112 protein-coding genes and 9 tRNA genes (2 of these 121 cut by a window edge) are annotated in these 111,803 nt (G+C 62.4%); 32 read left to right on the forward strand and 89 right to left on the reverse strand.

Translation table 11 applies throughout. The annotated features are described in order from the left end of the window. The 24 genes from pgsA to ACN9MU_RS21610 form a co-directional block, all read right to left on the reverse strand. A protein-coding gene (pgsA, locus tag ACN9MU_RS21495) for a CDP-diacylglycerol--glycerol-3-phosphate 3-phosphatidyltransferase (RefSeq protein ID WP_426336088.1) crosses the window boundary here: on the reverse strand, positions 1-302 show its 5' portion. It extends 289 nt beyond the left edge of the window; only the first 302 of its 591 coding nucleotides appear in the window; its start codon is at positions 300-302; the stop codon falls past the left edge of the window. A gap of 258 nt (positions 303-560) precedes the next feature. After that, entirely contained in the window at positions 561-2,414 is a 1,854-nt protein-coding gene (gene uvrC / locus ACN9MU_RS21500; RefSeq protein WP_426162465.1) for an excinuclease ABC subunit UvrC, read from the reverse strand. Further along, complete coding sequence (gene acpS / locus ACN9MU_RS21505; protein WP_426343436.1) at positions 2,407-2,805, reverse strand: holo-ACP synthase; 399 nt, start codon at positions 2,803-2,805, stop codon at positions 2,407-2,409. The genes uvrC and acpS overlap by 8 nt, the downstream gene beginning before the upstream one ends. Next, positions 2,802-3,560, reverse strand: coding sequence for a pyridoxine 5'-phosphate synthase (pdxJ, locus tag ACN9MU_RS21510; RefSeq protein WP_426336090.1), 759 nt, complete (start codon positions 3,558-3,560; stop codon positions 2,802-2,804). Before pdxJ ends, acpS begins: the two co-directional genes overlap by 4 nt. Positions 3,561-3,569: 9 nt before the next feature. Further along, a complete protein-coding gene (recO, locus tag ACN9MU_RS21515; RefSeq protein ID WP_426162468.1) occupies positions 3,570-4,403 on the reverse strand; it encodes a DNA repair protein RecO in 834 nt (277 codons plus the stop codon). Beyond that, complete coding sequence (gene era, locus ACN9MU_RS21520; protein ID WP_426343437.1) at positions 4,403-5,305, reverse strand: GTPase Era; 903 nt, start codon at positions 5,303-5,305, stop codon at positions 4,403-4,405. Before era ends, recO begins: the two co-directional genes overlap by 1 nt. Positions 5,306-5,323: 18 nt before the next feature. Beyond that, on the reverse strand, positions 5,324-6,112 hold the full coding sequence (rnc, locus tag ACN9MU_RS21525; RefSeq protein WP_426162470.1) for a ribonuclease III: 789 nt from the start codon (positions 6,110-6,112) through the stop codon (positions 5,324-5,326). A gap of 6 nt (positions 6,113-6,118) precedes the next feature. Next, positions 6,119-6,496 carry a DUF4845 domain-containing protein gene (locus ACN9MU_RS21530; protein ID WP_426162471.1) on the reverse strand — a complete coding sequence of 126 codons (378 nt, stop codon included), beginning with the start codon at positions 6,494-6,496 and terminating at the stop codon, positions 6,119-6,121. Positions 6,497-6,517: 21 nt separating this feature from the next. Next, a complete protein-coding gene (gene lepB / locus ACN9MU_RS21535; RefSeq protein WP_426162472.1) occupies positions 6,518-7,447 on the reverse strand; it encodes a signal peptidase I in 930 nt (309 codons plus the stop codon). Then, the gene (lepA, locus tag ACN9MU_RS21540; RefSeq protein WP_426162473.1) at positions 7,444-9,237 is read right to left on the reverse strand and encodes a translation elongation factor 4; all 1,794 of its coding nucleotides are present in this window, start codon (positions 9,235-9,237) and stop codon (positions 7,444-7,446) included. The genes lepB and lepA overlap by 4 nt, the downstream gene beginning before the upstream one ends. Before the next feature lie 148 nt (positions 9,238-9,385). Beyond that, entirely contained in the window at positions 9,386-9,640 is a 255-nt protein-coding gene (locus tag ACN9MU_RS21545) for a glutaredoxin family protein (protein ID WP_426162474.1), read from the reverse strand. Next, complete coding sequence (locus ACN9MU_RS21550) at positions 9,641-10,027, reverse strand: hypothetical protein (protein WP_426343438.1); 387 nt, start codon at positions 10,025-10,027, stop codon at positions 9,641-9,643. It lies immediately after the preceding gene. A gap of 103 nt (positions 10,028-10,130) precedes the next feature. After that, positions 10,131-11,612 (reverse strand): DegQ family serine endoprotease, encoded by a 1,482-nt coding sequence (locus ACN9MU_RS21555; protein ID WP_426318523.1) that lies wholly within the window; start codon positions 11,610-11,612, stop codon positions 10,131-10,133. A 106-nt stretch (positions 11,613-11,718) separates the two neighbouring features. Then, a complete protein-coding gene (locus ACN9MU_RS21560; protein WP_426343439.1) occupies positions 11,719-12,006 on the reverse strand; it encodes a hypothetical protein in 288 nt (95 codons plus the stop codon). A 9-nt stretch (positions 12,007-12,015) separates the two neighbouring features. Continuing rightward, complete coding sequence (locus ACN9MU_RS21565) at positions 12,016-12,594, reverse strand: sigma-70 family RNA polymerase sigma factor (protein WP_426162478.1); 579 nt, start codon at positions 12,592-12,594, stop codon at positions 12,016-12,018. A 24-nt stretch (positions 12,595-12,618) separates the two neighbouring features. After that, positions 12,619-13,002: a protein YgfX gene (locus tag ACN9MU_RS21570; RefSeq protein WP_426318525.1), complete on the reverse strand. Its 384-nt coding sequence runs from the start codon at positions 13,000-13,002 to the stop codon at positions 12,619-12,621. 75 nt (positions 13,003-13,077) lie between these two features. Next, on the reverse strand, positions 13,078-14,322 hold the full coding sequence (gene fabF, locus ACN9MU_RS21575) for a beta-ketoacyl-ACP synthase II (RefSeq protein WP_426162480.1): 1,245 nt from the start codon (positions 14,320-14,322) through the stop codon (positions 13,078-13,080). Between the two features lie 39 nt (positions 14,323-14,361). Next, positions 14,362-14,601: an acyl carrier protein gene (gene acpP, locus ACN9MU_RS21580; RefSeq protein WP_028104092.1), complete on the reverse strand. Its 240-nt coding sequence runs from the start codon at positions 14,599-14,601 to the stop codon at positions 14,362-14,364. Positions 14,602-14,744: 143 nt separating this feature from the next. After that, positions 14,745-15,497 carry a 3-oxoacyl-ACP reductase FabG gene (fabG, locus tag ACN9MU_RS21585; protein WP_426318526.1) on the reverse strand — a complete coding sequence of 251 codons (753 nt, stop codon included), beginning with the start codon at positions 15,495-15,497 and terminating at the stop codon, positions 14,745-14,747. A 6-nt stretch (positions 15,498-15,503) separates the two neighbouring features. After that, positions 15,504-16,445, reverse strand: coding sequence for an ACP S-malonyltransferase (fabD, locus tag ACN9MU_RS21590; protein WP_426318527.1), 942 nt, complete (start codon positions 16,443-16,445; stop codon positions 15,504-15,506). Positions 16,446-16,489: 44 nt separating this feature from the next. Next, the gene (locus tag ACN9MU_RS21595; protein WP_426162483.1) at positions 16,490-17,476 is read right to left on the reverse strand and encodes a beta-ketoacyl-ACP synthase III; all 987 of its coding nucleotides are present in this window, start codon (positions 17,474-17,476) and stop codon (positions 16,490-16,492) included. After that, a complete protein-coding gene (plsX, locus tag ACN9MU_RS21600; RefSeq protein WP_426318528.1) occupies positions 17,430-18,530 on the reverse strand; it encodes a phosphate acyltransferase PlsX in 1,101 nt (366 codons plus the stop codon). Before plsX ends, ACN9MU_RS21595 begins: the two co-directional genes overlap by 47 nt. Positions 18,531-18,613: 83 nt before the next feature. Further along, positions 18,614-18,796 (reverse strand): 50S ribosomal protein L32, encoded by a 183-nt coding sequence (rpmF, locus tag ACN9MU_RS21605; RefSeq protein ID WP_028104096.1) that lies wholly within the window; start codon positions 18,794-18,796, stop codon positions 18,614-18,616. A gap of 133 nt (positions 18,797-18,929) precedes the next feature. Continuing rightward, positions 18,930-19,427, reverse strand: a complete 498-nt coding sequence (locus tag ACN9MU_RS21610; RefSeq protein WP_426318529.1) for a YceD family protein — start codon at positions 19,425-19,427, stop codon at positions 18,930-18,932. Positions 19,428-19,543: 116 nt separating this feature from the next. Here ACN9MU_RS21610 and ACN9MU_RS21615 point away from each other — a divergent pair, with 116 nt between their 5' ends. Both ACN9MU_RS21615 and ACN9MU_RS21620 read left to right on the forward strand, forming a co-directional pair. Next, complete coding sequence (locus ACN9MU_RS21615) at positions 19,544-20,137, forward strand: Maf-like protein (protein WP_426323821.1); 594 nt, start codon at positions 19,544-19,546, stop codon at positions 20,135-20,137. A 108-nt stretch (positions 20,138-20,245) separates the two neighbouring features. Next, positions 20,246-20,971, forward strand: coding sequence for an SAM-dependent methyltransferase (locus ACN9MU_RS21620; RefSeq protein ID WP_426162487.1), 726 nt, complete (start codon positions 20,246-20,248; stop codon positions 20,969-20,971). Between the two features lies 1 nt (position 20,972). Here ACN9MU_RS21620 and ACN9MU_RS21625 read toward each other — a convergent pair whose 3' ends face one another. Next, positions 20,973-22,241 carry an EAL and HDOD domain-containing protein gene (locus ACN9MU_RS21625; RefSeq protein WP_426162489.1) on the reverse strand — a complete coding sequence of 423 codons (1,269 nt, stop codon included), beginning with the start codon at positions 22,239-22,241 and terminating at the stop codon, positions 20,973-20,975. A 67-nt stretch (positions 22,242-22,308) separates the two neighbouring features. Next, complete coding sequence (locus ACN9MU_RS21630; RefSeq protein WP_426162490.1) at positions 22,309-23,229, reverse strand: 23S rRNA (adenine(2030)-N(6))-methyltransferase RlmJ; 921 nt, start codon at positions 23,227-23,229, stop codon at positions 22,309-22,311. 70 nt (positions 23,230-23,299) lie between these two features. Here ACN9MU_RS21630 and ACN9MU_RS21635 point away from each other — a divergent pair, with 70 nt between their 5' ends. After that, positions 23,300-23,758, forward strand: coding sequence for a GNAT family N-acetyltransferase (locus tag ACN9MU_RS21635; RefSeq protein WP_426318531.1), 459 nt, complete (start codon positions 23,300-23,302; stop codon positions 23,756-23,758). On the opposite strand, the gene aceA is transcribed toward ACN9MU_RS21635, so the two are convergent. The 3 genes from aceA to ACN9MU_RS21650 form a co-directional block, all read right to left on the reverse strand. Further along, positions 23,755-25,056: an isocitrate lyase gene (gene aceA, locus ACN9MU_RS21640; RefSeq protein WP_426318532.1), complete on the reverse strand. Its 1,302-nt coding sequence runs from the start codon at positions 25,054-25,056 to the stop codon at positions 23,755-23,757. The genes ACN9MU_RS21635 and aceA overlap by 4 nt on opposite strands. A 247-nt stretch (positions 25,057-25,303) precedes the next feature. Continuing rightward, positions 25,304-25,798 carry a ribonuclease E activity regulator RraA gene (gene rraA, locus ACN9MU_RS21645; RefSeq protein WP_426343440.1) on the reverse strand — a complete coding sequence of 165 codons (495 nt, stop codon included), beginning with the start codon at positions 25,796-25,798 and terminating at the stop codon, positions 25,304-25,306. Between the two features lie 37 nt (positions 25,799-25,835). Continuing rightward, positions 25,836-27,044: an MFS transporter gene (locus ACN9MU_RS21650; RefSeq protein WP_426162495.1), complete on the reverse strand. Its 1,209-nt coding sequence runs from the start codon at positions 27,042-27,044 to the stop codon at positions 25,836-25,838. A 99-nt stretch (positions 27,045-27,143) separates the two neighbouring features. On the opposite strand from ACN9MU_RS21650, the gene ACN9MU_RS21655 reads away from it, so the two are divergent. Then, positions 27,144-27,938: an AraC family transcriptional regulator gene (locus tag ACN9MU_RS21655; RefSeq protein ID WP_426162496.1), complete on the forward strand. Its 795-nt coding sequence runs from the start codon at positions 27,144-27,146 to the stop codon at positions 27,936-27,938. A 68-nt stretch (positions 27,939-28,006) separates the two neighbouring features. On the opposite strand, the gene ACN9MU_RS21660 is transcribed toward ACN9MU_RS21655, so the two are convergent. Continuing rightward, complete coding sequence (locus tag ACN9MU_RS21660) at positions 28,007-28,585, reverse strand: HD domain-containing protein (protein WP_426318533.1); 579 nt, start codon at positions 28,583-28,585, stop codon at positions 28,007-28,009. A gap of 46 nt (positions 28,586-28,631) precedes the next feature. Between ACN9MU_RS21660 and ACN9MU_RS21665 the strand changes: the two genes are divergently transcribed. Then, positions 28,632-29,147, forward strand: coding sequence for a hypothetical protein (locus tag ACN9MU_RS21665; RefSeq protein WP_426336096.1), 516 nt, complete (start codon positions 28,632-28,634; stop codon positions 29,145-29,147). Between the two features lie 2 nt (positions 29,148-29,149). Here the strand turns inward: ACN9MU_RS21665 and clpB are convergent, their stop codons facing one another. The 7 genes from clpB to ACN9MU_RS21700 form a co-directional block, all read right to left on the reverse strand. Further along, positions 29,150-31,732, reverse strand: a complete 2,583-nt coding sequence (clpB, locus tag ACN9MU_RS21670) for an ATP-dependent chaperone ClpB (protein WP_426343441.1) — start codon at positions 31,730-31,732, stop codon at positions 29,150-29,152. A gap of 54 nt (positions 31,733-31,786) precedes the next feature. Next, the gene (gene moaE / locus ACN9MU_RS21675; RefSeq protein ID WP_426343442.1) at positions 31,787-32,239 is read right to left on the reverse strand and encodes a molybdopterin synthase catalytic subunit MoaE; all 453 of its coding nucleotides are present in this window, start codon (positions 32,237-32,239) and stop codon (positions 31,787-31,789) included. Then, positions 32,236-34,833, reverse strand: a complete 2,598-nt coding sequence (locus tag ACN9MU_RS21680) for a DUF349 domain-containing protein (protein ID WP_426343443.1) — start codon at positions 34,831-34,833, stop codon at positions 32,236-32,238. The genes moaE and ACN9MU_RS21680 overlap by 4 nt, the downstream gene beginning before the upstream one ends. Before the next feature lie 80 nt (positions 34,834-34,913). Beyond that, complete coding sequence (locus ACN9MU_RS21685; protein WP_426162504.1) at positions 34,914-35,585, reverse strand: hemerythrin domain-containing protein; 672 nt, start codon at positions 35,583-35,585, stop codon at positions 34,914-34,916. Between the two features lie 105 nt (positions 35,586-35,690). Continuing rightward, positions 35,691-38,054 (reverse strand): bifunctional acetate--CoA ligase family protein/GNAT family N-acetyltransferase, encoded by a 2,364-nt coding sequence (locus tag ACN9MU_RS21690; RefSeq protein WP_426343444.1) that lies wholly within the window; start codon positions 38,052-38,054, stop codon positions 35,691-35,693. Between the two features lie 12 nt (positions 38,055-38,066). Then, complete coding sequence (locus tag ACN9MU_RS21695) at positions 38,067-39,059, reverse strand: DUF2804 domain-containing protein (RefSeq protein WP_426162506.1); 993 nt, start codon at positions 39,057-39,059, stop codon at positions 38,067-38,069. Beyond that, positions 39,056-40,288, reverse strand: coding sequence for a winged helix-turn-helix domain-containing protein (locus tag ACN9MU_RS21700; protein ID WP_426343445.1), 1,233 nt, complete (start codon positions 40,286-40,288; stop codon positions 39,056-39,058). The genes ACN9MU_RS21695 and ACN9MU_RS21700 overlap by 4 nt, the downstream gene beginning before the upstream one ends. Positions 40,289-40,432: 144 nt before the next feature. On the opposite strand from ACN9MU_RS21700, the gene ACN9MU_RS21705 reads away from it, so the two are divergent. The 3 genes from ACN9MU_RS21705 to ACN9MU_RS21715 all read left to right on the forward strand — a co-directional run bounded on the left by ACN9MU_RS21705 (position 40,433) and on the right by ACN9MU_RS21715 (position 48,130). Further along, a complete protein-coding gene (locus ACN9MU_RS21705; protein WP_426343446.1) occupies positions 40,433-43,078 on the forward strand; it encodes a diguanylate cyclase domain-containing protein in 2,646 nt (881 codons plus the stop codon). A 67-nt stretch (positions 43,079-43,145) separates the two neighbouring features. Next, entirely contained in the window at positions 43,146-44,396 is a 1,251-nt protein-coding gene (locus tag ACN9MU_RS21710; protein ID WP_426318541.1) for an exonuclease SbcCD subunit D C-terminal domain-containing protein, read from the forward strand. Next, a complete protein-coding gene (locus ACN9MU_RS21715; protein WP_426318542.1) occupies positions 44,393-48,130 on the forward strand; it encodes an AAA family ATPase in 3,738 nt (1,245 codons plus the stop codon). Before ACN9MU_RS21710 ends, ACN9MU_RS21715 begins: the two co-directional genes overlap by 4 nt. On the opposite strand, the gene ACN9MU_RS21720 is transcribed toward ACN9MU_RS21715, so the two are convergent. Further along, on the reverse strand, positions 48,119-48,283 hold the full coding sequence (locus ACN9MU_RS21720; RefSeq protein ID WP_426318543.1) for a hypothetical protein: 165 nt from the start codon (positions 48,281-48,283) through the stop codon (positions 48,119-48,121). The two genes, ACN9MU_RS21715 and ACN9MU_RS21720, sit on opposite strands and share 12 nt — an antisense overlap. A gap of 93 nt (positions 48,284-48,376) precedes the next feature. Here ACN9MU_RS21720 and ACN9MU_RS21725 point away from each other — a divergent pair, with 93 nt between their 5' ends. The 8 genes from ACN9MU_RS21725 (at position 48,377) to dbpA (ending at position 55,592) form a co-directional block, all read left to right on the forward strand. Next, positions 48,377-48,874, forward strand: coding sequence for a putative metalloprotease CJM1_0395 family protein (locus tag ACN9MU_RS21725; RefSeq protein ID WP_426162513.1), 498 nt, complete (start codon positions 48,377-48,379; stop codon positions 48,872-48,874). A gap of 307 nt (positions 48,875-49,181) precedes the next feature. Then, on the forward strand, positions 49,182-50,168 hold the full coding sequence (locus ACN9MU_RS21730; protein WP_426343447.1) for a hypothetical protein: 987 nt from the start codon (positions 49,182-49,184) through the stop codon (positions 50,166-50,168). Between the two features lie 109 nt (positions 50,169-50,277). After that, positions 50,278-51,429 carry a methyltransferase gene (locus ACN9MU_RS21735; RefSeq protein ID WP_426318545.1) on the forward strand — a complete coding sequence of 384 codons (1,152 nt, stop codon included), beginning with the start codon at positions 50,278-50,280 and terminating at the stop codon, positions 51,427-51,429. Positions 51,430-51,477: 48 nt separating this feature from the next. After that, positions 51,478-51,554: transfer RNA gene (locus tag ACN9MU_RS21740), tRNA-Met, on the forward strand. A 95-nt stretch (positions 51,555-51,649) separates the two neighbouring features. Then, positions 51,650-52,162: a hypothetical protein gene (locus ACN9MU_RS21745; RefSeq protein WP_426343448.1), complete on the forward strand. Its 513-nt coding sequence runs from the start codon at positions 51,650-51,652 to the stop codon at positions 52,160-52,162. Positions 52,163-52,207: 45 nt separating this feature from the next. Further along, positions 52,208-53,863 carry an acid phosphatase gene (locus ACN9MU_RS21750; RefSeq protein WP_426343449.1) on the forward strand — a complete coding sequence of 552 codons (1,656 nt, stop codon included), beginning with the start codon at positions 52,208-52,210 and terminating at the stop codon, positions 53,861-53,863. A gap of 82 nt (positions 53,864-53,945) precedes the next feature. Further along, positions 53,946-54,179, forward strand: coding sequence for a hypothetical protein (locus tag ACN9MU_RS21755; protein WP_426162519.1), 234 nt, complete (start codon positions 53,946-53,948; stop codon positions 54,177-54,179). A gap of 3 nt (positions 54,180-54,182) precedes the next feature. Continuing rightward, on the forward strand, positions 54,183-55,592 hold the full coding sequence (gene dbpA, locus ACN9MU_RS21760) for an ATP-dependent RNA helicase DbpA (RefSeq protein WP_426343450.1): 1,410 nt from the start codon (positions 54,183-54,185) through the stop codon (positions 55,590-55,592). Here the strand turns inward: dbpA and ACN9MU_RS21765 are convergent. The 21 genes from ACN9MU_RS21765 to apbC all read right to left on the reverse strand — a co-directional run bounded on the left by ACN9MU_RS21765 (position 55,589) and on the right by apbC (position 69,379). Then, the gene (locus ACN9MU_RS21765; RefSeq protein WP_426336101.1) at positions 55,589-57,166 is read right to left on the reverse strand and encodes an amidase; all 1,578 of its coding nucleotides are present in this window, start codon (positions 57,164-57,166) and stop codon (positions 55,589-55,591) included. The genes dbpA and ACN9MU_RS21765 overlap by 4 nt on opposite strands. A gap of 133 nt (positions 57,167-57,299) precedes the next feature. Then, entirely contained in the window at positions 57,300-57,875 is a 576-nt protein-coding gene (locus tag ACN9MU_RS21770) for an elongation factor P (protein ID WP_130311408.1), read from the reverse strand. A 63-nt stretch (positions 57,876-57,938) separates the two neighbouring features. After that, entirely contained in the window at positions 57,939-59,078 is a 1,140-nt protein-coding gene (gene earP, locus ACN9MU_RS21775; protein WP_426343451.1) for an elongation factor P maturation arginine rhamnosyltransferase EarP, read from the reverse strand. A gap of 47 nt (positions 59,079-59,125) precedes the next feature. Beyond that, positions 59,126-59,201: transfer RNA gene (locus ACN9MU_RS21780), tRNA-Glu, on the reverse strand. A gap of 29 nt (positions 59,202-59,230) precedes the next feature. Further along, positions 59,231-59,306: transfer RNA gene (locus ACN9MU_RS21785), tRNA-Glu, on the reverse strand. Between the two features lie 39 nt (positions 59,307-59,345). Continuing rightward, positions 59,346-59,681: a cytochrome C oxidase subunit IV family protein gene (locus ACN9MU_RS21790; protein ID WP_426343452.1), complete on the reverse strand. Its 336-nt coding sequence runs from the start codon at positions 59,679-59,681 to the stop codon at positions 59,346-59,348. 9 nt (positions 59,682-59,690) lie between these two features. After that, positions 59,691-60,347, reverse strand: a complete 657-nt coding sequence (locus tag ACN9MU_RS21795) for a heme-copper oxidase subunit III family protein (protein WP_426162524.1) — start codon at positions 60,345-60,347, stop codon at positions 59,691-59,693. 3 nt (positions 60,348-60,350) lie between these two features. Continuing rightward, positions 60,351-61,010, reverse strand: a complete 660-nt coding sequence (locus ACN9MU_RS21800; protein ID WP_426343453.1) for a bb3-type cytochrome oxidase subunit III — start codon at positions 61,008-61,010, stop codon at positions 60,351-60,353. Beyond that, positions 61,007-62,818 (reverse strand): cytochrome c oxidase subunit I, encoded by a 1,812-nt coding sequence (gene ctaD / locus ACN9MU_RS21805; RefSeq protein WP_426318550.1) that lies wholly within the window; start codon positions 62,816-62,818, stop codon positions 61,007-61,009. Before ctaD ends, ACN9MU_RS21800 begins: the two co-directional genes overlap by 4 nt. An 11-nt stretch (positions 62,819-62,829) precedes the next feature. Continuing rightward, positions 62,830-63,927: a c-type cytochrome gene (locus tag ACN9MU_RS21810; protein WP_426318551.1), complete on the reverse strand. Its 1,098-nt coding sequence runs from the start codon at positions 63,925-63,927 to the stop codon at positions 62,830-62,832. Positions 63,928-64,008: 81 nt separating this feature from the next. Then, positions 64,009-64,512, reverse strand: coding sequence for a hypothetical protein (locus tag ACN9MU_RS21815; RefSeq protein WP_057259100.1), 504 nt, complete (start codon positions 64,510-64,512; stop codon positions 64,009-64,011). A 114-nt stretch (positions 64,513-64,626) separates the two neighbouring features. Continuing rightward, a tRNA-Glu gene (locus ACN9MU_RS21820) sits at positions 64,627-64,702 on the reverse strand. A gap of 30 nt (positions 64,703-64,732) precedes the next feature. Beyond that, positions 64,733-64,808 (reverse strand) — tRNA-Ala (locus tag ACN9MU_RS21825). A 26-nt stretch (positions 64,809-64,834) separates the two neighbouring features. Then, positions 64,835-64,910 (reverse strand) — tRNA-Glu (locus ACN9MU_RS21830). Positions 64,911-64,950: 40 nt separating this feature from the next. Continuing rightward, a tRNA-Ala gene (locus ACN9MU_RS21835) sits at positions 64,951-65,026 on the reverse strand. Between the two features lie 26 nt (positions 65,027-65,052). Beyond that, positions 65,053-65,128 (reverse strand) — tRNA-Glu (locus tag ACN9MU_RS21840). A gap of 36 nt (positions 65,129-65,164) precedes the next feature. Further along, a tRNA-Ala gene (locus ACN9MU_RS21845) sits at positions 65,165-65,240 on the reverse strand. A gap of 75 nt (positions 65,241-65,315) precedes the next feature. After that, entirely contained in the window at positions 65,316-66,710 is a 1,395-nt protein-coding gene (gene gltX / locus ACN9MU_RS21850) for a glutamate--tRNA ligase (protein WP_426162528.1), read from the reverse strand. A 116-nt stretch (positions 66,711-66,826) separates the two neighbouring features. Next, positions 66,827-67,213, reverse strand: a complete 387-nt coding sequence (locus tag ACN9MU_RS21855; protein ID WP_426162529.1) for a DUF4399 domain-containing protein — start codon at positions 67,211-67,213, stop codon at positions 66,827-66,829. Positions 67,214-67,223: 10 nt separating this feature from the next. Continuing rightward, positions 67,224-68,297, reverse strand: a complete 1,074-nt coding sequence (locus ACN9MU_RS21860; RefSeq protein ID WP_426343454.1) for a WD40/YVTN/BNR-like repeat-containing protein — start codon at positions 68,295-68,297, stop codon at positions 67,224-67,226. Then, the gene (gene apbC / locus ACN9MU_RS21865) at positions 68,297-69,379 is read right to left on the reverse strand and encodes an iron-sulfur cluster carrier protein ApbC (protein ID WP_426343455.1); all 1,083 of its coding nucleotides are present in this window, start codon (positions 69,377-69,379) and stop codon (positions 68,297-68,299) included. Before apbC ends, ACN9MU_RS21860 begins: the two co-directional genes overlap by 1 nt. Before the next feature lie 82 nt (positions 69,380-69,461). Between apbC and metG the strand changes: the two genes are divergently transcribed. Together metG and ACN9MU_RS21875 are read left to right on the forward strand one after the other, a co-directional pair. Continuing rightward, positions 69,462-71,627, forward strand: coding sequence for a methionine--tRNA ligase (gene metG, locus ACN9MU_RS21870; RefSeq protein ID WP_426343456.1), 2,166 nt, complete (start codon positions 69,462-69,464; stop codon positions 71,625-71,627). Between the two features lie 2 nt (positions 71,628-71,629). Then, the gene (locus ACN9MU_RS21875; protein WP_426162534.1) at positions 71,630-72,109 is read left to right on the forward strand and encodes a GNAT family N-acetyltransferase; all 480 of its coding nucleotides are present in this window, start codon (positions 71,630-71,632) and stop codon (positions 72,107-72,109) included. A gap of 250 nt (positions 72,110-72,359) precedes the next feature. Here ACN9MU_RS21875 and ACN9MU_RS21880 read toward each other — a convergent pair whose 3' ends face one another. The 3 genes from ACN9MU_RS21880 to ACN9MU_RS21890 form a co-directional block, all read right to left on the reverse strand. Continuing rightward, a complete protein-coding gene (locus tag ACN9MU_RS21880) occupies positions 72,360-72,752 on the reverse strand; it encodes a TonB-dependent receptor domain-containing protein (RefSeq protein ID WP_426162535.1) in 393 nt (130 codons plus the stop codon). A 179-nt stretch (positions 72,753-72,931) separates the two neighbouring features. After that, a complete protein-coding gene (locus ACN9MU_RS21885; RefSeq protein WP_426172265.1) occupies positions 72,932-73,129 on the reverse strand; it encodes a zinc ribbon domain-containing protein in 198 nt (65 codons plus the stop codon). Further along, positions 73,095-74,108, reverse strand: coding sequence for an RNA-guided endonuclease InsQ/TnpB family protein (locus tag ACN9MU_RS21890; RefSeq protein ID WP_426162536.1), 1,014 nt, complete (start codon positions 74,106-74,108; stop codon positions 73,095-73,097). The genes ACN9MU_RS21885 and ACN9MU_RS21890 overlap by 35 nt, the downstream gene beginning before the upstream one ends. A 21-nt stretch (positions 74,109-74,129) precedes the next feature. Here ACN9MU_RS21890 and tnpA point away from each other — a divergent pair, with 21 nt between their 5' ends. Beyond that, positions 74,130-74,546: an IS200/IS605 family transposase gene (gene tnpA / locus ACN9MU_RS21895; protein ID WP_426336108.1), complete on the forward strand. Its 417-nt coding sequence runs from the start codon at positions 74,130-74,132 to the stop codon at positions 74,544-74,546. 80 nt (positions 74,547-74,626) lie between these two features. Here tnpA and ACN9MU_RS21900 read toward each other — a convergent pair whose 3' ends face one another. Together ACN9MU_RS21900 and ACN9MU_RS21905 are read right to left on the reverse strand one after the other, a co-directional pair. Continuing rightward, positions 74,627-74,788 carry a hypothetical protein gene (locus ACN9MU_RS21900; RefSeq protein WP_426162538.1) on the reverse strand — a complete coding sequence of 54 codons (162 nt, stop codon included), beginning with the start codon at positions 74,786-74,788 and terminating at the stop codon, positions 74,627-74,629. Then, positions 74,785-75,942 carry a PepSY-associated TM helix domain-containing protein gene (locus ACN9MU_RS21905; protein WP_426318558.1) on the reverse strand — a complete coding sequence of 386 codons (1,158 nt, stop codon included), beginning with the start codon at positions 75,940-75,942 and terminating at the stop codon, positions 74,785-74,787. Before ACN9MU_RS21905 ends, ACN9MU_RS21900 begins: the two co-directional genes overlap by 4 nt. A gap of 87 nt (positions 75,943-76,029) precedes the next feature. Here ACN9MU_RS21905 and ACN9MU_RS21910 point away from each other — a divergent pair, with 87 nt between their 5' ends. Then, the gene (locus ACN9MU_RS21910; protein WP_426336110.1) at positions 76,030-78,177 is read left to right on the forward strand and encodes a TonB-dependent receptor; all 2,148 of its coding nucleotides are present in this window, start codon (positions 76,030-76,032) and stop codon (positions 78,175-78,177) included. Between the two features lie 10 nt (positions 78,178-78,187). Here the strand turns inward: ACN9MU_RS21910 and ACN9MU_RS21915 are convergent, their stop codons facing one another. The 3 genes from ACN9MU_RS21915 to ACN9MU_RS21925 are packed head-to-tail and all read right to left on the reverse strand — an operon-like array spanning position 78,188 to position 79,472. After that, complete coding sequence (locus tag ACN9MU_RS21915; protein ID WP_426162541.1) at positions 78,188-78,325, reverse strand: hypothetical protein; 138 nt, start codon at positions 78,323-78,325, stop codon at positions 78,188-78,190. 35 nt (positions 78,326-78,360) lie between these two features. After that, complete coding sequence (locus ACN9MU_RS21920) at positions 78,361-79,263, reverse strand: DMT family transporter (RefSeq protein WP_426318559.1); 903 nt, start codon at positions 79,261-79,263, stop codon at positions 78,361-78,363. Positions 79,264-79,292: 29 nt separating this feature from the next. Next, a complete protein-coding gene (locus tag ACN9MU_RS21925; RefSeq protein ID WP_426343457.1) occupies positions 79,293-79,472 on the reverse strand; it encodes a hypothetical protein in 180 nt (59 codons plus the stop codon). 184 nt (positions 79,473-79,656) lie between these two features. Between ACN9MU_RS21925 and ACN9MU_RS21930 the strand changes: the two genes are divergently transcribed. From ACN9MU_RS21930 to panC, 4 genes are read left to right on the forward strand one after another with little or no spacing between them, the layout of a single operon-like run. Then, positions 79,657-80,664, forward strand: coding sequence for a porin (locus tag ACN9MU_RS21930; RefSeq protein ID WP_426162544.1), 1,008 nt, complete (start codon positions 79,657-79,659; stop codon positions 80,662-80,664). A gap of 50 nt (positions 80,665-80,714) precedes the next feature. Then, positions 80,715-80,924: a DUF3460 family protein gene (locus tag ACN9MU_RS21935; RefSeq protein ID WP_426162545.1), complete on the forward strand. Its 210-nt coding sequence runs from the start codon at positions 80,715-80,717 to the stop codon at positions 80,922-80,924. A 20-nt stretch (positions 80,925-80,944) separates the two neighbouring features. Further along, entirely contained in the window at positions 80,945-81,865 is a 921-nt protein-coding gene (locus tag ACN9MU_RS21940) for a segregation and condensation protein A (protein WP_426162546.1), read from the forward strand. A gap of 8 nt (positions 81,866-81,873) precedes the next feature. Then, a complete protein-coding gene (gene panC / locus ACN9MU_RS21945) occupies positions 81,874-82,713 on the forward strand; it encodes a pantoate--beta-alanine ligase (protein WP_426162547.1) in 840 nt (279 codons plus the stop codon). A 14-nt stretch (positions 82,714-82,727) separates the two neighbouring features. On the opposite strand, the gene ACN9MU_RS21950 is transcribed toward panC, so the two are convergent. After that, positions 82,728-82,982 (reverse strand): hypothetical protein, encoded by a 255-nt coding sequence (locus tag ACN9MU_RS21950; RefSeq protein ID WP_426343458.1) that lies wholly within the window; start codon positions 82,980-82,982, stop codon positions 82,728-82,730. 206 nt (positions 82,983-83,188) lie between these two features. Here ACN9MU_RS21950 and ACN9MU_RS21955 point away from each other — a divergent pair, with 206 nt between their 5' ends. Genes ACN9MU_RS21955 through ACN9MU_RS21970 form a run of 4 tightly spaced genes read left to right on the forward strand, consistent with a single transcriptional unit; the run spans position 83,189 to position 87,804 of the window. Further along, positions 83,189-84,388, forward strand: coding sequence for an exo-alpha-sialidase (locus ACN9MU_RS21955; RefSeq protein WP_426162549.1), 1,200 nt, complete (start codon positions 83,189-83,191; stop codon positions 84,386-84,388). Further along, positions 84,385-85,038 carry a hypothetical protein gene (locus tag ACN9MU_RS21960; protein ID WP_426343459.1) on the forward strand — a complete coding sequence of 218 codons (654 nt, stop codon included), beginning with the start codon at positions 84,385-84,387 and terminating at the stop codon, positions 85,036-85,038. Before ACN9MU_RS21955 ends, ACN9MU_RS21960 begins: the two co-directional genes overlap by 4 nt. Next, positions 85,032-85,835 (forward strand): hypothetical protein, encoded by an 804-nt coding sequence (locus ACN9MU_RS21965; protein ID WP_426343460.1) that lies wholly within the window; start codon positions 85,032-85,034, stop codon positions 85,833-85,835. The genes ACN9MU_RS21960 and ACN9MU_RS21965 overlap by 7 nt, the downstream gene beginning before the upstream one ends. 4 nt (positions 85,836-85,839) lie before the next feature. After that, a complete protein-coding gene (locus ACN9MU_RS21970) occupies positions 85,840-87,804 on the forward strand; it encodes an LTA synthase family protein (RefSeq protein ID WP_426343461.1) in 1,965 nt (654 codons plus the stop codon). A gap of 103 nt (positions 87,805-87,907) precedes the next feature. On the opposite strand, the gene ACN9MU_RS21975 is transcribed toward ACN9MU_RS21970, so the two are convergent. The 15 genes from ACN9MU_RS21975 to flhD form a co-directional block, all read right to left on the reverse strand. Then, entirely contained in the window at positions 87,908-89,119 is a 1,212-nt protein-coding gene (locus ACN9MU_RS21975; protein WP_426162553.1) for an EAL and HDOD domain-containing protein, read from the reverse strand. 76 nt (positions 89,120-89,195) lie between these two features. Next, positions 89,196-89,585 carry a chemotaxis response regulator CheY gene (gene cheY, locus ACN9MU_RS21980; protein WP_028104141.1) on the reverse strand — a complete coding sequence of 130 codons (390 nt, stop codon included), beginning with the start codon at positions 89,583-89,585 and terminating at the stop codon, positions 89,196-89,198. A gap of 121 nt (positions 89,586-89,706) precedes the next feature. Beyond that, positions 89,707-90,786, reverse strand: a complete 1,080-nt coding sequence (locus ACN9MU_RS21985; RefSeq protein ID WP_426162554.1) for a protein-glutamate methylesterase/protein-glutamine glutaminase — start codon at positions 90,784-90,786, stop codon at positions 89,707-89,709. 11 nt (positions 90,787-90,797) lie between these two features. Then, entirely contained in the window at positions 90,798-91,418 is a 621-nt protein-coding gene (gene cheD, locus ACN9MU_RS21990; RefSeq protein WP_426336111.1) for a chemoreceptor glutamine deamidase CheD, read from the reverse strand. Further along, positions 91,399-92,247, reverse strand: coding sequence for a CheR family methyltransferase (locus ACN9MU_RS21995; protein ID WP_426162556.1), 849 nt, complete (start codon positions 92,245-92,247; stop codon positions 91,399-91,401). Before ACN9MU_RS21995 ends, cheD begins: the two co-directional genes overlap by 20 nt. 29 nt (positions 92,248-92,276) lie before the next feature. Beyond that, positions 92,277-93,980, reverse strand: a complete 1,704-nt coding sequence (locus ACN9MU_RS22000; protein ID WP_426162557.1) for a methyl-accepting chemotaxis protein — start codon at positions 93,978-93,980, stop codon at positions 92,277-92,279. Between the two features lie 45 nt (positions 93,981-94,025). After that, the gene (locus ACN9MU_RS22005) at positions 94,026-94,505 is read right to left on the reverse strand and encodes a chemotaxis protein CheW (RefSeq protein ID WP_426336112.1); all 480 of its coding nucleotides are present in this window, start codon (positions 94,503-94,505) and stop codon (positions 94,026-94,028) included. Beyond that, positions 94,502-96,721, reverse strand: a complete 2,220-nt coding sequence (gene cheA / locus ACN9MU_RS22010; RefSeq protein ID WP_426336113.1) for a chemotaxis protein CheA — start codon at positions 96,719-96,721, stop codon at positions 94,502-94,504. The genes ACN9MU_RS22005 and cheA overlap by 4 nt, the downstream gene beginning before the upstream one ends. A 14-nt stretch (positions 96,722-96,735) precedes the next feature. Continuing rightward, complete coding sequence (locus ACN9MU_RS22015; protein ID WP_055936079.1) at positions 96,736-97,101, reverse strand: response regulator; 366 nt, start codon at positions 97,099-97,101, stop codon at positions 96,736-96,738. 43 nt (positions 97,102-97,144) lie between these two features. Further along, positions 97,145-97,693, reverse strand: coding sequence for a chemotaxis protein (locus ACN9MU_RS22020; protein ID WP_130311381.1), 549 nt, complete (start codon positions 97,691-97,693; stop codon positions 97,145-97,147). 7 nt (positions 97,694-97,700) lie between these two features. Further along, entirely contained in the window at positions 97,701-98,651 is a 951-nt protein-coding gene (motB, locus tag ACN9MU_RS22025) for a flagellar motor protein MotB (protein ID WP_426162560.1), read from the reverse strand. A gap of 18 nt (positions 98,652-98,669) precedes the next feature. Beyond that, positions 98,670-99,530, reverse strand: a complete 861-nt coding sequence (gene motA, locus ACN9MU_RS22030) for a flagellar motor stator protein MotA (protein WP_055936071.1) — start codon at positions 99,528-99,530, stop codon at positions 98,670-98,672. A gap of 95 nt (positions 99,531-99,625) precedes the next feature. After that, a complete protein-coding gene (locus ACN9MU_RS22035) occupies positions 99,626-100,378 on the reverse strand; it encodes a class I SAM-dependent methyltransferase (RefSeq protein WP_426343462.1) in 753 nt (250 codons plus the stop codon). A 147-nt stretch (positions 100,379-100,525) separates the two neighbouring features. Continuing rightward, entirely contained in the window at positions 100,526-101,074 is a 549-nt protein-coding gene (gene flhC / locus ACN9MU_RS22040; RefSeq protein ID WP_426162562.1) for a flagellar transcriptional regulator FlhC, read from the reverse strand. Positions 101,075-101,085: 11 nt separating this feature from the next. Continuing rightward, positions 101,086-101,403, reverse strand: coding sequence for a flagellar transcriptional regulator FlhD (flhD, locus tag ACN9MU_RS22045; RefSeq protein WP_055936061.1), 318 nt, complete (start codon positions 101,401-101,403; stop codon positions 101,086-101,088). Positions 101,404-102,039: 636 nt separating this feature from the next. On the opposite strand from flhD, the gene kynU reads away from it, so the two are divergent. The 4 genes from kynU (at position 102,040) to ACN9MU_RS22065 (ending at position 105,492) form a co-directional block, all read left to right on the forward strand. After that, positions 102,040-103,278 carry a kynureninase gene (gene kynU, locus ACN9MU_RS22050; protein WP_426343463.1) on the forward strand — a complete coding sequence of 413 codons (1,239 nt, stop codon included), beginning with the start codon at positions 102,040-102,042 and terminating at the stop codon, positions 103,276-103,278. A gap of 13 nt (positions 103,279-103,291) precedes the next feature. Continuing rightward, on the forward strand, positions 103,292-104,131 hold the full coding sequence (gene kynA, locus ACN9MU_RS22055) for a tryptophan 2,3-dioxygenase (RefSeq protein ID WP_426162564.1): 840 nt from the start codon (positions 103,292-103,294) through the stop codon (positions 104,129-104,131). Beyond that, the gene (locus ACN9MU_RS22060; protein WP_426318570.1) at positions 104,128-104,775 is read left to right on the forward strand and encodes a ribonuclease T2 family protein; all 648 of its coding nucleotides are present in this window, start codon (positions 104,128-104,130) and stop codon (positions 104,773-104,775) included. Before kynA ends, ACN9MU_RS22060 begins: the two co-directional genes overlap by 4 nt. Positions 104,776-104,901: 126 nt before the next feature. Then, positions 104,902-105,492, forward strand: a complete 591-nt coding sequence (locus ACN9MU_RS22065; RefSeq protein ID WP_426162567.1) for a CHRD domain-containing protein — start codon at positions 104,902-104,904, stop codon at positions 105,490-105,492. Here the strand turns inward: ACN9MU_RS22065 and ACN9MU_RS22070 are convergent. The 6 genes from ACN9MU_RS22070 to ACN9MU_RS22095 form a co-directional block, all read right to left on the reverse strand. After that, complete coding sequence (locus ACN9MU_RS22070) at positions 105,489-105,932, reverse strand: carboxymuconolactone decarboxylase family protein (protein WP_426162569.1); 444 nt, start codon at positions 105,930-105,932, stop codon at positions 105,489-105,491. The two genes, ACN9MU_RS22065 and ACN9MU_RS22070, sit on opposite strands and share 4 nt — an antisense overlap. A 90-nt stretch (positions 105,933-106,022) precedes the next feature. Then, complete coding sequence (locus tag ACN9MU_RS22075) at positions 106,023-107,063, reverse strand: diguanylate cyclase (RefSeq protein WP_426343464.1); 1,041 nt, start codon at positions 107,061-107,063, stop codon at positions 106,023-106,025. Between the two features lie 34 nt (positions 107,064-107,097). Further along, the gene (locus ACN9MU_RS22080) at positions 107,098-107,955 is read right to left on the reverse strand and encodes an RNA polymerase sigma-70 factor (RefSeq protein WP_426318571.1); all 858 of its coding nucleotides are present in this window, start codon (positions 107,953-107,955) and stop codon (positions 107,098-107,100) included. Next, positions 107,952-110,477 (reverse strand): ATP-binding protein, encoded by a 2,526-nt coding sequence (locus tag ACN9MU_RS22085; protein ID WP_426336117.1) that lies wholly within the window; start codon positions 110,475-110,477, stop codon positions 107,952-107,954. Before ACN9MU_RS22085 ends, ACN9MU_RS22080 begins: the two co-directional genes overlap by 4 nt. Positions 110,478-110,483: 6 nt before the next feature. Continuing rightward, positions 110,484-111,491 carry an ABC transporter substrate-binding protein gene (locus ACN9MU_RS22090; protein ID WP_426162573.1) on the reverse strand — a complete coding sequence of 336 codons (1,008 nt, stop codon included), beginning with the start codon at positions 111,489-111,491 and terminating at the stop codon, positions 110,484-110,486. Then, positions 111,484-111,803, reverse strand: partial view of an ATP-binding protein gene (locus ACN9MU_RS22095; protein ID WP_426162574.1) — the end only. It continues 877 nt past the right edge of the window; 320 of the gene's 1,197 nt are visible here — the last part of the coding sequence; its start codon lies off the right edge, out of view; its stop codon occupies positions 111,484-111,486. Before ACN9MU_RS22095 ends, ACN9MU_RS22090 begins: the two co-directional genes overlap by 8 nt.

Raw genomic sequence — 111,803 nt, forward strand, 5'->3', positions numbered from 1 at the left:
AACGCGACAATCGGGTGGCAGCGGCCGCCGTCCAGGTTAAGCAGCACCAGCAAGGCGCCCGCCACCATCAGCTTGTCGGCCACGGGGTCGAGGAAGGCGCCGAAGGCCGATGTCTGCTGCCAGCGGCGGGCCAGGAAGCCGTCGAACCAGTCGGTAACGGCGGCAACGATGAAAATCAGGGTGGCGGCCAGATTGCGTTCGTGCGGGCTAAGCCAGGTGACGGGGAGGTAGAACACGCCTACGACCAGGGGAATCAGCGCGACGCGCAACCAGGTCAGAAGGATCGGGATGTTGAAAGGCATATGCGGTGTATAGGAATTGTAATGACGCGCCGCTAGTGTATAACGACGGCGCGATCAAAGCCAATTTGACTGCGAAAACCGGTAAACCTGGGTACGACCCGGAGGGTCGGACCCTGTCTGCGCTGCGGTGAGGGGATGGGTCTAGGCCTTTGAATTTCTCAGAACGTCAAAGGCCCAGAACCAACCCCGCGACAGTCGATCAGACAGGGTTAGACCCATGCCGGATGGCCGTCCCGTCTGACCCTGGTTTACCGGTTTTCAGTGGAGCTGCCGGTAGATTTCTTCGGCCAGCGTGTCCGAGATACCCTCCACCGATTTCAAGTCCTCGATACTGGCGTTCATCACGCCTTTCAGCCCGCCAAAGCGGGACAAAAGCTTCTGGCGGCGCTTGGCGCCAATGCCTTCAATCTCCTCCAGGCGCGAGGTCTGGCGGGCCTTGGCTCGCTTGGCGCGCATGCCGGTGATGGCAAAACGGTGGGCTTCGTCGCGGATCATGGCCACCAGCATCAGGGCTGCGGACTCCTTGCCCAGTTCCTGCGGCTCGCGGCCATCGACGAAGACCAGTGTCTCCAGGCCGACGCGCCTGCCCTCGCCTTTCGCCACCCCGACGATCAGGCTGATGTCCAGTCCCAGCTCGACAAACACCTGGCGCGCCATTTCGACCTGCCCCTTGCCGCCGTCAATCAGCACCACGTCCGGCATGACGCCGTCGCCGCCCGCCACTTTTTCGTAGCGGCGCGTCAGCACCTGGCGCATGGCGGCGTAATCGTCGCCCGGCGTGATGTCGTTGATGTTGTAGCGGCGGTACTCGCCGTTCTGCATCTGGTGATGGTGGAACACCACGCAGGACGCTTGCGTCGCCTCGCCGGCCGTGTGCGAAATGTCGAAGCACTCCACGCGCAGGGTGTCGAGGTCTTCGTTTTCCAGCCCGAGCACTTCGGCCAGGGCGCGGGTGCGGGCCTGCTGCGAGCCCTGCTCGGACAGCAGCCGCGCCAGCGATATCTCGGCGCCTTTCTGCGCCAGCTCCTGCCACTGGCGGCGCTGGCCTTGCGGCTGGAATACAAGGTGGATGCGGTGCCCGCACTGTTCCTGCAGCGCCAGGATCAGTTCCGGCTGGTCGAATTCGATATTCAGGATCAGGGTGCCGGGAATCGACTTCTCGGTGTAATGCTGGACCAGGAAAGCGGCCAGCACTTCCTGTTCGATCGGGCGTTCGGCCACGACCTCGGCATCCATCACGTGGGTCGGGAAGTAGGCCCGGTCACCCAGGTGGCGGCCGCCGCGCACCATCGCCAGGTTGACGCAGGCACGGCCGCCCTGCACCACCACGGCCAGGATATCCACGTCCTGGTCGCCGGTGGTTTCCATCGACTGCTGGTGCAACACCTTCGACAGCGACTGGATGCGGTTGCGCACAACGGCCGCCTGCTCGAATTTGAGATCGGTGGCATAGGCGAGCATCTTCTGCTCCAGCTCCTCCAGCACCTCCGTCTGCCGGCCGCGCAGGAAGCGCGCGGCGTTGTTGACGTCATTGCGGTAATCCTCCACCGCGATCAAGCCCACGCAGGGTGCGCTGCAGCGCCCGATCTGGTGCAGCAGGCAGGGACGCGTGCGGTTCATGTACACGCTGTCTTCGCAGGTGCGCAACATGAAAACCTTTTGCAGGATCTGCATCGATTCCTTCACCGCCCACGAGGAAGGGAAAGGGCCGAAATACTGGTGCTTGCGATCGACCGCGCCGCGGTAGTACACCATGCGCGGCACGTCGCCGCCGGTGATCTTCAGGTAGGGATAGCTCTTATCGTCGCGGAACAGGATGTTGTAGCGCGGCTGCAAAGCCTTGATCAGGTTGTTTTCCAGGATCAGGGCCTCGGCTTCGCTGCGCGTCACCGTGGTTTCCAGGCGCGCGATCCGCTCGACCATCAACGCAATGCGCGGGCTCGAAAGATTCTTCTGGAAATAGCTCGACACGCGCTTTTTCAGGTCGCGCGCCTTGCCCACGTAGAGCACCTTGTCTTCGGCATCGAAGTAGCGGTACACGCCGGGCAGGTTGGGCAGCTTGGCAACGGTGGCCAGCACCTGTTCGCGCGGGTCTGGGGTTTCTTCAGTCATTCGCTCGTTCGACGATCGCATAGGCGACCGCGTAATCCTCTTCATCGCTCACGGAGATATGGGCGACCAGCGCATTCTGCAACATGAATTCGCCCAGCGCGCCGCTGCAGGCCATGTAGGGCTTGCCTAAATCATCATTGAGCAGCTGCGCGGCATGCCAGGTCATCGGCGGGCGCAGCCCCAGGCCCAGGGCCTTCGAGAAAGCCTCCTTGGCCGCGAAGCGGGTCGCCGCATAGCGCACGCCGCGCAGCGGGCTGCGGGCGCAACGCTCCTGGTACACCGCGAATTCTTCAGGACCGAGGATCTTCCGCGCAAAACGCTCGCCGCTGCGTTCCAGCGCGGCGGCAATGCGGGGCACTTTGCTGACGTCCGTCCCGATGCCGTAGATCATTTTGCGCCCAGGCGGGTCGACACCATGATGGCCTTCATTTCGCGCACGGCATTTTCCCAGCCGGCGAAGATCGAGTGCGCCACGATGGCGTGGCCGATATTCAGCTCCGCGATTTCCGGAATGGCGGCAATGGCCTGTACGTTGGTGTAGTGCAGGCCATGGCCGGCATTGACCTTCAAGCCGTTCTGCACGCCCCAGCGCACGCCGTCCCTGACGCGCTGCAGTTCGTGCGCCTGCGCTTCGCCTTCAGCATCGGCATAGGCGCCGGTGTGCAGTTCGATCACCGGCGCGCCGACTGCGGCGGCAGCCTTGATCTGCTCTTCGTCGGCGTCGATGAACAGGGACACGCGAATGCCCTCCCCTTGCAGCTGTTTCACGGCAGCCTCCACTTCCTTGTGGAAGCGCACCACGTCCAGCCCGCCTTCGGTGGTGATTTCGGTGCGTTTTTCCGGCACCAGGCAGACGTCGGCCGGCTTGATGCGGCAGGCGAAGTCGATCATCTCCTGGGTCACGGCCGCTTCCAGGTTCATGCGCGTCACCAGTTGCGGCGCCAGCGCAATCACGTCGGCATCCTTGATGTGGCGGCGGTCTTCGCGCAGGTGCAGGGTAATGCAATCGGCGCCGGCCTGTTCGGCCAGCAGCGCCGCGCGGATCGGGTCCGGGTACACGGTGCCGCGCGCATTGCGCAGCGTGGCGACGTGGTCGATATTCACGCCAAGGTCGATGATGGTGCCGGATGGTGACAGGAAGCTCATGTTCTTTTCTTAGAGTTGCAGCAAATCGATCAATATCTGGCGCGTATTCAATGGCGCGCCGCCAAGGTGCCAGGACAACAGGTAGCGCATCAGCTGCTTGCTTTGCGCCTGCGTGGCCGGGTCGCTGTAATCTTCGCGCTCGATATCGAGCAGCGTCTTGCCTGCGACACGCGGGGCCGTGTCCTCATCGCGCTCCGGGCGCGGCCCGCGATCCGGGTCCACCACATAATGTACATCGGCCAGCACTTTCGTGCGCGAGGCGGTGCAGCGCGTCAGGTCGGCCGCCACGCCGGTCTCCTTCAGCAGCGCCATTTCGAACTTGCGCAGCACGATCGGCGCCGGTTCATTGTGGGCCAGCTGGTTCAGCGTGGAGACGTAATGGTCGAACAGCTTCGCATGCGCATCGTCGCGTGCGGTCAGCTTGACCAGCAGTTCATTCAGGTAGAAGCCGCACAGCAGCGCGGTCTTTTCAAGGGGCAGCATGCCGCCGACCCAGTCGGCATCGGTCAGCGTGCGCAATTCGTTCTTGCCGGTCCAGCCGGTGGTCAGGGGCTGGAAGGTTTGCAACACGCCGCGCAGCTGCGAATGCGGACGCTTGGCGCCCTTGGCGATCAATGCCACGCGCCCGTAGTCGCGCGTGAACAGCTCGACGATGAGCGAGGTTTCCTTGTACGGGTAGCTATGCAGCACAAAGGCCGGCTGTCCCGTCACGCGGGTGCCGACAGTGCGCTGCTGCCCTGGTGGGCGGCGCTTCTGCGCCGGCGGGGCTGGTACGGCCGCGCTCGTGTCCCGGCTGGGGTCAGACCCCAAATGGGACACGGGCTCGGCTGTCAGGACAGGCATTATTCGTAGCCGTATGCGCGCAGGCCAGCCTCGTTGTCGGCCCAGCCGGATTTCACTTTCACCCAGATCTCGAGGTAGACCGGGCCGCCAAACAGTTTTTCCATGTCCTGGCGGGCCTGGGTGCTAACTTCTTTCAGGCGCGCGCCCTTGTTACCGATGATCATGGATTTGTGGCTGTCGCGCTCGACCAGGATGGCGGCAAAGATGCGCCTCAAATTGCCTTCCTGCTCGAACTTCTCGATCAGCACCGTGCTGGTATAAGGCAGCTCGTCGCCCACAAAGCGGAACAGCTTCTCGCGCACGATTTCCGAGGCCAGGAATTTCTCGCTGCGGTCGGTGATATCGTCCTCGCCGAAGATCGGCTCATTCTCCGGCAAGTGCTTCTTGATCTCGTTTTGCAGGCCATCCAGCTGGAAGCGCAGCTTGGCGCTCACCGGCACGATCGCCGTGAACTGGAATTTCTCGGCGATCTGCTGCGCGAACGGCATCAGAACCGCCTTGTCCTTTACGCGGTCCGACTTGTTGATCACCAGGATCACCGGCACATTCTTCGGCAGCAAATCCATCACTTGCTGGTCGGTCTGGCCGAAGGTGCCCGCCTCCACGATGTACAGGATCAGGTCCGACGATTCCAGCGTATTCGTCACCGTCTTGTTCAGCGTCTTGTTCAGCGCATTCGAATGGCGGGTCTGGAAGCCGGGCGTATCGACGTAAATGAACTGCGCGTCGCTGACAGTCTGGATGCCGGTGATGCGGTGGCGCGTCGTCTGCGCCTTGCGCGAAGTGATGCTGACCTTGGCGCCGATCAGCGTATTCATGAGGGTCGACTTGCCAACGTTCGGGCGGCCGACAATGGCGATGTAACCGCAGCGGAAGCCGGCGGGAGTGGGTGCACTAGTCATGATGCAAACTCAATTCAGTTATTGTTTGGCGAGCTTCTTGTCCGCCGCCGTTTCGCCCTGGACCGTGGCGATGCCGGCCAGCTTGAGCTGGGCCGAGCGCTGGCGCGGCTTGCGGCCGGCCGATGGCGCTTTCTTCAGCGCTTCTTCGGCCACTTCCAGCGCCAGCTTGGCCGCAGCCTGCTCGCCGGCGCGGCGGCTGCCGCCCCGCCCGAACACCTGGATGCCCAGCTTGGGTACCAGGCACTCGATCTCGAACTCCTGGCTGTGCGCGGCGCCGTGGGTGGCGACCACGTTGTACAGCGGCAGCGAGATCTTCTTCGACTGCAGGAATTCCTGCAGCAGGGTCTTGGCATCCTTGCCCAGCGTCTGCGGGTCGACCGAATCGAGGATCGGGATGTAGAAGGCGCGGATCACCGCTGCGGCCTGGTCGAAACTGCCGTCCAGGTAGATGGCGCCCAGCAAGGCTTCCAGCGTATCGGCCAGGATCGACGGGCGCCGGAAACCGCCCGACTTCAGTTCGCCTTCGCCCAGGCGCAGGAACTGCGACAGTTCCAGCTTCTGGGCGATTTCGAACAGGGATTGCTGCTTGACCAGGTTGGCGCGCACGCGCGACAGGTCGCCCTCGTCGAGGGAGTTGAAACGTTCGTACAGGATGGAGGCGACTACGCAGTTCAGGATCGAGTCGCCGAGGAATTCCAGCCGTTCGTTATGCAAACTGCTGTGGCTACGGTGCGTCAGGGCCTGCTGGAGCAATCCAGCATCCTGGAACGTGTAGCCCAACCTGGTTTGCAATAACTGTAAATTCATCACTTATTATTCAACCTTCTTCTTTGCGCCAGCCTTTGCTGTCGTGCCCTCGTATTCCAGCAGGATGCTGGCCGGGCCAACCAGGGGAATCTTTTTCTCATACGCAAAGCTGATGTCGAAATCAGTGCCATTGCGCTCCAGCATCAAATCGTGGCCGGTAATCGACGTGATATAACCCGTTTCCGCACTCCTGGCGAAAGATCCCTGGATGGCCGAGACATTGTCGCCACCATCCTTCTTGGCACGCTCGATCGCGTTCACGATGGCGCGGTACTCGATGTAGGTCGGCAGGATTTGCGCAGCAATCAGGCCGACGCCCGCAAGGATTGCAATACCAAAAATCAGGCCAATTAGGCTGATACCACGTTCATGCTGCTTGCGCATAAGTTCTACTCTCCTGTCTGCTTAGCGGATGCCGCCAAGACGATCGAAATTGAAATTACCCAGGTTCATCCAGACAAAGAAGGCTTTGCCCACGATATTTTTGTCCGGTACGAAACCCCAGATTCGGCTGTCGGCACTATTGTCCCGATTGTCGCCCATCATAAAGTAATTTCCTTCAGGAACTACACACGAAAACCCTTCGTAGTTGTAAGTGCAGGCCTCACGGTGCGGGAAATTGTCATCCACCTGGCCGATCAGGACCGGTGGCGCCTTTTCGTTGTTCAGGATGCGGTGCTGTACATTGCCGAGCTGTTCGGTAAATTGCTTCTGGTAAGTAAGAGTGCCTTCTTCCAGGTAATCTTCCATCGGGGTATAGCCAACTGCCTGGCCATTCACCGTTAAGCGCTTGTTTTGATAAACAATTTTATCACCCGGCACACCAATTACCCGCTTGATGTAGTCCTGGCTCATATCCTTCGGATACTTGAACACCATCACATCGCCGCGCTGCGGATCGTTGACCTGCACCACCTTCCTGTTCAGGATAGGCAGGCGAATGCCATAGGTGTATTTGTTCACCAGGATCAGGTCGCCCACCAGAAGGGTCGGCACCATCGACGAGGATGGGATCTTGAACGGCTCCCACAGGAAAGAGCGCAGGAAGAACACCAGCGCGATCACTGGGAAGAAGCTGCCCGAATATTCGATCCAGGTCGGCTGGCGCAGGATGTCCGCTTCCAGCTTGGAGCGGGCATTGCCCTGCTCGTCCATGCGGATGCCGTTGGCAGCCGAGCGCGCCATGCGCTCGTCATATTCAACCAGCGCCTTGTTGGCGGCAGCGCGGCGCTGCCTGGAAAACACCACCAGGTCGAGGACCCAGATGATCCCCGTCACCACCATCAGGACGAACAGGATTAAAGCGAAATTGCCCAGGATGGATTGCAGTGTCATTTCTCTTCCACTTGAAGGATTGCCAGGAATGCCTCTTGCGGGATCTCCACGGAGCCCACTTGCTTCATGCGCTTCTTGCCTGCTTTCTGCTTCTCGAGCAGTTTCTTCTTACGGGTGATGTCGCCGCCGTAGCACTTGGCCAGCACGTTCTTGCGCATCGCCTTGACGTTTTCACGCGAGATGATGTTGGAGCCGATCGCTGCCTGGATCGCCACGTCGAACATCTGGCGCGGGATCAGTTCGCGCATCTTGGCCGCCACGGCGCGGCCGCGGTATGGCGCATTGGCGCGGTGCACGATGATGGCCAGCGCGTCGACCTTTTCGCTGTTGATCAGCATGTCGACCTTTACCACGTCGGCAGCACGGTTTTCCTTGAACTCGTAGTCCATCGACGCGTAGCCGCGCGAGGTGGACTTCAGCTTGTCGAAGAAGTCCAGCACGATCTCGGCCATCGGCATCTCGTACACCAGCTTCACCTGGCGGCCGTGGTAAGCCATGTCCATCTGGATGCCGCGCTTGGCGATGCACAGGGTGATCACGGAACCGACATACTCTTGCGGCATGTACAGGTTGACCGTCACGATCGGCTCGCGCACTTCGTTGATGTGGCTCGGGTCCGGCATGCGCGACGGGTTGTCGACGTGGATCACGGTGCCGTCGCGTTTCTCGACTTCATACACCACGGTCGGTGCGGTGGTGATCAGGTCCTGGTCGAATTCACGCTCCAGGCGCTCCTGCACGATTTCCATGTGCAGCAGGCCGAGGAAGCCGCAGCGGAAACCGAAGCCCAGCGCCTGCGACACTTCAGGTTCGAACTGCAGCGCGGCGTCGTTCAGCTTCAGCTTTTCCAGCGAGTCGCGCAGCGCATCGTACTGGTTGGCTTCCACCGGGAACAGGCCGGCGAACACCTGCGGCTGGACTTCCTTGAAGCCTGGCAGCGGCGCCGGCGCGCCGTTTTGCGCATGGGTGATGGTGTCGCCAACACGGGCGGCTTTCAGTTCCTTGATGCCGGCGATGACGAATCCCACCTGGCCTGCGGTCAGCTGGGACAGCGAGACGGAACGCGGCGAGAAGATACCGATGTCTTCCACCAGCTGCACCGAGTCGGTCGCCATCAGGCGGATCTTTTCTTTTGGACGCAGGGTGCCGTTCACCACGCGCACCAGCATCACCACGCCCACGTAGGCGTCGTACCAGGAGTCGATGATCAGGGCTTGCAGCGGCGCTTCCGGGTCGCCTTTTGGCGGCGGCACCTTGGCGATGATCGATTCCAGAACGTCTTCCACGCCCAGGCCGGTCTTGGCCGAGCATTGCACGGCGTCGCCGGCTTCAATGCCGATCACGTCTTCGATCTCCGCGATCGCGGTTGGCGGGTCGGCGTTCGGCAGGTCGATCTTGTTCAGTACCGGCACCACTTCCACGCCCAGGTCGAGCGCGGTGTAGCAGTTGGCCACGGTCTGCGCTTCCACGCCCTGCGACGCGTCCACCACCAGCAGCGCGCCTTCGCAGGCGGACAGGGAACGGCTCACTTCATAGGAGAAGTCGACGTGGCCCGGGGTGTCGATCAGGTTCAGGTTGTAGATTTCGCCGTTGCGCGCCTTGTACTTCAGGGCTGCGGTCTGGGCTTTGATGGTGATGCCGCGTTCACGTTCCAGGTCCATGGAGTCCAGGACCTGCGCTTCCATCTCGCGGTCGGACAGGCCGCCGCACAGCTGGATGATGCGATCCGCCAGCGTGGACTTGCCGTGGTCAATGTGGGCGATGATGGAAAAGTTGCGAATGTTGTTCATTAAAAATCGAAACGAGCTATAACAAAAAGGCGCTTGAGCGCCTTTTTATGGAATTCAATGCAAGGGTAACCCCCGGCATTTTACCGGATTTCAGAGGGGAAAGCCGGATTTCTAGAGGGAAGACTGTGAAATAGTGCCATTCCGGCAATCATTTCGACAACACGGCCCGTACTTTGGCCTCATCCAGGAAGTAATGGCACAGCTCTGGCTCAGCCAGATCGGCGAACAGCACCGGTACCAGCTCGTCGAAGCGCGCCACCAGGGCTTCGTCGGCATCAACGTCAATGACTTCGACAGTGAACGGCTTTTCCGGGGTTTGCAGGGCATTCAGGGCTGCCAGCATGTCTTCGCACAGGTGGCAGTAGGAACGGGAATAAAGGGTAAAGTGCGGAGTGGCGTGCATTCAGGGCTTGCGTGGGCTGGTCTGCGCCCCCTCGGGCGCGGGCTGCCATTGTAGCGCGCCGGGCGGGATGGTGATGATGATAGCCGGCGGCTGAACGGGCGCAGTCGCCACCGTTGCGACGGGTTCCTGTCTGGCGAACCGTCCCTGCGGCGGCGCATAGTTCATGACGAACGTCATGACAGTAATCATGAGTGCTATCGATCCTAGCGTCGCGCCAACCGTCCATTTCACAACTGTCGCAACGGCACGCTCGAGGTCAGCTTTAGTTGCCATCTCCCTGTCGAGGCGCGCCAGGATGGCTTGAGAATCACGCTCCACGATGGTTACCCTTGTGCGAATAACTTCATCTTCGGCGTGCGCGTCGTAGTTGCCAAACTCATGCGGCATGGCGTCCTCCTGGCGCGCAGGGCGGAGAACCAAACGTAACGCCGCCGCGGGCTTGCCGCCTTGAGGGGCGACAAACGCGCGGCGGCGTCGGGCCGAGCGGTGCTTACTTGGAGGCGGGCGCCGGGCGCAGCGAGAAGTGCTGCGCCTGGTTGCCGCGGCGCACCAGCACGGCGGCGGCCCGCTTCGGATCGAGCTTGGCCACGGCAGCATTGAACTGCTTGGCGTCCACGATGTCCTGGTTGTTCAGCATCAGCAGGATATCGCCCTGGCGCAGGCCGGCAGCCTCGGCCGGACCGTCGGTATCCTCAACGATCACGCCTCCGGACACGCCCAGTTCACGCTTCTGCGCCGCAGTCAGGTCGCTGACTACGAAGCCCAGCGCATTGACCGCACTGGCTGGCGCCTCGTCCCTCTTCTCGCCCTTCTTGCCGCCCGAACGAGCAGCCACCTTGTTGTCCGGATCAGCCTCGCCCACCGTGACATGCACATCCACCGGAGCGCCCTTGCGCCACACGGTCAAAGTCGATTTGCTGCCTGGCGCGGTGCCCAGCACCATGCGGGTCAGGTCTGCAAAGCGGTCGATATCCTTGCCGTTGTACTTGATGACGACATCGCCCACGCGCAGGCCGCCCTTGTCGGCCGGGCTGCCCGGTTCGACCTGGGTCACCTCGGCGCCCTTGTTGTTCTTCAGGCCCAGCGACTCGGCGACGTCCTTGTTCAGCTCGCCAATCTGCACGCCCAGGCGACCGCGGGTCACCTTGCCGGATTTCTTCAATTGGTCGGCCACGCGCATCGCCTCGTCGATCGGGATCGCAAAGGAAATGCCGTTATAGCCACCGGACAGCGTCGCGATCTGCGAATTGATGCCGATTACTTCGCCCTTCAGGTTGATCAGCGGCCCACCCGAGTTGCCCGGGTTGACCGCCACGTCGCTCTGGATCAGCGGCAGCAGGTCGCCGGTATCGCGCGCCTTGGCCGAAATGATGCCGGAGGTGACAGTGTTCTCGAGATTGAATGGGGAACCGATCGCGATCACCCATTCGCCGACGCGGGACTTGTTCGGGTCGCCAATGGTCAGGTAGGGCAGCTTGCCGCCGCTATCGATCTTCAGCACGGCCACGTCGGCGCGCGCATCGGCGCCCAGCACCTTGGCCTTGAATTCCCGCTTGTCGGTCAGGGTGACGTACACCTCGTCGGCGCCATCGACTACGTGGGCATTGGTCAGCACATAGCCGTCGGCCGACACGACAAAGCCGGAGCCGATGCCGCGCTGGATCTCCTGGCCCGGGGTCGGCAGGTTACGGCGGCGCGGCGCCTGGCCGCGCGGCATTTGCCCGCCGAAGAAGCGGCGCAGGAATTCCTGCATTTCATCGGCCTGGCCAGCCGCGTCGACGTCGCGCTGGGTAATGCGTTCGGTAGTACGGATATTCACGACAGCCGGGCCGACTCGCTCAACGAGGTCGGCAAAGTCCGGCAAACCGGCCACGGCGGGAGCCGCCGCATAGGCGGGCGCGAAACCGGCAACGGCCGGCAGGCCGAGGGAGGCTGCACTGAGTACCAGCGCAGAAATCATGGTTTTTTTCATGGTTGCGTTCAGTGAAAGTCAATGAAGAACAAGCAATATAAATCAGCTTCGTGTTAAACGGGAGCCGGATATTGTGACGATATGTTGCGGGCAACCCCTCGCGGTTTCAAGAGGCTGCTTCGGCAGCCTCCGACCCTTGCCCCGCCCCACGCCCGCCCTCGCCCGCCTGCTTGCTCTCGCCCGGCACGGCTTCCTGGCAAGCCGGCTCGCCGGCCACCGCCTGCGTCCGCACCAGATGACTGTCGCGCTCCGCCTCGTCCAGCGCCGCCGCCAGCCGCGCTGCGAAGCCTGCACTCGGCTCGACGTCGGCAACACTCAGGCGCAAGGCTTCCCCGATCACCGCATTGACCTGGGCGCCCACGGGCAGCTCATCCTCATCCGGCAGCAAAATCATTGCTCCTCCTCACCAACGCTTATCGACAGGCAAATCCAGTAAAGGCCGCAGCCGCCGTGCAATCGCTTCGCGGGCCCGAAAAATCCGGCTGCGCACGGTTCCCAGCGGACACTCCATGATTTGCGCAATTTCCTCATAACTCAAGCCCTCGATTTCCCGCAGCACGACGGCAGTTCGCAACTCCAGCGGCAAAGCCTCCATGGCCGCATCGATGGCCAGCATCACCTGCTTGCTGAGCAACATCGACTCCGGCGTCCCGATTTCCGGCACCGGCGCCGGAAGCTGGGACGGCGCCACGCCCTGCGGTGCGCTTCGCTGCCGCCGCCGCAGGATCGCATTGCGCGCCCCATTCAAGGCAATCCGGTACAGCCAGGTGTAGAACGCCGCCTCGCCCCGAAAGCGCGGCAAGGCGCGGTACGCCTTGAGGAAGGTCTCCTGCACCACATCCTCCGCCTCGGCCGGATCGCGCAGCAGCCGCAGGACCAGGCGCAGCAGGCGCCGCTGGTAGCGCGCCACCAGCTGGTCAAACGCGGCCCGCTCCCCTGCCCGGGCCCGCTCCACCAGCTCACGATCTGGGTCCACCTTCATAAGAGCAGTCCCGCGAAGATTGGTTCACATTTTTTGAAGCTGGGCCCGCACTGCCGCCTGCAGCCGGCGCCACTCGCCGCGCGCCACCGAATCCGGCAGCAAGGCCAGCCACAGGCGCAGCCCTCCTTCCAGCTCGAGGTGGAGCAGCAAGGCGGCCGGCCACGCGGTGCAACCATCGAGCAAGCGTGCCCGGCACTGCTTCCGGTATACCGTCAGCCGGATTTCTCCGACACCGGAAATATCAATGTGGCTGCAATTGACTTCGCGCCGCAGGCTTGCCAGGGCTGCCACCGCCAGCAAGGGCTGCCCGCTCCATGCCCCGACAGCCAGCACGGACGCAACAATCCCTGCCCGCAAAACGCGCAGGCATGGCGACGGACGAACAGCGACAGATGCCGCGATCGACATAGGAATAAATGAAGGGGGGTACAGCGGGAGCGCTCGCCCCGGTACTGAGACCGGGGCGAGGCTTGGAAGTTCCGTTTAGACTTTAGCGAACAGCAGGCTGCCGTTCGTTCCGCCGAAGCCGAAGGAGTTCTTCAGCGCATAGTTGATCGTGGCATCACGCGCGGTATTGGCGCAGAAGTCCAGATCGCATGCCGGATCCTGGTTGAACAGGTTGATGGTCGGTGGGATCACCTGGTTGTGGATTGCCAGTACGGTGAACACAGACTCCAGGCCGCCAGCGCCGCCCAGCAGGTGGCCGGTGGCCGACTTGGTGGAGCTGACAACCAGCTTCTTGGCGTGGTCGCCGAAGGTGCGCTTGACACCCTGGACTTCCGCCACGTCGCCCTGCGGCGTCGAGGTGCCGTGCGCGTTCACATAGTTCACCTGGTCAGGGTTGATGCCAGCGTTGCGCAGCGCGTTCTGCGCCGACTTGCTGCCACCAGCGCCATCTTCCAGCGGCGAGGTCATGTGATATGCATCGGCGCTCATGCCAAAGCCCAGCACTTCTGCATAGATCTTGGCGCCGCGCGCTTTCGCGTGTTCGTACTCTTCCAGGACCATGACGCCGGCGCCTTCGCCCAGCACGAAGCCGTCGCGGTCCATGTCCCATGGGCGGGACGCGGTGGCAGGATCATCGTTGCGTTGGGACAGCGCGCGAGCCGAAGCGAAACCGCCCAGGCCCAGCGGCGACACGGTCGATTCCGCGCCGCCGGCGATCATGACATCCGCATCGCCATATTCAATGGCACGGGCTGCCACGCCGATCGAATGCAGGCCGGTGGTGCAAGCCGTCACGATGGACAGGTTGGGACCGCGCATGCCGTACTTGATCGACAGGTTGCCGGAAATCATATTGATGATCGAGGCCGGCACGAAGAATGGGGAGATACGGCGCGGACCGCGCTTGTCGTAGTCTTCCTTCTGCGCTTCAATCATCGGCAGGCCGCCGATGCCGGATCCAATGATCACGCCGATGCGATCGGCATTTTCTTCGGTGACGGTGATGCCGGAATCCTGGATTGCCTGGATGCCAGCGGCCATGCCGAAGTGGATGAATTTATCCATGTGACGCGCTTCTTTGGCGTCGAGGTAGTCCTCGACGTTGAAGCCCTTCACTTCACCCGCGAAACGGGTGGAGAAGGCCGACGCGTCAAAACTAGTAATGTTTGCGATCCCGGACTTGCTCTCGGTGATTGCTTTCCACGCGTCGGCAACGCTGTTGCCGACGGGGGAAATAACACCGAGGCCGGTGACCACTACACGACGGTTTTTAGAACTCAAGCGAGTCTCCCGGAGTGGATCGGAGAGTCAGGGCTTTGATTAGGCCTTGACGTGTGCAGTTGCGTAGTCGATCGCTTGCTGCACGGTGGTGATCTTTTCAGCTTGTTCGTCTGGGATTTCCATTTCGAACTCGTCTTCCAGTGCCATTACCAGCTCAACGGTGTCGAGGGAATCGGCGCCCAGGTCGTCGACGAAAGAGGATTCGTTCTTGATGTCTGCTTCAGCGACGCCCAGTTGTTCAGCGACGATTTTCTTAACGCGTTGTTCGATATCCGACATGTTATGGCTCCAATATGTTGTTACGGAAAGCGCGCATTTTAGCAGGTTTGCGCGCCTATAAACTAATTTCGACGTTTGATTTGATCTACGTTGAAATCACTATTAAATGATGCGATCGTGCGGCATTATGCCGCATAACCGTATCAATTCATATACATACCACCGTTCACGTGGAGGGTGGTACCGGTAATATATGCGGCCGCTGGCGAGGCCAGGAAAGCGACGGCTGCCGCGATATCTTCCGGCTTACCCAGGCGGCCCAGTGGAATCTGGGTCAGCAGGGCCGTATGCTGGTCTTCGCCCAGCGCCTTGGTCATATCGGTATCGATAAAGCCGGGGGCGACGCTGTTGACGGTAATGTTGCGGCTGCCGATTTCACGGGCCAGGGCGCGGGTCATGCCCTCGACGCCAGCCTTGGCGGCAGCGTAGTTCATCTGGCCAGGGTTGCCGGCCGATGCCACCACGGAGGTGATGTTAATGATACGCCCAGCCTTCGCTTTCATCATGCCGCGCAGGACAGCACGCGACAGGCGGCCCACCGAAGTCAGGTTGGTGGCGATCACGTTGTCCCACTCCTCGTCCTTCATGCGCATGGCCAGCTGGTCCTGCGTGATGCCCGCGTTGTTGACCAGGATGCCGACGGCGCCGTAGGTTTTCGAGATATCGTCGATGACGGCAGCGCACTGCTCGGCATTGGTGACGTTCAGCACCATGCCCTTGCCTGCTTCGGCGCCGATGTCGGCCAGGTAGGCCGAGATCGCTTCTGCGCCGGCCTCGGTGGTGGCGGTGCCGATCACCTTGGCGCCCTGGCGGGCCAGTTCTTGCGCGATTGCCTTGCCGATGCCGCGCGAGGCGCCGGTCACCAGTGCTACTTGATTAGCGAGAGTCATTGTCATCCTTGTTTATTTCAGGGTTTCCAGCATGCGCTCGAGGGTTGCCTGGTCGTAGATGGCCTCGCCAACCAGGACCGGATCGATACGCTTGGCCAAGCCCATCAGGACCTTGCCCGGACCGCATTCAACCACATTCGTGATGCCGTCCGCAGCAACTTTCTGCATGGTTTCCACCCAGCGCACCGGGGAAGCGGCCTGGCGCACCAGCGCGTCCTTGATCGAAGCCGGGTCGTTCAGCACGGCCACATCCACATTGTTGATCAGCGGGATTTGCGGCGCGTTGAAATGGATCGAAGCCATGTACTCGCGCAGGCGATCCGAAGCCGGCTTGAGCAGCGAGCTGTGGAACGGCGCGGAAACCGGCAGGCGCATGGCGCGCTTGGCGCCTTTCGCCTTGGCGATTTCACAGGCCTTGTCGACCGCGGCAGCGTGACCGGCGACCACGACTTGCGCTGGCGCATTGTAGTTAACCGCTTCCACCACTTCACCAGGAACGGCAGCCGCCGCTTCGGCGCAGGCTGCACGCACGTCTTCATCGGAAAGGCCCAGCATCACAGCCATGGTACCCTGCCCGACTGGCACGGCTTCCTGCATCGCTTGGGCGCGGAAGCGCACCAGCGGCACCGCATCCTTGAAGGAAATCACGCCTGCAGCAACCAGGGCCGAGTACTCGCCCAGCGAGTGGCCGGCAACCACGGTTGGCACCGGGCCGCCAGCGGCGATCCAGGCGCGGTAGGCTGCCACGGCAGCGGTCAGCATGACCGGCTGGGTATTGGTGGTCAGGTCGAGTTCTTCTTTCGGGCCTTCAGCAATCAGCTTGGCCAGGTCGAACTGCAATGCGTCGGAAGCTTCGGCAAGGGTCTGTGCGACCACTGGATTGCCGGCAAAACCTTCCATCATGCCCACGGCCTGGGAACCCTGGCCCGGGAATACGAACGCGAATTTATTCATCTTTCAACCTTTAGACTTCTTATTCTAAAAAGGACTGCATTTTATTACATTCGGGCCAGTACGGCACCCCACGTAAAGCCACCGCCTACACCTTCCATCATCACCACATCGCCCTTCTTGATGCGGCCATCGCGCACTGCGACATCCAGCGCCAGCGGGATCGAAGCTGCGGAAGTATTGCCATGCTGGTCGACGGTCACCACCATCTTTTCCGGCTCCATGCCCAGCTTCCTGGCGGTGCCGTTCATGATGCGGATATTGGCCTGGTGCGGGATCAGCCAGTCAATCTGGCCGGAAGTCATGCCTGCCGCGTCCAGTGCCTCGTAGGCCACCTTCTCCAGCACCGACACCGCCAGCTTGAACACCGCCTGGCCATCCATGTACAGGAAAGCGCTGCCGTCGATCGCGCCGTTGGACAGGCTGCCCGGCACGCGCAGCACATCGGAATGGCGGCCGTCAGCATGCAGCTTGCACGCCAGGATGCCAGGCTCTTGCGACGCGCTCATGACAATGGCGCCAGCGCCATCGCCAAACAGCACGCAGGTGGTGCGATCTTCGAAATTCAGGATGCGAGAGAACACTTCCGCACCGATCACGAGCACATTCTTGTGCATGCCGGACTTGATGAAGCTGTCCGCCGTCGCCACCGCGTAAACGAAGCCGCTGCAGACGGCCTGCACGTCCACTGCCGCGCAGTTGTTGGTCATGCCCAGCTTCTTCTGCACGATGCAGGCCGTGCTCGGGAAGCTGCCGTAAAAGTCCGGCGTGGAACTGGCAACGATGATCAGGTCGATATCGTCCGGCTGCATGCCGGCCATTTCCAATGCCCGCTTGGCCGCGATCACACCCAGGTCGGACGAAGCCTGCTCAGGCTCCGCATAGTGGCGGGCGGAAATGCCGCTGCGCGACACAATCCACTCGTCCGAAGTCTCGATGCCCTTGGCAGCCAGCTGGGCTGCCAGTTCATGGTTGGTGACGCGTTTCTCAGGCAGGTAGCTGCCCGTGCCTACGATCTTGCTGTACAGGGTCATGCGTGTCTCTCGTTTGTGGTGTCGTCTCTTCCTGCGGCATCAGTTCGGCAATCATGGCCGACAGATGCTCTTGCAAATCATGATGCGCCGCCTCGTAAGCGCGGCGGATTGCCCATTCAAAGGCTTCCACGCCCGCCCCACCATGGCTCTTGAATACCAGGCCGCGCAGGCCCAGCAGGCCGGCGCCGTTAAAGCGGGCAGGATTCAGGCGTTGGGTGATCATGCGCAGCGCACCGCGCGCGATCAGCGCACCCAACATGGTGATCGGGTTACGCTTGAATTCTTCGGTCAGCACCACCTTGAACAAGCTGGCCAGGCCTTCGATGGCCTTCAGCGTCACATTGCCGACAAAACCGTCGCAAACGACGATGTCGGTGGTACCTTTGAAAATATCGTTCCCTTCCACGTTGCCGTAGAAGTTCAGGGCGCCGCGCTCGTGGTCGGCGCGCAGCAAGGCAGCGGTGGCTTTCACCACTTCATTGCCCTTGATGTCTTCCGTGCCCACGTTCAACAAGCCGATGGTCGGGCGTTCGATGCCCTCCATGGCCTGCACCAGCACATAACCCATGATAGCGAATTGGTGCAGGTGGTGCGGTTCGCAATCCACGTTGGCGCCCAGGTCCAGCATATAGGTTGGCTTGCCCAGCTTGTTGGGCATGATGGTGCAGATGGCCGGACGGTCGACGCCGGCCATGGTCTTCAGCACGTAGCGCGAGACAGCCATCAGGGCGCCGGTATTGCCAGCCGAAACACAGCCGGCAACGGCGCCGCTCTTGACCTGCTCAATGGCCACGCGCATCGACGAATCCTTCTTGCGGCGCAAAGCGACCTCGAGCGGGTCATCCATGGTGACCTGTTCGGAAGCGTGAAGGACGGTGAGGCGCGGCTCGGCCTCGGCGTGGTGCTTTTTCAGTTCAGCGCGAAGGACGTCTTCCAGGCCAACAAGGACCAGCTCGGCATTCGGTTCGTGCTTGAGGAAAGAGAGTGCTGCGGGGATCGTAACTGAGGGGCCGTGATCGCCACCCATGCAGTCGATAGAGATTTTAATTGTCATTGTATAACTCAAAGAAAAAGCGGCGCGACGTCAGAAAATCCTGCGTAGCACCGCTTTGTCTTGTCGCTGAAGCGAAACGTCGATTACTCGTCGTTCTTGGTCTTCAGCACTTTGCGACCACGATAGAAGCCGTTAGGCGAAATGTGGTGACGCAGGTGGGTTTCACCGGTGGTTGGCTCAACGGCCAGGTTCGGTGCTACCAGAAAATCGTGCGAACGGTGCATGCCGCGCTTCGACGGGGATTTCTTGTTCTGTTGAACAGCCATGATGACTCCTAATACTAAAGTTCTAAGATTTTAACACATCCGATGCGCAAAAACATGCGAATCGAGCTTTTACATCCATGCCAAACTCGATTACTGCACGCGTTTTGACACGTTCTTTGCTACTACAAACTGATTAATTCGTTTTCAGGCCTTTCAGGCCGGCGAAGGGCGACGCCTTCTCATTCTTCGCAGAGTCGACCAGCGAGGTATCAGGACACACTTCGTGCTTCGGCGACTGCGGCAAGGCAAGCAGGGCCTCATCTTCCACCAGGTCCATGAGATTCATGGAGCGCGCACCGACGATCACGTCAATGCTTTCATCATCAATGATTTCCTCGATCTCGTCCGCATCCTCGTCGTCCTTGCCGAGCATCAGGAGCGTCGACGAATCGATGTCGTAATCAAACGGGGTCAGGCAGCGCTGGCACACCAATTGCACTTTGCCGGCAACGGTCAGGCGCATCTGCGGGAAGCCCTGTTTGCTGGAACCACCCTCCACCTTCCAGGTCAACTCACCGGAAGTGTTAGCGCATTCCTTGCTAAGCCGGGTCATTTCAGCGACGGGCGTTACCCCTTCCTTGCTGCTGTTGGTCCGACAGAATTCAAAGGCGTCGATCTCAAAAGCATTCATTGGCTAAAATTTCCCTCGAAAACCTGCGATAATAACAGGATTTTCCACGCCGCGTCAAAGACTTGCGAGACTTTCGCTGTTTTTCTACGGCGCAGAGAGCATATAACATTTCCCTGATGAAAACAACCAACATCATTCTTGCTTCCAGTTCGGCCTATCGGCGGGAACTGCTGGCGCGGCTGCATTTGCCGTTCTCGGTCGATGTGCCGGATATCGACGAAAGCCCACTGCCGGGCGAAACTCCCTCTGCCACCGCCCTGCGCCTGGCCCGTGAAAAGGCTGCCGCAGTAGCTGCCCGCCACCCTGGCGCGCTGGTGATCGGCTCCGACCAGGTCGCCACTTTGGACGATGAGCAAATCGGCAAACCTGGCAATCATGCCAATGCCCTCGCCCAGCTGCAAAAAATGCGCGGGCGTGAAGTGGTGTTTCATACCGCGCTTTGCGTGTGGGATGGGCGCAACAATACGCACCAGCTTGAAGACATCCAGACCGTGGTCAAGTTCCGCGATTTGCCGGACGAGGAACTGGATGCCTACCTGCGCATCGAGCAGCCCTATGATTGTGCCGGAAGCGCGAAAAACGAGGCGCTGGGAATTGCGATCCTGGAGCGGATCGATTCCAGCGATCCGACGGCACTCACGGGCTTGCCGCTGATCGCCTTGACTGGCATGCTGCGCGCCGCGGGCGTCAGCTTTTTCCAAAACCGGTAGACCGGTGTCCGACCCACAGGGTCAGACACCAACGGCGCACCGGCCAACACAGTATGCAGACCGGTGTCTGACCCTGCGGGTCTGACACCGCATCACCGGTTTAAAAACATGAACGGCACCCTATACCTCATCCCCAACACCCTCGGCCCCACCGACTCCCTGGACCAGGTCATCCCCCAGCACGTGCAGCAACTGACCTCCCATCTCACCCACTTCGTCGCCGAAAACGCCAAAACCGCCCGCGCCTTCCTGAAGCAAGTCGGCACCGCCAAGCCCATCCAGGAAATCGCGATCAGCGAACTGAACATCAACACGCCGCAAACCGCACTGCAAGCCTTGCTCGAACCCCTGAAAGCTGGCCACGACGTCGGCCTGTTGTCCGAAGCCGGCGTCCCTGCAGTCGCCGACCCGGGCGCCGACCTGGTCCGCCTGGCCCACGCCAACAGCATCCCGGTCCGTCCGCTGGTCGGCCCCTCCTCCATCCTGATGTCCGTGATGGCCAGCGGCCTGAACGGACAAAGTTTCGCCTTCAACGGCTACCTGCCGACCGACGCTGCGCAACGTGCCAAGCGCCTGAAAGAACTGGAAACGCGCTCCCGCCAGGAAAAGCAAACGCAGCTCTTCATCGAAACACCCTACCGCAACGCAGCCATGCTGGAAGCACTGGTCAGCGCATGCACCGGCAGCACGCTGATCTGCGTGGCCACCGACATCAGCCTGCCAACGGAAACGATTCGCACCCGCACGGGCGCGCAATGGAAGGGCCTGCTCGACTCCGGCAAGGCGCCGGATTTCCACAAGAAGCCAACGGTGTTCCTGCTACTGGCCCAATAAGCTATTGAACCGAGTGGGCATACTCATTGACCCACTCAAACGCCTCGCGCTGCAGCGCATACAGCGCCGAAGGCGCCAGGTCCAGCTTGTGCAGGATGCCGGTCAGTTCCCGCCCCTCCTGCGCCCGCTCGATCAGCTCGATCAGGCGCAGCACATCGCCATAATCCCCCTCGCGATGCAACAGCGCATCGCGCACCTCGTCCAGCACATTGACGCTGTCGAGGATTTCGCCCATGCGCACCGAGAACAGCGCATCCATCAGCGACATGATGCCGACCGTAAAACCAATGTCAGCCGCCACCCGTTCCGACGGCCGCACATGCCCCATCACCAGCTCCATGGTCTTGCCGCGCGTGGTCGCCATTTGCAGCAAGGGCGAGTCGAATTCCGAGCCTTTCACATACAGCAGGATCTGCAGCCAGCGCTGCAACTGCCGGCGCCCCAGCACGATCAGGGCATGCCCGACGGAATTGATGCGGAAGCGCGCACCCACCGCCGGGGTATTCACCAGGCGCAACAGGTTCAGGGAAATCAGGGGGTCATGCTTGACGCTGCGCTCCACTTCGCGCTGGTCCGCATCCTGGTTCAGCAAATCGAGCAAGTGCATGATGGAGAGCTGAGATGGCGTAATCTTCTTCCCGCTCAGGATCACCGGCCGCGCGAAATAATAACCCTGGAAGTATTCAAAACCCAGGTCCATGCACTCGCGGAACTCCTCGACCGTCTCCACCTTCTCGGCCAACAGCTTCTGGTTGGGGTTGCGCAAGTTGCGCGCCAGGGCCGGCAGGCTGCCGCGCTCGATCTGCTTGATGTCGACCTTGATCACATCCATCAAGGGACGTAACGCCGTCACGGCATCACTCTCCCCCGCCACATCGTCGAGGGCGAACTTGTAGCCCGCCTGCTTCAGTTCCTGCACCCGCTTCAGCACGTCCGGCGTCGGCTCGACCGACTCCAGCACCTCGAGGATGACCTTGTCATTCGGCAGGAAGTGAATGAAATCGCTCATCAATCCCGTCGTGTCGACATTGACGAAAGCGAGCTGGTCGCCCACGACCTGCTCCATGCCCAGCTCGGAAGCATGGGCAATCACGGAGGCAGTGGCATGGGTTCCGTCCGTCACACGGGCTTCGTGGACTTCGGCATTTCGGTAGAGCAGCTCGTAGGCCACGAGCCGCTGGCTGCGGTTGAGGATGGGTTGCCGTGCCAAGAAGAACTGATTGGCATACGGCATTGGGATCTGCACTTCACTTTCAACCACGGCTGTCATGGGTTTCCCCATTGTTAAGACTCATGGTGTCAAGACTATACCCATTAGTGCAGTCCTGGCAACATTTTTATGTTGTGCGCTGCGGGACCTTCTTGCTTGTGGCCGCCTCGCCACTCTCCAGCGTGAACTGCGCACCGGCATCACGGCCCAAAACCTGCACCAGGTAGGGCATCACCTGGCGCAGCATCGGCTCCAGCGTGTACGGAGGATTCAGCAGGAACATGCCGCTCGTATGCAGCGCGATGCCGTCCGGGGTTGGCGTGCTGATGCACAGGGTCACGTTCAGCCAGCTCTTGGCCGGCAAGTGCTTCAGGCGCTCGGCGAAGTTGCGCGCCTCAATGCGCTGCAGCACCGGATACCAGACCGCATACGTGCCGGTCGGGAAGCGCTTCAGCGCATCGTTCAGCATGTCAGTGACCTTCTTGTAGTCCTGCTTGTCCTCATAGGGAGGATCGCACAGCACGATGCCGCGGCGCGATGGCGGCGGCAGCAACGCCTTCACGCCCAGGAAACCATCCGCCTTGTTGACGATCACACGCTTGCCGCGCGCAGCAGGCCGGCGGCCATTGGCCGCCTGGTGCTGCTCCAGCTTGTGGAAATTGTCGGCCAGGATCTTGGCGTCCGACGGGTGCAGCTCGAACAGGCGAAGGCGGTCTTCTTCGCGCGCCACGATTTCGGCGCAGTAAGGCGAACCAGGGTAGAAGCGCAGTTTGCCGCTTGGGTTCAGGTCCTTGATCAGTTGAACGTAGTCGGCCAGCGGTTCCGGCAGGTCATCACGATCCCACAATGGGCCGATGCCGGTCTCGAATTCAGCGGTCTTGGTGGCTTGCGCGCTATCCAGCGAATAAACGCCGGCGCCGGCATGCGTGTCGATATAGGTGTAAGGGACGTCCTTCTGGTTCAGGTATTCGAGGACCTGGACCAGGACAAAGTGCTTGAGGACGTCGGCGTGATTGCCGGCATGGAACGCGTGGCGGTAACTGAACATAGGAGAAGCGGGTCAATAAGATTTGCCGGCATTATCTCATGCGCATGATCGCCTGCGATACACTGGCCAAATGATCACCCTTCTTCCAGTGGCCAGCACCGACATCCCAGCCCTGTGGGAATTGCGCACCCGCGCGCTGCGCAGCCAATGCGCCGGCCACTACGATCCCCTCACATTGAGCACGTGGGCCGCAGCCCCGGCGCCCTCGACCTATCCCGCCTTGCTGGCCCAAGGCGGCGGCATCAAGGCCTATATCAACGGCGAACTAGCCGGATACGCCATCCTCGACCTGGAGAGCAATGAGGTGGATGCGGTCTTTGTCGAACCGCGATTTGGCGGCCAGGGCGTAGGCAAATGCCTGTTGAAAGCCCTGGAGCAGATGGCCGGCGAACCCGCCGCCCTGCACCTCTATGCTTCGCTGAACGCAGTCCCCTTCTACGAAGCGGCCGGCTATCGAGCAATGAAGAACACGCAGTACCAGCATCCCTCGGGAATCCTGCTGGACTGCGTGTTCATGACTCGCACTTAAGCGACTTTCTTCTTCTCGTCGAAGAACTGCTCGTCTTCGGTCGATCCATGCAGGGCCGTGGTGGAACTCTGGCCCTGCTGGATGGTTTGAGTCACGGCATCGAAGTAGCCCGTACCGACTTCGCGCTGGTGCTTGACCGCGGTGAATCCTTTGGCGGCCGCGGCGAATTCGGCTTCCTGCAGCTCCACGAAGGCGGACATCTGGCGGCGCGCATAGCCATGGGCCAGGTCGAACATGCCGTAGTTCAGGGAATGGAAGCCGGCCAGCGTGATGAACTGGAACTTGTAGCCCATCGCCCCCAGCTCTTTCTGGAATTTGGCAATGGTCGCGTCGTCGAGGTTTTTCTTCCAGTTGAAGGAAGGCGAGCAGTTATAGGCCAGCAGCTTGCCGGGGAATTTGGCATGCACGGCTTCGGCGAAGGCCTTGGCGAATGCCAGGTCAGGCTTGCCGGTTTCGCACCACACCAGGTCAGCGTAAGGAGCGTAGGCCAGCGCGCGGGAAACCGACTGCTCCAGGCCATTGCGCACCTTGTAGAAGCCTTCCACGGTGCGTTCGCCGGTGCAGAAAGGCTTGTCGTTGTGGTCCACGTCGGAGGTCAGCAAGTCCGCCGCTTCAGCGTCGGTACGGGCGATCACCAGGGTCGAGGTGCCCATGACGTCAGCCGCAAGGCGCGCAGCGGTCAGTTTTTCGACGGCTTCGCGGGTTGGCACCAGCACCTTGCCTCCCATGTGGCCGCACTTTTTCACCGAAGCCAATTGGTCTTCGAAGTGCACGCCCGAAGCGCCGGCTTCGATCATGGCCTTCATCAGTTCGAAGGCATTCAGCACGCCGCCGAAGCCGGCTTCCGCGTCCGCAACGATAGGCGCGAAGAAGTCGATATCGTCCTTGCCCTCAGACCACTGGATCTGGTCGGCGCGCTGGAAGGTATTGTTGATGCGGCGGACAACCATCGGCACCGAATTGGCAGGATACAGCGACTGGTCCGGATACATCTCGCCCGCCAGGTTGGCATCGCCAGCCACCTGCCAGCCTGACAGGTAGATCGCCTTCAGGCCGGCCTTCACCTGCTGCATGGCCTGGTTGCCGGTCAACGCGCCCAGCGCATTGACGAAGGGTTCGTTGTTCACCAGGTCCCACAGCTTTTCCGCGCCGCGCTTGGCCAGGGTGTGCTCGATGGCCAGCGAGCCGCGCAGGCGCACCACGTCTCCGGCGGTGTATGTGCGAGTGACTCCCTTCCAGCGTGGATTGGTATCCCAGTCGTGCTGCAGGGCAGCGATTTGTTCGGCGCGAGTAGCCATGATGATCTCCTACGAAAGCGTTAGAAAACGAAAACCGTTAGAGATATCTTAGGCGTGATTGTTCTGGTGCAACACGTCTTATATAAGACATATAAGCGCCTTTTATTCGCGCAAAATCAAACACTTGAGGCGCATGTTCCATGATGCGGAACGCCATTTCTCCTTTCGAGAGAAACAAGGTTTCTTGATTTGACGCACTTTCCATCGCATGAAATGATGATTTCACATGGTGGAAAGCGCACCAGTATCAGGCGAGCTTTTGCTTGGCCACCAGCACACCATCCGCATCCGCATAGATCCAGTCGCCGGGGCACACTGCGACGCCAGCAATCTGCACATTCACATCGCGCTTGCCGACGCCGTCACGCGCACTACGCTGGGGATGCGTCGCCAAGGCCATGATGCCGACGTCGCACTCCGCCAGCTCCGCGCTATCGCGCACGCAGCCATCGACAATCACGCCTGCCCAGCCGTTGTTCTGCGCCAGCAGGCCAAGCTGGCCGCCGACAAGCGCCCGGCGCAGGCTGCCGCCGCCATCGATTACCAGCACCCTGCCCCCGCCCTGGGTTTCGAGGGTCGCACGCACCAGCGCATTATCCTCATGCACTTTCAGCGTCGCAGCCGGCCCGGAAAACTTGGCTCGCTTGCCGAAGTGGCGGAAGAATGGAGACAGGACTTGCAGGCTGCCGTCGTCCAGCATCGCAGGATTGTCGTCACAAAGGTCTGTCGTGGCAAAACTCATGGCATTACTCGCGGTTATGGAAGATGACACGACTATATCAGGCTGCAACGTTGGCGGTGGCGCGGGTACGGCTGCCAACGCCGGTCGCGGTAGCGATGGCCAGCAGCAGGAAAAAGGCGATGCCGGCGAAGACGTACTGCGGCTTGCCTGCGTCCATCATCAGGCCGAATAGCAGAGGCCCGACCGACAGGCCGCTATCCAGGCCGGAATACACCACGCCGTACACGCGGCCCGTGGCATTCTTCGGCGCTGCGGCGCGGATCATCAAGTCGCGCGATGGTCCTGCAATGCCGGAGAAAAAGCCGACCAGCGCCATCAAGGCTACGGCACCCCAAGCGGGAACCACCGCCATGCCAAGCAGCAGGGCCAGGACGGCGGCCAGCGCGAAGGCGGCGGCAATGGTACGGTCGTGGTTCTTGCGCCCAGCACCGAGGAAGCCGCCCAGCATCATGCCAACCGCGGACGCCAGCATATAGGCCGTGAAGGCGCTGGTCGCCATCGCCAGCGACATGCCGTACAGCTTGACCAGTCCGGTCGAGGCGAAACTCTGGATGCCGCCCAACGCCAGCGCAGTCAGGAAGAAGAAGCCAAAGCACATCCACACCGAAGGCAGTCGCAGGAAATCAAACGAGCCGCCCTGCCGCGCGCCGGCGGCGTGATGAATGACAGGATCAGGGCGCAAGGCTGCGCGGTTCCACCACAGGATCGCCAGCACGATCGCGGGCAGCGCTGCAGCCGACAGCAAGGCGGTACGCCAATCCGTGGCACTGGCCACGCCAGTCAGGAACAGCGGCGCGGCAGCCCAGCCAATGCTGCCGCTGATGCCATGCACGGAAAAACCATGCGCCAGGCGGTCGCGCGACACGCGCTGGTTGAGGATCGTGTAGTCCGCCGGGTGGAAGATGCTGTTGCCCATGCCCGCCATCAGCGCGCCCGCCACCAGGCCGGCATAATTCTGGGCATTCGACAGCACCAGCGCCGATACCCCTAGCATCGCCATGCCTGAAAACAGCACGCGGCGCGCGCCGACCCGGTCCACCACAAAGCCGGCCAGGGCCTGGCCAATGCCCGACACCACAAAGAACACCGTCATCAGCAAGGCCAGCTCCGAGTAGCTCAGGCCGAAAGCCGTCTTCAGCCAGGGAAACAGGGCAGCCAGGATCAGGTGATAGAAATGCGAGACGCCATGCGCCAGCCCGACCAGGCCGATCACGCGGGCATCCGTGCGTAAGGTTTGCTTATCCATTCTGTGCCTCATTCGTATAAAGAATGGAAACATTTTAGAAAAACATCGCCCGTCTGTTTTGAGCTAGGATGACATCATTTATCGCAAAACCGCCATCCCATGCCGATCAAGATCGTCACCCATACCGGCCCGCACGAAAGCCGCCGTGAGCCGAGCGCCGTGCAGCCTGTCACCATGATCGCCCGCGACCTGGTCAGCGAACGGTCACTGCAGGCGCATACCCACGACTGCGCCCAACTGACCCTGGCGCTGGAGGGCGTCATCCGCGTGAATGCGATGGACAGCAGCTGGATCGTGCCGCCGCAGCGCGCCATCTGGACCGCCGCCAATGTCGAGCACTCGCTGAGCGTGATCGAAACCGCGCGCCTGCGCCCGGTCTACGTCGTGTCGTCTTACGACCCCTTCCCCGGTGAACCGTGCAAGGTGCTCGAAGTCTCGCCGCTGCTGCGCGAGCTGGTCGTGGCACTGGAGCTGGAAGATCCGGAGGTCCCGACCCACCGCTCCCAGCTGCTCTGCAAGCTGATCCTGGACGAATTGCCGCACCTGGCCACGCGTCCGATCCGCGTCCCCATGCCGCGCGACAAGCGACTGAAAAGCCTGTGCGATGCCCTGCTCGCCGATCCGGGCGCAACGCACACTCTGGAAGAATGGGCAAGCAAGGCTGGCGCATCGGAGCGCACGCTGGCGCGCCTGTTTGAAAAGGAACTGGGCATGAGTTTCGGCCAGTGGCGCCAGCAGGCCCGGCTCGCACATGCCGCGCCGATGATTTCCAGCGGCATGCCCTTGTCGCAGGTCGCCGATGCGCTGGGCTATTCAAGCCAGTCCGCCTTCACCGCCATGTTCCGCAAGACCTTCGGCTGCCCGCCTACCGAGTTTTTCAACACCCGCATCTGATAAAAATCAAACCTGCTGTCGATGGCCTCCCGGCCGCGCTTGCCTGCCCGCGTTTGCGCTGCCTACACTCACTTCGGAGACGCGGACTGGTGGCGCGACGCGGTCTCGGCGTCGAGCATCTCCCGCAGCCTCACGAACAAAGGCGCCGTAGCTGTGTGCTTGCGGCCGTACCCCAGGTTGAAGGCATAGTCGAAATCGGGCGGATTATCGCCCTGGTTGTGCTGGAGGATGGTTTCCAGCTTGTCGAAGGCTTTCACCGCCTGGGCTTCTGGCGTGGCGGCGGCTTCATACTCGTCCCACAGGGCAATGATTTCCGCGCGCAGTGGCGGGTCGAGGTCGCGCGTCAGGGTATGCAAGTCTTCGCGTTCCTGCGCTGACTTGCCGGGATGGGCGTGTTGGTGGATCGCAGGAATGTCGCCATGGATCGCTTCGCCGAGGTCGTGCACGATGCACAGCTTCAGCACGCGGGCGAGATCCAGCCCAGGCAGTTCGTCGGCGAACACCAGCGCCATCAGCGCCAGCCGCCAACTATGCTCGGCGGTGCTTTCCGGCCGTCCGGTCGAAGTGAAACCGCTGCGCAGGACGCTCTTCAGCCGTTCCGCTTCGCGCAGGAATTCCAGCCGGCCCGCCAACATTGACTCATTCATGGTGTGCTCCTGTCAGAGCCACGAGTTTACGCAATTTGGAGGTTGTATGTCACCAGGATTCAAGCTGCTAGATAAATGGTGGCAATGGCTGCTGGTCTATCCCGGACTGGCCATTGCCCTTATCCCTGTCGTCACCGATTATCTCAAGTCCAGTGAAGGCGACAAACAGTTCGCACTCTGGACCAGGAATATCAGCTGCGTCGAGGCGCCCTTCGCCGGCGTCGTGAACGAATTCAATGTGCAGACCTCGGCCACGATCTGCAAATCGGGCGATGTCCTGGTCCGGTTTATCGGCCCCGGCGACAAGCGGGCCTACCGCTGGGTGCCGGTGGAGCTATTCGGCCTGCGCAGCGCAGGCAGCTTCAGCCTGATCGGCAATGCAATGGCCCAGGCGCCACGGGCGCGCCAGCGTGAAGAGATCATCTGTCAATGGACGCTGCCCAACGGCTGGGTCATTCGCAGGGTGAAGATCAACGACAGCTGTTTTGAAGAACAGATATGGGGCGCCACGGGTGAAGTCAAGGGGCGGCGGTCAGTCGACTGCCGCGCCCCTTGCCGCTGAGCTCAAGCCTTGCGGAAGGCCAGCTCGTTGCCCTCGGCATCGATGCGGATCGTGTCTTTCGGCCCAAAGCGGCCTTCCAGGATCAGTTTCGACAACGGATTTTCGATCTGCTGCTGCACCGCGCGCTTCAGCGGACGCGCACCGTACACCGGGTCGTAGCCCGCCTCGGCGATCTTCTGCAGGGCCGCGTCGGTGACTTCCATCCCCATGTCCATGCGCTTCAGGCGCTGCTCCAGGATCTGCAGCTGGATGCGGGCAATCGAACCGATATGCTTGTCGTCCAGGCCGTGGAACACCACGATCTCGTCGATCCGGTTGATGAACTCCGGACGGAAGTGGCCACGCACCTCGGCCATCACCGCCAGCTTCACCACTGCCGGATCGGATTCGTCCAGCGACTGGATCTTCTGCGAGCCCAGGTTCGAGGTCATGATCACCACCGTGTTCTTGAAGTCCACGGTGCGGCCCTGCCCGTCCGTCATGCGGCCGTCATCCAGCACTTGCAGCAGCACGTTGAACACGTCCGGGTGCGCTTTCTCGATCTCGTCCAGCAGGATCACGCTGTAAGGCTTGCGGCGCACGGCTTCGGTCAGGTAGCCGCCCTCGTCGTAACCCACATAGCCTGGCGGCGCGCCGATCAGGCGGGCCACCGAATGCTTCTCCATGAATTCGCTCATGTCGATGCGGATCAGCGATTCCTCCGAATCGAACAGGAAGTTCGCCAGCGCCTTGGTCAGCTCGGTCTTGCCGACGCCGGTCGGGCCGAGGAACATGAAGGAGCCGTACGGACGGTTCGGGTCCGACAGGCCGGCGCGCGAACGTCGGATGGCGTCGGCCACCGCGCTGATCGCTTCGTCCTGTCCCACCACGCGCTCGTGCAGCTTCTCTTCGATGTGCAGCAGCTTGTCGCGCTCGCCCTGCATCATGCGCGACACGGGAATGCCGGTCGCGCGCGATACCACCTCGGCGATTTCCTCCGCCCCGACCTGGGTGCGCAGCAGCTTCGGCTTGTCGCCCGCCTGCTCGGCGGCGCCGGCGGCTTCGGCCTGCTTCAGTTGCGACTCCAGCTCCGGCAGCTTGCCGTACTGGAGCTCGGACACGCGCTGCCAGTTGGAAGCGCGGGTCGCCTCTTCCATCTGCTGCTTGATGCGTTCGATTTCCTCCTTGATGTGGGTAGTGCCTTGCACATTGGCTTTTTCAGCCTTCAGCACTTCCTCGTAATCGTTGTATTCGCGCTGCAGCTTGGCGATTTCATCGTCCAGCAGTTGCAGGCGGGCGCGCGAGCCTTCGTCCTTTTCGCGCTTGACCGCTTCCTTCTCGATCTTGAGCTGGATCAGGCGGCGTTCGAGCTTGTCCATCACCTCCGGCTTGGAGTCGATCTCGATCTTGATCTTGGACGCGGCTTCGTCGATCAGATCGATCGCCTTGTCGGGCAGGAAGCGGTCGGTGATGTAGCGGTGCGACAGCTCCGCCGCCGCGATGATCGCCGGGTCGGTGATCTCCACCTTGTGGTGCAGCTCGTACTTGTCCTGCAAACCGCGCAGGATGGCGATGGTGGCCTCCACGCTTGGCTCGTCGACCAGGATCTTTTGGAAGCGGCGCTCCAGCGCGGCATCCTTTTCGATGTATTTGCGGTATTCGTCGAGCGTGGTCGCGCCGAGGCAATGCAGTTCGCCGCGCGCCAGCGCAGGCTTCAGCATATTGCCGGCGTCCATGGCGCCTTCGGCCTTGCCGGCGCCGACCATGGTGTGCAGCTCGTCGATGAAGACGATGGTCTGGCCCTCGTCCTGCGCCAGCTCCTTCAGCACGGATTTCAGGCGCTCCTCGAACTCGCCGCGGTACTTGGCGCCGGCCAGCAGGGCCGCCATGTCCAGCGACAGCACGCGCTTGCCGCGCAGGGAGTCCGGCACCTCATTGTTGACGATGCGCTGGGCCAGGCCTTCCACGATGGCGGTCTTGCCCACGCCCGGTTCACCGATCAGCACGGGGTTGTTCTTGGTACGGCGCTGCAGCACCTGGATGGCGCGGCGGATCTCGTCGTCGCGGCCGATCACCGGGTCCAGCTTGCCCATGCGGGCGCGCTCGGTCAGGTCGAGGGTGTATTTTTTGAGGGCTTCACGCTGGCCTTCCGCTTCCTGCGAATCGACCTTGGCGCCGCCGCGCACGGCGTCGATGGCGGTTTCCAGGGCTTTGCGCTGCAGGCCGTTCTCGCGTGCCAGCTTGCCGGCGTCGCCCTTGTCTTCAGCAATTGCCAGCAGCACCATTTCGCTGGAAACGAACTGGTCGCCGCGCTTCTGGGTTTCGCGGTCGGCCTGGTTCAGCATATTGACGAACTCGCGGCTGACCGTCACGTCGCCGCCGGACACCTTGGGCATGCGCTCCAGCGCATGCTTCAACGCCTGGGCCAGCCCGCCGACATTCACGCCGGCGCGCTGCAGCAGCGAGCGCGCGCCGCCGTCTTCCTGGTTCAACAGGGCCAGCAGCAGGTGTGCGGGTTCAATGTATTGGTTGTCGTTGCCGACGGCCAGGCTCTGGGCATCGGCGAGTGCTTCTTGCAGTTTTGTTGTGAGTTTGTCTTGGCGCATTTCAAACGCTCCTGATGAATTGTCAAGGACAACATGAGGATGCGTTGTTACATTTCAAGACCACTTCTTTAACGCATCGTCGTCGCTCGTGCGTGCATCAACCCAGCGGGCGCCCTCGGGCGTCTGTTCCTTCTTCCAGAACGGCGCCTCGGTCTTGAGGTAATCGATAATAAATTCACAAGCCGAGAAGGCCTCGCCCCGGTGCGGTGACGTGACCGCCACCAGCACGATCTGGTCCATGGGCTTGAGCGGCCCGACGCGATGAATGACCAGCGCACCATAGATCGGCCAGCGGGCCTTGGCCTGGTCGATAATGGCCTGGATCGACTGCTCGGTCATGCCCGGGTAATGCTCCAGCTCCATTTCGGCAACCGCGGCGCCCTCGTTCAGGTCGCGCACCGTGCCAACGAAGCTGACTATAGCGCCAACCTTGGCGTTCCCGGCGCGCAGTTGCGCCACTTCATGCGACAGGTCGAAATCTTCTTCCTGGATGCTTACTTCGCTCATTTACCCTCCGCCCCGGTCTTGCGGAACAGCTGCTCGATGCGGCTGGCAGTACGTGCGTCCGCCAGTGCGGGCATGGCACACAAGGCAAGGAACTGGGCGGCGTGGCTGGCCGGCTTCTGGCCGGACTTGAGGGAGGATTGCAACACTTCTACCTGCATTTTCAATCGGTCTTTCGCAAATTCGGCGCCGCTGTCGATGCCGGCCATGATTTCGAGGCGCAGCACTTCGGACAGCAGGCGTTGACGGTTGGTTTCCAGTTGGCCGGCGTAGGCGGAGCGCGCAGCAGCGCCCTCCCCGGCTGCTTTCAGCGCGGCGTCGAAGCGGGCGCGCAAGGTGCGCTCCTGCTCGGCCGGCAGGGCTGCCAGGGATTGCCAACGATTGTTCCAGTCGGCGCTGTCGATTTCGCCGGCTCCGGCCAGCGCGCTTTCCAGTGCCTGTGCCAAGCGCAGCTTTTCACGCAGGGCGTTGGCTTGTGCCGCGCCGGCGCGCTTGCGGATGGCGTCAGCCTGCGCTTGCAAGGCGCCGACGGCGGCGCGGTAGCGCTGGTCGATCTTCTGCTCGCTGGCGCGCGGCACCACGCCGGAAGCATGCCATGCGGCGGCAGCATCTTTCAGGGCCTTGCCGATGGCCGCCAGGACGGCCTTGTCGTCGCCTTCGAAGGCCGCCGACTCGAGGCCGGCGCAAATCGCTTCGCGCGCGTGCAAGTGGGCCTTGCGTTCGTGGTCCGCTGCGTGGGCGTGTTCCTTGCGCCTGGCGAAAATCTGGTCGCAGGCGGCACGGAATTTCTGCCACAAAGCCTGCTCGGTCTTGCGCTCCAGCGGCAAGGCGCGGGCATGGCCCTGCCAGGACTCCTGCAGGCGGCGCAAGGTGTCGATGGTGTGGCGGTCCAGCGGATTGAGCTTGCCCACCTCTTCGATCAATTGCTCGCGGCGCGCCACTTCGATCTTGCGCTGCGACTCGAGGGGCGCCATCAGCGCGTCCATCGCCTTGCTGAAGGCCGCGTCCAGCCGTTTCTTGTCCTTGCGGTCGATCGTACCCAGGCGGCTCCAGGCCTGGCGCAGGCGTTGCGTCGACGATGCCAGGCTGCGCCAGTCGTGCGTGTGCGGCAGGTTGCCAGAGGCCGATTCCTCGCGGTCGACCTGGGCGCCGCCCGCAGCCTCCAGTTGCGCGCTGTCCTTGGCGATCAGGGCATTTGCCTCGTCGACCAATTGTTGCGCTTTCGCCGCATTAGCGTGGCGCTCGTCGGCCAGGTGCTTGAAGTGGGCGGCGGCTGGAGCGTATGCGGCGGTGCAGGCGGCGTCGAATTTTTCCCACAAGGACTTGGGCGCGGCGCCGGATACGCCGTCCAGCGCCTTCCAGCGTTCGCGCATGCTGCCGACCTTCTTGGCCAGCTCGCTCATCCCCAGGCCCTCGGCAGGCAGGCTTTCGACGGCGTGCACCAGCTCTTCACGCGAGACATTGCCGCCCCAGCGCGCCCAGTCGCCCAGGCGCTTGAAGTCGGCCCGCGCATGGGCCAGGCGCTCGGCCTGGGCTGGCGACAGGCGGCCGGTCTTGCTTTCCTTCAGGGTTTTATCGTGCTCTGCGGCAATGTGGAGCTGGCCTTGCGCCAGTGCGGTTTCCATCGCTTCGACCAGGTCCATGAACTGGCGGTTGGCTTCCTGCTCGGCGGGCGATGGCTTGTGTTTTTCCTTTGGTGGGCGCGGCGGGCGGGCGGCCAGCGCATCGTGGCCGTCGGCGTGCGTGACGGCCTCGCTATGCGGCGGTACCGGCGGCGCGCTGGCGCCAGGCGCCGGAGCGGCATCGTCCACTGCGCTTGCTGCGGCGCCCTTGGCGGGGACGCGTTCGGCCTCGGCGGCCTCGGCGGCCACTGCTGCCGCTGGCGCGGCGGCGGGCGGTGCGGCCGGCTGCTGCGCGGCGCGTTCCGCAGCCAGGGCAGCATCGAAATCGTTCAGCAGGTGGCGCGGCAGCGATCCGCGCTCGGGCGAGGCCAGGTGTGCCGCATGTTCGCTGGCCAGGCGCTCCAGTTCGACGGAATCGGGATGCTTGCGCAAGGCTGCCAGCGCATCGATCATCGCTCGCTGCAGGGAGACCTGTGCTTCGAGGCGTTCGCCCAGCGCATCGCGGATATGGGTAAATTCAGCCGCAGCAGACGGCGCGGCATCGACCACCTTCCATTGACGGTCCAGGTCAGCCACCAGATTGGGCGTCAACTTTTCATCAGCCAACAAGCGCTGCGCCAGAGCAATACAGGCCTGCGCCTGCTTCTGTTCGGCCTGCACATGGCGGATGGCGTCCAGGCGTCCTTGCACCAACTTGGCCACCCGGCGGTCCGAGTTGCGCACCGCCTGCTGCACTTTCTCCAGCGCCGCCTGCGAGACGACGTGTTCGGCTGCCGCCAGCCGCACGTCGGCAAATTCACTGTTCAGGATGAGCTCGACCGCAGCAGCCTCGTCGCCCGCAAGGTTGCGGGCCAGCTCGGCTTGCGCCGCGCGGCGTTCTGCGGGAGTGCCGAGCGGCGCCTGCGACCCGCCCGGGCTCGGCTGGCCGGCAACGCTGGCCTGGCTGGCCTGCTGCTTGAAAAGGAACTCAAACATAGTTGTGCTATGAATGGATCAAAACCACCATCATAGCGCAGCGCCGCCCGGCAGGGGCGGCGAATGCAGGCATGGCGTGTTCAGGCCGTGTCCGCAGCGGCGCGATGGGCCAAACGCGTGCGCCGGTGGTAGCGCAGCTTCGGCACAGGAACCACGAGCTCGTCTTCGCTGCGCAGGGAGGCACGCACCTGCTTGGCTTCCAACAAGGCTTTCCTGTCTTTTTCGGCGGAGGCCGGCACGCGGCGCGCTTCCACCACTTGAGCATCATGGGCCAGGAATTTGTTCGCGATATCGAACCAGGCTTCGCCGCCAATGGTGGCGCGGGCAATCGCAAACAATTCCTTTTCCTCTTTCTCCAGGCGCTGCAACAGCACCGTGCAGAAAGTCTCGATCGATTCGCAGATCTCCGTCACTTGCTGTTCGCTGTACTCCACCGCCGAGTCGAGTTCAGCCTGCAACCGCCGGATCACCGACAAGGCAGACTGGTTCAGCCGGCTCAGCTCGTCGAGCAGCTGGTTGGCCTGTTCCGTCGCATTTTGCAGGGCCGGAATCAGGTACAGCTCGATCTTGCGCCAATGGCAGGCCTGGTACAGGCGCTCCAGGGTTTCGCAAGCATATTCAAGCTGGGAGAGCGTCAGGCGCTGTTGCCGCAACAGCGTCGATTGCACGTATTTTTGAAACGACAGCAGGCTAAGGCGCACGTTAGCCTGTTCAACGGAAAGCGCAACTAATGTATATGTGGCCGTTAACATTCTTGCTCCCAAATATCGCTACGCGGAAACGGAAGTACAAGTGTAAATTAGCCCGACAGGTTCACTTTGACGTACATCAAGGTAACGCCATTCGCCCTCCACAATTTAGGAGGTTTTCAAATCCAGCGCAAGGCGAAGATCAACCATACCAGCTTCTCGCGACGCCGTCACTGTTCCGCCAAATCTTCGCATCAGTTGTTGCATTCCGATATTCTCCGACAGGGCTTCGCCCGTGATTTCGCGCGTCCCGCGGCTGCCGAAATAGTCAAGCAATTTCTGGAACAGGATATTTCCCAATCCTTTGCCTTTCAGATCGGAACGCACGATGATCGCGAACTCCGCTTTCTGGTTGTCCGGGTCGGCTACCGCGCGCACCACGCCCAGTGTCTCCGGCTGGCCATCGGCGCCGGTGCGGGTGGCGATGAAGGCCATGGCGCGGTCGTAGTCGATCTGGGTCAGGCGCGCAAGCTGGGTCGGCGGCAATTCCTTCATCGCCGAGAAAAAACGCAGGCGCACATCGTCGGGGTCGAGCTGGCTGAAAAAGCGCACGTGGGCCGGGGCATCTTCCGGCCGGATCGGGCGCAGCAACAGGGCGGCGCCCTGCCACTGGATTTCCTGCTCCAGCTCTTGCGGATAGGGGCGGATCGCCATGCTGCTTTCGGCGCGGCGCGGGCCCAGCGCGGCCCGTGCGGCATGCACCTGCAGCACGCCGTCCACCACGGTGACTGAGTCGATTTCCAGCGCGGCGATTTCGCCGATGTCGGCCACCAGTTCGGCCACATGCACCAGCGCGCTGCACAGGGTTTCGCGTTCGTCGACCAGGGCGCGGCCGACGCCCGTACGCCGCAGCATGTCGCGCGCCAGCACGGTATTCAAGGGCGGCAGGCCGACGGCGCGGTCGTCCACCACGCGCCCGGCGCTGCCGCCCAGGCCAACGCTGATGGCGGGCCCGAAGACAGGGTCGACCTGCATGGCGATGCGCAGCTGCTGCACATTGCCGCCGGCCGGCTCGCTTGCCAGCGGCAGGCCGTAGGCCGCCAGCACGGCGGCCAGGTCGGCGCGCGCCAGCTCGGCCTGGCCGGCGGCGCGCGCCGCTTCCACCAGGTTGCGCGCCGCCTGCCGCTCCGGCACCGAATGCGCGGGCACCTGGGCCGGAACCTCGATCAGCAAGGCCTGGTTGCGCGAATACTGCACCACCTGGCTGTAGGCGCGCACGGCTTTTTCGGGCGTGTCGTAGGTCGGCAGGCCGGCATCGGCGAAGACCTGCCGCGCGCCGGCCACCGAGGCGCCGCCCAGCCAGCAGGAGAGCACGCTGCGGCCGCTCTGGCGCAGCAAGGGCGCCAAGGCCTGCGCCACGCCGGTGCTGGCTGCGGCCGACGATGGCGCGTGCACCACCAGCAATGCATCGGCGCCCGGGTCGGCCAGCAAGGCGCTGGCTACGGCGGCATGGCGTTCGGCACTGGCTTCGCCGCCGATGTCGATCGGGTTGGCCAGCAGCAGCCCGGGCGGCAGCTCGTTGCGCAGGCGCTTGCCGGTATCGGGCGAGAATTGCGCCAGCTTGCCGTGCACGTATTGCAGCGCGTCGGCGGCAAGCTTGCCGGTGCCGCTGCCGTTGCTCATGATGGCCAGGCGCGTGCCGCGCGTGGGCCTTGCGCGCGCCACCGTTTCGACCGCGTCGAACAGGTCGGCCGAGGAATACACGCGCAGCATGCCGGCGCGGCGGATCACGGCGTCGTACACCTTGTCGTCGCCGCTACGGCCGGCCTTCAGCACCACGACCGGCTTGCCGCGCGCCGCCAGCCGCGCGGCGGAAATGAATTTGCGGGCGCAGCTCACCGATTCGATGTGCATGATGATGGCGCTCGTGTCATCGTCCGCCGCCAGGTAGTCCAGCATGTCGCCCAGGTCGATATCGCCGCCCTCCACCACCGATACCACGCGCGAGAAGCCGATGCCGTGCAGCTGTGCCCAGTCCAGCACCGCCGTCATCACGGTCGCCGACTGGGAAATGAAGGCGGTCTTGCCCGGCTTGGCGCCGGCGTGGGCGGCACTGGCGTTCAGGCCCGCCAGCGGCGCCAGCAGGCCGATGCCGCCAGGGCCGAGGATGCGCAGCAGGTATGGGCGCGCCGCCCGCATGATCTGCTGGCCGATGGTAGCGCTGACCGGCGTCAGGATGATGGCGCCGCGCGTGCCGCGGGCGCCCAGGTCGGCGATCAGGGCCGGGACAGTTTCGGGCGGCGTGCAGATGATGGCCAGGTCCGGCGCGCGCGGCAGGGCCGACAGGCGCGGGTAGCATGGAATGCCGCGCAGCTGCTCGTATTTAGGATTGACGGGCCAGATCGCGCCGGCAAAGCCGCTTTCCGCCATGTTGTTCATCACCTGGGTACCCATGCGGTCGGGCCGCAGCGAGGCGCCGAAAATGGCCACCGAACCGGGGTCGAACAGGCTGTCCATATTCCTGATGCTCATGGCGGCTTTCCCTTACCAGCGTGAATAGTGGTCCTCGGTCACGCCTGCCAGTTGCGTGACGATGCGTTTCGGCCCTTCCGGCTCGCTGCGTACCCAGCCGCTGAAGTGGCCCACCGGCTGGATGTAGCGGCTGGCAGCTACCAGCAGGTTGCGGTCCTGGCGGCGCGCGCCGTCGGGGGTAAAGAACAGCTCCAGCTGGTCGTCTTCGGTGAAGATGTGCCAGCGCTGCATGGGGTCGTGCGGGTCGAAGATGAAATGCGCAGGAGCCAGCGGCACCACTTCGCCATCGATCCAGAGCGCATTTTCGTGGCCGCCGAAATAGCCCGATTGCAGGTTGAAGCCCATTTCCAGGTTGTGCCCGGAGGCCCAGCGCCACGAAGTTTCACGTGCCAGCAGGCCGTTCGAATAATCGAAGCTGGCCACGCCTCCATCGAGCTTGTATTGGTCGCGGAAGGTGCGTATTTCACCGTTCAAAGGCATGCCGGGCGACTTCTGCGTGCCGTGCAGCGCCCCGCCCGCCACCGGCCCTGTCGCCAGCAGCAGCGGCGCGATCGGCGGCCCGAATTCTGCGTCGATCTCCATGTAGGGGCAGCGCAAGGCCAACTGGAAGCGTTCGCCTTCCAGCGGTTCGATGCTGACCTGGGCGCTGCGCGTGCGGAACCAGCTTGCCGCGCCGGCGTGCTCGCCGACGCCGACCGACATCCGGCCCGGCAGGCCGTCTTGCGAGAAGTTGGCCATCATATCGTTGTCGTTGCGATCGAAGGCGTAGGCGAAGCAGGTGCTGGTCCAGCCCAGGTCGACGATGGCAACTGCCGCCATCACCTGCTCCGAAACCAGCGAGACGTAATGCCATTTCTTGTGATGGAAGCGGCGCCACAGTCTGCCGCGCGCATGCTCGCCAGCCAGCAAATGCCAGTCGAAAGATTGCGTCGCGCCGGAAAAGCGGCCCAGCAAGGGCTTGCCGTCGGTGCCCACCACGCGTTGCGGCGCCGGGGCGAGCTTCATTGTTCGACTCCCTGGCCGTCCAGCTCCGCCTGCAGCGTGGCGGCGAATCCGGGCGGCTCGCTGGCCTGCACCTGCACCTGCGGGCAGCCATGCCAGTTGGCCAGGCGCTGCACCGCGCCGGCAACGTCGCGCACGAAGCGCTCGCTGACGCGGGCGCCCGGCTCCAGCACCAGTTTTTTCAGTTCGAACGTGCCGCCGCGGCGATGCGCCTTGGCGTCGATGCGGCCCACTAGTGCGCCGCGGCGCAGGATAGGCAGCGTGAAGTAGCCGTAGCGGCGCTTTTCGGCTGGCGTATAGCACTCAAGCCGGTAATCGAAGTCGAACAGGTCCAGGGCGCGGCGGCGGTCCCACACTACCGGGTCGAAAGGCGACAGGATGGTGGTGAGCGTCGGCGACAGGCTGCCTTCGGCTGCCGCTTGCGCCAGGTCCGCCAGGTCGTGGTGGATGTACACCGGGTCTTTCCATCCGTCGACGCGGGCGCGCAGCAGCAAGCCTTCCTCGGCCAGCGCTTCGAGGTCGGGACGCGGCGGCTTGGTGCGGTAGTAATCGGCCACCCAGGCGCTGCGCGCAAGACCCAGGGCGCGCACCGATTTCAGCGCCAGTTCGCGCCGGGTTTCATCCATGCCGGGCATGCGGCTGTCGTCCCAATCCGGCAGCACGCGCTCGGCCAGGTCGTACACGCGCTGGAAATTCTGGCGCCGCGCGATCATCAGCTCGCCGGCGGTGAACAGCACTTCCAGCGAGCGCTTCTCCGGCTTCCATTCCCACCATCCGCCGCCCTTGCCGTCGGTACGCTCGAAATCGGCGGAGCGCACCGGCCCATTGCTGCGGATATGCTGCAGCACGCGCTCGACGTCGGCGCGCCGTTCCTTCATCCACTGCGCCGAATACTTCCATCCCATCGCGCTCGGATCGACCATGCGATGGCGCAGCAGGCGGTAATCTTCGATCGGCACGAAGCACGCTTCATGCGCCCAGTATTCGAACAGCGCCCCTTCGGCCAGGTGCTCTTCCAGCCAGGGCTGGGGATAGTCGCCCAGGCGGCTCCACAACACCAGGTAGGGGCTGCGCGCCACCACATGGATGGTGTCGATCTGCAGCACGCCCATGCTGCGGATCGCTTCCAGCACGTCGCCTTTCTGCGCCTTGCGCCGGCGCGGTTGCAGCAGGCCTTGCGCAGCCAGGTGCAAGGCACGTGCCGCGGCGAGGGAGAGATTCAGTTCGGTCAAGACTCGATTCCTGTAGGGTGTGAACGCCTATTCTAATAGCGAATTGACAGTATTTCTTGGCATTTTGCGAATGATGGTGGCTGCCAGGCAGCATTGATCCGTTTTTTTGACCCCGCTGCCGGGGTTTGAGTGCAAAATAAGCCTGTGCCAACATCCACCGCCCGTCAGATTTTCCGCAAGCTGTATCGCATGATACTGCTGCCCTCTTTCACGCTGGTTTTGCTGGTGGTAATGTGGGCCGACGTGTTCTACCAGCTCAGGCAGGACGCTGAAAGTGCGCATTACGACGCCGTCCAGCACAGCCATTCGCTGGCGCGCACGCTGGCCGAGCACTCCGGCCATTTGCTACGCCAGGCGGACCATGCCACCCAGCTTTTCAAGCTCAAGTTCGAAGAAACCAACGGCGCCCTGCGCCTGCCCGAATTCAGCAAACGCGGCGGCCTGCTGGACTCCGTCATGCCGGCCCGCCTCGAATTGCCGATCGCCCTGATCGACGCCAACGGCAAGCTGGTGGAGAGCATGCACGGCGTTTTCCCGGCCAATTCGGCCAACCTGGGATTCTTCAAGGCCCTTGCCACGACAGCCGGCGACGCAGCCCTGGTCACCAACCCGATGGTGGAACCGATCACCAGGAAGTGGCAAATCCAGATCGCACGCCGGCTGGACGACAAGGCTGGCAAGTTCGCCGGCGTGATCGTGCTGATGATCGACCCGGCCTATTTCGTCGAGGACTACGACCGCCTGCACGTGGACGAAGGCGGGCTGGTCATGCTGATCAGCCGCGACACCGCCCTGGCTACCGGCCGCGTCGACGAGAAGCTGTTCATCACCGACACCATCGACTACGTCGCGCCGGCCGACCCGGTCAACCTGCCGGAAGAACTGCTGCTCAAGACCCCTATCGACAAAACGGAGCGCATCTACGGCTTTCGCGACATGCCGCGCTACTCGCTCACCGCCGTGGTGGGCGACGCCAAACAGCACGCGCTGGCCAAGTACTATAGCCAGCGGCGCCTGTACTTTGGCGTCACCGCCATCGTTTCGGTGGTGGTGCTGGTATTCAGCCTCCTGCTCACGCAGCAGGCGCAGCGCCTGCGCGAGAGCACCCGCGAAGCGACCTACGCGCGCGAAAAGCTGCACGCCGCCGTCGATGCCAGCCTTGACGCCCTGTTCCTGATCAAGGCCTGCCGCGCCGGCGGCAACGCCGGCGCGATTACCGATTTCATCCTGGTCGACGTGAACGAGCGCGGCGCCCGCATCCTCGGCCACTCCTCCGACGACGCGCTGGGCAAGCGCATGGGCGACATGCTTCCCCTCTGGCATAGCGAGGGCATGTTCGACAAATGCATGGGCGTGATGCGCACCGGCGAGCCGCTGGAAGAGGAATTCGAATCGGCTGTATTCGGCGAACCGCTCTGGCTGCGGCACCAGATCGTCGCCATCGAGGACGGCGTCGCCGTCACCGCGCGCAATATCACCGAGCGCAAACGTTCGGAAATGGCCGTGCGCCAGAACCAGGCCGAGCTGCAGGCTGTCAACGATGCCTCGCCGCTTGGCCTGGTGCGCGCTGACAAGGACGGCAAATGCACCTACGTCAACCGGACATTCGAAGCAATCACCGGCATGCCGCGCGACGCGGCGCTGGGGGACGGCTGGTTCGATGCCGTCCATCCCAACGACCGCGACATGCTGCGCGCTTCGCTGCGCCACCTGAATACGACCCAGCAGGCCTTCCAGGAAACCCTGCGCTGCGTGCACCCGGACGGCAAGATAGTCTGGACCTCGATCAAGGTGGCCCCGATCGTGATCGACAATGCAATAGCCGGCTATGTCGGAACGCTGGACGACATCACGCTGGTGCGCAAGTCCGTCATGGCCCTGCGCGAAAGCGAGGCCCGCCTGCGCACCATCGCCGATACCCTGCCCGCCATGATCGCCTACGTCGACTTCGAAGAGATCTATCGCTTCCACAACCTCGCCTATGAGCGTGAATTCAGCAAGACCGGCCTGCAGGTCACGGGCCGCACGGTGCAGGAAACGGTCGGCGAGAAGCGCTATGCCTTGCTGCAACCCTACATCGCGCGTGTCTTGCGCGGCGAGACCCTGACCTTTGAGGAAGAAGACGATACCGGCGACCACCTGCGCACTTACGACGTGGTCTACATTCCGCAGCTGGACGAAGACGGCATCACCGTGATCGGCTTCCACGTGATGCGCCAGGACGTGACGGCGCAAAAGCGCGAGAAACAGCGCCTGCTCAAACTGTCGCAAGTCGATGCGCTGACCGGGCTCACCAACCGTGCCGGCTTCCTGCAAAAATTGAGCGAGACCATGGCGGCCTGCCGCGAAGGCAGAAGCCTGATGGCGGTGATGTACCTCGACATCGACCGTTTCAAGCCGGTCAACGATACCTACGGCCATGCGGTTGGCGACGCGCTGCTCAAGGCGTTTTCGGCGCGGCTGTCCAATACCGTTCGCGCCAGCGATACCGTGGCGCGCCTGGGCGGCGATGAGTTCACCATCATCATGGACCATATCTCCAGGACCGAGGACGCCGCCGTCACCGCGTCCAAGATCGTGCACGCCATGCAGCAACCTTTCGAGCTCGATGGCATCCTGGCCAATGTCTCGACCAGCATCGGCCTGACCTATTACCGCGATGAAGATCTCAGCCCCGCAGAATTGCTGAAACGCGCCGACCTGCTGCTGTATGAAGCCAAGCAGGCCGGCCGCAACACCTTCCGCAGCGGCGAGCCGTTGCCGGCAATGCGCTCTCCGAACGCGGCCTGACCGGGATCAAGACACCGGACAGCCGTTTGCGCTATATTTGCGCTTCCCACGCCCAGCTTTACATTTCATGCGCCTGCTGCACACTTCCGACTGGCACCTTGGCCAGTCGCTGCATAATTTTGACCGCCACTACGAGCACCAGCGCTTCCTGGACTGGCTGCTGGACACCATCGTGTCCGAACAAGTCGATGCCTTGCTGGTGGCCGGCGATATTTTCGACAACGCCAATCCGTCTGCGGCCTCGCAGCGCCAGCTTTACGGCTTCCTTCAGCAAGCCCGCGCCCGCGCGCCGCAGCTTGACATTGTCGTCATTGCAGGCAATCACGACTCTCCCGGCCGCCTTGAAGCTCCCGGCCCTTTGCTGGAGGTGCACGGCACCACCGTGGTCGGCTACCCGCACCGCGACGCGGACGGCAATATCGACATGGAACGCATGCTGGTGCCGCTGACAGGGAAAAACGGCGCCGTGGCGGCCTGGGTTCTGGCCGTTCCCTTCCTGCGCCATGGCGACGTGCCGCGCTTGCCGGCCGTGCAAGCCGCCACCGGAGAGGACGCCGCGCCGCAGCCCGATCCCTATCTTTCCGGCATCGCGGAACTGTACCGCCAGGCGCTGGAACTGGCCAGCGCCCGCGCCGCCGAAGGCCAGGCGATTGTCGCAATGGGCCACTGCCATATGGTCAACGGCACCATGTCGGCCGAATCCGAGCGCCGCATCGTCATTGGCGGCACGGAGATGCTCCCCACCGGCATCTTCCCGCCGCCGATTGCCTACGCGGCACTGGGTCACCTGCATCTTGCCCAGCAAGTCGGCCCGCATGCGCATATCCGCTACTGCGGCAGCCCGATTCCGCTGTCCTTTGCCGAAACGGGCTACCAGCACCAGGTCCTGCGTATCGACCTGGAAGGCGCCCAGGTGGCGGAAATAAGCGTCCTGCCGGTCCCGCGTGCCGTGCAGTTGCTGCGCGTGCCGGAAAAGCCGGCCACGCTGGAAGAGGTGAAAGCCGCACTGGCCGCCATCGACCTGCCGGAAGCGCCATTGGAACAGCAGCCGCTGCTCGAAGTTCGCATCAAGCTCACCGCGCCGGAGCCCGGCCTGCGCGCCGCCGTCGAAGAAGCGCTGCAAGGCAAGCCTGTCCGCCTGGCGAAAATCGAGACTTCGAGCGCCGCCCGCGCTTCCTTTGAAGAAGCCGCCTTGTCGCTCGACCAGTTGGCTACCCTGCAGCCGGACGAGATCTTCAGGCGCCTCTACCAGCAACGCTATGGCGCCGAAGCGCCCGCCGAACAACTGGCAGCCTTTGCGGAACTGGTGCAGCCATGAGAGTCCTGCGCATCGCCGGCAAGAATCTTGCCTCGCTGGCCGACGAGTTCTGCGTCGACTTCACCGCCCAGCCGCTCTCCGACGCGGGCCTGTTCGCCATCAGCGGCCCGACCGGAGCCGGCAAGAGCACCCTGCTCGACGCCCTGTGCCTGGCGCTATACGACGACACCCCGCGCCTGCATAAGGCGGACGGCAAGACGCCCGACGTCGGCGACCCGGTGTCGTCGCAAGACCCGCGCACCTTGCTGCGCCGCGGCGCCGCCGAAGGCTGGGCCGAAGTCGACTTCGTCGGCAACGATGGCGCATCCTATCGCGCGCGCTGGAACGTCTGGCGCGCCCGCACCAAGGCCGCCGGCGCTTTGCAGCCAACGAGCATGACGCTGCACAAGCTGCCGGGACTGCAGCCGCTGGGCCACAAAAAGACCGAGGTCATGGCGGAAATCGTGCAGCGCATCGGCTTGAGCTTCGAGCAGTTCACGCGCGCCGTGCTGCTGGCGCAGAACGAGTTCTCGGCCTTTCTCAAGGCCCGGGACGACGAGCGCGGCGCCCTGCTGGAGACCCTGACCGGCAGCGGCATCTATAGCGAAATCTCAAAGCGTGCTTTTGAACGCTGGCGTGCCGAGGAACTGGCTTTGAAGGCCCTCAGCGCAGGACTGGCGAACCAGCAACCATTGTCGCCGGATCAACGCGCCGCAATCGTCACCCAGGCCGAAGCTGCCGAAACAGCGCTGCACGCCGCGGCCCGGCGCGTCGCAACGCTGGAAGCCGAACTGCGCTGGCACCAGCAAGCCGAACGCCTGGCCGCGGCGGCACAGCAGGCTCGCGAACAGCTCCAGCAACGACAGCAGGATTCCGACGCCGCAGCGCCGCGCCGCGCGATGCTGGCGCAACTGGATGCCGTGCAACCGGCGCGCGCACTGGACGATGAAGTGGTCCGCCTTGCAGCCGAACGCGCCGCCACTCAAGCGGCGATTTCCCTCGCAGAGCAGGAAGCCGAACGCACTCGCCTGGCACTGGAAGTGCTGGGCGGCGATGTCCATCAGGCCGGCGCCGCGCTGGCCGCGGCCGAAGGCGCGCAGCAGGACGCGGTGCCGCTGCTGGACCAGGCGAAAGTACTCGATGTGCGCCTGGAATCGTTGCAGTCGGCCGTCACCCAGGCTGCCAGCGCCCGCGACGCCTCAGCCCAGGCCGACGCCGCGGCACGCACCGCCCTGGCCGCACGCGAAGCGCAGCAACAGGCCCTCGCCGACGAGCAGCACGATTGCGAACAATGGCTGGCCGCGCACCAGCACTGGTCGGCGCTGGCCCGCGACTGGGCGCGCTGGGATGTGCTGTTTGCGCAGGCCGGCCAGCAAGCCGACCGCGCCGATAAACACTCGCAAGCGCTGGCCGCCGTGCAGCAAACCGCCGCCCGCCAGCGACAGGACGAACACCAGGCGCGCAACGGCTTCGCTGCCGCCACCGAGCGTTTGCGCCAGGCCGAATCGCAGCGCGAGCTGGCCACGAAAGCGCTGGCAGGCATCGATGCCGACAGTAACGCCCGGCAGCGCCAGCACCTCGACCGGCGCCGCATGCTGCTGGCCGAAGCAAACGCCGCCTGGCAAGAGCTGGCGCAGCTCGGCACCCGCCAGCAGGACCTGGCGACGCGCAGTGCTTTACTGCAGGCTGCCCGCGACAGTGCCGAAGCCGAAGCCGCCGCTGCCCGCCAAGCCAACGCCGCATTGTTCGCCGCCTCGGCGCAGGCCGAACGCTCGCTGAAACTGGCCGAAGCGGCCACCGGCGAAAGCGTCGAAAAGCTGCGTGCCACGCTGCAGGACGACTGCCCCTGCCCGGTTTGCGGCTCGCATCAGCATCCATACCGGAACGAGGATGGCCCGCTGCACGCCATGCTGGCGCAACTGCTGGCCGAAGTGCACGACTGCCGCGACAAGCTGCAGCGCAATGTCAAGCACGAGGCCGAGCAGCAGGCCCGCCTCCAGTCCAGCATTGAACAGTTGGCGGCTATCGGCGTCGAGCAGCACAGCATCGGCAACACGCTGGCCAACGTCCAGCCCCGCTGGCAAGCTGCGCGCGCCGCCCTGGCGGAACACGCCGGCCAAGCTGGCGGCGACGAGGACAATACCGGCTGGCTCGCCGCGCATGCGGAGGCGCTGCAATCGGCATTGCACGCCCTGGAAGGCCAGGAACAGTCCCACCGCCAGGCCGCCCGCGTCCGCGAGGTCGCGCAAACTGCCTGTGAACAGGCAAACGCCGATTGCAGTCGCCACCAGCAGGCCCTGTCCGCAGCCCAAGCCGCCCTGGCCCAGGCCGAAGCGCAGCACAAGGCCCTGGACCAGCAGCGTATCGACACCGCCCTGCAAATTGCCGACCTGCTCGACCAGCTTGACGCCCCGTTGGCACGCGACGGCTGGCAAGACGAATGGAAGGAAAGCCCGGCGCGCTTCCACGAGCAGCGCGCGCGCGAATGCAGGCAATGGCAGGCGCAACGCCAGTCCGCGGATGAGCGCAGCAGCGCAATTGCCGCCCTGTCCATCGAGGTGCAGTCCTTGCGCGCCGCCCAGGAACGCTGCGCTGCCGAAGCCCTCGCCACGCAGGCCGCTGCCGAAGCAGCGTGCGCCGCACGCGACGCCGCGGCCGCCGAACGCCAGGGGCTCTGGCAAGGCCGCCCAGTGCGCGAAGTGGAATCCGAATTGCGCGCGACAATCGACGCCGCCCGCACCGCCCTGCAAGCGCGCCAGGAATCGGCCCAGCAGGCCGCCCAGCAGCGTACCCGCGCCGACGAAATCCACGTGCAGGCCAGGCAACGCCTCACCGCACTGGACGCCGCCGCGGAAAATGCCGCCGCCCGCCTGCAAGCCTGGCTCACCGACAACCAGCCCCTGGGCATCGAAAGCCTGGAAGCACTGCGCGCCCTGCTCGCCCACTCCCAGCAGGCGATCCGCGACGAACGCATCTTCCTGCAGGCGATCGACCAGGCACTGGCATCCGCCAATGCAGTGCAAGCCGAACGCGAAGCGCAACACGCCGAACACCTGGCCGGCGCGCCCGAAGGCGAGCAACGCAGCGCTGCCGAACTGGAACAGGCCCTGGCGGCCCTGCAGGAACAGCGCAAGCGAGCGCACGACCATGCCGCCGCCCTCAAGCTGCAACTGGCGCAGGACGACGACCGCCGCCAAGCCGCAGAAGCCCTGCTGGCCGACATCGCGCGCCAGCAGGAAACGGAACGCCGCTGGGCGCAACTGAGTGAGCTGATCGGCTCGGCCGACGGCAAGAAGTTCCGCAACTACGCCCAGCAATTCACGCTGGACGTGTTGATCGGCTACGCCAACGCCCACCTGTCGCAACTGGCGCCGCGCTACCAGCTCGAACGCATCGACAACCCCGCCCAGCCTTCGCTTGGACTGCTGGTGCGCGACCTGCACATGGGCGATGAAAAACGCTCCGTGCACTCGCTCTCTGGCGGCGAATCGTTCCTGGTATCGCTGGCCATGGCGCTCGGCCTGGCTTCGCTCTCGTCCAACCGCGTGCGGGTGGAATCGCTGTTCATCGACGAAGGCTTCGGCAGCCTGGATGCGGAAACCCTGCGCGTCGCCATGGACGCGCTGGATGGTTTGCAATCGATGGGGAGAAAAGTGGGCGTGATCTCCCACGTGCAGGAAATGACCGAACGGATCTCTACCCGGATCGCGGTGCAGCCCGCAACCAGCGGCCGCAGCGCAGTCTCAGTCAGCTAAGCGCAAGGTGCGCTGGTCCTGCTTGACGCGCACCATTTCCCAACCGAGTTCGCGGCGGATCTGTTGCGGGTCGGGCAAGGGACGGCGTTCTTCCTGGCGCGACTGCAGCCAGTTGCGCACTGCTTCCTTGCTTGGTTGCCTGGACTTTTCCATCGTAAACCTCCATCGGCATGACGGTCACTCCTTCAACGCAAGAAGTGGCCGCCAGTTGACGGAAAGCGCCTGCCAATTTGTTATGATGTGTAAATGGGAATCGGCGCCATATCATCGTCGGGCAGCTACGCGCCGCAGGCAAGCGCACCTGCGCGCAGCGCTACGCGCAGCGAATCGACCCAGCAGCAATATTCCCCCGAAGACCAGGCAAAAATCGACCAGCTCAAGGCGAGCGACCTCAAGGTGCGCCAGCATGAGCAGGCCCACCTTGCCGCCGCCGGCAGCCTGGCCACCTCAGGCGCCACTTACACCTACCAACGCGGTCCGGACGGCGTGAATTATGCCGTGGGCGGCGAAGTCAATATCGACACCTCGCCCGGCCGCACGCCCGAAGAAACCATCGACAAGGCGCGCCAGGTGCAGGCGGCGGCGCTGGCACCGGCCGACCCGTCCGGCCAGGACCGCAGCGTGGCCGCGCGCGCCGGCCAGATGGCGCTGCAAGCCCAGGCCGAGCTTTCGGCGAAGCAACAAACAGTCCAGCATGCCTACGGTCTTTCCGAAAAGCAAGCAACGATTGATATCTTTGCCTGATAAAATCGTTCTTTTGCCCGGAGTCTAGGCCATGTTCCTGAAAGCCCCACGCACCCTCACTTTCAAATGCGCAAAATGCAGCAAAGCAGTTAAGGTTGCATTGCAGAAAACTTCTGCGTGCTCGCACATTACGCCGTACTATGGTGTCTGCACCTGCGGGGAAGTGAAACTGCACGCCACCGGCGCCCCGGAAGCGGTCAAGTCCTACCTGGAGTCAAACGGCTTGTGGACTCATCACCATTGATAATCCTCAAGAAATCCAGAAACTTGCCGTATCAGGGGTAGTACCCCTAAAAGGTTTCCTATCATGAACCCTCTCAACTCCATCGGCCCACGCCAGTACCAGAACACTTCCTTGTCCCCTGCCACTTCGCAGGCGGAAAGCAAGCCTTCGCGCGCCAATGCTGTGAGGGACGTGAATGCAGATAGCGCGGTTTCGCTGTCCAGCAACGCGGTCGACCTGCAAAAGCGCGTCGACCAGTTGGGCAACAGAACCGTCGACATGGCACAGAGCCTGATCGGCAGCTTTGCCAAAAATTTACTCGGCGACAATGCCAAGGGCGCCAAGATTTCCTTCGACTCCGTCGCGCTGGAATCGAATGCCAGTTTCGCTGCCGGCGCACTGCATGCCGAAGGTGCCGATGGCGTAGCCGATGCCCTTGGCTTCAGCCTGAACGAAAACTCCCACTTCCTCGGCAAAGGCACCATCACCACCGCCGACGGCCGCAAGCTGAGCTTTGAAGTGGAAATCCAGTACGAAGCCACGATGACCGCCGGCGCGGCATCCAACGTGCCATCGCGCCGCAAGGATCAAGCCGACCAGAACCCTGCCATGCCATTGCCGGAAGTAGAATTCCCGGACATCGACTTCCCTGGCAGCCTGGCCGACCTGTTCCGCCTGATGGACCGCAATATCAGCGCCACGCTCAAGCAGCAGAACGAACAAGGCCAGGAGAGCGACGCCGGCAACCTGACCATGCGCCTGCTCAAGCTGGTCGATGCGGAATCGCCACTGGATACCTACCTGCCAGCTAACGCCAGCGAAAAGGCCAAGGCTTACGGCCGGCTGCAATCCGAGCCGGGCCAGGCTGCGGAACTGGCGCATGCCGCCAACGCCGCCCGCCAGGCCGCGCGTAATGGCGAAATCGACCCGCCGAGCGATGACATCGATCCACCGGCGACCGAGATTGACCCACCGGCAACCGATATCGATCCACCGGAAGCCGCCGCCGCCCCGATTGACCCGCCAGCGCCAGCCATCGCCCCGGCCCCTGAGGAACCGCCAGCAGCCTGAGCCCGCGTATAATGGCTGCCTCCTGAATTGAAATTCGGGGTCAGGTCTGGCAATCGGACAAAATGTCCGATTGCCAGACCTGACCCCGAATTTCATTAGAAAAGCCACTATGCAAGAAATCCACTGGACTGAACAAGGCGAGACGCGCTCTGCGCGCTGGCATTCCGAATCGGGCAATCCGCCGCCCAAGCGCGTGCAGGTCGCAGACGACACCATGAACGCCGACGTCGCCTATCGCCTCGCCTGCGAAGGCACCGCCCTGCTGTGGCGCGGCGATTTCCAGAACGCGCGCCAATTGCTGCAAGCGCTGGCCCGTCGCGCCGACCATAAGAAAGCCAAAGGCGGCAAGGGCCGCAAGGTCGCCCCCGCAAAAACACCGGCCAGCGCCACCGAGGCCTTCCACCTGCACCGCCAAGCCCAGTCGCAGCGCGCCCGCACGCTGGCCATGCTACTGGTCCCTTTCGAACCCGGCTACCGCATTCCCTTGCGCCGCGCACCTGACGTGGCGTTGGCCTGCAACGAGGCTTATGGCCGTGGCGAAGATGCCTTCGTGATTTCCCTGCGCGAGCTGCAAGGCCTTATCGGAGCCCACGAGTGGCGCAAGGCTGGCGTGCCGGTGGCTGCGCTGGGCGAACGTATCCACCCGCATTACGGCGTGTTTTCGCCTGTGCGCGGGGAGTATGTGCAGCTTGTGGCCGATGCTCCGCTGCCGAAAGGCGCTTTGGAGCTGGCTTTCGATATCGGCGCGGGTACCGGCGTGCTGTCCGCTGTGCTGGCCAAGCGCGGTGTGAAGCACGTGATCGCCACTGATATGGACAAGCGTGCCCTCAGTTGCGCCCGCGACAACCTTTCCCGCCTGATGCTGGACGACCAGGTCGAACTGCTGGAGGCAGATTTGTTCCCTCCCGGCCAGGCGCCGCTGGTGGTCTGTAATCCGCCTTGGGTGCCGGCCCGCCCTAACTCCTCGGTGGAGCATGCTGTCTACGATCCTGACAGCCGCATGCTGCGCGGCTTCCTGTCCGGCCTGAAGGCCCACCTGGCGCCAAACGGCGAAGGTTGGCTGATTCTGTCCGACCTGGCCGAGCACCTCGGCCTGCGTTCGCGCGCGGAACTGGAAGAATGGATCGCCGCTGCCGGCCTGATAGTGCTGGGCCGCCTCGACGCGCGCCCAGTCCATCCGAAAGCCAGCGACGCCAGCGACCCGCTCCATGCCGCCCGCTCGTCAGAGATTACTTCTCTCTGGCGCCTGGGAATCGCATAAATCGACCTTGCGGAACCGAAATGTGTGAGCTATAATGCTTGCCTCAGACGCGGGGTGGAGCAGTCTGGCAGCTCGTCGGGCTCATAACCCGAAGGTCACAGGTTCAAATCCTGTCCCCGCAACCAGATTCAAAAAGCCGTTGCCTTTGCAACGGCTTTTTTCATTTCCGGGTGCGCCAATGCAGATGTCAACGTGCTTACGCTGGATCCCAGTCCTCTTCTTGGCTGCCTGCGCCAGCCCTGGCAAGCAGGCCGACATTCTCGCCCAAAAGCTCAGCTCCGATATCCTGGCCGCCGACAGCGCCACGCTGACCCTGGAAAAATGGTGTGCCGACCATGCTATGGCGGCCGAACCGAAGATCGTGGCCCGCCTGGTGCGCGGCACGGATAAACCTGCGGCCGCAGAAACCCTTGCCCGGCTGGGCGTAACGAGCGCCGAAATCAAATATCGCCGCGTACAGCTTTACTGTGGCGCACACCTGTTTTCCGAAGCGGATAACTGGTACGTTCCCAGCCGCCTGACGCCGGAGATGAATCGCCTGCTGGACGAAACCGACGCGCCGTTCGGCAAAGTGGTGCGGCCATTGGCGCCTTATCGCCGCACCTTCTCCAGCACCATGCTGCATTCGCCAACCGCGCTGTTTGAACATGCCGCGGTACTGTACTCCGCCTCCCGGCAGCCCATCGCCGAAGTGCGCGAAACCTACCAGCGCGGGGTTCTCGCATTTTTGTAGTCGAGCTGTCACAATTGCACGCGACAGAACCGCAAGGAGCAACGCGTGAACCAAAAAGACACTTCAAAAGACCTGCCAGCCAGCCCTGCGCGCCGCCGCATCTTCCAGGCAGCCGGCGCCGCCGGCCTTGCCGCCAGCCTGCCCGGCGTGACTGCAGCTCCGGCGGTGAAATCGACACAGCCAGCCAAGGCCATGTCGCTGGACGACAAGCTGCAGGCCAACGTCAAGAACGTGGTGGTGATCTACCTGGAGAACCGCAGTTTCAACAACCTGTTCGCCGATTTCCCCGGCCTTGCTTCGCCAATGTCGGCGCTGAAGCCAGCCGACTACCAGCAGCGCGACTACGATGGCAGCATCCTGCCGACACTCCCGAAAGTCTGGGGCGGCCTGGTGCCAGTACCGCAGGATATCGCCGGCAAGCGTTACGAACTCAAAGAGGACCAGCTGACCGGCCTGCCGAACGCACCATTCAAGCTGGTCGACGCCGAAGGCAAGCCGCTGCCGGAATCGGTCATCACGCGCGACCTGTGGCACCTGTTCTACCAGAACCAGATGCAGATCAACGGCGGCAAGAACGATAGCTTCGTCGCCTGGGGCAATACCGGCGGCATGGTGATGGGCTACTACGGCGAGATGGAAAAGAACCTCGGCCTGTGGCAGGTGGCCCGCCAGTACACCTTGTGCGACAACTTCTTCATGGCGGCTTTCGGCGGCTCCTACCTGAACCACCAGTTCCTGGTCTCGGGCCGCTGCCCGGTGTACCCGAATGCAGCCAGCAGTCCGGCCAAGCGCAAGATCGCGGTGCTGTCCGATGGCCCGACCGGCCACACCCTGGCCCTTGATCCAAAGAGTCCGAAATCCGCACTGGAAGGCCGGCCGCATTACGTGAATGACGGCGCTATCACCCCGGATGGTTTCGCTGTCAACACCATGGCTCCGCCGTACCAGCCAAGCTTTGTTCGCCCCGCGCCCGGCGGCGATCCCCTGCACGCCAATCCGGAAGACCCGGCCTACCTGCCGCCGCAAACATACGACACCATCGGCGACCTGCTTTCGCGCAAGGGCGTGAGCTGGGCCTGGTACGGCGGCGCATTCCAGGCTGCGCTCGACCACAAGGGCGGCGGCACCAAGCCGAATTTCCAGTACCACCACCAGCCGTTCAATTACTTCGCCAGCTTCGCGCCTGGCAGCGCGCAACGCGCCGCCCACATCCGCGACGGCGGCCTGGGTGACAGCCCGATTTCGAACAAGTTCCTGGCCGATGTGGTGGCAGGCAAGCTGCCGGCGGTAAGCTTCTACAAGCCGCAGGGCAACCTGAACCTTCATGCCGGCTACTCGGATATCGAGTCCGGCGACCAGCACATCGTCAACGTGCTGGAGCACCTGAAGAAATCGCCGCAGTGGGAAAACATGGTGGTGGTGGTGACATTCGACGAAAACGGCGGCTGGTGGGACCACGTGGCGCCGCCGAAGGGCGACCGCTGGGGCCCGGGTTCGCGCATCCCGGCCATCATCGTGTCGCCGTTCGCCAAGAAGTCGACGGTGGACCACAGTTTCTACGACACCACGTCGATCCTGCGCTTCATCACCCGCCTGCATGGCCTGCCGTTGCTGGAAGGCCTGGCCGAGCGCAACAAGGCCTTCGCCGATCGCGGCGCCTTGCCGCCGGGTGACCTGACGGGAGCCCTCGCCTTCCGTTGACATGGTTGCCCGTGTTACAATTCGCCGGTTCTAAAAGGAAGCCCGACTGTTTCAGCCGGGCTTTTGTTTTCTGCGACGGATAATGAGAGATAAAAAAGACAACGCGACAATCGACCTGCCAGGCTTCGAGCCTGCCGAGCCGATGGCGCCGGAAGCCAAGCTTCCGCCGCCGCCGCGTGTGCGCCGCTCTCCGCGCAAACAGGAACAACTCGACTTGCTGGGCGAACTCGGGCCAACCGACGCCAGCGGCCTGCCAATCTGGCAGAATGATCCCAACCTGGACCTCACCGGCCTGCCGATTTGGCGGCGCGACTAAAAAATGACCTCTTTCGCTACCCTGCCACTGTCCGAAAAACTCCTTGCCAACCTGGACTCGCTGGGCTACCGCGAAATGACCGAGGTCCAGGCGCAAAGCCTTCCATCCATCATCGAGGGCCGCGACCTCATTGTACAAGCCAAGACCGGCAGCGGCAAAACCGCAGCTTTCGGCATCGGCATGCTTTGCAACCTGAATACCGCCTGGTTTGCCGTTCAGGGACTGGTGCTCTGCCCCACCCGCGAACTGGCCGACCAGGTAGCCAATGAACTGCGCCGCCTGGCGCGCTGCGTGCCGAACGTGAAGGTGATGGTACTGACCGGCGGCACGCCAATGCGCCCCCAAATCGCCTCGCTGGAATTCGGCGCCCACATCGTGGTCGGCACCCCGGGCCGCGTGCGCGACCACCTGTCGCGCAAATCGCTCGACCTGTCCAATGTGCGGATGCTGGTGCTGGATGAAGCCGACCGTATGACGGACATGGGCTTCTATGACGAAATCGCCGGCATCGTGCGCGCCTGCCCGAAACGCCGTCAGACCTTGCTGTTCTCGGCAACCTACCCGGACGACATCCGCCAGGCGACAGAAGCCTTCCTCTACGATCCGGTCGAAGTGACTGTGGAAGCACAGCACAGCGGCGGCCAGATCGAGCAGCGCTTCTACGAAATCGGCTTCGACGACCGCGACAAGTCGGTCGGCAAATTGCTCAAGCACTACCAGCCGGCTTCCGCCATCATCTTCTGCAACACCAAGGTGCACTGCAAGGAATTGCTGGATGAACTGCATGCAGAAGGCTTTTCAGCGCTGGCTTTGTACGGCGAACTGGAACAGCGCGAACGCGACGAAATCCTGGTGCTGTTCTCCAACCGCAGCTGCTCGATCCTGATCGCCACCGACGTCGCCGCGCGCGGCCTCGACATCGCCAATTTGGAAGCGGTCATCAACGCCGACGTATCGCGCGATACCGAAGTCCACATCCACCGCATCGGCCGCACCGGCCGCGGCGGCGAAAAAGGCTTGTCGCTGACACTGTGCGCGCCGAACGAGAAGAAGTGGGTCAAGCTGATTGAAGACTACCAGGGCGCGCCCGCCGAATGGCACGACATCAAGGAGCTGGCTGAAGACGAATTCGTGAACGCCGAACCGGCGCCGATGCTGACGCTCTGCATCGCAGGCGGCAAGAAGGAAAAGCTGCGTGCCGGCGACGTGCTGGGCGCGCTGTGCGGAGACGGCGGCCTGACCAAGGAACAAGTCGGCAAGATCAATGTCACCGAATTCCAGACTTATGTCGCGCTGGACCGCCGTATCGCCCACGACGCCTTCGCGCGACTGAAGGCCACCAGCACCATGCCGGGCGGTGATTTCGGCAGCTTCAAAGGCCGCAACTTCAAGATGCGATTTATCGAAGTTTAAGCACGGACCGAAACGCTGGCGGGGAATTGCGGCGCGCGGCGGACCATCGTCGCCTGCTCGAAAGCGTAGGCCATGCCGATCAATGCCGCCTCACTGAAGGCTGTGCCGACGAAAGACAAGCCGACTGGCAGGCCCCGCACGTAGCCCGCAGGCACGGTGATGTGCGGATATCCGGCCACCGCAGCTGGCGAAGAAAAACTCTTGCCGTAGTGGTCGCCGTTAATGAAGTCCGTCAGCCATGCAGTGCCGTCGGTCGGCGCAACCAGCGCATCCAGTTCGTGCGCTTTCAACACCAGGTCGATGCCCTCTTTTCGCGAATAACGGTGATTGTTGGCCAGCGCGTCCTGGTAGGCCTGGCTGTCGAGGCCCGGCTTGGCTTCCGCGCGCTCCAGGTACTCCTGGCCGAAGTATGGCATTTCAAGCTTGGCGTTCTGCTTGTTGAAAGCGATCAGGTCGGCCATGTTCCTGACCTTCGCATTTGGCGCGTAATCCCGCAAATAGGCCGCGAGGTCGACTTTGAATTCATGCAGCAGCACTTCGGTTTCGCTGTCGCCGTACTTCTCCGTGTTGGGCACCTGCACGTCGACCAGGATTGCACCTTGCGCCTTCAACGCTTCCAGCGCCTTTTCGATTTCAGCATCGACGCCATCGCTGCCGCCGAAGAAATTGCGGGCAACGCCGAGGCGCTTGCCGCGTAAGGCATCGCGCTTCAGGGCCGACGAATAATCGGCAGCCCTGCCGGCGCCATCCTGCGTGACCGGATCCTTTGGGTCGATGCCCGCCATCGCGGCCAGCATCAATGCGGCGTCCGAAACGCTGCGCGCCATCGGGCCCGCTGTGTCCTGGGAGTGCGCGATGGGAATGATGCCGCTGCGGCTCACCAGGCCAATTGTCGGCTTGATGCCGACCAGGCCGCAGATCGATGCGGGCGATACGATGGAGCCGTCGGTCTCTGTGCCTACGGCCAGCGTCGCCAGCCCGGCGGCAATCGCTGCGCCGGAACCGGAACTCGAGCCGCTGCAGTTGCGGTCCAGCGAATACGGATTGCGGGTCAGGCCGCCGCGCGCACTCCATCCGCTGACGGAGTGGCTGGAGCGCATATTTGCCCATTCGCTCAGGTTGGTCTTGCCGATGATGACCGCGCCCGCTTCGCGCAGACGCGCCGCCACGTGCGAGTCGCGTGCTGCCCGGACACCGGCAAGCGCCAGCGATCCGGCGGTAGTGCTCATGCGGTCTGCCGTCGCGATATTGTCTTTCAGGAGCACCGGAATGCCGTGCAGCGGACCGCGCACGCGCCGCTGATGGCGCTCACGATCCATTTCGCGCGCAATCTTCAACGCCTCAGGATTGATTTCGATGATGGAGTTAATGCGGGGGCCCGATTTGTCGATCGTATTGATCCGGGACAGGTATTGCGAAGTAAGCGCATGGGAGGTCAGCTTGTTGGCGGCCATCAGGCCTTGCTGATGCTGGACTCCGGCATCAAGCACGGACGGCACCGCCGCCTGCGCACGCGGCAAACCAGCTGCCCCGCCGGCAGCCAACCCCAACTTCACGAACCCCCTTCGATCCATCTGGTACGCCCTCAGTCAAGAAAAGCACAAACCAGTAGAATACCAGCATGTTGCAAGCAATTAATACTGTTAAAAAGTAAAAAAGCCCGCATCAGCGGGCTTTTTATTGCGCATTTGCAACAGTTTGCTGCAATTAGGCGCGCACGACCTTCTTGAACTCGTGGGTACGGGTGTCGATTTCGACGACGTCGTCCTGGGACACGAACAGCGGCACCTGGATCGAGAAGTTGCGGCCTTCGATGGCGTTTTCCAGCTTGGCTTCCTTCAGCACGTTACCGGAGGTGTTGCCTTTAACAGCTGGCTCCGAGTAAATGATCTGGCGAGCGATGGTGGTTGGCAGTTCCACGGAGATTGCCTTGCCGTCGTAGAAGACAGCTTCGCATTCCATACCGTCTTTCAGGTAGTTGACTGCTTCGCCCATGTTCTCTTCTTCGATTTCGTACTGGTTGTACTCTTCGTCCATGAACACGAACAGTGGATCAGCGAAGTACGAGTAGGTCACTGGCTTCTTGTCCAGAACGACCACGTCGAACTTGTCATCGCCGCGGAACACGTTTTCCAGCGGGGCGCCGGTCAGCAGGTTTTTCATCTTCCACTTGTAGGTGAAGCCAGTGCGCGACGAGCCGTTGACGTCGGAACGCAGAACGATGAATGGCTTGTCTTCAACCATGATGATGTTGCCGACACGAATCTCTTTTGCGAATTTCATAGCGAATATATACCGGTTAAGGGGAGTTGCAGTAACCGTGCATTATAGCACGGGGTTGATGTATTACCTGAGCGATGCACAAAAATTAGTCAAATTCGTGGCCAGATCGCCGTTTGCCAGGATTTTTTGTTGCCATTCCGACGACTTTGCCGAAATTTCAGGCATTGCCGCTGCGAGGGCTTTCCACAAGGTTGGCCAGTCGCCCTGAGCCGCGCCGTTCCAGCACAGCGAAAACTCGTCGAACGCACTGCCTGCCGAATAGCGCTGCAGGAAAGCGCGCAACTTCTTATGGTGCAGGTTTTCATCTTGCGCGTAAATATGCCAGATGAAGGATTTGCCAGCCCATTGCGCCCGCACCCAGGAATCTTCGCCACGCACGAAGTTCAAGTCGCAGGACCAGAGCAGCTTATCGTAATCCTGTTGCGGCACAAACGGCAGCACGCGCACAGTCAGCGCGCCTTCACTGCGCACCGTACCCGGCACGGATGGCTGGCCAAGGAAGTTTGCTACAGCTTCACTCGCCACGCCTTCCGGCACCAGGCAAGTCACTTGCTGCTCGCCGCCGCGCCACGCCGCGAACAGCTCCAAGACCGGCGCGTAGGGATAGCAGAACAGCGACACCTTCATTGCTGCCGCCTCGGCGCCCGTTACGCCTAGCGAGGACAAGAAAGCCGGTACGGCAGCGGGATCGGAGATATAGGCGCGGCGCTCGGCTTCAAGGTCTTTTTCGTACAAGAGCCCGCCTGTTTTTTCAGTAAAGCCGGGGAAGAAGAAATACTTGGTCAGCGGCAGGCGCGGATGCTTGGACGGCAGGCTATGGCAGCCTTCCACCCACTCTTCCGCGCTCAGGCCTTCAAGGTTCAGCCACACCGGGCGCTCCGGGCGCTGCGCCATCGCGGCAATATAGCCAGGCGGGATGTCGCAGGCAAAGAATTCGATCACGATGTCCGCCACATCGTCCGACGCAAACTCACCCTCTTGCGTAGCCCAGTGACGCACGGCGATGCCGTCAATATGTTGCGACTCGGCGGTTACGTCGACTTGCGGACAGATGCGTTGGAACGAACGCAAGTCATCAACCCACAGCCGGACGGCGATGCCGTGCTCGCGCTGCAGTTGGCGCGCCAGGCGCCAGCAAATACCGATGTCGCCGAAGTTATCGACAACTTTGCAAAACAGATCGAGGGACAAGCTAGTTGACATAGGCCGGAAAACGAAAAAGCCGCACTAGGCGGCTTCATTCTAATCTGTGGCGTCCCCACGGGGATTCGAACCCCGGTACTCACCGTGAAAGGGTGATGTCCTAGGCCTCTAGACGATGGGGACCCTGGACTTGCACTACGCTTTGAATGACTTGGCGTCCCCACGGGGATTCGAACCCCGGTACTCACCGTGAAAGGGTGATGTCCTAGGCCTCTAGACGATGGGGACGTCGTAAAAGCGTGCGCGAATTATATCAGCGTGCAAGCCTCATTTCAAGGGCGCAACGGCGAAGTGTTCGATGCGATTAATGTTCACGTAATGTGACTCCGCCGACATCATCCCCACCAGCACGAGAATCGCCAATGGCGGCAAGGTGATCGCGAAGATCAGCGCCAGCCTCTCCCACTTCATGTGCATGAAAACCGCGACGATAAAGCCGGCTTTCAGCGTCATCAAAATCAGGATCAGCGACCAGCGCAGCATGCCCTGCAAGTGGAAGAAGTCCACCAGGTAGGAGAAGAAGCTCAATACGAACAGCAAGATCCAGACTTTGACATACGTCCCAATCGGATGCTGTTGATGGGCGGCGGTAGCTTCGGACATGGCGGCCTCCTACCAGAGATAGAACAATGCAAAGATGAATACCCAGACAAGGTCGACAAAGTGCCAATACAGGCCGGTGATCTCGACGATGTCATAACCCTTTTTCTCATAATGCCCATTCAGCACGCGCCGCGCGATGATCGACAAATAGATCACGCCCGCCGAGACGTGCAGCCCGTGGAAGCCGGTAATCATGAAGAAACACGACCCGAATTGCGCCGCCCCCATCGGATTGCCCCATGGCCGCACACCTTCGTGAATCAGCTTGCTCCACTCGAAAGCCTGCATGCCCACAAACAGCAGGCCGAAGCCTGCAGTCACCAGCATCAGCGTTGCGGCCATTTTTCGGTTGCGCTGATAGCCATAGTTCACCGCCATCGCCATCGTGCCGCTACTGGTAATCAGCACGAAAGTCATGATCGCGATCAGGATCAGCGGGTAGCTGGTTCCGGCAATGGTGAGCGAAAATACTTCGCTGGGATTCGGCCACGCTGAAGTGGTGGCCATGCGCACTGACATATAGCCTGTGAGGAAGGTGCCGAAGATGAAGGTATCGCTAAGCAGGAAGATCCACATCATCGCCTTGCCCCACGGGACGCGGAACGCGACGCGGTCTCCCGCCCAGTCGGAGACGAAGCCTTTCAAGTCATTGGTGCCGGTATCCATACCTCACCTCACTGGAATGCCTATCGTTGTGCAGAAGGCCCTGACCAGATCCGGCGTCACCAGGTACAGCAAGGCGAACACCGCCAGCCAGAGGACCAACAGGAAATGCCAGTACTGCGCGCACAGGCCGATCGCCTCTCCCGCCCTGCGCACTGCAAACGCCCCGGCAACCATGCCGCCCAGTACGTGCGCGGCATGCAGGCCGGTGATCAGGTAGAAGAAGCTGTTGGCCGGATTGGCCGCCACGCCATAGTCGGCGGCGGTCATCGCCTGCCAGGCATAGAGCTGGGAAAGCACGAACATTGCCGACAACACCAGCGCGCCAATCGAAGTGCTGCGCGCCGCTTCGCGCCGGCCGGCAGCGACATGCCGCCGCGCCAGCTCCCAGGCCAGGCTGCACGACACCAGCAATCCGGTGCTGCAATACAGTTGCCACGGCACGTAGGCGATGGGACGCCAGTCTTCATAAGCGGCCCGCATCATGTAAGCCACGCCGAACAGGCCGAACAAGGTGGTGACGACTACCATGAAGACCCAAAGCCCGATGCGGCGCGCGCCATCCGGCCAGGCCGGGCCGCTGTCGTGAGCACCGTGCGGACCGCCCTCGCCTCCTGGTTGGCCGGGAATCCCGCCACCTGCCCTCAACGTTGCATTGGCGCTCATTTCGGCACCTCCGCCGGGTCATGGTGCGGCGTCAGGTGCGCCTTCGGATGCGGCGGCGGAGCGTGCGGATCCGGACCGTACTCCGGACCAGCGTTCTGCGGAATGTAATCGCCGCCGGCACCGGGGCCGTCGACGCCATATTCGTAGGCGCCGCGATGTACGGACGGAAGCTCTGGCCCCCAATTGCCATGTTCCGGAGGAGTTTGCGGCGTATACCATTCGAGGCTGGCGGCGCGCCACGGGTTGCCACCTGCCACGGCGCCCTTGCGCGCGCTCCACGCCAGGTTGAACAGGAACAGCAACTGCGCCACGCCGACGATCAACGCCGCCACTGAAATAAAGGCGTTCAGCGTATGCGCGGACTCGGGGATGAAGGCGTAATTCTCATAGGCGTAATAACGGCGCGGCATGCCCAGGATGCCGAGATAGTGCATCGGGAAGAAGATCGCATAGGCGCCGATAAACGTAATCCAGAAATGCGCCTGGCCCAGCGTTTCGCTATACATGCGACCCGTCACTTTGGGGTACCAGTGATACAGGCCGCCGAACACCGCCAGCACCGGCGACACGCCCATCACCATATGGAAATGCGCCACCACGAAGTAGGTGTTCGACAGCGGAATGTCGACGCTGACGTTACCAAGGAACAGGCCAGTCAGCCCGCCGATCAGGAAGGTACTGATAAAGCCCAGGGCGAACAGCATCGGCACCGTCAAATGAATGTCGCCGCGCCACAGGGTCAGGGTCCAGTTATAGACCTTCAGCGCAGTCGGCACCGCGATGATCAGGGTCGTGGTCGCAAAGAAGAAACCAAACCACGGATGCATGCCGCTGACGTACATATGGTGCGCCCACACCACGAAGCTCAAGCCGCCGATGATGACGATAGCCCACACCATCATGCGGTAGCCGAAAATGCACTTGCGGGCATGCACGCTGATCAGGTCGGAAATCACGCCAAAGGCAGGCAAGGCCACGATGTACACCTCGGGGTGGCCAAAGAACCAGAACAGGTGCTGGAACAGCAGCGGACTGCCGCCCTTGTAATCGAGCTGTTGCCCCATCGAGACCAGGGCAGGCATGAAGAAGCTGGTGTGCAGCGTCTTATCGAACAGCATCATTACCGCGCTGACGAACAGCGCCGGGAATGCCAGCAACGCCAGGATGGTCGCCACGAATATGCCCCACACCGACAGAGGCATGCGCATCAGCGTCATGCCGCGCGTGCGTGCCTGCAGCACGGTGGTAACGTAATTCAGGCCGCCCATGGTGGCCGCGACGATAAAGATCGCCAGCGACACCAGCATCACGATGATGCCCCACTCCACGCCCGGCGTGCCCGGCAGGATCGCTTGCGGGGGATACAGCGTCCAGCCTGCGCCAGTCGGCCCACCGGGCACGAAGAAGCTCACGCACAGCACGACCACCGCCAGCAGGTAGAACCAGTACGACAGCATGTTCAGGAACGGGAACACCATGTCGCGCGCCCCGACCATCAGCGGAATGAGGTAATTGCCGAAGCCTCCGAGGAACAATGCCGTCAGCAGGTACACCACCATGATCATGCCGTGCATGGTAATGAACTGGTAATAGCTGTTCGGGTCGATGAACTTGAATTGGCCGGGGAAACCAAGCTGCAGCCGCATGAGGTCCGACAGGATCAGGCCAACAGTACCGATGAACAGCGCCGTCAGCGTGTACTGGATCGCGATCACCTTGTGATCCTGGCTCCAGACATACTTGGTCCAGAAGCTTTGCGGGGCGTGATGGCCTTCGTCGTCGTGGCCGTGCTCTTCACCATAAGACATGCGAGGTCTCCTCAGCGTACAGTCTTGATGTAGTCGATCATCGCCGCCATTTCTTCATCGCTTAGCTGGTTAGGTGGCATGATGTTCGGGAAGCCCTTGACCACTTTGGCCTTGGGGTCGTTGATGGATTGCTTCAGGTAGGCTTCATCCACTGCGACGGTAGTGCCGCCTTCCAGCGTCTCCTGCTTGCCAAACAACCCTTTCCAGGTCGGGCCGACGCTCGGCGCCCCGTCTACGCTGTGGCAGGCTACGCAGCCTTTCGATTGCGCGATCAGCCTGCCCTGCTTGCCCGGCTCCGCAGGGCCGCCGACACCGCCCACGGCGCCTTGGCCACTGAAGGTCGGCTGTTTCGCCAGCCAGGCATCGTAGACGGCCTGCTCCTCAACCACGACGGCGCTGCGCATATTCGAATGCCCAACACCGCAAAGCTGGGCGCACAGCACTTCGAAGCGCCCGGTTTGCGTTGGCGTCAGCCAGAAATGCGTCACCAGGCCTGGTACCATGTTCATGCGGGTGCGGAATTGCGGCACGTAGAAATCGTGCAGCACGTCCTGCGCACGCAGCATGACCTTGACCGGCTGGTTGAGCGGAATATGGATCTCGCTGCCGTCGACCAGCACATCATCCTGCCCGGCCGGATCTTCCGGGTTGATGCCGAAGGGATTGGTGGCATTGATGAAGCGCACGTCCGTCGCGCCGAGTTTATTGTCCTTGCCAGGCAGGCGGAAATGCCAGTCCCACTGCTTGCCCATCACTTCGAACACGCTGGCATTGGGCGGCGGCGAAATCAGTTTGGCATAGACGTTCAGGCCCGGCGCCAGCATCGCCACGATGCCGAGCGAGGTGGCGCCGATCAGCCACCACTCCAGCTTGCCGTTATGCGATTCCGCCGCGGCGCGATGGCCCTCGCGGTGGCGGAACTTGACCACGGCGTAGGCGACAAACAGGTGGATGATGATGAAGAGAGCGGCGCAGATCACGAGCGTGATCATCAAAGCATCGTCCATCGCCTGCCAGTTGGAGGCTATGGGAGTCAGCCACCATGGGCTGAGCCAGTGAAAAATAATCGCGCCAAGAACAATCAGGATAAGGGAGATTGCCAACGCCATAATGATAAGCCCGGTTAGTTATGGGGAAACTACACACGGCTACGCCCCGCTCACTGGCGGGGCGACCTTGCCAAGGCTTATTCACTCGCGTTTTTCTGGCCTCTCAAGCATGCGGTAAAACACGGCACAGCAGGCGCCGAACACGACATGGGCGCCAAAGGTTGTCCATCCTCGCAAATCGGCAAACCAGGTAAAGGCGCCTGACATGCCGTAGAAATTCAGTACATAAAGAAGTACGCCAAACGCGGCGCCGGTCAGCGCTACCAGGCCCATGCTCGAGTCGAGCTGGAACGGCGCGATGATGGCCGCCAGCATCATGGCGAAGGTAATGCCGAGGATATAGTGGACTGCCAGCGCCGCAATCACGACGGTCAGATCGTAGCCGGAAGTTTGCAGCACCTCCCAGCCCATGACCATCGCCGCTACCATCCGGGTTGTCAGCCATCGGTCACCGCCTTGCACGGTGGCCCATAACAACTCCATCAACATCAGGATACCGCCGGCTCCGAAACCGGCGATGGCTGCGGCGGTCCAGTCAGCCTGGCGCGCCACCCAGCGATGCGATTGCAACACGCGAAGTTCCATGACTTCCTCCTGTGCAGGGTCCGTAACTCATATTAGTACGCAAACCACGAAGATGCAAAGGAGTTAAGCTTGCACGCTTTTTAGGCTGTTTTGGATGGAAGTAAGAAGAAATGCTGGCGTCCCCACGGGGATTCGAACCCCGGTACTCACCGTGAAAGGGTGATGTCCTAGGCCTCTAGACGATGGGGACCTGTTGGACTATTGCTACGTTGTGCCTTGTTGGTGGAGGTAAGCGGGATCGAACCGCTGACCTCTTGCATGCCATGCAAGCGCTCTCCCAGCTGAGCTATACCCCCCTGGGCACAACATAATGCGAAAAGCTTGGCGTCCCCACGGGGATTCGAACCCCGGTACTCACCGTGAAAGGGTGATGTCCTAGGCCTCTAGACGATGGGGACCATATGGACTTTCCGTTACTACTATCAATCTCTGCCGCGTTGGTGGAGGTAAGCGGGATCGAACCGCTGACCTCTTGCATGCCATGCAAGCGCTCTCCCAGCTGAGCTATACCCCCATGCTGGCACAGATTGTTACTGCTCTTGGCGTCCCCACGGGGATTCGAACCCCGGTACTCACCGTGAAAGGGTGATGTCCTAGGCCTCTAGACGATGGGGACCCTGGACTACTTTTTACTGCTTTTCCTTCGCTAAACTGGTGGAGGTAAGCGGGATCGAACCGCTGACCTCTTGCATGCCATGCAAGCGCTCTCCCAGCTGAGCTATACCCCCGTTTTCGAAGGAGACAGAAGTATAGCAGCCCTTCTTTAAATTGCAAATGCTAATTTGCAAGATTGTCGAAATTATTTACGCAAACTTGCTCAGGCGGGCTGCCACGGTGTCGCGTCCGAACAATTGCAGCACTGCATCGATAGCAGGCGTCTGCAGTTGGCCGGCCACCATCAGGCGCAGCGGCATCGCCAGCTGAGGCATTTTCAGGCCGTGTGCGGCCAGCACTTCCTTGATCATGGCGGCGATGGCTTCCTTGGTCCACTCGACAGTGGCGATGCGGGCAGCGAAGTCGGCCACGGCAGGCTTGACGGCATCGGTGTAATGCTGGGTCATCAGGGCCGCATCAGGGTTTGGCGCGCGGTAGAACAGCATTGCAGCGTCGGCCAGTTCGACGATGGTGTTGGCGCGGTCCTTCAGCAGGCCGATCACGGTGGCCAGTTCAGGCGCGCCCTCGAAGACGGCGCCGGCAGCCAGCAGCGGCTTCTTGGCGAGCTCGGCCAGGCGGGCGTTGTCGGCTTGCTTGATCCAGTGGTTGTTGACCCAGGCCAGCTTGTCGAAGTCGAACTGCGCCGACGACGCCGTCAGGCTTTCCAGGTTGAACCACTCGGTGAACTGCTCCATCGAGAACAACTCATCGTTGCCATGCGACCAGCCCAGGCGCGCCAGGTAGTTCAGCATGGCTTCCGGCAGGTAGCCCTTGTCGGCATAGTCGATCACGCTGACGGCGCCGTGGCGCTTGGACAGCTTGGACCCATCCGAGCCCAGGATCATCGGCAGGTGGCCGTACTCCGGCAGCTTGGCGCCGATGGCGCGCAGGATGTTGATCTGGCGCGGGGTGTTGTTCACGTGGTCGTCGCCGCGCAGCACGTGGGTGATCTGCATATCCCAGTCGTCCACCGCAACGCAGAAGTTGTAGGTTGGTGTGCCGTCCGGGCGGGCGATAACCAGGTCGTCCAGCTCCTTGTTGGAAATGGTGATCGGGCCCTTGACCACGTCAGTCCAGCTCACATCGCCATCCAGCGGATTCTTGAAACGCACCACAGGCTTGCGGTCAGCCGGCACCGGCGGCAGGGTCTTGCCCTCTTCCGGACGCCAGGTACCGTCGTAGCGCGGCTTTTCGCCGGCGGCAGTCGCCTTGTCGCGCATGGCCTGCACTTCTTCCGGCGACGAATAGCAATGATAGGCGGTACCGGCAGCCAGCATCTGCGCCACCACTTCGCGGTAACGGTCCATCCGCTTCATCTGGTAGAACGGGCCTTCGTCATGCTGCAGGCCGAGCCACTCCATGCCATCCAGGATCGCCTGCACCGCTTCCGGGGTCGAACGCTCCAGGTCGGTGTCTTCGATACGCAGCACGAAAGTACCGCCGAAGTGGCGTGCGAAAGCCCAGGAATACAGCGCAGTGCGCGCGCCGCCAAGATGCAGGAAACCGGTCGGGCTAGGTGCGAAACGGGTACGGACTTGAGTCATTTCGAGTGGAAAGCGAAAAATATAAAGGCGTAATTCTACCTGTAATGAAAGTCGGGGTCAGGTCTGGCAATCGGACAAAATGTCCGATTGCCAGACCTGACCCCGACTTTCAACAGTTACTTGACTGTGACGGTGATGCTCTTGGACAGGCCGGGGCCGTAGCTTTGATGGGCGCCGTTGGCGAATTGCATCGTCAGTTTGTAGGTGCCCGGCGGCAGCGTGACTTCGGTTTCGGTCTGGCCTTTGCCAAAGTGCAGGTGGGTTTCGTCGAAGGGGATCGATTCGCCGACTTTCATGCTGTCGCCATTGATCAGCAGGTGGTGGTGGCCGGTGTTGCTGTCCATGGTGCCGGCTGGCTTCACTTCCATGCCGGTGACCGCAAATTTGACCTTGAATGGGCTGCTAACAACCGCGCCGTTCTTGGGCTCGGTGAAATCCACCGATTGCGCTGCCACTGTGCCTGCAACCAGGGTCATTGCGAGGGCCGCCAGGATCTTCTGCATATCTGTCTCCTTATCTGAGAGGGGGTCCAACGTACTTGACGATCAAGCCTTTCGGCCCGACTGCCCATCCGGCGCCGGAAGCTGAAAAGCCAACGGCGTTCAGTTTCGTTTCCTTTTCGATAATTGTCCAGCTTTTGCCTCCGTCGCGGGTATAGCCCGAGCCGGCCAGGCCAACGGCCACGAAAGTGCTGCTTGTCCCGGGCACAGGCACCACTGCCGACATGAAGCCGGCAGGCAGGATTTGCGCTGGCGACCAGCCTGCCCCGCCATCGAGACTGATGGCGCCATTCAGCGTTTCCAGCGATGGCTCCTTGTAGTCGCCTCCTGCAACGATGCCGCGCCCGTTGCCGGCAAACCCGACCGAGAAGGCGCCCTTGCTAGTCGCAGCAGCCGGAATCTGCAGCGTCGCGGCCTGCCAGCTTTGTCCTCGGTCGACCGAGCGGAACACCCGTGATTGGGCTCCCCCACCGGTGACAAACCACGCATCGGCCCTCCCGCCCACGCTCAGGCAGGTTCCACTGGCGGCGAACGCGCCCTCCTGCGGAAGCGCTGCCAGGCCGCCAGGGTCGCTCACTGGTTGCCAGCTTTCGCCGCCGTCGCTGGTCACGAGGATCTGGAAGGCGCCGCGCACCGGGTCGCCGAACACAATGCCGTTGCGGCTATCCCAGAACGCCATGGCATCCCAGAAGCCTTCAGCATCCTTGTTCACGACCAGCAGTTGCCAGCTGGCGCCTCCGTCGCGTGTGCGGTATATGCGTGAGGCGGCGCCGGGTCCGGCGCCCATCACGATGGCCGTGTTGGCGTCAAATGCTTCGATATCGCGGAAGTCGAAAGCTTCCGCGCCGGGCACCGTGAGCAGGGTCCAGTGCTCACCATCGACCGTGCGCAGCACAGTGCCCTTGGCGCCACTGGCCCAGGCTACCTCGTCGCTCAGGACGGACAGGCCGCGCAGTTCAGTGCTGGCCGCGTGCTGCTGCGGCATCCACGCTGCGGCGCGGGATGGCGCAGGCGCCTCGACAACCGGTGGCAATGCCGAACAACCGGCCAGTGCGGCAAATACCGCGCAAGAGATGGCGCGCAGCATCAGTCGTGCTTGATGACGATGCTAGGGAACTTGCTACTCATATCCTTGGCCTTTTCGGCCACCTTCACCGCCACCTTGCGCGCGATCGCCTTGTAAATCGCAGCTTCGGCGCCATCCGGCTCGGCAACCACAGTCGGCTTGCCGGAATCGGCCTGCTCGCGGATCGCCAGCTTCAACGGCAGCGCGCCCAGGAAGTCCACGCCAAAATCGGCACACATCTTCTCGCCGCCGCCGTGGCCGAAGATTTCTTCCACATGGCCGCAGTTCGAGCAGATATGGGTGCTCATGTTCTCCACCACGCCCAGGATCGGGATGCCGACCTTCTCGAACATCTTCAGGCCCTTGCGCGCGTCCAGCAGCGCGATGTCCTGCGGCGTGGTGACGATCACGGCACCGGTCACCGGCACCTTCTGGGACAGGGTCAACTGGATGTCGCCAGTACCAGGCGGCATATCGACAATCAGGTAGTCCAGGTCGCGCCAGTTGGTCTGTTCCAGCAACTGCTGCAGGGCCTGGGTGACCATCGGACCGCGCCATACCATCGGCTCGTCAGGGTCAATCAGGAAACCGATCGAGGAAACCTGGATGCCATGGCCTTCCATCGGGTCCATGGTCTTGCCGTCGGAAGTGGTCGGACGGCCGGAAACGCCCAGCATCATCGGCTGCGACGGGCCGTAAATATCGGCATCCAGCACGCCGACGGACGCGCCTTCGGCAGCCAGCGCCAGCGCCAGGTTGACAGCGGTGGTCGATTTGCCGACGCCACCCTTGCCCGAAGCAACGGCGATGATATTCTTCACGTTCGGCATCAGCTTCAGGCCGCGCTGCACGCTGTGGGAAATGATCTTGCTGGCGATGTTCAGGTTCACTTTCGCGCCCAGCGGCTGCAAGGCAGCCAGCACATTGGCGCGGATCGATTCGATTTGCGACTTGGCCGGGTAGCCCAGTTCGATATCCAGATTGATTTCGCCGCCCTCGACCTTCAGGTTGCGGACCGATTTGGAGGAAACAAAGTCCTTGTTTGTATTAGGGTCAATTACTTTGGACAGTGCTGATTTGACGTCATCTACGGTGATACTCATGCAATTCTCCATTGGTGATGGCGCAGTCTAGCGCATCCGCTGGTAAAATGCTCTTTTTATCCACCTTACAAGCGCATCAATTATGACTCGCAAGCTGTTCGTCACCACTGCCCTGCCATACGCAAACGCTGCCTTCCACATCGGCCACATGATGGAGTACATCCAGGCCGACATCTGGGTCCGTTTCCAGCGAATGCAGGCCGAGGGCGACGGTTTGCGCGAAGTGCACTTCGTGGGCGCCGATGACACCCACGGCACCCCGATCATGATCGCCGCTGAAAAAGAAGGCATCACCCCGCAGGAATTCGTGGCCAAGATCGCCGCCGGCCGCCCGCAGTACCTGGACGGCTTCCATATCGCTTTCGATAACTGGTACTCCACCGATTCGCCGGAAAACGTGGAACTGTCCCAGGGCATCTACCGCAAGCTGCGCGACGCTGGCCTGATCCAGACCAAGACCGTTGACCGCTTCTTCGACCCGGTCAAGGGCATGTTCCTGGCCGACCGCAACATCAAGGGCGAGTGCCCGAAGTGCCACGCCAAGGACCAGTACGGCGACAACTGCGAAGTGTGCGGCGCTGCTTACCAGCCGACCGACCTGATCAACCCGTACTCGGTGTTTACCAACGCCACCCCAATCCTGAAGCCTTCGGAACAGTACTTCTTCAAGCTGTCAGACCCGCGCTGCTTCGAGTTCCTGCGCGACTGGCTGAACACCCCGGGCCGTTTGCAGCCAGAAATGGTGAACAAGGTCTCCGAGTGGCTGGGCGAAGCGGGCGAAAAGCTGGCCGACTGGGATATCTCGCGCGATGCACCCTACTTCGGCATCCCGATTCCTGACGCGCCGAACAAATACTTCTACGTCTGGCTGGACGCGCCGGTGGGCTACCTGGCTTCGCTGAAGAACTACTGCGGCAAGAAAGGCATCGACTACGACGCGCTGCTGGCCGATCCGGGCACGGAACAGATCCACTTCATCGGCAAGGACATCGTGTCCTTCCACCTGCTGTTCTGGCCTGCGATGCTGCAATTCGCCAAGCACCCGACCATTGACCGCATGAAGGTTGCCGTGCACGGCCACCTGACCGTGAACAACGAAAAGATGTCCAAGTCGCGCGGCACCGGCATTTCGCCGCTGCGCTACCTGAACCTGGGCATGAATCCGGAATGGCTGCGCTACTACCTGGCCTACAAGCTGAACTCCCGCGTCGAAGACCTGGACTTCACCGGCGACGACTTCGTGGCGCGCGTGAACTCTGACCTGATCGGCAAGTTCGTCAACATCGCCTCCCGCTGCGCTGGCTTTATTGCCAAGAAGTTCGAAGGCAAGCTGGCTTCCGAACTGTCCGCATCCTCGCAGGAATGGATCAAGAAGGCTTTGGTTGCCGAAGACGGCAGCGAGCGCCAGGCCTCCATCGCCGCCAATTTCGAAGCACGCGAATTCGGCAAGGCCCTGCGTGAAATCATGGAAATCGCCGACGTGGCCAACCGCTTCGTCGACGAGAACAAGCCGTGGGTGCTGGCCAAGGACGACACCAAGCTGGCCGAACTGCACGACGTCTGCACCACCGCGCTGATCCTGTTCCGCCAGCTGACCATTCTGCTGTCGCCAGTGCTGCCGGGCGTTGCAAGCAACGTGCGCACCTTCCTGAACGATGCCGCTTACACCTGGGCCGATACCTCGGTGGCATCGGGCGCCGCATGGCAGCCGCTGCTGGGCCGCACCATCGGCGCCTACAGCCACCTGATGACCCGCGTGGACGCCAAGATGATCGAGGACCTGTTCGACGCGCCTGCACCGGCCGCGGCCGCTCCCGCAGCCGCCGCAGCCAAGCCTGAGAAAGCCGCCAAGTCCAAGGCTCCTGCTGCCCCTGCCGTCACCGAAACCGGCATCGAAGTCATCGCCCCTGAAATCTCGGTCGACGATTTCTTCAAGGTCGACCTGCGTATTGCCAAGATCGTCAACTGCGAACACGTGGAAGGTTCCGACAAGCTGCTGCGCCTGACGCTGGACGCGGGCGAAGGCCGCCACCGCAACGTCTTCTCCGGCATCAAGTCGATGTACCAGCCGGAAGACCTGGTCGGCAAGCTGACCGTCCTGGTTGCCAACCTGGCGCCACGCAAGATGAAGTTCGGCGTCTCGGAAGGCATGGTGATGGCCGCCTCGGCGGTCGATGAGAAGGCCAATCCTGGCATCTACATCCTCAACCCATGGCCGGGCGCCACGCCGGGCATGCGCATCAGCTAAGCATGGACATAATCGTCCGCGAAGCAACTGCTGAAGATGCGCCCCTGATCGCCGAGCTCACGCGCAAAGCGTGGGCCGGCAAGGTCAATGTCACCTCCAGCGGACACCGTGAAACCGCCGTCTACGTCGCCGACCACCTGCGCGACGGCGGCGGTTTTATTTTGCTCGATGGCGACACGCCGATCGGCTCCGTGCGCTGGCTGCCGCTCGATGCGGAGCCTGATGTGTGGGAAATCCTGCGCATGGGCGTGGTAGCCGACTACCGCGGCACCAACCTGTCGCAGCACCTGCTGGAAGCCGTGATCCATCACGCCCTGGCCGCCGGCATCGAAGAACTGCGCCTCGCCGTGCGCAGCGACCAGCCCAAGCTGATCGACTTCTACACTGCCTACGAATTCACCCTGGCCGAGGAACTCGAATACTCCCACGCCAACCCGCTGGAACCAGCGCCGCTGGTCATGCGCCGCCTGCTGCGCCACTGACAGCGCTATACTCTAATCATGGTTGGAGAAAGGCGAACGGGCGATCTAAGCACCTCTGCGTCCGCATTACTTTGCCTGGCAACTTTCCATCACCTCGTGAGGTAGGCTGCAATGTTGAATTATTTGGTGTTTGCAATCGGAGCCATTGGCGTTACGGTCGGAGTTTCCGTTTCAATCTGGTCGTTCCTGTGCACGCGCCGCCAGTGCCCTCCCGCCCGCAGAGCCGGACGGGAGTAACAGGCCGGCCGGGTCAGAACTTGGCGTTCAGGGACAGCTTGTAGCTGCGCGGGGCGCCGGGCATGATGTTGTTGTCACCGTGCGCTGAAGCGTAGTACTTCTTGTCGAGCAGGTTCTCGACGTTCAGTTGCAGGCGGTAGTCGCTGCCGAAGCTGTAGAACAGCGCGCCATCCACACGCGTGTACGATGGCAGGATCACGGTATTGGCCGTCGAGGTGTAAATGCTGTCGCGATACACCACACCCAGCTTGGTGGCGGTCGAAGTCGACTGCTGGGCATAGCCCTGCTCCGCCGCCGCATGCACATCCACTTGCGGCAGTACTTGGGAGTCATCGGCAAAAGCGGAGCAGGCGGGGAATGCGGCGGCAACGGCCAGGGAGATCTGGGTGGGGCTGAAACGGGTCATGGCTTTCAACGCAAATGAGAATGAATCTCACTCTAGTTTTAAGCCGCCACTTTCCCGCTTAAGCTGGTTGACCTCCTCCCCCTCTCACTGACGTTCGCCCGCCACTCGGCCGGGAAGGGGGAGAATTCCTACGTCGCCTGAACGCAAAAGCATCCAGGTCGATTCGGCGGGTTCCTGCTTCATCGGGCGGCCTGACTGCTCCGCTCTCCACAGGCTAACAAGCGGAGTCCCCGCTCTAAAATATTGATCGCGCCAACCATATCGGCGTGATTTTCATAAGCACATGCGACACATTTAAATTTCGCTTGCGTTCGCCGGTTCTCTGGCGACACATGTCCGCAGCTAGGGCAAGTCTGGCTTGTATGCCGCGGCGGCACGACCTGCAATATGCCGCCCCGCCAGGCCAGCTTGTATTCCAGCTGTCGCCTGAATTCCCCCCCATCCCTGGTCCAGGATGCGACGATTCAGGGCGCTTTTCTGAGCAACCATTCGTCCAGGCTGCTGCAATGTCCCTTTGGCCGAACGCACCATATTGCCAATCTGCAGATCCTCGATGCAGACGATCGCGTGGGTTTTGCTGATCGTCGTGGAGGCCTTGTGCAAGACGTCTTTACGAAGGTTGGCAATGCGGGCGTGGAGCTTCTGCACACCGGCTTTCGCCTTTTGCCAGTTGCTGCTGAATTTCACCTTGCGGCTCATGCGACGCTGGAGCAGAGACAGGCGTTTTAGATGCTTCCTGTAGCTATTGGCTGCCTCGACGAATTTCCCGTCGCTCGTGGCAGCGAGATGAACAATGCCGACGTCCACGCCGATGGCTGTTTTACCGGCAGGAAGACACTCTTCGACCTCACGCCGGGTCTGGATAGCGACAAACCATTTACCGGCTGCGCAGCAGACCGTGACATTGCGCACTTCCCCCAGGACTTGACGGCTGTTCCTGTAGCGCAGCCAGCCCAGCTTGGGCAGGAAGATGCGGCTATTGCCCTGATCGAGTTTGATCTGTTTCGGATCCGGGTAGCGGAATGCATCACCGCAGCCTTTGCGCTTGAAGCGGGGGCAGCCCGTGCGCTTGGCAAAGAAGTTTCGAAAGGCTGCGTCGAGATGTTTCAACGCATGCTGCAACGGGTGACATGGCGCATCCCGCAGCCATGGCGTTTCCTGGTCATGACGCCAAGCCGTCAAATTTCTCGCCATGGCCACGTAACCGATATAGCCGTTGCCGGCCGCGTAATTCTCCTGTTGCAGTGCTAACGCCTTGTTGAAGACGTAGCGGCATGCGCCGGCGAAGCGGCGCAAGAGAGATAGTTGGCCACCGCTTGGCTTCAGCTCGAATTTGTAGGCTTGAAGACGCTCCATGGATTCAGTATATTTTGGTCTATGGCCATTTCAAGCGACCTCAGGCACGGTAGGCATTGCGTCTTCATGATGCATGTCCATTTGGTCTTTGTGACAAAATATCGCCGCGATGTCTTTACCAAGGATATCCTGGAAGACCTGCGCCCGATCTTCGCCAACGTCTGCGCAGACTTCGAGTCCGAGCTGGTGGAATTTGACGGCGAACACGATCATGTGCACCTGCTGGTGAACTACCCACCCAAAGTCGCCGTCTCGCATTTGGTCAACAGCCTGAAAGGCGTCTCGAGCAGGATGATCCGCAAAAAGCATTATCCAAGTATCCGCCAGAAGCTATGGGGCGGCACCTTGTGGTCACCATCCTATTTTGCTGGCAGTTGCGGTGGTGCGCCGATAGCGGTGATTCGCCAGTACGTCGAACAGCAAAAGACACCACACTAAGTGTGCAGGACGGCTTCGCCGTCCGCGCTCTTGACCCCGGCCTGAACGGCGGGCTTTGCCGCGCCCTGGATCAAGGAATTTCAGCTACGACGCCAGCCGTACCAGATGCCGGCCGCGACCGGTGCCCCGAGGGTGACGGCGGAGATGGCGTCCAGCCATCCATCCCCTACCAGCGCGGAAACCAGGCCGATGGTGGTCGAGACACCGAGCGCGATCGGGGCGCCCCAGAGTTTCCAGTTCATTTGCCGGCTCCTTCCAGCGCGACTGCCGGTACCTCCGCCATATCGGCGGGGGCCGCGTTGGCGCCCGCAACAACGCCGCGCTTGAGCCACAGGTAGAGGCCGCTGCCCAGCACGATGATCGTGGCGATGTCGAGCAAGGCCCACAGCAATTTCATGGCCTGGCCGCCGTAATCACCGAAGTGCAGCGGCTGCGAAATCAGTAGCGCGGTCAGGTACCACGGCAAGTCGCGGTTATCGGTGACCTGCGCCGTTTGCGCATCGACCAGCACCGGCTTGTACAGGCGCGACGTCAGCGCCTGGTCGCCGCGCATGAAGATGCCGTAGTGATGCGCGCTGGTAAATGGCGTCCCCGGGAAGGCGATAAAGCCGATCTTCATGCCCGGTTCGGCCGCCAGGGCGCGCTGCATGGAATCCTGCATCGACGCCAGCGTGGACGGCGGTGGCAGGTTCTTGTAGGGCGCCACCATTTCCGCCATTTCCGTGACCTGCCAGTACTTGAGCAGCAAGTCGGCCCAGGTATTGATCATGCCGGTCGCGCCCACCACCAGCGCCCAAACCAGCGTCACGATGCCCAGCAGGTTATGCATGTCCAGCCATTTCAGGCGCGGAGCACGGTCGCGCCGCACCGTGCCGAAATCGAGCTTGCGCATGAACGGCGCGTACAAGACCACGCCGGAAATGATTGCAACGACCAGCAGCAAGCCCATGAAACCGAGGAAGAGCTTGCCCCACAGGCCCGCATACAGGTCCACGTGCAGATGGAACATCACGCCCAGGAAGGTGTCCTCGAAATTGTGTTGCGCCAGGACTTTGTCCGTGCGCGCATCGACCGCGACCGGCTTGAAGTTCTCGTCGGTCGGATGGTCGCCCAGGGTCAGGTTCCAGATGTTCGGTTCATCGGCCTCTTGCGACATGTACATCATGATCTTGCCGGGGTACAGGGCCTTGCCTGCCGCGATGATGTCGTCGATGTTGGCTTTCGGGGTGTTTGCCGGCATTTCCGGCGCTTCCGTCTCGTAGCCCATCACATGGCCGATCTCGTGGTGATAAATCAGCGGCAGCCCGGTCAGGCAAAGCAGCAGCATGAAGACGGTGCAGACCAGGCTGCTCCATTTGTGGATCCACGCCCAGCGGCGGGTAATTTTCGGGCTCATCGGGGCAATTGTTAAACTATGCAAATGCGAACGATTCGCATTTCGTCCAAGATATTACATTCAGCAACTAATTTTGGCTAGTCTTCCATGTACAAACTCACTCCCCTCGCCTTCGCAGCCGCCATCCTGGCAAGCAGTCCAGCAACCGCCGAGGACATGCAGACCGTGGTCGTCAGCGCCTCCGCCGACGCCTCGGCCGAAGGCCTGCCCAAGGCGTATGCCGGCGGCCAGGTCGCTCGCGGCGGCCGCCTCGGCCTGCTGGGCAACATGGACATGATGGACACGCCGTTCAATACCACCAACTACACCCAGGCCCTGATCCAGGACCAGCAGGCACGGTCGGTGGCCGACGTGCTGCAGAACGATCCGTCCGTGCGGGTGGCGCGCGGCTTCGGCAATTACCAGGAGCTGTACGTGATCCGCGGCTTCGCCGTCAATTCTGACGACCTGGCATATAACGGCCTGTACGGCATGCTGCCGCGCCAGTTTGTCGCCTCCGAGTTGTTGGAGCGCGTGGAAGTCTTCCGTGGCGCGAACACTTTCATCAACGGCGCCCAACCGGGCGGCGGCGGCATCGGCGGCACCATCAACCTGCTGCCCAAGCGCGCCGGCAACCGCGACTTGACATCACTGACGATTGGCGCCGAATCTGGAGGCCAGGGCTATGCAGCACTGGACCTGGGGCGCCGCTTCGGGCCCGAGCAGCGCACCGGCCTGCGCATCAATGCCGTACGCCGCGATGGCGGCACTGCGATCGACCGCGAGGGCCGCGAGCTGAGCGTGCTGTCAGCGGGCCTGGACTATCGTGGCAATGGCTATCGCCTGTCGGCAGACATCGGCCACCAATCGCACGAATTGACCGGGGCACGTCCAAGTGTGACCGTGGCGCCCGGCATTGCCCTGCCGGTCGCTCCCGATGCCTCGTCCAATTTTGCGCAAAACTGGACCACTTCGGAAGAGCGCGACACCTTCGGCACCCTGCGCGGCGAAATCGACCTGGCCAAAGACGCCGTGGCCTGGGCCGCCTTGGGTGTCCGCAGCGGCAAGGAATTCAATATCCTCGCTTCGCCGACAGTCAGCGCCAGCGACGGCAGCGCCACCATGTACCGTTTCGACAATGCCCGCAAAGACAGCGTGCGCACGGGCGAGGCCGGCCTGCGCGGCAAGCTGCAAACCGGCGCCATCAGCCACAGCCTGAGCGCGACTTTATCCGGCTATTGGCAGGAGTCGAAGAACGCTTACGCAATGAGCAACTTCTTCCCCGGGTTTGCGACCAATATTTACCGCCCGGTGGACGTGGCAGCGCCAGCCGCCAATTTCTTCACTGGCGGCAAAATGGATGAGCCGCTGGTCACCAGCAAGAGCATCCTGTCCAGCTACGCCCTTGCCGACACCATGTCGCTTGACCAGGGCCGATGGCTGCTGACCGCAGGTATCCGCCACCAGTCGATGAAGGTGTTTGGCTACGACTACAACACAGGCGCCGAAAATGCGGCCTACGACGCAAGCGCCGTCTCGCCGATGGCCGGCATTGTTTTCAAACCGGCCAAAGGGATGTCGCTCTACGCCAACTACATCGAAGGCTTGCAGCAGGGCCCGGTCGCCTCAGGCACCGACATCGATAATGTCGGCGAAACTTTCGCACCCTACACGTCGCGGCAGAAGGAACTGGGCGTGAAATTCGATACCGGTTCGCTGGGATTCAGCGCCGCGGTATTTTCCACCGGCATGCCGTCGGCTTATGTCGAAAACCGCCATTTCGGCGTTTTCGGTGAACAGCGCAATCGCGGCCTGGAATTATCGGTATTCGGCAATCCGATGCGCGGCGTGCGCCTGCTGGGCGGCCTGACCCTGCTGGATGCCGAACAGCGCCGCACCGCCGGCGCCGTTAACCAGGGCAAGGACGTCATTGGGGTACCGAAAACCCAGCTGAATATCGGCGGCGAATGGGATTTGAATGCAGTGCCTGGCCTGACATTCAATGCACGGGCGGTTTATACGTCCAAGCAATTTGCCGATGGCGCCAACCAGCAGCAATTACCGTCGTGGAACCGCATTGACCTGGGCCTGAATTACACAACCCGTATTGCCGACCGAGACGTGACCTTCCGTGTCCGCCTTGATAATGCCTTCGACCATCATTACTGGGCATCGGCGGGCGGTTATCCCGGCGCCGGCTACCTGGTTGCCGGCGCGCCGCGCACAGCAACCGTTTCGGCCAGCATCGATTTCTGATATACGCCAATTATTGGCTTGATTGCGCCAATAACTGGCCGCCCCCGACTTCCAGCGCTGCTATGGGCTTGGGCGGCTTGGGCGGCGGCTTCTGGCAGGCGGAAACGAGGAGTGCCGCGACCAGCGCGGCAGGAGCGAGGATACGCATGGCAACCTCCGGCGGAAAATTTGAAATTATCAGATTCAACGCCGGGCTGGCGCACGGCCGGAGGAAACAATAATCCCGCCGATAATCAGGATAAATGCGATGGCGTGATAAATTTTCGGCGCTTCCCCGAGAATCAAGGACGACAGCAATGCAGTAAATAATGGCGTCAGGTTGACAAAGAATGCCGCGACTGCCGGTCCAGCCTGTTGAACGCCGGCGCCCCAGCACCGAAAAGCGATAATCGCCGGCCCGATTGCGACATACAGCAGCGCGGCGAATAAAGGCCAGCTCCAGTGAATAACAGCCGCGGAAATGACAGCCTCGCCGGCGGCAAATAATCCAGACCAAGCCGCGCCAAATGCCACTTGCGCCAGCAGGAAACTCGCCCAATGCCCGCGAATATCAGCAGGTCCCGTAGTGCGGGTTAGCAGCCAGCTATATAAGGACCATGCAATCGTTGCCAGGATCATGAATATATCGCCGGCCACCAGGCGCAACTCCATTAAATGGGTCCATTCGCCGCGCGCCAATACCAATAACACCCCGGCAATGGACAACACAGCACCGGCGACCGGGCGCCGCGAGACGCCAGCACCGAAAAACAGCCAGCCGGTCAGCATCATCCAGACCGGCATGCCTGACGCCACCAGTGTCACATTGATTGGCGTGGAACTTTGCAGGGCGAGGTATTGAAGCGCGTTGTAGAGCCCGATGCCGAGCAAGCCCAGCCACGTGAAGCGCCGCCAGTTGGCCCAGAGGCCACTGCCGCGGCGGAAAATCGGCCCGGCGAATGGCAGCAGCAAGATAAACGCAATTGCCCAGCGCAGGAAGTTGAGCAGGATCGGCGGCACGTCGTGTGCCACCAGGCGCCCGACGATCGCATTCCCTGCCCAAAGCAGTGGCGGTATGGTCAGGAGTATCGCTGTGCGGGGTTTCATTGTGCCCGCAAGGATACGCTATTTCTGAACTAACCGCGCTTGGCCTTCTGTTTTGCCCCGCCACCCGCGCCCTCGTCGCTACCGGCCTTGGTGCGGGACTGCTCGTTCTTCGTGTTGCGCTTGGCGGTGTTCTTGTTGCCCGTCTGGTCGGACTCGACGTTCTGCACCGCTTGGCGGTTCTGTTTGCTGAGTTGTTTGCTCTGGGTCATGGCGGTCTCCTTTGCCGAATCGAGCCGTCACTGTCGCTTGCGCACAGTTGCAAGTCTGTGCGCTGGCAAACCGGCGCGTGGTTCCGCGCCCACGCCCGGGGAAGATTCACTTGTCGGCGGACTGGGCAGCAGTGACAATGGGGGCGCAGCACGAGGCCTAAACAACAATATTAAGAAGGTATCCATGAAACGACTGCTCCCAGCCATCACCCTCATCCTTCCCTTCGCCGCTTCGGCGCAAACCCAGGTCACGATCTACGGCGTGGTCGACGCCTTCGCCGGCCGCACCGCGACTGCCAGCGCGCCGCAGGCCGTGAACGCGGTCAACAGCGGCGGCATGATCACCTCCTATTACGGCTTTTCCGGCACGGAAGCGCTGGGCGGCGGCCTGAAAGCCCAGTTCCAGATCGAAGGCTTCTTCCGCGGCGATACAGGCGAGGCAGGCCGCTTCCCCGGCGAGGCAATATTTGCACGTAATGCCAACGTCGGCCTGGCCGGCGATTTTGGCCTGGTGCGCCTGGGGCGCATTGCCAACCCCCTGTTTGTCGCCGCCGGCCAGATCAACCCGTTCGGGCCCTCGACCCGCTTTTCGCCGCTGATCAACCAGATTTATACCGCGGTCGGCGGCAACGCGACCCTGGGCGATACCGGCTGGAGCAACTCGATCCAATATGCTTCCAACCCGGTATATGACACTACGTTCGTCGCCCAGTACTCGCTTGGCGAACAGCCCGGTGCCCATAACAACAACTGGGCGGCAGTCGCCAAACATGCCGGCAAGGAACTGGCTGTGACGGTGGGTGCAGTGAACGTGCGCTTTGGACCAGGCCTGAGCGCTGCAGTGCCGGAACAACGGACCTACCTGGCCGCGGCTTCCTATGACTTCAAGGCAATCAAGCTGTTCGCTTCCTATTCCGACCACCAGGCCAAGGTCAGCGAACGCGACGCCCATTCGGTGCACGCCGGCTTCACCATCCCAACCCATGGCGGCGCGGGACGCTGGATGGTGGCCTGGTCACGCCTGACGGAGAAAGCCAAAGTCGTGCCGGAATTCCACCGCGACACCGGCGCCGCCGGCTACGATTACAACGTTTCGCCGCGCACCGACCTGTATGCGGTGCTGATGTACGACAAGATTAGCAACGCTAGCAAGGGAAATACCTACGTAGCTGGCATCCGGCATCGTTTCTGACGAGAAAAGACGGTAAAATGTCCGTTGCTGAACCCAGTTATTTTCACAATATGAAATTCCTCAAGCAGAATCACAAATACGAGTCCGACCATACCTTGTTCATCAAGGACCTGAAGGCCAAGAACCCGCAAATGGAAGCTGGCCAGCAAGCCGGCCGCGCCATCCTGTGGGACAAGCCAATGACTTCGCTGGACGAACAGGCCCGTAACAAGGCTTCGACCGTCAAGCAACAGGCTTACGTGTACCAGAACAAGGTATAAGAGCCGGGACGGCACACAGCATGTCGCCAAAAGACGCGGTGGACGAACAGGCCGAACAGGCAGAACTGGCCGTCGCCGCGGATTTGCCGCCTGATGCAGGCGGACCAGGCAGCGGCGCGGACGACGCGCCACCCGACGCGAGCGCCCCGGCGGAAGCCGAAGGCGCCGCATTTGCACGCCTGTACGGCGAGCCGGTGCTCAAACTGCCGAACGACCTCTACATCCCGCCCGATGCGCTGGAAGTCATCCTCGAAGCGTTTGAAGGCCCGCTGGACTTGCTGCTGTACCTGATCCGCAAGCAGAACTTCAACATCCTCGACATCCCGATGGCCCAGGTAACGCTGCAATACCTGAGCTACGTGGAGGAAATCCGCAAGTCGAACCTGGAGCTGGCCGCCGAATACCTGCTGATGGCGGCCATGCTGATCGAGATCAAGTCGCGCATGCTGCTACCGCAGCGCCAGCACGACCTCGACGTGGAGGCGGAAGACCCGCGTGCGGAACTGGTGCGCCGCCTGCTCGAATACGAACAGATCAAGCTGGCCGCCTACGACCTGAACACCCTGCCCCAGGTCGGCCGCGACTTCGTGCGCACCCAGATCTTCATCGAACAAAGCCTGGTGCCCACCTGGCCGGAAGTGGCCGTGGTCGACTTGCAGGACGCCTGGCGCACGCTGATGAAGCGCGCCACGCTGAAGCAGCACCACAAGATCACCCGCGAAGAGCTATCGGTGCGCGAGCACATGACCTCCATCCTGCGCAAGCTCCAATCGAGCCGCTTCATCGAATTTACCGAGTTGTTCAACCCGGAATCGCCGCCGCCGGTGGTGGTGGTGAACTTCGTGGCGATGCTGGAGCTGGCCAAGGAAACCCTGATTGAAATTACCCAGGCGGAGCCGTTCGCACCGATTTACGTGCGCCTTGCTTATTCGCCTGCCTGAAAAAAACTATGAAAATCATCTCCAATATCGAAGAACTGCGCGACCAGCTGAGTGGCCAGTTACGTACCGCTTTCGTGCCAACCATGGGCAACCTGCATGAAGGCCACCTGTCGCTGATGCGCCTGGCGCGCAAGCACGGCGACCCGGTGGTGGCTTCCATTTTCGTGAACCGCCTGCAGTTCGGCCCGAACGAAGACTTCGACAAGTATCCGCGCACCTTCCAGGCCGACGTGGAAAAGCTGGAGAAGGAAGGCGTGTACGTGCTGTTCGCGCCAACCGAAAAGGATATGTATCCGGAACCGCAGGAGTACCGCGTACAGCCGCCGGACGGCCTGGGCAATACGCTGGAAGGCGAGTTCCGCCCGGGTTTCTTCGGTGGCGTGTGCACCGTGGTGACCAAGCTGTTCTCCTGCGTGCAGCCAAAAGTGGCTGTGTTCGGCAAGAAGGACTACCAGCAACTCATGATCGTCCGTAACATGGCACGCCAGCTTGGCATGCCGACCGAGATCGTCGCTGCCGAGACCTACCGCGCCGACGACGGCCTGGCCCTGTCCTCGCGCAATATGTACCTGTCGGCCGACGAACGCGCCGAAGCGCCTGCGCTGTACCGCGCGCTGAACCAGGTGGCAGATGAAGTACGCGGCGGCCACCTCGACGTATTCCAGCTGGAGCACAAGGCGATGGACGAACTGGCAGCGCGCGGCTGGAAGCCTGACTACATCTCGATCCGCAAGCGCAACGACTTGCAGCCGCCAAACGCCGGCGACCTGGCGCAAGGCGAAAAGCTGGTGGTGCTTGCCGCAGCCAAACTCGGCACCACCCGCCTGATCGACAACCTCGAAATCTGAACCAGCACCGCCGGTCAGCGCAAGGCTTCGGCGACCTGGTCGCCGAATTCCACCCCGTGCAATTGCGAAGCGAGCTGGACTGTGCGCAGCGCGCATAGTTCGGCCGCAGGCAAACCAGGCTGCTGCATGCAGCGCGCCTGATGCAGTGCTGCAAACTCATCGGCCTGGGCATTGCTGCCATGGGCCGATGCCAGCGCCGCAAGCAGCGCGATGCCAATTGCCATTTGCACCTTGAGTGGCAAGGTCCAGCAGTAACGGATGAAGAACATGGCCCCCCTCAAAGCTAGCCTGTTCTTGATGCTACGCAGACAATATTTCCGCTTAATGACTTTGAATGTTGATTTGACGCAACTGGCCGCCTAGCGACTTCACCCACCCCTATCAGAAAATTCCCACAATAGCTTGCTTTATTGTACGATGCTCCACTTGTGAATTTTCACTTGCAGACTGAACTTCAGTAATAGGAAAGAACAGGATGGAATTCCGGTTGGGCGCTAGCGCCATTACCACGGGCGACAGCAGCCACGACCGAAGCAGCAACGCATCCCTTTATGCAAAGGTGTTGTGCGTCGCCATCCTGGTCATTGCCGCCGGCGTCGAGGCGAGGCGCTGGTTCAATGCACGCCCTGCCAACCCGGCCATGCTGGTCGCGCCGCCCCAGCACGGCAATGTCAGCTTCATTCCCCGCAGCGCCACACTGCTTCCCACCCCGCCCAACGCGCCGATGGCGCATTCCAGCGCGATGACGCCACTGCCCGGCGGCCGCATGGCTGCCTTCTGGTGGGCCGGCAGCCGCGAAAGCGGGCCGGACGTGAAGGTCTATGCTTCGCACTGGAACGGCCATACATGGGCCCAGCCGTGGGAAGTGGCGAGCCGCGAGTCCCTCTCGGCCGCCCTCGGCTACGGCGTGCGCCGCGTCGGCAATCCGGTGGCCTGGGCCTCGCCGGAAGGGCATATCAACCTGTTTGTGGTGGCTACTGGCCTTGGCGGATGGGCCGCATCGCGTGTGGTCCAGATGGTGTCCGATGACCTGGGCAAGAGCTTCACGGTCAAGCGCGTGCTGCCGATGTCGCCACTGTTCAATACCAGCATGCTGGTCCGCACGACACCGGTCGGCCTGGCCGACGGCGGCTGGCTGCTGCCTGCCTATTTCGAGATGGGCATCAAATACCCGCTGATGCTGGCCTTTGACTCAAACGGCGACCCGCGCTGGATTTCGCGCATCGGCAGCCGCATCACGACGCTGCAGCCAACCATTGTTCCCTTCTCCTCGTCCGAAGTGCACGCCTGGATGCGCGATGCGAGCCGCGAGCAGCGGGTGCAGCATGCGCGCAGCAGCGACGGCGGCGTCAGCTGGGACGACCTGCCTGCGCTGTCGCTGCCGAACCAGAGCACCTCCCTCAGCGCGCTGCGCCTTAGCAACGGCAGTATCGCCCTGTTGCATAACCACGTGCTGCCCGGTGGCTCCGACCGCAATGTGCTGCGCCTGTCGACCACGAAGGACGGCCGCCATTGGACTCAGGTGACCGACATTGCCCACGGCAGCGCCGGGGAAGAGTTTTCCTATCCCGACCTGCACCAGGTCGGCGATGAACTGCACATCACCTACACCTCGCGCCGCGAAGCAATTGCCCACCATGTGATCGAGCTGGATTTCGATGGGGGTTCTGAATGACCCTTCCCGACCTGCTCCTGCAGAACGCTTATGGCAAGCTGGCTTGGGGGATCGTGCTCGCAGCCCTGGTTGCTGCGTTGATCCCCGCTTCCCGCCAGCTGTCGCGCCGCGCCTCGGCCCTGCTCCTGGGCTGCATGGTGATCCTGACGCTGCTGCCCGGGCAGTTATCGCCCGCTTACTGGATTGCCCTTGCGCTGCAGTGGCCGAGCGGCTTGCTGGCTGGTCTTTGCCTGATGCGGCTGGCCCACCCCTGGTGGCCAGCCCCGGCCCAGGGCGTCTTGCCGCCTGTTCTCGCCAGCGTCATCGCGCTCCTTGGTACAATCCTCTATCTCGACGCGCTGGGCCTGGTCTCGCTCGGCATGTATTTCTGGGGCTTCGGCCCGCGCGCGGCACCACTGTGTGCGCTGGCTGCAATGGCGCTCTGCGTGGCCTGGATCATCCAGGGCCGTTCGCGTCCGCAAGCCTTTGCTGCGTTGGGCGCCCTCGCCCTTTTCACCTTGTTGCGCCTGCCCACCGGGAACCTGTGGGATGCGCTGCTCGATCCCATGCTGTGGATCTGGGCCGTGCTGACGCTCGCGATGCGGGCCTGGCGCAAGCGGGAACGCAATTCTGCATCAGACAAAATCAATGAAGGAGTAGTTCAGTGGTAAATCGTAAATGGTATTCGCATCCGGTCCTGTTGACCGGCATCGCCATCAATCTTTTCGCACTGATACTGGCTGTGTCGGTAAAGGGATCGCCGGAACAACTGATGCGCGTACTGACTGAAGACGGCATCGTCGAATGGCTGCAGTTCCTGTGCTTCGCCATGACTGCGGGCCTGCTGGTATTTGCCGGCGTCGAACGCTGGAAACGCAGCGGCTTTGACCTGGCCACCCTCGGCATGCTTGGCCTGGGCCTGCTGGTGGCGGCCGCGGCAATGGAAGAGATCAGCTGGTTCCAGCGCATCCTGCACGTTCAGTCTTCCGAGTTCTTCGCCCACAACAACCGCCAGGGCGAAACCAACCTGCATAACCTGGCCATCGGCAAAAGCGGCAGCATCCACAAGACCATCATGCTGAAGATGATCCTGCTGGCCGGCCTGACCCATAACGTGATCCTGCCGCTGCTGGCACGCACCCGCCCTGCCGTGCGCAACTTCGTGGAAAAATTCGGCGTGTACCTGCCGCCGCTGCCGGTCTCCCTGGTTTACCTGGTGCTGGTGGCCCTGTCGCATGTGCTGATCGACCATCCGCGCAAGGGCGAACTGGGCGAACTGTTCGGCGCCGTGCACTACATGTCCACCATCTTTGCCGCCTACTTCCTCGGCTTCGGCTACAACCAGTCTGCAGTGTTCCAGCAGACCGCGGAAGCGCGCCTGGTGGACAAGCTGTTCAGCTGCGTGATGGTATTCCTGCTGCTGACCGCCTGGCTGCTCAGCGCCGGCGCCGGCGCCATGATGGGCTAAGAATATGAACCGGACTGCAGCCCGCCTCGCGCGCCTGACCCAATGGGCAGGTCCTTACGCCACCCTGGTGCAGATGGTGTTCGCCGGCCTGGTGATCCTGTCGCTGTCGCGCATTGGCCTGGTGGCCTGGCAGTGGGAGCGCGTCAGCGCCACCGGCATCCTGGGCGAAATCCTGGTGCAAGGCGTGCGCGCCGACCTGATCCTGCTCGGCTACCTGCTGGCGCTGCCAGTCGTGCTGGCGCCCTTCCTGGCCCAGCGCTATTCGGCGCGCGCGTGGCAGCTGTTCAGCGTCACCTGGGCCAGCCTGGCGCTGCTGTTCATCATCTTCATGGAACTGTCCACGCCGCAGTTCATCATGCAGTACGATTTCAGGCCCAACCGCCTGTTCATCGAATACCTGTCCTATCCAAAGGAAGTCGCCGCCACCCTGTGGAACGGCTTCCGCCTGGCGGTCATTCTTGGCATCGGCGGTACCGCCCTGCTGACCGTGCTGGTATTCCGCATGCTGAAGTCGGCTTCCGCCGGCACCGGAATGTGGTCGCCCAAGCTGGTGCTGCTGACCTGGCCGCTGCTGGTGCTGCTGGTGGGCTTCCAGATCCGCTCCACCACGGAGCACCGCCCCGCCAATCCGGCCACGTTCGCGCTGACCGGCGACGCCATGGTGAACTCGCTGATCATCAACTCGCCGTGGTCGGTGATCGATGCGATCACCTCGATGCGCAAGGAAGCCAACTCATCGGAAATCTACGGCAAATTCCCGCGCGAGAAGGTCTTCCCGATCGTGACGTCCGCACCATGGCTGCACGACTACCAGTTCACGCAGCCGGAGCTGCCCACCCTGCATGCGCAGCAAGCCGCCATCCAGCGCGCCAAGCCGCTCAACCTGGTGATCGTGCTGGAGGAAAGCCTGGGCGCCACCTTCGTGCAATCGCTGGGCGGCCTGCCCGTCACGCCGGAGTTGGAAAAACTGAAGAATGAAGGCTGGTGGTTCGAGCAGCTGTACGCCACCGGCACCCGTTCCGTGCGCGGCATCGAGGCGGTGGTCGCGGGCTATGCGCCGACGCCGGCGCGCAGCGTCGTCAAGCTCTCGCTGGCGCAGCAGAACTTCTATACCCTGGCGCTGGGCCTGGGCAAGCAGGGCTACCACACCGAATTCGTGTATGGCGGCGAAGCGCACTTCGACAATATGCGCAGCTTCTTCACCGGCAACGGCTTCCAGAACGTGGTGGACCGCAGCGAAATGCAGCCCAAGTTCGTCGGCAGCTGGGGCGCATCCGATGAAGACCTGTTCGACAAATCACTGGAGCGGCTCAAGCACCTGCACGCGCAGAACAAGCCGTTCTTCAGCCTGATCTTCAGCTCCTCCAACCACGAGCCATTTGAATTCCCGGATGGGAAGATCGAGCTGCACGACCCGGCCAAGCAAACCGTCAACAACGCCGTCAAATACGCCGACTACGCACTGGGCAAATTCATTGCGGAGGCGAAGAAGCAGGACTACTGGAAAGATACGGTGTTCCTGATCGTGGCCGACCATGACAACCGCGTGTACGGCAACAGCCTGATGCCGATCAAGAAGTTCCACATCCCGGGCCTGATCCTGGGCGCGGACGTGGCGCCAAAGCGCATCACCACCCTGGCCAGCCAGATCGACCTGGGCCCTACCCTGCTGTCGATGATCGGCGTCTCGAGCACCCACCCGATGATCGGGCGCGACTTCGTCAAGGACAGCACCACGCCGGGCCGCGCGATCATGCAGTTCGATAATTACTTCACCTGGCTCGAAGGCGATACCGCGACCATCCTGCGTCCGAGCCAGGAGCCGCTGATTGGCCGTTACGACTTTGCCAAAGGCGAGTTGCAGCTGAACGAGACCAGGCCGACGCAAGCCCAATTCGAGCAGGCAATGGCGCACGTGATCGCACCTTCGCTGCTCTACCGCGAACAGCGCTACCGCCTGGCCAAATAAGCACAAACAGGTAGCAAGCAAGACAACGAGGGGCAAGCAACAGCTTGCCCCTCGTTGCATGGATCGTATCGAGGGACGCGCCCGCCAGCGGGCGCCGGGATGATCAGGTGGTGACGTTCTGGGTCCAGGCCAGGGCCGACAGGTGGGCCTTGTTGACGTCTTCCGGCGACAGGGACAGCGAATCGGCCAGCGAGCTGACCAGGTTCGAATTCAGTTCGCAGGCCTCGGCCAACGCCAGGAACGGGCCGTATTTGCCGCCGCGCGTGAGCAGCGCCTTCACCACTTCGTCATTCAACTGGATCTCTTGCAGCACATCCTTCATCGGGATGCCCAGCAGGCGGTCCAGCAGCGAGAACATGCCGGCCACGAAGATATTCTCCGCATCGGCCTTGCCCAGCGCTTTCTGGCCCAGCAATTCAGCCAGGCGGCCGCGCACCACGGCAGTTTCCAGCAGCACCGGCGAGAAGCCGGAGGTGGAAGCGGTTGCCAGCAGCAGGGTCAGCCAGCGGTACATCGGCTGGTAGCCCAGCAGCTGGATGGCCTGTTTCAGCGACTGCACTTCACGCCCGGCGCCGAAGCCGGCCGAGTTGATGTACTTCAGCAGCTTGTACGACAGGGCAGCATCGCGCTTCAACACGCTTTCCAGCTGCGCCACGTCGGCATTGGCGTTCACCATCTGCATCAGCTGCAGGATAATGGTTTGCGAGGGATTCAGCCCCTGCCCTTCGCTGCCCGGACGCGGCGTCAGGTGCAGCTTGCCGACAAAGGCGTCCAGCCCGAGGGCGGCGCAGGCGTCGAAATCGGCCCAGGTGGTGACCGGACGGCCCACCATGCGGATACTGGATGTCTTCAGCAGCGAATAGGCGCGCGCCTGCGCGGCCACATCGGCCCCGGTAAAGCGTACTTCGACGTACGAACAAATGGTGCCCAGGCGGCTGCCCACGCGCGCCAGGTCGGCTTCGCGCAGCAGGATGCCGACGCCGCCGGCACGCAAGCCCTGCACCGCAGCCAGCGTGGTCGGATTGGCCAGTTCGGAAGTTTTCAGCGACAGCACGGTGTGCTCGGGCGGCAGGTCGAACATCGAATCGGTCGACAGCATGCCGGGCACAGCCTGCAGGAACAGGGTTTTCTGCTTGAGCAGCCAGCCGTGTTCAGGGTGGTTCACCTGGCTGGCGACGAAGCCGACCAGGCCTTCGAGCTCTTCCAGGGTGGGGACATGGGCAGCAGCTTCCTGCTGCCATGTAAGTTCGTAGCCGACCACGCGCTGCTCGGGATCGAGCAGGGGTTCACGAACCAGGAAATGTGTCTGATGCATACGTGGTCTTATGCTTGACTCAGGAGGGAACGGCGACGGCCAGGGCCGCCGCCGCGCATTACTTGTAAAGCTGCGATCAAGCGCCGAGCTTTTCGAAAATCTTGTTCAGCTTTTCATCCAGGGTGGCGGCGGTGAATGGCTTCACCACGTAGCCGTTGGCGCCTGCCTGCGCAGCCGCGATGATGTTTTCCTTTTTGGCTTCGGCGGTCACCATCAGCACCGGCAGCTTGGCCAATGCGGGGTCGGCACGGATGTTCTGCAGCATGGTCAGGCCATCCATGTTCGGCATATTCCAGTCGGACACCACGAAGTCGAATTGCTCCGCGCGCAGTTTAGCCAGCGCCATCACGCCGTCTTCTGCCTCGTCCACGTTGGCATAACCCAGTTCCTTCAAGAGATTTCGCACGATGCGACGCATCGTGGAGAAATCGTCAACAACCAAAAATTTCATCTTTGGATCAGCCATGAATTGCTCCGTTGTTTCTACTTACGCGGTTATTAATTAAAGTGGTGTACCCAGCAAGTTGTAGGATAGCATTTTCGTTGCTCCAAGGCGAACTAACTACCCCAAAACTGTCAATCACGTGTCAAACGCGCAATGCACGCGAGCCATGCTGCGCAAGATAACCCAATACCATGCCGGGCAGCGCCTGCAAGGCTCCGACTTCGTGCGTTGCACCAACGGCAATCGCTTCGCGCGGCATGCCGAACACCACGCAGCTAGCTTCGTCCTGCGCGAAATTATACGCTCCGGCGTTCTTCATCTCCAGCATGCCTGCCGCGCCGTCCTTGCCCATGCCCGTCAGGATCACGCCGACCGCGTTCTTGCCCGCATTCTGGGCCGCCGAGCGGAACAGTACGTCGACCGAAGGGCGATGGCGGTTGACCGGCTCACCCTGGTCCAGCCTGGTCATGTAATTGGCGCCGGAGCGGGTCAGCAGCAGGTGCGAGTGGCCGGGCGCGATGTAGGCATGGCCCGGCAGTACGCGCTCGTTGCCCTGCGCTTCCATCACGGAGATCTTGCACAGCGAATCGAGGCGCTTGGCAAACGATTTGGTGAAGCCTTCCGGCATGTGCTGGGTGATCAGGATGCCCGGGCAGTCCGACGGCATCTGCATCAGGAACTCGCGGATGGCTTCCGTGCCGCCGGTCGATGCGCCGACAATGATCAGTTTTTCCGAAGACATCAGTGGGTTCCGTAGTTGCGGCAGCGGCGTGCCGCCCTCGCCTGCCGTCCCGGCGGCCGGCAGGGTGCGGGCGCGTACCCGGGCCTTGGAGGCGGCGCGAATCTTCTCGGAGATCAGGTCGGCGTATTCGCGCATGCCGGACTGGATCGAGATCTTGGGCTTGGTGACGAAATCCACGGCGCCCAGTTCCAGCGCGCGCAAGGTGATTTCGGAGCCGCGTTCGGTCAGCGAGGAGACCATCACCACCGGCATCGGGCGCAGGCGCATCAGGCGCTCGAGGAAGTCGAGGCCGTCCATCTTCGGCATTTCGACGTCCAGCGTCAGCACGTCCGGGTTGGTCTGCTTGATCAGCTCGCGCGCCACCAGCGGATCGGGCGCCACGCCCACCACTTCCATGTCCGGCTGGCCCTTGATGATCTCGCTCATCACACTGCGGATCAGCGCCGAGTCGTCGCAAATCAGGACTTTGATCTTGTTCATTTTTATATCTCTCAGAACAGCTCGACCTCGCCCGCCACCGGTTTCGACTTGAGGCGGTTGGCGTAATCGTTCTCACGCTGCGCCAGGGTGTCGTTATGGGTTTGCATCAGTTTCTTGACCAGCACCTTGCCAGTCTTGGGGAAGAAGTACACCTTGCGCGGGTAGATGTCCAGCAGGTCCTCGGCCACGATGCGGATCTTCTCGTTCTTCAGGAAGTTCTGCACGAAGGCGGCATTGCGTTCGCCGACATTGATCGCGGTGAAGCCTTTCAGCACGGCGCCGCCGCCGAACACTTTGGCTTCCAGATTGTCGCGCCGGGCGCCGGACTTGAGCAAGTCGTTGATCAGCACTTCCATCGCATACGTGCCATAGCGGGCCGAGGCCGACACCGGGCTGCTCTGGTCGGCGCCGCCATCCGGCAGCATGAAGTGGTTCATGCCGCCCAGGCCCGTCAGGCGGTCGCGGATGCAGGCCGACACGCAGGAGCCGAGCACGGTCACGATCAGCATGTCCTTGTTGGTGTAGTAGTACTCGCCCGGCAGGATCTTGGCCGCGTCGCAGTCGAAGGTCCTGTCGTAATAGACATTGGTCGCGAATTGTTCTTTATCCATGTCATGCCCTCTTGCGCTCATCGAGCTCGTAGACAGTCTTGCCGCGCAACTTCAAAGCGTCCGACACGTAAAGGAAGTTCTCGGAGTGGCCGGCAAACAGCAGCGCATCCGGCTTCATCAAGGGAACAAAGCGCGACAGGATCTTGCGCTGGGTCGCCTTGTCGAAGTAAATCATCACGTTGCGGCAGAAAATCACGTCGAAACCGGGACGGATATCCCATTTTTCGTCCAGCAGGTTGACTTGCCGGTAGGTGATCAGCGAGCGCAGTTCCTGGCGCACGCGCGCCATGCCTTCGTTGGCGCCGCGCCCTTTCAGGAAAAAACGGCGCTGCTGCTCGGGCGACAGCTTGTCGATGCGTTCCATCGGATAGACGCCGTTGGCGGCCGTGGCCAGCACGTTGGTGTCGATATCGGTGGCCAGGATGTGCACCGGCGGCGTCAGCGTATTGAACGCTTCGCAGCAGGTGATGGCAATCGAATACGGTTCTTCGCCGGTGGAGCTGGCGGAGCACCAGATATTGATCGTCTCCCCGCGCTTGGCCTTCACGTGCTCGGCCAGCAGGGGGAAGTGGTGCGCTTCGCGGAAGAACGACGTCAGGTTGGTGGTCAGCGCATTGGTGAACGCTTCCCACTCGCCGTTGCCCAGGCGACCTGCTTCCAGGTCGTCTAGGTAGCGCACGAAACTGTTGATGCCGGTGGCGCGCAAGCGCCGCGCCAGGCGGCTGTACACCATCTCCTGCTTGGAGTCGGCCAGCGCAATGCCGGCCCGCTTGTAGATCATTGCGCGGACCCGTTCAAAATCCTTGCCGTTGAAATCAAACTCTTTCACGGTCTCTTTGGTCAGCGCCATTTTTGCTGTTCTCCGCGGTTACATGGACATTAAAACTCTTCCCAGTCGTCGCCGGATGGGGCGGCCGCAGCAAGTTTCTTCTTCGGCGCCTGCGCGGCCGGGGCGGCCGGCACGACCGCCGTGCTGCGTGGCGGCGCCGCCGGCTTGGCCTTGCGCGGCGCCGCGGCCGCGCGCTTGGCGAATTCGTCGCCTGCCAGCTTGAAGATCGACACCGCCTGCGCCAGGTTGTTGGCCTGGTCCTGCATCGATTCGGCGGCGGCGGCCGCTTCTTCCACCAGCGCGGCATTCTGCTGCGTCATTTCGTCCATCTGGCCGATGGCGGCATTGACTTCCTCGATGCCGTGGCTCTGCTCCAGGGTGGCGGCGGTGATCTCGCCCATGATGTCGGCCACCTGCTTGATCGAGGTCACGATCAGGCCCATGGTCTGGCCGGCTTCATCGACCAGGCGGCCGCCCGCGTCGACCTTGTCGACCGAGTCGTCGATCAGGGCCTTGATTTCCTTGGCTGCCGCGGCCGAGCGTTGCGCCAGGTTGCGCACTTCCGATGCCACCACGGCAAAGCCGCGGCCCTGTTCGCCGGCGCGCGCCGCTTCCACGGCGGCGTTCAGCGCCAGGATATTGGTCTGGAACGCAATGCCGTCGATCACGCCGATGATGTCCACGATCTTGGTCGACGATTGCTTGATCGAGCCCATGGTGTCGACCACCTGCGACACCACCTGGCCGCCCTTCTCCGCCACCGACGATGCCGACACCGCCAGCTGGTTGGCCTGGCGTGCATTGTCGGCGTTCTGCTTCACGGTGGAAGTCAGGTTTTCCATCGATGCCGCGGTTTCCTCCAGCGAGGAGGCCTGCGATTCGGTGCGGGCCGACAGGTCGGCATTGCCGGTCGCGATTTCCTGCGAGGCGGTTGTGATGGTTTCGGTCGAAGCGCGCACCTGGCCAACCGTCTTGGCCAGGCTTTCGTTCATGTCCTTCAGCGCCTGCAGCAGTTCCGAGGTTTCATCCTTGCCTTCCACCGTCACTTGCGAAGTCAGTTCGCCGGCGGCCACCTTCTGCGCCACTTCCACCGCGCCCGACAGCGGACGGGTAATGGACTTGGTAATCACCAGTGCGCACAGGATGCCCACGCCAACGGCCACCGCCGCCAGCACCACCATCCACATCGTCAGGTTGCGGTCGGCCTTGTTGGAGCTTTCCTTGAAGTCGGCAACCGCCGCCTGCTGCAGGTCCACCAGCTTGTTCAGCGAGGCCAGGGTCTGCTGCTGCAGCGGGTCGATGCGGCCGGCAATCACTTTCGCCGCGCCTTCGGCGTTGAAGGCCATGATCTGGCCCATGGCTTCCTTGAAGGCTGCGTCGACGTCGGTCTGCAAGGCGGAGATGTCGTTCACCACCTTCTTCTCGGCGTCGTTCAGGCCCAGGCTTTGCAGCTTGGTGCGCGCCGCATCGTAGCGGGCGCGGTTGGCCTTGACCTTCTCCTCTTCCTTCTGCATCAGGCTGACGTCCGACTGCAGGCCGATATTGCGCATGGCGATGCCGGTTTCCAGCATCGCGCTCTTCATCGACTGCGCCTGCGATTCCTTGGCGCCGGCCAGGTCCAGGCCCGTCATCAGGGCCGACTTGTTACGGTAGTTCAGCACATTGGTCAGCAGCACGGTGCCCACCAGGATCAGCAAAATGATCCCGAAACCGAAACCAAGCCGTGTCCCTATCTTGTATTCGCGCACATTCATTTTTCTCTCTCCCCTCGTGTCCTTTTGGATCTGTATTTTTATGCTTTACGCCGCGAGCTTTTCGCTCAAGCCCATTTCAGGGCTGGACATCAGGCGCTGGATGTCGACCAGGATCAGCATGCGCTCGTCGATAGTGCCCAGGCCGATCATGTATTCCGAGCTGAAGGCGGTGCCCATGTCCGGCGCAGGCTTGATCTGTTCTTCCGTCAGCGACGTCACGTCCGATACCGAATCGACCACCATGCCTACCACGCGGCCATTGATGTTCAGGATGATGACCACGGTGAACTGGTCGTACACAGGCTCGCCCAGCTTGAATTTGATGCGCATGTCCACCACCGGAATGATGATGCCGCGCAGGTTGATCACGCCCTTGATGAACTCGGGCGCATTGGCGATGCGGGTCACCGCTTCGTAGCCGCGGATCTCCTGCACTTTCAGGATATCGATGCCGTATTCTTCGGAGCCCAGCTTGAAAGCCAGGAACTCCTGGACGGCTGTACCGGCGCTTGCTGCGTCGTTCATGGTTCTTCCTTCACAAAGTTTGATTCGTCAACCAGCTGGCGCGACGAACGGACCAGCGCCGTCACGTCCAGGATCAGCGACACGCCTCCGTCGCCGAGGATGGTGGCACCGGAAATTCCGGTCACCTTGCGGTAATTCGATTCCAGGTTCTTGACCACGACCTGCTGCTGCCCCACCAGTTCGTCCACGAACAGGCAGGCTTTCTTGCCTTCGGTTTCCACGATCACCAGGATGCCCTGGGTCGGATCGGTAAAGCGCGGTGCAATGTCGAAAATCTGGTACAGCGGGATCAGGGGCAGGTATTCGCCGCGCACCTTGATGACGCGGCCCTTGCCGCTGATTTCCTTCACGTCTTCCGGCGCCGGCTGCAGCGATTCGAGCACGAAGCCGAGCGGCAGGATGTACACCTCGTCGCCTGTCTGGATCAGCATGCCGTCCAGGATGGCCAGCGTCAGCGGCAGGGAAATCGAGATGGTGGTGCCGAAGCCCTTGGCCGAGCGGATGTCGACGGTACCGCCCATGGCGGTGATATTGCGCTTGACCACGTCCATGCCGACGCCGCGGCCCGACACGTCGGTCACGGTTTCTGCGGTCGAGAAGCCCGGCGCGAAGATCAGCTGCCACACGTCGGCGTCGCTCATGTTATCGGACAGCGGCAAGCCGTTCTGGCGGGCTTTTGCCAGGATCTTATCGCGGTTCAAACCGCCGCCATCGTCCGACACTTCAATGATGATGCTGCCGCCCTGGTGCGAGGCGGACAGGAACAGGCGTCCCGTCTCGGACTTGCCGGCCGCCTTGCGCACGTCCGGCATTTCAATGCCGTGGTCGATCGAGTTGCGCACCAGGTGGGTCAGCGGGTCGACGATGCGTTCGATCAGGCCCTTGTCCAGTTCCGTGGCGGCGCCGCTGGTGACGAATTCCACTTTCTTGCCAAGCTTGGTGGCCAGGTCGCGCACCATGCGCGGGAAGCGCGAGAACACGAAGTCCATCGGCATCATGCGGATCGACATCACCGATTCCTGCAGGTCGCGCGTGTTGCGGGTGAGCTGGGAAATGCCGCTCATCAGTTTTTCATGCAGCACCGGATCCAGCGAGCCGGCGCGCTGCTCGATCATCGCTTGCGTGATCACCAGTTCGCCGACCAGGTTGATCAGCTGGTCGACCTTTTCCACCGACACGCGGATCGAGGACGATTCGCCGCCGGCCGGCGCGTGGGCCTGCTTTTCCGCTTCCTTACGGGCGGCTTTCTTTTCCTGTTCTTCGCTCGGCTTGGCCGCTTCGGCCGGGGCGTCCTTGATGCCGGCCTGGGCGCGGATCACTTCCAGCGGCTGGAAGAAGCCATAGCCGCGCGCGTCGTCGGCGGCGCCGGAGGCGTTGGAGCGGATTTCATCGAGCGGCTGGAAGAAGCCATAGCCTTCGCCTTCGGCCGACGGCGCGGCGGCGCCTGCAGCCGGCAGCGGGTCGAAGAAACCGTAGCCCTGCTCCGCCTCCTTGCGTTCGCGTTCGGCCTGCTCGCGCGCCGACTGGGTCGGGCTCAGGGCCGGCAGCTCGCTGACCTTCATCTGGTCGGCATCGATCACGAAGGAGCAGATGGCGACAATATCGTCCAGCGATTCGTGGGTGGTGACGATCATGGCATGGCGCTCGGCATCGAGCGGCGTCAGCTCCACATGGCCCATCAGGCCAAGTTCGGCTGCCAGCGCCTCCACTTCCCGGTGCACCATCGGCGGCAGTTCAAGGCGGAAGCGCTTGCCGCCGCTATGGTCCACCGCCTGCGATTCCTGCGCATTGAAGGCCGGCGCCACCGGCGCCATCGCCTCGATGTGCACGTCCTGCGCCAGCTCCTGCAGCATCATGCGCACGTCGCCCACGGCTTCCTGGTCGACAGCCGTGCCGAGGCGGTGGCCGTCCAGCTGCATCTTCAGGATGTCCTTGGCGGCCAGGAAGGCGTCGACGTGGGTCGACGTCAAGGCCATCTCGCCCTTGCGGATGCGGTCCAGCAGCGTCTCCAGCACGTGCGTGACTTCGGTCATGTCGGTCACGCCGAACGTCGACGCGCCGCCCTTCACCGAGTGCGCGGTACGGAAAATCGCGTTCAAGTCCTCTTCGCTGGGCGACTCGACGTCCACGCCCAGCAGCAGACGCTCCATTTCAGCCAGCAGTTCTTCCGCTTCATCGAAGAAGACCTGGTAGAACTGGCTAATATCGATGGTCATGCCACACCCCTTAATTAGCCAATGACCTTCTTCACTACCTCAATCAAGCGTTGCGGGTCGAAAGGCTTGACCAGCCAGCCATTCGCGCCGGCGGCGCGGCCCTTGGCCTTCATTTCGTCGGACGATTCGGTGGTCAGCATCAGGATGGGAACCTTGGCATAGGACGGCTGCTCGCGCAGCAGCTTGATCAGTTGCAGGCCATCCATGCGCGGCATGTTCTGGTCGGTCAGCACCAGGTCCACGGTTTGCAGCTTGGCCTTTTCCAGGCCATCCTGTCCGTCGACTGCTTCCACCACCTGGTAGCCCGCTGCCTTCAGGCTGAATGCCACCATCTGGCGCAGCGAGGAGGAGTCGTCGACTGCAAGAATTGTTTTAGCCATCTTTTTTTCTCACTTGGTTAAATTTTTGTATTCGTATCTATATTCAGAACAGTTCGATGTCGCCGCTTTCCAGGTGCTTCTGGCTGACCGCCTTGCGCAGCACGCTGCGCAGCTCCAGGCTCTGGATCGCCAGCGCCATGCTGACCTTGCTAAGCAGGTCCACGATCTCGTCGCTGCCCGATTCCGGCACCACTTCGGCGCCGTGCGCACCCAGCGTTCCAAGGAATTCGCGCAAGCCGGTGACACGCTTCAGGGTGCGGTCGATCAGCTGGCTGGTCATGTCCTGGAACTGCATGCTGGTAATGGCTGCATTGACGTAGCCGCTTACCTGTTCGTTCATTTCCTTCAGGCGCGCCTTGTCTTCCGCCGAAGGATCGCCGCCTTGCAGCAGCAGCTCGATGGTCGCCTGCTGTGCGCTCACCGCCTCATGGATCGCCATGAAGTTGCGCGTCAGCTTGTCGATCGCCTCCTCCAGCAGCAGGTTGGTCTGCAGCAGGTCGGTCTCGACTTCGGTCAGGTGGCGCCGGCCATGGTCCGACACGCCGGACAGCAGCCGTTTCACATGCGAGCCAAGGATTTTCTTTCTTGTCATAAAGCCCCTATTTCTTCCCCGCCGGCGCTGCCGCTGCCGGTGCCGCTGCCGCTGCGGCTTGCGTAGCTTCCGTATCGAGGCCGACTTGCAATTTGCCGCCGTCACGCAGCACATTCTCCTCGGTCCTCTTGTTCATCACAATGATGCTGATGCGGCGATTGATCGGGTTGAAAGGATCGGCGCGGTCCAGGTGGGCGGCGCTGGCCAGCCCCACCACGCGCAGGATCTTATTGTCGGCCAGTCCGCCATGCAGCAGCGCGCGGCGCGAAGCATTGGCACGATCGGCCGACAGTTCCCAGTTACTGTACCCCGTTTCGGTGAAATACGGCGTGGAGTCGGTGTGGCCGGACAGGCCGATCTTGTTCGGCACGTCGTTCAGGGCCGGCGCGATGGCTTCCAGGATCTCGCGCGCATACGGCTGCAAGTCGGCCTTGCCGGCATTGAACATGGGGCGGTTCTGCAAGTCGACGATCTGGATGCGCAAGCCTTCGCTGGTGAAGTCCAGCAAGAGTTGCTCTTTGAACTTCTTGAGCTCGGCGTTGGTATCGATGGTCATTTCGATACGCGCGCGCAAGGCCTGCAGGCGCGAGCGCTCTTCCGCCTCGAGCGCCTTCTTGGCGGCATCCAGGTTGTAAGTCTTGCTCTGGGCCGGATCGTCGGTCATCTTGACCTGGCCGGTACGGCGCGACAGGTCCGAGCCGCCGCCCTGGATCACCGAGGAACTGTCGCCGCTGCCCGAGCCGCCCTGCATCGCGACCTTCAGCGGCGTCTTGAAGTATTCGGAAATACCGTTCAGGTCGCCCTTGGTCGTCGAGCCGAGCAGCCACATCAGCAGGAAGAACGCCATCATCGCCGTCACGAAGTCGGCGTAAGCGATCTTCCAGGCGCCGCCGTGGTGGCCGCCACCGCCTTTCTTGATCTTCTTGACGACAATGGGCCGCAGGCCTTCTTCAGCCATGGCAGGTCCTCGCTTCCATTACTTCGACTTCGATTTCTTGATATGTTCTTCCAGCTCGGAGAAGCTTGGGCGCTCGGTAGAGTACAGTACCTTGCGGCCAAATTCCACAGCCAGGGCCGGGGCATAACCATTCAGGCTGGCCAGCAGCGTGACCTTCACGCACTGGAACATCTTGGTCGATTCTTCCAGCTTCTGCTCCAGCAGGCTGGCCAGCGGCCCGACGAAACCGTAGGCCAGCAAGATACCGAGGAAGGTACCGACCAGTGCGTGCGCGATCAGCATGCCCAGTTCGGACGGCGGGATGCCCACCGATTCCATTGTGTGCACCACGCCCATCACCGCCGCCACGATACCGAATGCCGGCAGGCCGTCGCCCAGCTTGGCGATGCAATGGGCCGGCACATGGCCCTCCTGGTGGTGGGTGTCGATCTCGTTGTCCATCAGGTTCTCGATCTGGAAAGCATCCATATTCCCCGACACCATCAGGCGCAGATAGTCGGTCATGAACTCGATGATATGGTGGTCTTCCAGCACCGCCGGATATTTGCTGAACAGCGGGCTGTCTTCCGGCTTGTCGATATCGCCTTCAATCGACATCAGGCCTTCCTTGCGCACCTTGGACAGCACGTCGAACAGGAGCGACATCAGCTCCATGTACAAGTCCTTGGTATAGCGCGAACCCTTGAACAGCGTCGGCAGCGCGGCCAGCGTAGCCTTGATGGACTTGCCGTTATTGCCAACAAAGAAAGCGCCCGCAGCAGCGCCGCCAATCATCAGCAGTTCCAGAGGTTGGAACAGGGCCGCCAGATGGCCGCCGGACAGCGCGAAACCACCAAAAACGGAGCCAAGGACGATGAGGTAACCGACAATGACTAACAAGCGCGCGAACTCCCCGATAGCTAGTTAAAAGCAATAATATTCCACAGTGGAACTACAATAACGTGAAGACGCCTTTGCGGCAAGGAAAACTGCCTCTAAAATGCTCTTATATAAAGGAGCGGACCACCCTCTGTGGTGCGAATGGTCTTGATGCCGTTTGCAGCTGGAATTTCAAATTCATAACTGGCAAGCAAACTACCGGCCCGCATCTCCCGCTGGGCCTTGCGCCACAAGGCCGGCATGGCGGCCGGTGACAGGTAAGCGAACACCAGGTCGTATTTTGCAAAGTTTAACTGTTCATAGTCGCCACGCACGAAGCGCGCGCGGCTGCCGGACAACGCGGCCCGCAAACGCGACACCAGCCACGGCACCGGCGCCAGTTCAATTCCCACAACTTCCGATTCGGGCCGCGCAACGGCCAGGTGCAAGGCGAAGCCGCCGAGGCCGCTACCGATATCGATCATGCGCAGCACCCTGCCCTGCGGCAGCTCAGCCAGCACGGCGCGCCACACTGCCGGATTCGATGGATAGTAAGGGACCTGGGTGCGGTAAGTGGACCAGTACCAGCCCAGCAGGACCAGGAAGGCGGCAGCGGCCAGCCACGGCGGCAGATGCAATGCCAGCCCGGCCAATAAAGCGATGGGAAACAATAGCTGGATCAGCAGCCACCAGCGCGCCAGCCCGATCTTCCAGCTGATGCCGGCAGCCAGCAAACCTTGCAGCAGCGCGGCTTGCAGCAAGGTCAACCCATGGCCGAGCGCATCAAGGGCAACCGCCAGCGCGGCGCACGGCAGCAGCGCGCCGGCCTGGACCAGCAGCGCCTGGAAGGCTGGAACTCTAAAATTCATTGCAGGAGTATACCCGGGCCAGCATCGTTGGCACTGCAGTGCCTGACCCTGCGGGTCAGGCACTGGTTTACCGGTTGTGCGTGCGTATGCACCGAAACCTAAACCGGCAACCCGTTGTCAGACCCACGGGGTCTGACACCATCCCAATCAAGCAGCGACCGCTTCGGCAGCATCCTTGGCCTTGCGGGTCTTGCCGGCACGCGAAGGCATATGGCACAGGCCGCACTTATAGTCGCGGTTCAGGTCCATGGCGTCGACTACGAACTTGCCTTTGCAGCAAGTGCAGGGCTTGAGCTGCAGCATATTGCTGCCTGCGAACTTGACCAGGGTCCAGGCGCGGGTCAGCGAGAGCAGCGGCTCTTCGCCGGCAGCCGGCGGCATCTGCTCCAGGTAGAGCTGGTAAGCCTTCATCACGGCATGGATGCCGGTGGCGCCCGCGTGCTCGACCAGGAAGTTATGGATGTTCATGAACAGCGACGAGTGGATGTTCGGCTGCCAGGTCAGGAACCAGTCGGTCGAGAAAGGCAGCATGCCCTTCGGCGGCGACACGCCCTTCAGCTCCTTGTACAGTTTGAGCAGGCGTTCGCGCGACAGCGACACTTCGGTTTCCAGCAGTTGCAGGCGGGCCCCCAGGTTGATCAGCTCGATGGCCAGCTGGATTTCCTGCGCTTCGGTCACCACACTCTTCTTGCTCATGGCGTCGCTCCTTAAGCGATTTCTTCAACAGCCTGGCCGGCCATCAGGATGGCGGCGTGGGACTGGGCCAGGGAACGGTCCTTGTTGTAGTTGGTCAGCATGCCGAGAATGGCGCTGTCGTCGAAGCGGAAGCGAGCCAGCATCATGTTGCCGCCAGCCAGCTTCAGGATCTGGGCATTGCTCATGCCTTCGATCAGGTCGGCGATGTCGGCGGAAATGCCCAGGCGGAAGATCGCGGTGACTTTGTCGGCGCGGATCATCTGCTGCGCCAGCATCAGGTAGCTCAGGTTCGCATCGCGGATTTCAGCCATCATGTCGTTTGCGGTCATGTCCATCTCCAGTCAGTTTCAGCTTGCAACGCAATTTTCGTTGCTGTTGAGATACATTCTGCTGGAGACGCGATAAAGCGCAAAGAGGCGGCACTCTGTATTTTGGGTCGGGAATAGACGAAGTCGCCCCGTAGGGTTTTGTCCTACAGAGGGCTGCCCATAGAGGGGCAACGCCAGTATTGGCGTGGGTTTGCGGGGCGTTCGGTCTCGCTCAAAACGCAGGAGCCGAAGGTAAAAATGCGATGTCGACGTGGTGCTTTTTTGCGACATCTGAACTGGTAACGGCAGGGTTTTGGAGAACTTTAGGGTTCCGAGCAAAAAATTTTAAGATTTTTTCACTCATTCCAAAATGCCGAACAGCAAGCCTTTTACCGGGCTTCTAAAAACGGTAACGGCAGGGGTTTGGGGAACTTTAGGGTTTTTTTGAAAAAATTTGAAAATTTTATGATTCTTTTGAAATCAATGACTTAGCCAACCAAACCGGTAACCCGGTGTCTGACCCGCAGGGTCAGACACCGGTTGGCGGCAGCCGCGTGACGGTGTCAGACCCTGCGGGTCTGACACCGGTTTACCGGTTTTGGCCAAGAAAAGGTTGCTACAATCTCACTTTGTTTAAGTCTCAAGGAAAATGCCCTCATGATTTCCCGTTCCGACTGCCTGGCGCGCGACGCCGCGGATACCCTGGCGCCCCTGCGCGAGCAGTTCGACCTGCCTGCCGGCGTGATCTACCTGGATGGCAACTCCCTGGGCGCGCGCCCCAAAGCCGCCCTCACCCGCGCCACCGAAGTGATCGCCAGGGAATGGGGCAAGGACCTGATCACCAGCTGGAACACCGCCGGCTGGTTCGACATGCCGAAGCGCTTGGGCGACAAGCTGGCCCCGCTGGTCGGCGCCAAGGCCGGTGAAGTGGTGGTTACCGACACCACCTCGATCAACCTGTTCAAAGCCCTGGCCGCCGCCCTGCACGCGCAGGCGCATACCGGCCGCAAGATCATCATCAGCGAGCGCTCGAATTTTCCGACCGATATCTATATGGCCCAGGGCCTGACGTCCTGGCTCGACCGCGGCTATGAAGTGCGCCTGGTCGACAGTCCGGACCAGCTTCCTGCCGCCATCACCGCCGACGTCGCCGTGGTCATGCTGACCCACGTGAACTACCGCACCGGCTACCAGCACGACATGGCCGCCACCAGCGCCCTCGCCCACCAGCATGGCGCAATGGTCGTGTGGGACCTGTGCCACTCAGTCGGCGCGGTACCGCTCGACCTGCACGCCGATGGCGCCGACTTCGCCGTCGGCTGCACTTATAAATACCTGAACGGCGGCCCGGGCTCGCCGGCCTTCATCTGGGTCCCCGAGTGCAACCAGGACAAATTCAGCCACCCGCTGTCCGGCTGGTGGGGCCACGCCAATCCGTTCGCCATGGCACCCGACTTCGCGCCGACCAAGGGCATTGGCCGCGCGCTGTGCGGCACCCAGCCGGTGACCTCGCTGGCCATGGTGGAATGCGGCCTGGACGTCTTCGCGCAAACCACCATGGATGCGGTGCGCGCCAAGTCGCTGGCCCTGACCGACCTGTTCATCGCCCTGGTGGAGCAGCGCTGCCCCAACCATCCACTGGGCCTGGTCACGCCGCGCGAGCATGTGCGGCGCGGCTCCCAGGTCAGCTTCACCCACCCGCACGGCTACGCGGTGATGCAGGCCCTGATCGCGCGCGGCGTGATCGGCGATTACCGCGAGCCGGAAATCATGCGCTTCGGCTTCACGCCGCTATACACCAGCTTTGCCGACGTGTGGGATGCTGTGGAAATCCTGAAGCAGATCCTGGACGATAAGGCCTACGACATCACTGCCGCCCGCGGCGCCGTCACCTGAGACACGACACAATATGACCGAAGAAAAGAAAGACGCCGCCTGGCACGGGGCGCAAATGGACTTCTCCAAGTCCATGAGCTATGGCGACTACCTGGGCCTGGAAAAGATCCTGAACGCGCAGCACCCGCTGTCACCCAACCACAATGAGATGCTGTTCATCGTGCAGCACCAGACCAGCGAATTGTGGATGAAGCTGATGCTGCACGAGCTGCACGCCGTGGTCGACCATATACGCCGCGACGACCTGCCGCCGGCCTTCAAGATGCTGGCCCGCGTGGCGCGCATCATGGACCAGCTGGTGCACGCCTGGGACGTGCTGGCCACCATGACCCCGCCCGAATACACCGCGATTCGCCCTTACCTGGCCTCCTCGTCCGGCTTCCAGTCACACCAGTACCGCGAAATCGAATTCATCCTCGGCAACAAAAACGCGAACATGCTGGCGGTGCACCAGCAGGCGCCGGAAGCGCATGCCCTGCTCGACGCGGCGCTGCATGCGCCGTCGCTGTACGACGAAGCGATCCGCCTGCTGGCGCGCAATGGCCTGCAGATCGACGCCGGGCGGCTGGACGGCGACTGGACCCAGCCGACCGTGGCCAACGAGTCGGTACAGAAAGCCTGGCTCGAGGTATATCGCGACACCACACGATACTGGGCCCTGTACGAGCTGGCGGAAAAGCTGGTCGACATGGAGACCGCCTTCCGCTTCTGGCGCTTCCGCCATGTCACCACGGTCGAACGGGTGATCGGCTTCAAGACCGGCACGGGCGGCACGGCCGGCGTGTCCTATCTCAGGAAGATGCTCGATGTGGTACTGTTCCCGGAATTGTTCGCTTTAAGGACCGCTTTGTGAAACGCTTGCTCGCTGCCTTGCTGGCCGCGGCGTGTGCGCTGCCGGCAATGGCACGCGACGACCGCCCCGGTGTTTTCGATTACTACGTGATGTCGCTGTCCTGGTCGCCCGAGTATTGCGCCGGCCGTGGCGGCGGCGACCCGGTGCAGTGCGCCACCGGCCGCCAGCTCGGCTTTGTGCTGCACGGCCTGTGGCCGCAATTCGAGCGCGGCTATCCCGAAAGCTGCGGCCGCGTCAGGATTTCGAACAGCCTGCGCGAGCAATACGAGTCGCTCTACCCTTCGCCCAAACTGCTGTTCCATGAATGGAACAAACACGGTTCCTGCTCCGGCCTGCAACCCCAGGATTACCTGGCGTTGAGCGCCAGGCTGCGCGACAGCCTGAAGATCCCGGCCGATTTCGCGCGCCCGCAGCAGCCGGTGCGCGTCACGCCCGGCCAGTTCGAGGCCAAATTCCACCAGGCCAATCCATGGCTGGCCAAAGACTCCGTGCTGCCCGTCTGCGGCTCCGGCGGCCGTTTCCTGCGCGAAGCACGCGCATGTTTCAGCAAGGACGGCAAATCGCGCAGCTGCTCGCAAGAAGCCATCGCTTACTCGCAGAAGAGCTGCGGCCAATCCACTTTCCTGATGAAAAATGTGAAGTGATGGCGCTAAGCGTGCGCCGCCCAAGGCACGCTTGCAGCGACAATAAGCGCGCTGTACTGCGCGCCTGCTTGCCATACCACGGGGGGAACCGTTATCGCGGGCTCGCGAACTTTGAGGAGCCACCGAATGGGAACTCATCTGAAAAAGGGGCTGGCGACGCTGGCCTTGATTGCCGCTTGCGGAGCAGCGCAAGCTGATCCACTTGTCTTCAACGCCTCACTCAGCGGCGCGGCGGAATCCCCGCCAAACGCATCGGCAGCCACGGGCGATGTGACCGTGCTGTTCGATATCGACAACCACTACATGACCATTGCAGCCAGCTTTACCGACCTGGAAGGCCTGAGCGGTGCTGCCCACATCCATTGCTGCACCGCCGTGGCCGGCGACGGCACCGCCGGTGTCGCCACCATGCTGCCGACCCTGACCGGCTTCCCGGAGAACGAAACCAGCGGCAGTTATGCCTCGTTCTTCAGCACGTCGCAGGAATCGTTCTGGAACCCGACCTTCCTGGCCAATAACGGCGGCACCACGGCCGGCGCCGAGGCCGCACTGCTGGCCGGGCTCAATGCCGGCGCCGCGTATTTCAACATCCACTCGAACGTCTACCCGAGCGGTGAAATCCGCGGCTTCCTGGCGGCGCCGATTCCCGAGCCGGCACAGATCCTCATGCTGCTGGCCGGCCTGCCCTTGCTATTACTGCGCAAGCGGGAAAACTAGCGAGGAATCGGGTTGCGTGACGCCACGTTCAGCATGTTCCAGGAACGGATGACCGCAACCACGAAGCCCAGTTCCGCGATCTCTTCGTCGGAGAAATGCTCCTTGACACGGGCGAAAGCTGCGTCGTCGGGATCGCGGACTGGAATTGCATTGATCAACTCCGACCATTCCAGCGCAGCGCGTTCGCGCTCGCTGAAGAATGGCGCCTCGCGCCAGCCCGCCACCGCATTCACATGGCGCGGGTCGACGTCCATCTTCAGCAAGTCCTGGTAATGCATGTCGATGCAGAAGCCGCAGCCATTGATTTGCGATACGCGCAGCAGGACCAGGTCCACCAGTTTCTTGCCCAGCAGTTCACGGTTCAGGCCATTCGACAGCGCCAGCAGGTTCTGGAACGATTTCTGGGACAGTTGGAAGTAGTTGTAACGCAGGGTGCTCATGGAAAATCCTTTCGGTCTGATGGTAAAGGCCACGCTGTGCGGCCTTCTCAACCATTAGACGGAGCAGCCTGCCGGTTTGTGACAGCCCGGCTAAAAATTTTTTCCTGGCTGGGCGGGGAAGGTGCACACCCGGTCGCGGCCGGCCCGCTTGGCCGCATACAGGGCGGCATCGGCCCGCTGCAGGAGTTCGCCCAGCGTCTCGCCCGGCTGGTGCTCGGCCACGCCGGCGCTGATGGAGAGTTCGATCCCCGACAGGGCGCCATCGAAACGCTGGGCGCGCACTTCGCTGCGCACCCGCTCGGCAAACTGCAGGCTGTGTTCGAGGTCGAGCTTGGGCAGGAAGACGGCAAACTCGTCGCCGCCATTGCGTACCGCGATGTCGATGCGGCGCGTATGGCTGTTCAAGACTCCGCCGATGCGTTGCAGCACCACGTCGCCGGCCAGGTGGCCGAAATTGTCATTGATTTGCTTGAAACGGTCGATGTCGAACACCAGCAGGCCAACACGTTCGGCCGGATCGCGCTCGTGCTGCTGCAGCAGGCGGGCCGCGGCATCTTCCATGTAATGGCGCGTGTACAGGCCCGTCACGGCGTCGCGCACTGCCAGCTGGTAGTATTTGGAGCGGTCCTTTTCCAGCGCGCTATTGTCCAGTTGGGCGAGCCGCAGGTCTTCATAGGCCGACAGCAGCTTCCGGTGCGCCTGCTCCAGCTCCTGCTGCTGGCGCGCCTCGGTGGTGACGTCTTCATAGATGGTGACGAAACCCATGACCCGTCCCTGCTCATCGCTCATGGGGCGGCCGGTCACTTGCAGGACCGTGCCATTGGCGCGCGTGCGCCGGAAGCGGTGCGGCACGAACTGGCGGGCCAGGTTGATGCGCTCGCGCACCTGGGCCTCAGGATCGCCGGGCCCGAATTCCCCGCGCAGGGCGTTGAAGCGGAACAGGTCCTCCAGCAGCACGCCCGGCTGCATCAGGCTATCGGGGAAATCCAGGCATTGGCAAAACGTCTCGTTCCAGAACCTGAACTGCAGGTCGCGGTCAATGATGGACATGCCAACCGGCAGGTACTGCATGGCGCGCAGCAGGTCCGCCTGCCCGATTTGCATGCCGCGCTCGCGGGTGTCGCTCAACATGTCGGGGCCTCCTCTGCTTGCGTGCCAGCCAACCTCAGTTAACGATGTGCGCCAGTTTATCGGGGTTGCGCACCACATAGATGCCGGTGATGCGCTGGCCGTCGGTGGCAAAGCCCTGCGCCGATTCCAGCTTGCCGTCCACGAAGCGCAGCAAACCCGGCTCGCCATTGACCATGGCGGCGCGGTATTCGATGGCGCCCAGCTTGTGCATGCCGGCGTACAACGCAGCGATCTTGTCCGGATCGGTGATGACGATGCCGAAGGACTTGACCTTGCCGCCGCCATCGCCCACCAGTTCCAGGTCTTCCGCCAGCAGGGCGCGGACCGCCGCCTTGTCGCCGCTGGCCGAGGCCTCCACGAAACGCTGCAAGAGCTGGCGGTGGGTGTCGGCCGGGATATCAAAGCGCGACTGGCCTTGCTGCACACGGTCGCCGGCGCGGCTCACCATCTGGCGGCACGCCGCTTCCGACTTGCCAAGCTGCTCGGCCACCTCGTTGTAGTCGTAATCGAACACCTGGCGCAGCAGGAAGGCGGCGCGCTCCTCGGGACCTAGCCGCTGCAGCAGCCACATATAGGCCAGCGACAGGTCGCTGGCCCGCTCGGCCTGCGCCTCCGGCGTCTCCTCGTCGACCGCCACCAGCGGTTCCGGCAGCCACAGGCCCTCGTAGGCTTCGCGTTCGGCAATGGCGGCGCGCAGGCGGTCGATGGAAAGGCGGGTCACCACCGTCACCAGCCAGGCCTCGGCCGATTGCACGCCGCTGGTATCGGCGCCCTGCCAACGAATCCAGGCATCCTGCACCACGTCTTCTGCATCGGCGCGCACGCCCAGCATGCGATAGGCGATGGCAAACAACCGCGCACGGTGCGCGGCAAAGTCGATTGGATCATTCATGATGCAGGACTATAGCCGACCTTGTGCACTTTCAGCAGCACTTCGCGCAATTCGCGCACGCGCGGCGGCTTGCTCAGCACTTCATCGACGCTGGCCGGCTTGGCGTCCACGTCGCCCTCCGGAATCAGGCGCTGGCCCCAGCCGGTAACCAGGATCACCGGCGTGGCCGGCGACAGCTCCTTGATGCAGCCGGCCACCTTGCGGCCATCGACGTGCGGCATGCCAAGGTCGCTGAATACCGCGTCGAAAGGCTGGCTGGATTCCATCGAAGCGCGGAATTGCTCGATGCCGGCGGCGCCGCCATTGGCCGCCACCACGGTGTGGCCGTCGCGCTGCAGGATGGTGGTCATGGACGCCAGCACGGCCGGATCGTCGTCAATCACCAGCAGGCGCATGGGTTCGGCCACCGCCACAGTCGTGGCAGGCGCTTCCAGCGGCGGCATGGCGGGATGCGCCTGCGGCAGCGGGAAGGCCAGCGACACGGTGGTGCCCTGCCCGATCATCGATTCCACCTGCACCACCGCGCTGTGGCGTTCGGCCATCGAATTGACGGTGGCCAGCCCCAGGCCGCTGCCGCGCTCGCCCTTGGTGGTGAAGAACGGGTCCAGGCAGTGGCGGCGCGTCGACTCGTCCATGCCGACGCCGCTGTCCACCACGTCGACAATGGCATGCTCGCCGGTGCTGCGGGTGCGCAGGATCAGGGCGCCGCCTTCCGGCATCGCATCGACCGCATTGAACACCAGGTTTGTCAAGGCTTCACGGATTTCCGGCTCGGAGCCCATCACGGACGGCAGCCCCGGCGCCAGCTCCAGCTTCATATTGATCACCACGCCGCGCTGCTGCGGCATATCGCTCCAGCGCGCCCGCGTCAGGTCGGCCACCTGCTGCGCCAGCACGTTCAGGCTGACGCTGGTGAGCTCCATCTGCGGCTCGCGGCGGCGGTACAGCTCGCGCATGCGCGCCACCGTCGCCGCCACGTCGTCGATGGCGCGCGCTATCACCTGCAGGTTGCTGCGGCCGCTGGCGCTCAGGCCCGTTTCGGTTTCCAGCAGGGTTTCGGTGTACAGCGCCACCGGCGAGATGGCGTTGTTGATGTCGTGCGCGATGCCGCTCGCCATCTGGCCCAGGGCTCGCAAGCGCTCCTCGCGGGTGACCGACTGCTGCGTCGCATGCAGGGTGTGGTAAGCCTGCTGCAGCGCCCCATACAACTGCGCCTGGCGTGCCGCCAGCGCCGCGTGCTCGCTCAACTGGCGCAGGAATTCGCATTCGCCGCTGGAGAAGGCATTCGGAATGGTGCGCGCCACGGCCAACACGCCGAAGACCACGCTCTCGGCCTGCAGCGGCGCCAGCACCAGGGAATTCAGGCCGCCGCGCGCCAGCCGGTGCGGGAACGGGAATTCACTGCCGCTGATGTCCGGTTCGTACACCAGTTGCCCCTTCACGCAGCGCGACAGGCCATTGTTGTCGATCGAAACCTGGGCGCCTTCCTTCAGCGACGCGTCGCCCGGCAGCATGGCATTGCCCAGGCCGACGCAGCTCGCTTCCAGCACGCCCTCCTGCAGCAGGAACACGCAGGCAAAGTCCACCGGCAACTGGTCTTCCAGGTTGCGCACCAGGACTTGGAGGATGCTGCGCAAGTCCTGCCGCTCGCCGATCGAGCGCGTCATCTGGTGCAACAGGCTGAGCCGGCCAAGCTGGGCCTGCACCTTCAACTCGGCGCCATGGCGCACCTCCATCTCATCGTGCAGGGCGGCATTGACGGCAACCAGTTCGTCGCGCGAGACCGTGGTGGCGCGCAGGCGTTCGGTCATGGCGTCGAAAGCACGCGCCAGGTCCCCCACTTCGTCAACGGCATTCATGTTCATGCGGAAGTCCAGCTTGCCCGAGCCCACCAGTTCGGCGCCACGCCGCAGTCGCTCCAGCGGATGGGCCACGCTGCGGATGGTCAAGGCCAGTGCGCCCAGCACGGTCAGCGCCAGCAGCAGGCCAAGCCCGGCCGCCACGGCGGAAGCATTCTGCTGCGCCTGCAGCACGCCCTGGCGGCTGCGGCGCGCCAGTTCTTCCGCATCCCGTATCATGTCCTGCGTGCGCGACATCAACTGGCCGAACAGCCGCGCTTCCAGCAGGTGCAGCACCTCCGCCCGTTCAGGGGTGGCGCGCAATTCCTGCCGCACCAGCAGCAGTTCGGAGAAATGCCGTGCCAGCAGGGGCAGGTTTTCCTGCAGGTCGTGCAGCAGCTGCGCCTCCTCCGCTTGCCGGAACAGTTCATCGCGCAGCAGCAGCCCTTGCAAGGAATCCTTGCGCAACTGCCACTGCACATGGGAGCGCCGCTCCTGGGTTTGCGCAAATTCGAGCGAAAGGTAGCGCAGCGCCACCACGCCGCTGACGATCTCCCCGGCACGCTCGTTGCGCTGCAGCTCCTGCCTGACCTGGCGCGTGGCGCCGATCATCAGCAGCACGGCCAGCGTCACGCCGGCCACGCACAGCCACTGGGCCCACTTCAGGCGAGTGATAATTTTCATGGTCGCTTAGTGGATGACGGTAACGGCAGTCGGCCGCACCTCGCCCAATCCTTCCAGGTACACGTTGTCGAGGAAATTCGGCACTTCGCGCGAGTTGGCCAGGCGGTTGCGGATGGCCCAGCGGGCGCGGTCCTCAAAGGCCAGCAAAAGCGACTGGTCCAGCTCCAGGCCGAAGTGGTAAGTCGGCCAGGCCGCCACCACTTCATCGCGATTCAGCTTGGCGGTTGCCGGCAGCAGGGGCTGCGCCTCCCGCGGCGACTTTTCGCACCAGGCCGAGCCCTGCTCGATGGCCTGCAACAGGCGCGGGACGACGTCCGCCCGCTCGCCGGTAAAGCGCTGCAGCGAAACCAGGTTGTAGATGCTCTCGTACGCCTGCTCGCCGGAAAAGCTCACCGCCGTATCGCCGAGCTGCTTGCGCATGGCCCCGAGGAAGGGTTCCCAGCCGGCCACCGCGTCGACATCGCCGCGCTGCAGCGCCTGGCCCAGTTCTTCCGGCTTGTAGTTGACCATGGTGACTTCGCTGCCATCCATGCGTTGCCAGTTCAGGAAAACGTCCAGCGTAAACTGGCCCGAGGTTCCCTGCGTGACGCCGATGCGCTTGCCCTTCAGGCTGGCCGGGGTCAGCACGCCGTGGTCGCGGCGGCCGATGATGCCGTGGTCCTTGCCGGTGCGGAAAAACGTCGCCAGCACCTTGACCGGCACACCGTCCATGGCGGCAAACACGATCGGGATATCGGCCACGGTGCCGACATCGGCCTTGCCGTCGACCACCGCCTGCATCGATGCCTTGCCGCTCGAATAAGGCAGCACCTTGACCTGCAAGCCCTGTTCGGTGAAATAGCCGCGTTGCTGGGCGGCCACCACGGCACAGGTGCCGACATATTCGGTGTTGGCCGCGATCACCAGCGACTGCGCCGGCCGCGCCGGCTGCCGCTGCTGCTGCCACAGCCAGGCCACGCCCAGCGCCAGCACGATGAACAACACGGCAAGGACCTGCATGGTTCGGCTACGCATGTTGCACCTGTTGGGTAGTTTCCGGCGCCAGCGGCAGTTCCACCCAGAAGGTGCTGCCCTGGCCCGGCTGGCTCTCGACGCCGATGGCGCCTTGCATGGCCTCGACCACGCGCCGGGTGAGCGCAAGGCCAAGGCCGCTGCCCTCCTCCTCCTCGTCGCGGCCGAGGCGGTGGAAAGGCTGGAAGATGTGCTGCACCTGCTCCGGCTCCAGGCCAGGGCCGGTGTCGCTGACGGAAATGCGCAGGCGGCTGCCTTCCGCTGCGGTGCAGGCCACGGCAACGCGGCCCTGGTCGTGGTTGTACTTGATGGCGT

Origin of the sequence: Pseudoduganella sp. R-32, assembly GCF_049913245.1 — a bacterium.
In the GTDB taxonomy this organism is placed as follows: Bacteria; Pseudomonadota; Gammaproteobacteria; order Burkholderiales; family Burkholderiaceae_D; genus Rugamonas.

Coding starts and splice junctions, on each gene's coding strand:
- uvrC (WP_426162465.1), bottom strand. CDS start 2,414: ATGACTGAAGAAACCCCAGACCCGCGCGAACAGGTGCTGGCCACCGTT.
- acpS (WP_426343436.1), bottom strand. CDS start 2,805: ATGATCTACGGCATCGGGACGGACGTCAGCAAAGTGCCCCGCATTGCC.
- pdxJ (WP_426336090.1), bottom strand. CDS start 3,560: ATGAGCTTCCTGTCACCATCCGGCACCATCATCGACCTTGGCGTGAAT.
- recO (WP_426162468.1), bottom strand. CDS start 4,403: ATGCCTGTCCTGACAGCCGAGCCCGTGTCCCATTTGGGGTCTGACCCC.
- era (WP_426343437.1), bottom strand. CDS start 5,305: ATGACTAGTGCACCCACTCCCGCCGGCTTCCGCTGCGGTTACATCGCC.
- rnc (WP_426162470.1), bottom strand. CDS start 6,112: ATGAATTTACAGTTATTGCAAACCAGGTTGGGCTACACGTTCCAGGAT.
- ACN9MU_RS21530 (WP_426162471.1), bottom strand. CDS start 6,496: ATGCGCAAGCAGCATGAACGTGGTATCAGCCTAATTGGCCTGATTTTT.
- lepB (WP_426162472.1), bottom strand. CDS start 7,447: ATGACACTGCAATCCATCCTGGGCAATTTCGCTTTAATCCTGTTCGTC.
- lepA (WP_426162473.1), bottom strand. CDS start 9,237: ATGAACAACATTCGCAACTTTTCCATCATCGCCCACATTGACCACGGC.
- ACN9MU_RS21545 (WP_426162474.1), bottom strand. CDS start 9,640: ATGCACGCCACTCCGCACTTTACCCTTTATTCCCGTTCCTACTGCCAC.
- ACN9MU_RS21550 (WP_426343438.1), bottom strand. CDS start 10,027: ATGCCGCATGAGTTTGGCAACTACGACGCGCACGCCGAAGATGAAGTT.
- ACN9MU_RS21555 (WP_426318523.1), bottom strand. CDS start 11,612: ATGAAAAAAACCATGATTTCTGCGCTGGTACTCAGTGCAGCCTCCCTC.
- ACN9MU_RS21560 (WP_426343439.1), bottom strand. CDS start 12,006: ATGATTTTGCTGCCGGATGAGGATGAGCTGCCCGTGGGCGCCCAGGTC.
- ACN9MU_RS21565 (WP_426162478.1), bottom strand. CDS start 12,594: ATGAAGGTGGACCCAGATCGTGAGCTGGTGGAGCGGGCCCGGGCAGGG.
- ACN9MU_RS21570 (WP_426318525.1), bottom strand. CDS start 13,002: ATGTCGATCGCGGCATCTGTCGCTGTTCGTCCGTCGCCATGCCTGCGC.
- acpP (WP_028104092.1), bottom strand. CDS start 14,601: ATGTCGGATATCGAACAACGCGTTAAGAAAATCGTCGCTGAACAACTG.
- fabG (WP_426318526.1), bottom strand. CDS start 15,497: ATGACAATGACTCTCGCTAATCAAGTAGCACTGGTGACCGGCGCCTCG.
- fabD (WP_426318527.1), bottom strand. CDS start 16,445: ATGAATAAATTCGCGTTCGTATTCCCGGGCCAGGGTTCCCAGGCCGTG.
- ACN9MU_RS21595 (WP_426162483.1), bottom strand. CDS start 17,476: ATGACCCTGTACAGCAAGATCGTAGGCACGGGCAGCTACCTGCCTGAG.
- plsX (WP_426318528.1), bottom strand. CDS start 18,530: ATGACAATTAAAATCTCTATCGACTGCATGGGTGGCGATCACGGCCCC.
- rpmF (WP_028104096.1), bottom strand. CDS start 18,796: ATGGCTGTTCAACAGAACAAGAAATCCCCGTCGAAGCGCGGCATGCAC.
- ACN9MU_RS21610 (WP_426318529.1), bottom strand. CDS start 19,427: ATGAATGCTTTTGAGATCGACGCCTTTGAATTCTGTCGGACCAACAGC.
- ACN9MU_RS21615 (WP_426323821.1), top strand. CDS start 19,544: ATGAAAACAACCAACATCATTCTTGCTTCCAGTTCGGCCTATCGGCGG.
- ACN9MU_RS21620 (WP_426162487.1), top strand. CDS start 20,246: ATGAACGGCACCCTATACCTCATCCCCAACACCCTCGGCCCCACCGAC.
- ACN9MU_RS21625 (WP_426162489.1), bottom strand. CDS start 22,241: ATGACAGCCGTGGTTGAAAGTGAAGTGCAGATCCCAATGCCGTATGCC.
- ACN9MU_RS21630 (WP_426162490.1), bottom strand. CDS start 23,229: ATGTTCAGTTACCGCCACGCGTTCCATGCCGGCAATCACGCCGACGTC.
- ACN9MU_RS21635 (WP_426318531.1), top strand. CDS start 23,300: ATGATCACCCTTCTTCCAGTGGCCAGCACCGACATCCCAGCCCTGTGG.
- aceA (WP_426318532.1), bottom strand. CDS start 25,056: ATGGCTACTCGCGCCGAACAAATCGCTGCCCTGCAGCACGACTGGGAT.
- rraA (WP_426343440.1), bottom strand. CDS start 25,798: ATGAGTTTTGCCACGACAGACCTTTGTGACGACAATCCTGCGATGCTG.
- ACN9MU_RS21650 (WP_426162495.1), bottom strand. CDS start 27,044: ATGGATAAGCAAACCTTACGCACGGATGCCCGCGTGATCGGCCTGGTC.
- ACN9MU_RS21655 (WP_426162496.1), top strand. CDS start 27,144: ATGCCGATCAAGATCGTCACCCATACCGGCCCGCACGAAAGCCGCCGT.
- ACN9MU_RS21660 (WP_426318533.1), bottom strand. CDS start 28,585: ATGAATGAGTCAATGTTGGCGGGCCGGCTGGAATTCCTGCGCGAAGCG.
- ACN9MU_RS21665 (WP_426336096.1), top strand. CDS start 28,632: ATGTCACCAGGATTCAAGCTGCTAGATAAATGGTGGCAATGGCTGCTG.
- clpB (WP_426343441.1), bottom strand. CDS start 31,732: ATGCGCCAAGACAAACTCACAACAAAACTGCAAGAAGCACTCGCCGAT.
- moaE (WP_426343442.1), bottom strand. CDS start 32,239: ATGAGCGAAGTAAGCATCCAGGAAGAAGATTTCGACCTGTCGCATGAA.
- ACN9MU_RS21680 (WP_426343443.1), bottom strand. CDS start 34,833: ATGTTTGAGTTCCTTTTCAAGCAGCAGGCCAGCCAGGCCAGCGTTGCC.
- ACN9MU_RS21685 (WP_426162504.1), bottom strand. CDS start 35,585: ATGTTAACGGCCACATATACATTAGTTGCGCTTTCCGTTGAACAGGCT.
- ACN9MU_RS21690 (WP_426343444.1), bottom strand. CDS start 38,054: ATGAGCATCAGGAATATGGACAGCCTGTTCGACCCCGGTTCGGTGGCC.
- ACN9MU_RS21695 (WP_426162506.1), bottom strand. CDS start 39,059: ATGAAGCTCGCCCCGGCGCCGCAACGCGTGGTGGGCACCGACGGCAAG.
- ACN9MU_RS21710 (WP_426318541.1), top strand. CDS start 43,146: ATGCGCCTGCTGCACACTTCCGACTGGCACCTTGGCCAGTCGCTGCAT.
- ACN9MU_RS21715 (WP_426318542.1), top strand. CDS start 44,393: ATGAGAGTCCTGCGCATCGCCGGCAAGAATCTTGCCTCGCTGGCCGAC.
- ACN9MU_RS21720 (WP_426318543.1), bottom strand. CDS start 48,283: ATGGAAAAGTCCAGGCAACCAAGCAAGGAAGCAGTGCGCAACTGGCTG.
- ACN9MU_RS21725 (WP_426162513.1), top strand. CDS start 48,377: ATGGGAATCGGCGCCATATCATCGTCGGGCAGCTACGCGCCGCAGGCA.
- ACN9MU_RS21730 (WP_426343447.1), top strand. CDS start 49,182: ATGAACCCTCTCAACTCCATCGGCCCACGCCAGTACCAGAACACTTCC.
- ACN9MU_RS21735 (WP_426318545.1), top strand. CDS start 50,278: ATGCAAGAAATCCACTGGACTGAACAAGGCGAGACGCGCTCTGCGCGC.
- ACN9MU_RS21755 (WP_426162519.1), top strand. CDS start 53,946: ATGAGAGATAAAAAAGACAACGCGACAATCGACCTGCCAGGCTTCGAG.
- dbpA (WP_426343450.1), top strand. CDS start 54,183: ATGACCTCTTTCGCTACCCTGCCACTGTCCGAAAAACTCCTTGCCAAC.
- ACN9MU_RS21765 (WP_426336101.1), bottom strand. CDS start 57,166: ATGGATCGAAGGGGGTTCGTGAAGTTGGGGTTGGCTGCCGGCGGGGCA.
- ACN9MU_RS21770 (WP_130311408.1), bottom strand. CDS start 57,875: ATGAAATTCGCAAAAGAGATTCGTGTCGGCAACATCATCATGGTTGAA.
- earP (WP_426343451.1), bottom strand. CDS start 59,078: ATGTCAACTAGCTTGTCCCTCGATCTGTTTTGCAAAGTTGTCGATAAC.
- ACN9MU_RS21790 (WP_426343452.1), bottom strand. CDS start 59,681: ATGTCCGAAGCTACCGCCGCCCATCAACAGCATCCGATTGGGACGTAT.
- ACN9MU_RS21795 (WP_426162524.1), bottom strand. CDS start 60,347: ATGGATACCGGCACCAATGACTTGAAAGGCTTCGTCTCCGACTGGGCG.
- ACN9MU_RS21800 (WP_426343453.1), bottom strand. CDS start 61,010: ATGAGCGCCAATGCAACGTTGAGGGCAGGTGGCGGGATTCCCGGCCAA.
- ctaD (WP_426318550.1), bottom strand. CDS start 62,818: ATGTCTTATGGTGAAGAGCACGGCCACGACGACGAAGGCCATCACGCC.
- ACN9MU_RS21810 (WP_426318551.1), bottom strand. CDS start 63,927: ATGGCGTTGGCAATCTCCCTTATCCTGATTGTTCTTGGCGCGATTATT.
- ACN9MU_RS21815 (WP_057259100.1), bottom strand. CDS start 64,512: ATGGAACTTCGCGTGTTGCAATCGCATCGCTGGGTGGCGCGCCAGGCT.
- gltX (WP_426162528.1), bottom strand. CDS start 66,710: ATGACTCAAGTCCGTACCCGTTTCGCACCTAGCCCGACCGGTTTCCTG.
- ACN9MU_RS21855 (WP_426162529.1), bottom strand. CDS start 67,213: ATGCAGAAGATCCTGGCGGCCCTCGCAATGACCCTGGTTGCAGGCACA.
- ACN9MU_RS21860 (WP_426343454.1), bottom strand. CDS start 68,297: ATGCTGCGCGCCATCTCTTGCGCGGTATTTGCCGCACTGGCCGGTTGT.
- apbC (WP_426343455.1), bottom strand. CDS start 69,379: ATGAGTATCACCGTAGATGACGTCAAATCAGCACTGTCCAAAGTAATT.
- metG (WP_426343456.1), top strand. CDS start 69,462: ATGACTCGCAAGCTGTTCGTCACCACTGCCCTGCCATACGCAAACGCT.
- ACN9MU_RS21875 (WP_426162534.1), top strand. CDS start 71,630: ATGGACATAATCGTCCGCGAAGCAACTGCTGAAGATGCGCCCCTGATC.
- ACN9MU_RS21880 (WP_426162535.1), bottom strand. CDS start 72,752: ATGACCCGTTTCAGCCCCACCCAGATCTCCCTGGCCGTTGCCGCCGCA.
- ACN9MU_RS21890 (WP_426162536.1), bottom strand. CDS start 74,108: ATGGAGCGTCTTCAAGCCTACAAATTCGAGCTGAAGCCAAGCGGTGGC.
- tnpA (WP_426336108.1), top strand. CDS start 74,130: ATGGCCATTTCAAGCGACCTCAGGCACGGTAGGCATTGCGTCTTCATG.
- ACN9MU_RS21900 (WP_426162538.1), bottom strand. CDS start 74,788: ATGAACTGGAAACTCTGGGGCGCCCCGATCGCGCTCGGTGTCTCGACC.
- ACN9MU_RS21905 (WP_426318558.1), bottom strand. CDS start 75,942: ATGAGCCCGAAAATTACCCGCCGCTGGGCGTGGATCCACAAATGGAGC.
- ACN9MU_RS21910 (WP_426336110.1), top strand. CDS start 76,030: ATGTACAAACTCACTCCCCTCGCCTTCGCAGCCGCCATCCTGGCAAGC.
- ACN9MU_RS21915 (WP_426162541.1), bottom strand. CDS start 78,325: ATGCGTATCCTCGCTCCTGCCGCGCTGGTCGCGGCACTCCTCGTTTCC.
- ACN9MU_RS21920 (WP_426318559.1), bottom strand. CDS start 79,263: ATGAAACCCCGCACAGCGATACTCCTGACCATACCGCCACTGCTTTGG.
- ACN9MU_RS21925 (WP_426343457.1), bottom strand. CDS start 79,472: ATGACCCAGAGCAAACAACTCAGCAAACAGAACCGCCAAGCGGTGCAG.
- ACN9MU_RS21930 (WP_426162544.1), top strand. CDS start 79,657: ATGAAACGACTGCTCCCAGCCATCACCCTCATCCTTCCCTTCGCCGCT.
- ACN9MU_RS21935 (WP_426162545.1), top strand. CDS start 80,715: ATGAAATTCCTCAAGCAGAATCACAAATACGAGTCCGACCATACCTTG.
- ACN9MU_RS21940 (WP_426162546.1), top strand. CDS start 80,945: ATGTCGCCAAAAGACGCGGTGGACGAACAGGCCGAACAGGCAGAACTG.
- panC (WP_426162547.1), top strand. CDS start 81,874: ATGAAAATCATCTCCAATATCGAAGAACTGCGCGACCAGCTGAGTGGC.
- ACN9MU_RS21950 (WP_426343458.1), bottom strand. CDS start 82,982: ATGTTCTTCATCCGTTACTGCTGGACCTTGCCACTCAAGGTGCAAATG.
- ACN9MU_RS21955 (WP_426162549.1), top strand. CDS start 83,189: ATGGAATTCCGGTTGGGCGCTAGCGCCATTACCACGGGCGACAGCAGC.
- ACN9MU_RS21960 (WP_426343459.1), top strand. CDS start 84,385: ATGACCCTTCCCGACCTGCTCCTGCAGAACGCTTATGGCAAGCTGGCT.
- ACN9MU_RS21970 (WP_426343461.1), top strand. CDS start 85,840: ATGAACCGGACTGCAGCCCGCCTCGCGCGCCTGACCCAATGGGCAGGT.
- ACN9MU_RS21975 (WP_426162553.1), bottom strand. CDS start 89,119: ATGCATCAGACACATTTCCTGGTTCGTGAACCCCTGCTCGATCCCGAG.
- cheY (WP_028104141.1), bottom strand. CDS start 89,585: ATGGCTGATCCAAAGATGAAATTTTTGGTTGTTGACGATTTCTCCACG.
- ACN9MU_RS21985 (WP_426162554.1), bottom strand. CDS start 90,786: ATGAACAAGATCAAAGTCCTGATTTGCGACGACTCGGCGCTGATCCGC.
- cheD (WP_426336111.1), bottom strand. CDS start 91,418: ATGAGCGCAAGAGGGCATGACATGGATAAAGAACAATTCGCGACCAAT.
- ACN9MU_RS21995 (WP_426162556.1), bottom strand. CDS start 92,247: ATGGCGCTGACCAAAGAGACCGTGAAAGAGTTTGATTTCAACGGCAAG.
- ACN9MU_RS22000 (WP_426162557.1), bottom strand. CDS start 93,980: ATGAATGTGCGCGAATACAAGATAGGGACACGGCTTGGTTTCGGTTTC.
- ACN9MU_RS22005 (WP_426336112.1), bottom strand. CDS start 94,505: ATGAACGACGCAGCAAGCGCCGGTACAGCCGTCCAGGAGTTCCTGGCT.
- cheA (WP_426336113.1), bottom strand. CDS start 96,721: ATGACCATCGATATTAGCCAGTTCTACCAGGTCTTCTTCGATGAAGCG.
- ACN9MU_RS22015 (WP_055936079.1), bottom strand. CDS start 97,101: ATGGCTAAAACAATTCTTGCAGTCGACGACTCCTCCTCGCTGCGCCAG.
- ACN9MU_RS22020 (WP_130311381.1), bottom strand. CDS start 97,693: ATGACAAGAAAGAAAATCCTTGGCTCGCATGTGAAACGGCTGCTGTCC.
- motB (WP_426162560.1), bottom strand. CDS start 98,651: ATGGCTGAAGAAGGCCTGCGGCCCATTGTCGTCAAGAAGATCAAGAAA.
- ACN9MU_RS22035 (WP_426343462.1), bottom strand. CDS start 100,378: ATGAATTTTAGAGTTCCAGCCTTCCAGGCGCTGCTGGTCCAGGCCGGC.
- flhC (WP_426162562.1), bottom strand. CDS start 101,074: ATGAGCAAGAAGAGTGTGGTGACCGAAGCGCAGGAAATCCAGCTGGCC.
- flhD (WP_055936061.1), bottom strand. CDS start 101,403: ATGACCGCAAACGACATGATGGCTGAAATCCGCGATGCGAACCTGAGC.
- kynU (WP_426343463.1), top strand. CDS start 102,040: ATGATTTCCCGTTCCGACTGCCTGGCGCGCGACGCCGCGGATACCCTG.
- kynA (WP_426162564.1), top strand. CDS start 103,292: ATGACCGAAGAAAAGAAAGACGCCGCCTGGCACGGGGCGCAAATGGAC.
- ACN9MU_RS22065 (WP_426162567.1), top strand. CDS start 104,902: ATGGGAACTCATCTGAAAAAGGGGCTGGCGACGCTGGCCTTGATTGCC.
- ACN9MU_RS22070 (WP_426162569.1), bottom strand. CDS start 105,932: ATGAGCACCCTGCGTTACAACTACTTCCAACTGTCCCAGAAATCGTTC.
- ACN9MU_RS22075 (WP_426343464.1), bottom strand. CDS start 107,063: ATGTTGAGCGACACCCGCGAGCGCGGCATGCAAATCGGGCAGGCGGAC.
- ACN9MU_RS22080 (WP_426318571.1), bottom strand. CDS start 107,955: ATGAATGATCCAATCGACTTTGCCGCGCACCGTGCGCGGTTGTTTGCC.
- ACN9MU_RS22085 (WP_426336117.1), bottom strand. CDS start 110,477: ATGAAAATTATCACTCGCCTGAAGTGGGCCCAGTGGCTGTGCGTGGCC.
- ACN9MU_RS22090 (WP_426162573.1), bottom strand. CDS start 111,491: ATGCGTAGCCGAACCATGCAGGTCCTTGCCGTGTTGTTCATCGTGCTG.